Origin of the sequence: Rhizobium terrae, from assembly GCF_003425685.1 — a bacterium.
GTDB classification, from domain to species: domain Bacteria; phylum Pseudomonadota; class Alphaproteobacteria; order Rhizobiales; family Rhizobiaceae; genus Neorhizobium; species Neorhizobium terrae.
The window spans coordinates 225,368-325,122 of the sequence record NZ_QJKM01000009.1; the positions used below are offsets into that span (position 1 = coordinate 225,368).

At 61.7% G+C, this 99,755-nt stretch carries 100 protein-coding genes and 1 tRNA gene (1 of these 101 cut by a window edge); 47 read left to right on the top strand and 54 right to left on the bottom strand.

Features of this window, described 5'->3' with window-relative positions:
• Positions 1–189, bottom strand: the start of a protein-coding gene (hemF, locus tag DMO26_RS18570) for an oxygen-dependent coproporphyrinogen oxidase (RefSeq protein WP_117193653.1). 726 nt of this gene lie to the left of the window's left edge; the window shows 189 of its 915 coding nt (coding positions 1–189); it begins with the start codon at positions 187–189; the stop codon falls past the left edge of the window.
• 175 nt (positions 190–364) lie between these two features.
• Between hemF and DMO26_RS18575 the strand changes: the two genes are divergently transcribed.
• Complete coding sequence (locus DMO26_RS18575) at positions 365–622, top strand: hypothetical protein (protein WP_117193654.1); 258 nt, start codon at positions 365–367, stop codon at positions 620–622.
• A gap of 12 nt (positions 623–634) precedes the next feature.
• On the opposite strand, the gene DMO26_RS18580 is transcribed toward DMO26_RS18575, so the two are convergent.
• The 4 genes from DMO26_RS18580 to DMO26_RS18595 form a co-directional block, all read right to left on the bottom strand.
• Complete coding sequence (locus DMO26_RS18580) at positions 635–1,072, bottom strand: hypothetical protein (RefSeq protein WP_162894967.1); 438 nt, start codon at positions 1,070–1,072, stop codon at positions 635–637.
• A gap of 261 nt (positions 1,073–1,333) precedes the next feature.
• Positions 1,334–1,813, bottom strand: a complete 480-nt coding sequence (soxR, locus tag DMO26_RS18585) for a redox-sensitive transcriptional activator SoxR (protein WP_117193656.1) — start codon at positions 1,811–1,813, stop codon at positions 1,334–1,336.
• A 123-nt stretch (positions 1,814–1,936) separates the two neighbouring features.
• Positions 1,937–3,589, bottom strand: coding sequence for a Na/Pi cotransporter family protein (locus DMO26_RS18590; protein ID WP_117193657.1), 1,653 nt, complete (start codon positions 3,587–3,589; stop codon positions 1,937–1,939).
• 124 nt (positions 3,590–3,713) lie between these two features.
• Complete coding sequence (locus DMO26_RS18595; RefSeq protein WP_117193658.1) at positions 3,714–4,199, bottom strand: tRNA (cytidine(34)-2'-O)-methyltransferase; 486 nt, start codon at positions 4,197–4,199, stop codon at positions 3,714–3,716.
• A 394-nt stretch (positions 4,200–4,593) separates the two neighbouring features.
• On the opposite strand from DMO26_RS18595, the gene DMO26_RS18600 reads away from it, so the two are divergent.
• From DMO26_RS18600 to DMO26_RS18610, 3 genes are all read left to right on the top strand, one after another.
• Positions 4,594–6,447, top strand: coding sequence for an ABC transporter ATP-binding protein (locus DMO26_RS18600; RefSeq protein ID WP_117193659.1), 1,854 nt, complete (start codon positions 4,594–4,596; stop codon positions 6,445–6,447).
• A 264-nt stretch (positions 6,448–6,711) separates the two neighbouring features.
• Complete coding sequence (locus tag DMO26_RS18605; protein WP_117193660.1) at positions 6,712–8,628, top strand: methyl-accepting chemotaxis protein; 1,917 nt, start codon at positions 6,712–6,714, stop codon at positions 8,626–8,628.
• Positions 8,629–8,842: 214 nt separating this feature from the next.
• Entirely contained in the window at positions 8,843–10,705 is a 1,863-nt protein-coding gene (locus DMO26_RS18610) for an ABC transporter ATP-binding protein (RefSeq protein ID WP_117193661.1), read from the top strand.
• A 5-nt stretch (positions 10,706–10,710) separates the two neighbouring features.
• On the opposite strand, the gene DMO26_RS18615 is transcribed toward DMO26_RS18610, so the two are convergent.
• Positions 10,711–11,649, bottom strand: coding sequence for an endonuclease/exonuclease/phosphatase family protein (locus DMO26_RS18615; protein ID WP_162894968.1), 939 nt, complete (start codon positions 11,647–11,649; stop codon positions 10,711–10,713).
• 390 nt (positions 11,650–12,039) lie between these two features.
• On the opposite strand from DMO26_RS18615, the gene petA reads away from it, so the two are divergent.
• The 4 genes from petA to DMO26_RS18645 all read left to right on the top strand — a co-directional run bounded on the left by petA (position 12,040) and on the right by DMO26_RS18645 (position 15,726).
• On the top strand, positions 12,040–12,618 hold the full coding sequence (petA, locus tag DMO26_RS18620) for a ubiquinol-cytochrome c reductase iron-sulfur subunit (RefSeq protein ID WP_117193663.1): 579 nt from the start codon (positions 12,040–12,042) through the stop codon (positions 12,616–12,618).
• A 14-nt stretch (positions 12,619–12,632) separates the two neighbouring features.
• Positions 12,633–13,889, top strand: a complete 1,257-nt coding sequence (locus DMO26_RS18625) for a cytochrome b (RefSeq protein ID WP_117193664.1) — start codon at positions 12,633–12,635, stop codon at positions 13,887–13,889.
• 26 nt (positions 13,890–13,915) lie between these two features.
• Entirely contained in the window at positions 13,916–14,800 is an 885-nt protein-coding gene (locus DMO26_RS18630; protein ID WP_117193665.1) for a cytochrome c1, read from the top strand.
• A 386-nt stretch (positions 14,801–15,186) separates the two neighbouring features.
• Positions 15,187–15,726 carry an adenine phosphoribosyltransferase gene (locus DMO26_RS18645; RefSeq protein ID WP_117193666.1) on the top strand — a complete coding sequence of 180 codons (540 nt, stop codon included), beginning with the start codon at positions 15,187–15,189 and terminating at the stop codon, positions 15,724–15,726.
• Between the two features lie 168 nt (positions 15,727–15,894).
• Here the strand turns inward: DMO26_RS18645 and DMO26_RS18650 are convergent, their stop codons facing one another.
• Both DMO26_RS18650 and DMO26_RS18655 read right to left on the bottom strand, forming a co-directional pair.
• Positions 15,895–16,362 carry a MaoC family dehydratase gene (locus tag DMO26_RS18650; protein ID WP_117193667.1) on the bottom strand — a complete coding sequence of 156 codons (468 nt, stop codon included), beginning with the start codon at positions 16,360–16,362 and terminating at the stop codon, positions 15,895–15,897.
• Complete coding sequence (locus DMO26_RS18655; RefSeq protein WP_117193764.1) at positions 16,359–16,817, bottom strand: MaoC family dehydratase; 459 nt, start codon at positions 16,815–16,817, stop codon at positions 16,359–16,361. Before DMO26_RS18655 ends, DMO26_RS18650 begins: the two co-directional genes overlap by 4 nt.
• A 174-nt stretch (positions 16,818–16,991) precedes the next feature.
• Between DMO26_RS18655 and DMO26_RS18660 the strand changes: the two genes are divergently transcribed.
• Positions 16,992–18,086, top strand: a complete 1,095-nt coding sequence (locus DMO26_RS18660) for a hypothetical protein (protein ID WP_162894969.1) — start codon at positions 16,992–16,994, stop codon at positions 18,084–18,086.
• Between the two features lie 36 nt (positions 18,087–18,122).
• On the opposite strand, the gene ychF is transcribed toward DMO26_RS18660, so the two are convergent.
• On the bottom strand, positions 18,123–19,226 hold the full coding sequence (ychF, locus tag DMO26_RS18665) for a redox-regulated ATPase YchF (protein WP_117193669.1): 1,104 nt from the start codon (positions 19,224–19,226) through the stop codon (positions 18,123–18,125).
• Positions 19,227–19,363: 137 nt separating this feature from the next.
• On the opposite strand from ychF, the gene DMO26_RS18670 reads away from it, so the two are divergent.
• The 3 genes from DMO26_RS18670 (at position 19,364) to clpS (ending at position 20,425) form a co-directional block, all read left to right on the top strand.
• Positions 19,364–19,630 (top strand): AbrB/MazE/SpoVT family DNA-binding domain-containing protein, encoded by a 267-nt coding sequence (locus tag DMO26_RS18670; protein WP_117193670.1) that lies wholly within the window; start codon positions 19,364–19,366, stop codon positions 19,628–19,630.
• Positions 19,620–20,018, top strand: coding sequence for a type II toxin-antitoxin system VapC family toxin (locus DMO26_RS18675; RefSeq protein WP_117193671.1), 399 nt, complete (start codon positions 19,620–19,622; stop codon positions 20,016–20,018). Before DMO26_RS18670 ends, DMO26_RS18675 begins: the two co-directional genes overlap by 11 nt.
• Before the next feature lie 98 nt (positions 20,019–20,116).
• On the top strand, positions 20,117–20,425 hold the full coding sequence (gene clpS, locus DMO26_RS18680; RefSeq protein WP_117193672.1) for an ATP-dependent Clp protease adapter ClpS: 309 nt from the start codon (positions 20,117–20,119) through the stop codon (positions 20,423–20,425).
• 21 nt (positions 20,426–20,446) lie between these two features.
• Here clpS and prmB read toward each other — a convergent pair whose 3' ends face one another.
• The 6 genes from prmB to DMO26_RS18710 all read right to left on the bottom strand — a co-directional run bounded on the left by prmB (position 20,447) and on the right by DMO26_RS18710 (position 26,744).
• Positions 20,447–21,388 (bottom strand): 50S ribosomal protein L3 N(5)-glutamine methyltransferase, encoded by a 942-nt coding sequence (prmB, locus tag DMO26_RS18685; RefSeq protein WP_117193673.1) that lies wholly within the window; start codon positions 21,386–21,388, stop codon positions 20,447–20,449.
• An 88-nt stretch (positions 21,389–21,476) separates the two neighbouring features.
• The gene (locus DMO26_RS18690) at positions 21,477–21,929 is read right to left on the bottom strand and encodes a GNAT family N-acetyltransferase (RefSeq protein ID WP_117193674.1); all 453 of its coding nucleotides are present in this window, start codon (positions 21,927–21,929) and stop codon (positions 21,477–21,479) included.
• A gap of 4 nt (positions 21,930–21,933) precedes the next feature.
• A complete protein-coding gene (gene pth / locus DMO26_RS18695; protein ID WP_117193675.1) occupies positions 21,934–22,656 on the bottom strand; it encodes an aminoacyl-tRNA hydrolase in 723 nt (240 codons plus the stop codon).
• Between the two features lie 91 nt (positions 22,657–22,747).
• A complete protein-coding gene (locus DMO26_RS18700; RefSeq protein ID WP_117193676.1) occupies positions 22,748–23,473 on the bottom strand; it encodes a substrate-binding periplasmic protein in 726 nt (241 codons plus the stop codon).
• A 67-nt stretch (positions 23,474–23,540) separates the two neighbouring features.
• The gene (locus DMO26_RS18705; RefSeq protein WP_117193677.1) at positions 23,541–25,919 is read right to left on the bottom strand and encodes an EAL domain-containing protein; all 2,379 of its coding nucleotides are present in this window, start codon (positions 25,917–25,919) and stop codon (positions 23,541–23,543) included.
• 213 nt (positions 25,920–26,132) lie between these two features.
• Positions 26,133–26,744, bottom strand: coding sequence for a 50S ribosomal protein L25/general stress protein Ctc (locus DMO26_RS18710; RefSeq protein WP_117193678.1), 612 nt, complete (start codon positions 26,742–26,744; stop codon positions 26,133–26,135).
• Positions 26,745–27,012: 268 nt separating this feature from the next.
• Here DMO26_RS18710 and DMO26_RS18715 point away from each other — a divergent pair, with 268 nt between their 5' ends.
• Both DMO26_RS18715 and DMO26_RS18720 read left to right on the top strand, forming a co-directional pair.
• Entirely contained in the window at positions 27,013–28,458 is a 1,446-nt protein-coding gene (locus DMO26_RS18715) for a hypothetical protein (protein ID WP_117193679.1), read from the top strand.
• A 186-nt stretch (positions 28,459–28,644) separates the two neighbouring features.
• Positions 28,645–30,696: a putative bifunctional diguanylate cyclase/phosphodiesterase gene (locus tag DMO26_RS18720; protein ID WP_117193680.1), complete on the top strand. Its 2,052-nt coding sequence runs from the start codon at positions 28,645–28,647 to the stop codon at positions 30,694–30,696.
• 52 nt (positions 30,697–30,748) lie between these two features.
• Here DMO26_RS18720 and DMO26_RS18725 read toward each other — a convergent pair whose 3' ends face one another.
• The 8 genes from DMO26_RS18725 to lgt form a co-directional block, all read right to left on the bottom strand.
• Positions 30,749–31,006: a hypothetical protein gene (locus DMO26_RS18725; RefSeq protein WP_117193681.1), complete on the bottom strand. Its 258-nt coding sequence runs from the start codon at positions 31,004–31,006 to the stop codon at positions 30,749–30,751.
• A 114-nt stretch (positions 31,007–31,120) separates the two neighbouring features.
• The gene (locus DMO26_RS18730) at positions 31,121–31,654 is read right to left on the bottom strand and encodes a Kazal-type serine protease inhibitor domain-containing protein (protein ID WP_226951344.1); all 534 of its coding nucleotides are present in this window, start codon (positions 31,652–31,654) and stop codon (positions 31,121–31,123) included.
• Positions 31,655–31,716: 62 nt separating this feature from the next.
• Positions 31,717–32,649 (bottom strand): ribose-phosphate pyrophosphokinase, encoded by a 933-nt coding sequence (locus DMO26_RS18735; RefSeq protein WP_117193682.1) that lies wholly within the window; start codon positions 32,647–32,649, stop codon positions 31,717–31,719.
• A 145-nt stretch (positions 32,650–32,794) separates the two neighbouring features.
• Entirely contained in the window at positions 32,795–33,601 is an 807-nt protein-coding gene (locus DMO26_RS18740; RefSeq protein WP_117193683.1) for a hypothetical protein, read from the bottom strand.
• Between the two features lie 104 nt (positions 33,602–33,705).
• Complete coding sequence (locus DMO26_RS18745; protein WP_117193684.1) at positions 33,706–34,857, bottom strand: M24 family metallopeptidase; 1,152 nt, start codon at positions 34,855–34,857, stop codon at positions 33,706–33,708.
• Positions 34,858–34,869: 12 nt separating this feature from the next.
• The gene (gene pgeF, locus DMO26_RS18750; RefSeq protein ID WP_117193685.1) at positions 34,870–35,661 is read right to left on the bottom strand and encodes a peptidoglycan editing factor PgeF; all 792 of its coding nucleotides are present in this window, start codon (positions 35,659–35,661) and stop codon (positions 34,870–34,872) included.
• A gap of 366 nt (positions 35,662–36,027) precedes the next feature.
• On the bottom strand, positions 36,028–37,128 hold the full coding sequence (locus DMO26_RS18755; protein WP_117193686.1) for a class I SAM-dependent methyltransferase: 1,101 nt from the start codon (positions 37,126–37,128) through the stop codon (positions 36,028–36,030).
• Positions 37,129–37,143: 15 nt separating this feature from the next.
• Positions 37,144–38,001 carry a prolipoprotein diacylglyceryl transferase gene (gene lgt / locus DMO26_RS18760; RefSeq protein WP_226951345.1) on the bottom strand — a complete coding sequence of 286 codons (858 nt, stop codon included), beginning with the start codon at positions 37,999–38,001 and terminating at the stop codon, positions 37,144–37,146.
• 189 nt (positions 38,002–38,190) lie between these two features.
• Here lgt and DMO26_RS18765 point away from each other — a divergent pair, with 189 nt between their 5' ends.
• The 4 genes from DMO26_RS18765 (at position 38,191) to DMO26_RS18780 (ending at position 41,019) form a co-directional block, all read left to right on the top strand.
• Positions 38,191–38,445, top strand: a complete 255-nt coding sequence (locus tag DMO26_RS18765; RefSeq protein ID WP_117193687.1) for an accessory factor UbiK family protein — start codon at positions 38,191–38,193, stop codon at positions 38,443–38,445.
• Between the two features lie 904 nt (positions 38,446–39,349).
• Entirely contained in the window at positions 39,350–39,850 is a 501-nt protein-coding gene (locus DMO26_RS18770; protein ID WP_117193688.1) for a type III secretion system chaperone family protein, read from the top strand.
• On the top strand, positions 39,850–40,668 hold the full coding sequence (proC, locus tag DMO26_RS18775; protein WP_117193767.1) for a pyrroline-5-carboxylate reductase: 819 nt from the start codon (positions 39,850–39,852) through the stop codon (positions 40,666–40,668). Before DMO26_RS18770 ends, proC begins: the two co-directional genes overlap by 1 nt.
• Before the next feature lie 9 nt (positions 40,669–40,677).
• Positions 40,678–41,019, top strand: coding sequence for a tRNA-binding protein (locus DMO26_RS18780; RefSeq protein ID WP_117193689.1), 342 nt, complete (start codon positions 40,678–40,680; stop codon positions 41,017–41,019).
• 49 nt (positions 41,020–41,068) lie between these two features.
• Here the strand turns inward: DMO26_RS18780 and DMO26_RS18785 are convergent, their stop codons facing one another.
• From DMO26_RS18785 to DMO26_RS18800, 4 genes are read right to left on the bottom strand one after another with little or no spacing between them, the layout of a single operon-like run.
• A complete protein-coding gene (locus DMO26_RS18785; RefSeq protein WP_117193690.1) occupies positions 41,069–41,650 on the bottom strand; it encodes a DUF1349 domain-containing protein in 582 nt (193 codons plus the stop codon).
• Positions 41,651–41,700: 50 nt separating this feature from the next.
• A complete protein-coding gene (locus DMO26_RS18790; protein WP_117193691.1) occupies positions 41,701–43,080 on the bottom strand; it encodes an ATP-binding protein in 1,380 nt (459 codons plus the stop codon).
• Between the two features lie 35 nt (positions 43,081–43,115).
• On the bottom strand, positions 43,116–43,814 hold the full coding sequence (locus DMO26_RS18795) for a response regulator (RefSeq protein WP_117193692.1): 699 nt from the start codon (positions 43,812–43,814) through the stop codon (positions 43,116–43,118).
• Positions 43,815–43,818: 4 nt separating this feature from the next.
• Positions 43,819–44,334: a MarR family winged helix-turn-helix transcriptional regulator gene (locus DMO26_RS18800; protein WP_404947065.1), complete on the bottom strand. Its 516-nt coding sequence runs from the start codon at positions 44,332–44,334 to the stop codon at positions 43,819–43,821.
• Positions 44,335–44,664: 330 nt separating this feature from the next.
• On the opposite strand from DMO26_RS18800, the gene DMO26_RS18805 reads away from it, so the two are divergent.
• On the top strand, positions 44,665–44,874 hold the full coding sequence (locus tag DMO26_RS18805) for a hypothetical protein (protein ID WP_117193693.1): 210 nt from the start codon (positions 44,665–44,667) through the stop codon (positions 44,872–44,874).
• Positions 44,875–44,972: 98 nt separating this feature from the next.
• A complete protein-coding gene (locus DMO26_RS18810; protein WP_117193694.1) occupies positions 44,973–45,620 on the top strand; it encodes an MBL fold metallo-hydrolase in 648 nt (215 codons plus the stop codon).
• An 80-nt stretch (positions 45,621–45,700) separates the two neighbouring features.
• On the opposite strand, the gene DMO26_RS18815 is transcribed toward DMO26_RS18810, so the two are convergent.
• Together DMO26_RS18815 and DMO26_RS18820 are read right to left on the bottom strand one after the other, a co-directional pair.
• Positions 45,701–45,916, bottom strand: a complete 216-nt coding sequence (locus tag DMO26_RS18815) for a cold-shock protein (protein WP_003494703.1) — start codon at positions 45,914–45,916, stop codon at positions 45,701–45,703.
• A gap of 509 nt (positions 45,917–46,425) precedes the next feature.
• Entirely contained in the window at positions 46,426–47,370 is a 945-nt protein-coding gene (locus DMO26_RS18820) for an EAL domain-containing protein (RefSeq protein WP_117193695.1), read from the bottom strand.
• Between the two features lie 206 nt (positions 47,371–47,576).
• Here DMO26_RS18820 and DMO26_RS18825 point away from each other — a divergent pair, with 206 nt between their 5' ends.
• On the top strand, positions 47,577–48,779 hold the full coding sequence (locus DMO26_RS18825) for a pyridoxal phosphate-dependent aminotransferase (RefSeq protein ID WP_117193696.1): 1,203 nt from the start codon (positions 47,577–47,579) through the stop codon (positions 48,777–48,779).
• Positions 48,780–48,845: 66 nt separating this feature from the next.
• Here DMO26_RS18825 and DMO26_RS18830 read toward each other — a convergent pair whose 3' ends face one another.
• The 4 genes from DMO26_RS18830 to DMO26_RS18845 all read right to left on the bottom strand — a co-directional run bounded on the left by DMO26_RS18830 (position 48,846) and on the right by DMO26_RS18845 (position 53,367).
• On the bottom strand, positions 48,846–50,111 hold the full coding sequence (locus tag DMO26_RS18830; RefSeq protein ID WP_117193697.1) for a PQQ-dependent sugar dehydrogenase: 1,266 nt from the start codon (positions 50,109–50,111) through the stop codon (positions 48,846–48,848).
• Between the two features lie 221 nt (positions 50,112–50,332).
• On the bottom strand, positions 50,333–50,779 hold the full coding sequence (locus DMO26_RS18835) for a DUF3597 domain-containing protein (protein WP_117193698.1): 447 nt from the start codon (positions 50,777–50,779) through the stop codon (positions 50,333–50,335).
• A gap of 106 nt (positions 50,780–50,885) precedes the next feature.
• Positions 50,886–52,004 (bottom strand): 5-methyltetrahydropteroyltriglutamate--homocysteine S-methyltransferase, encoded by a 1,119-nt coding sequence (locus DMO26_RS18840; protein WP_117193699.1) that lies wholly within the window; start codon positions 52,002–52,004, stop codon positions 50,886–50,888.
• A gap of 259 nt (positions 52,005–52,263) precedes the next feature.
• Positions 52,264–53,367 carry a calcium:proton antiporter gene (locus tag DMO26_RS18845; RefSeq protein ID WP_226951346.1) on the bottom strand — a complete coding sequence of 368 codons (1,104 nt, stop codon included), beginning with the start codon at positions 53,365–53,367 and terminating at the stop codon, positions 52,264–52,266.
• A gap of 236 nt (positions 53,368–53,603) precedes the next feature.
• Here DMO26_RS18845 and DMO26_RS18850 point away from each other — a divergent pair, with 236 nt between their 5' ends.
• Positions 53,604–53,867: a DUF2188 domain-containing protein gene (locus DMO26_RS18850; protein ID WP_117193701.1), complete on the top strand. Its 264-nt coding sequence runs from the start codon at positions 53,604–53,606 to the stop codon at positions 53,865–53,867.
• A gap of 2 nt (positions 53,868–53,869) precedes the next feature.
• Here DMO26_RS18850 and DMO26_RS18855 read toward each other — a convergent pair whose 3' ends face one another.
• A complete protein-coding gene (locus DMO26_RS18855) occupies positions 53,870–54,778 on the bottom strand; it encodes a LysR family transcriptional regulator (protein ID WP_117193702.1) in 909 nt (302 codons plus the stop codon).
• Positions 54,779–54,875: 97 nt separating this feature from the next.
• On the opposite strand from DMO26_RS18855, the gene DMO26_RS18860 reads away from it, so the two are divergent.
• Both DMO26_RS18860 and DMO26_RS18865 read left to right on the top strand, forming a co-directional pair.
• Entirely contained in the window at positions 54,876–55,904 is a 1,029-nt protein-coding gene (locus DMO26_RS18860) for an NAD-dependent epimerase/dehydratase family protein (RefSeq protein ID WP_117193703.1), read from the top strand.
• 147 nt (positions 55,905–56,051) lie between these two features.
• A complete protein-coding gene (locus DMO26_RS18865; protein ID WP_117193704.1) occupies positions 56,052–56,465 on the top strand; it encodes a VOC family protein in 414 nt (137 codons plus the stop codon).
• 120 nt (positions 56,466–56,585) lie between these two features.
• Here the strand turns inward: DMO26_RS18865 and DMO26_RS18870 are convergent, their stop codons facing one another.
• From DMO26_RS18870 to trxB, 4 genes are all read right to left on the bottom strand, one after another.
• Positions 56,586–57,710, bottom strand: coding sequence for an alkene reductase (locus tag DMO26_RS18870; RefSeq protein WP_117193705.1), 1,125 nt, complete (start codon positions 57,708–57,710; stop codon positions 56,586–56,588).
• Positions 57,711–57,756: 46 nt separating this feature from the next.
• Complete coding sequence (locus DMO26_RS18875; RefSeq protein WP_117193769.1) at positions 57,757–58,053, bottom strand: ArsR/SmtB family transcription factor; 297 nt, start codon at positions 58,051–58,053, stop codon at positions 57,757–57,759.
• Between the two features lie 618 nt (positions 58,054–58,671).
• A complete protein-coding gene (locus DMO26_RS18880) occupies positions 58,672–59,574 on the bottom strand; it encodes a LysR family transcriptional regulator VtlR (RefSeq protein ID WP_117193706.1) in 903 nt (300 codons plus the stop codon).
• Between the two features lie 9 nt (positions 59,575–59,583).
• Positions 59,584–60,558, bottom strand: coding sequence for a thioredoxin-disulfide reductase (trxB, locus tag DMO26_RS18885; protein WP_117193707.1), 975 nt, complete (start codon positions 60,556–60,558; stop codon positions 59,584–59,586).
• A 319-nt stretch (positions 60,559–60,877) separates the two neighbouring features.
• Between trxB and DMO26_RS18890 the strand changes: the two genes are divergently transcribed.
• Genes DMO26_RS18890 through DMO26_RS18905 form a run of 4 tightly spaced genes read left to right on the top strand, consistent with a single transcriptional unit; the run spans position 60,878 to position 63,930 of the window.
• Positions 60,878–61,537 carry a class I SAM-dependent methyltransferase gene (locus tag DMO26_RS18890; RefSeq protein WP_205421239.1) on the top strand — a complete coding sequence of 220 codons (660 nt, stop codon included), beginning with the start codon at positions 60,878–60,880 and terminating at the stop codon, positions 61,535–61,537.
• Positions 61,538–61,592: 55 nt separating this feature from the next.
• Positions 61,593–62,063 (top strand): Lrp/AsnC family transcriptional regulator, encoded by a 471-nt coding sequence (locus DMO26_RS18895; protein ID WP_117193709.1) that lies wholly within the window; start codon positions 61,593–61,595, stop codon positions 62,061–62,063.
• A 6-nt stretch (positions 62,064–62,069) separates the two neighbouring features.
• Positions 62,070–62,894 (top strand): glycosyltransferase family 2 protein, encoded by an 825-nt coding sequence (locus DMO26_RS18900; protein ID WP_117193710.1) that lies wholly within the window; start codon positions 62,070–62,072, stop codon positions 62,892–62,894.
• Between the two features lie 13 nt (positions 62,895–62,907).
• Entirely contained in the window at positions 62,908–63,930 is a 1,023-nt protein-coding gene (locus tag DMO26_RS18905) for a glycosyltransferase (protein ID WP_117193770.1), read from the top strand.
• 15 nt (positions 63,931–63,945) lie between these two features.
• Here the strand turns inward: DMO26_RS18905 and DMO26_RS18910 are convergent, their stop codons facing one another.
• The 5 genes from DMO26_RS18910 to DMO26_RS18930 form a co-directional block, all read right to left on the bottom strand.
• The gene (locus DMO26_RS18910; protein ID WP_117193771.1) at positions 63,946–64,998 is read right to left on the bottom strand and encodes a glycosyltransferase family 4 protein; all 1,053 of its coding nucleotides are present in this window, start codon (positions 64,996–64,998) and stop codon (positions 63,946–63,948) included.
• A gap of 42 nt (positions 64,999–65,040) precedes the next feature.
• On the bottom strand, positions 65,041–65,517 hold the full coding sequence (gene greA, locus DMO26_RS18915; protein WP_117193772.1) for a transcription elongation factor GreA: 477 nt from the start codon (positions 65,515–65,517) through the stop codon (positions 65,041–65,043).
• Between the two features lie 411 nt (positions 65,518–65,928).
• Positions 65,929–67,116 (bottom strand): T6SS phospholipase effector Tle1-like catalytic domain-containing protein, encoded by a 1,188-nt coding sequence (locus tag DMO26_RS18920; protein ID WP_117193711.1) that lies wholly within the window; start codon positions 67,114–67,116, stop codon positions 65,929–65,931.
• Between the two features lie 95 nt (positions 67,117–67,211).
• On the bottom strand, positions 67,212–70,697 hold the full coding sequence (gene carB / locus DMO26_RS18925) for a carbamoyl-phosphate synthase large subunit (RefSeq protein ID WP_117193712.1): 3,486 nt from the start codon (positions 70,695–70,697) through the stop codon (positions 67,212–67,214).
• A 155-nt stretch (positions 70,698–70,852) separates the two neighbouring features.
• Complete coding sequence (locus DMO26_RS18930) at positions 70,853–71,689, bottom strand: LytTR family transcriptional regulator DNA-binding domain-containing protein (RefSeq protein WP_117193713.1); 837 nt, start codon at positions 71,687–71,689, stop codon at positions 70,853–70,855.
• Between the two features lie 102 nt (positions 71,690–71,791).
• Between DMO26_RS18930 and DMO26_RS18935 the strand changes: the two genes are divergently transcribed.
• The 3 genes from DMO26_RS18935 to ypfJ all read left to right on the top strand — a co-directional run bounded on the left by DMO26_RS18935 (position 71,792) and on the right by ypfJ (position 74,649).
• Positions 71,792–72,274: a DUF2306 domain-containing protein gene (locus DMO26_RS18935; RefSeq protein WP_117193714.1), complete on the top strand. Its 483-nt coding sequence runs from the start codon at positions 71,792–71,794 to the stop codon at positions 72,272–72,274.
• A gap of 135 nt (positions 72,275–72,409) precedes the next feature.
• Positions 72,410–73,645, top strand: a complete 1,236-nt coding sequence (locus tag DMO26_RS18940) for an MFS transporter (protein WP_117193715.1) — start codon at positions 72,410–72,412, stop codon at positions 73,643–73,645.
• A gap of 98 nt (positions 73,646–73,743) precedes the next feature.
• Entirely contained in the window at positions 73,744–74,649 is a 906-nt protein-coding gene (gene ypfJ, locus DMO26_RS18945; protein ID WP_117193716.1) for a KPN_02809 family neutral zinc metallopeptidase, read from the top strand.
• Positions 74,650–74,783: 134 nt separating this feature from the next.
• Here the strand turns inward: ypfJ and DMO26_RS18950 are convergent, their stop codons facing one another.
• A complete protein-coding gene (locus DMO26_RS18950) occupies positions 74,784–75,266 on the bottom strand; it encodes an SRPBCC family protein (protein WP_117193717.1) in 483 nt (160 codons plus the stop codon).
• A gap of 46 nt (positions 75,267–75,312) precedes the next feature.
• Here DMO26_RS18950 and DMO26_RS18955 point away from each other — a divergent pair, with 46 nt between their 5' ends.
• The gene (locus DMO26_RS18955; protein ID WP_117193718.1) at positions 75,313–75,636 is read left to right on the top strand and encodes an ArsR/SmtB family transcription factor; all 324 of its coding nucleotides are present in this window, start codon (positions 75,313–75,315) and stop codon (positions 75,634–75,636) included.
• 3 nt (positions 75,637–75,639) lie between these two features.
• Here the strand turns inward: DMO26_RS18955 and DMO26_RS18960 are convergent, their stop codons facing one another.
• The 3 genes from DMO26_RS18960 to DMO26_RS18970 form a co-directional block, all read right to left on the bottom strand.
• A complete protein-coding gene (locus DMO26_RS18960) occupies positions 75,640–76,119 on the bottom strand; it encodes a DUF2938 domain-containing protein (RefSeq protein WP_117193719.1) in 480 nt (159 codons plus the stop codon).
• A gap of 75 nt (positions 76,120–76,194) precedes the next feature.
• Entirely contained in the window at positions 76,195–76,566 is a 372-nt protein-coding gene (locus DMO26_RS18965; RefSeq protein ID WP_117193720.1) for a phospholipid-binding protein, read from the bottom strand.
• Between the two features lie 233 nt (positions 76,567–76,799).
• Positions 76,800–77,795, bottom strand: a complete 996-nt coding sequence (locus DMO26_RS18970; RefSeq protein WP_117193721.1) for an aldo/keto reductase — start codon at positions 77,793–77,795, stop codon at positions 76,800–76,802.
• 114 nt (positions 77,796–77,909) lie between these two features.
• On the opposite strand from DMO26_RS18970, the gene DMO26_RS18975 reads away from it, so the two are divergent.
• The 3 genes from DMO26_RS18975 (at position 77,910) to DMO26_RS18985 (ending at position 81,829) form a co-directional block, all read left to right on the top strand.
• Positions 77,910–78,815: a LysR family transcriptional regulator gene (locus DMO26_RS18975; RefSeq protein ID WP_117193722.1), complete on the top strand. Its 906-nt coding sequence runs from the start codon at positions 77,910–77,912 to the stop codon at positions 78,813–78,815.
• Positions 78,816–78,955: 140 nt separating this feature from the next.
• A complete protein-coding gene (locus tag DMO26_RS18980; protein WP_117193723.1) occupies positions 78,956–80,215 on the top strand; it encodes a TCR/Tet family MFS transporter in 1,260 nt (419 codons plus the stop codon).
• Between the two features lie 231 nt (positions 80,216–80,446).
• Positions 80,447–81,829 (top strand): MATE family efflux transporter, encoded by a 1,383-nt coding sequence (locus tag DMO26_RS18985; protein ID WP_117193724.1) that lies wholly within the window; start codon positions 80,447–80,449, stop codon positions 81,827–81,829.
• A gap of 43 nt (positions 81,830–81,872) precedes the next feature.
• Here DMO26_RS18985 and DMO26_RS18990 read toward each other — a convergent pair whose 3' ends face one another.
• Positions 81,873–82,226 (bottom strand): antibiotic biosynthesis monooxygenase, encoded by a 354-nt coding sequence (locus tag DMO26_RS18990; protein ID WP_117193725.1) that lies wholly within the window; start codon positions 82,224–82,226, stop codon positions 81,873–81,875.
• 99 nt (positions 82,227–82,325) lie between these two features.
• The gene (carA, locus tag DMO26_RS18995) at positions 82,326–83,543 is read right to left on the bottom strand and encodes a glutamine-hydrolyzing carbamoyl-phosphate synthase small subunit (RefSeq protein WP_117193726.1); all 1,218 of its coding nucleotides are present in this window, start codon (positions 83,541–83,543) and stop codon (positions 82,326–82,328) included.
• Positions 83,544–83,865: 322 nt separating this feature from the next.
• Here carA and DMO26_RS19000 point away from each other — a divergent pair, with 322 nt between their 5' ends.
• A complete protein-coding gene (locus DMO26_RS19000) occupies positions 83,866–84,318 on the top strand; it encodes a GatB/YqeY domain-containing protein (RefSeq protein WP_117193727.1) in 453 nt (150 codons plus the stop codon).
• A 316-nt stretch (positions 84,319–84,634) separates the two neighbouring features.
• On the opposite strand, the gene DMO26_RS19005 is transcribed toward DMO26_RS19000, so the two are convergent.
• Positions 84,635–85,012 (bottom strand): hypothetical protein, encoded by a 378-nt coding sequence (locus tag DMO26_RS19005; protein WP_117193728.1) that lies wholly within the window; start codon positions 85,010–85,012, stop codon positions 84,635–84,637.
• Between the two features lie 184 nt (positions 85,013–85,196).
• Between DMO26_RS19005 and dnaG the strand changes: the two genes are divergently transcribed.
• From dnaG to rpoD, 3 genes are all read left to right on the top strand, one after another.
• On the top strand, positions 85,197–87,194 hold the full coding sequence (dnaG, locus tag DMO26_RS19010; protein WP_117193729.1) for a DNA primase: 1,998 nt from the start codon (positions 85,197–85,199) through the stop codon (positions 87,192–87,194).
• A gap of 82 nt (positions 87,195–87,276) precedes the next feature.
• Positions 87,277–87,624 (top strand): GFA family protein, encoded by a 348-nt coding sequence (locus DMO26_RS19015; protein WP_117193730.1) that lies wholly within the window; start codon positions 87,277–87,279, stop codon positions 87,622–87,624.
• Between the two features lie 415 nt (positions 87,625–88,039).
• Positions 88,040–90,103: an RNA polymerase sigma factor RpoD gene (gene rpoD, locus DMO26_RS19020; protein WP_117193731.1), complete on the top strand. Its 2,064-nt coding sequence runs from the start codon at positions 88,040–88,042 to the stop codon at positions 90,101–90,103.
• A gap of 62 nt (positions 90,104–90,165) precedes the next feature.
• Here rpoD and DMO26_RS19025 read toward each other — a convergent pair whose 3' ends face one another.
• Positions 90,166–90,510, bottom strand: coding sequence for a DMT family transporter (locus tag DMO26_RS19025; RefSeq protein ID WP_117193732.1), 345 nt, complete (start codon positions 90,508–90,510; stop codon positions 90,166–90,168).
• Entirely contained in the window at positions 90,507–91,079 is a 573-nt protein-coding gene (locus DMO26_RS19030) for a TetR/AcrR family transcriptional regulator (protein WP_117193733.1), read from the bottom strand. Before DMO26_RS19030 ends, DMO26_RS19025 begins: the two co-directional genes overlap by 4 nt.
• 101 nt (positions 91,080–91,180) lie before the next feature.
• Here DMO26_RS19030 and DMO26_RS19035 point away from each other — a divergent pair, with 101 nt between their 5' ends.
• From DMO26_RS19035 to DMO26_RS19065, 7 genes are all read left to right on the top strand, one after another.
• A complete protein-coding gene (locus DMO26_RS19035) occupies positions 91,181–92,335 on the top strand; it encodes a DUF930 domain-containing protein (RefSeq protein WP_226951347.1) in 1,155 nt (384 codons plus the stop codon).
• Between the two features lie 70 nt (positions 92,336–92,405).
• Positions 92,406–94,265 carry a DNA helicase RecQ gene (gene recQ, locus DMO26_RS19040; protein ID WP_117193734.1) on the top strand — a complete coding sequence of 620 codons (1,860 nt, stop codon included), beginning with the start codon at positions 92,406–92,408 and terminating at the stop codon, positions 94,263–94,265.
• Between the two features lie 68 nt (positions 94,266–94,333).
• Positions 94,334–95,374: a zinc-dependent alcohol dehydrogenase family protein gene (locus DMO26_RS19045; RefSeq protein WP_117193735.1), complete on the top strand. Its 1,041-nt coding sequence runs from the start codon at positions 94,334–94,336 to the stop codon at positions 95,372–95,374.
• Positions 95,375–95,485: 111 nt separating this feature from the next.
• Positions 95,486–95,884 (top strand): DUF427 domain-containing protein, encoded by a 399-nt coding sequence (locus DMO26_RS19050; RefSeq protein WP_117193736.1) that lies wholly within the window; start codon positions 95,486–95,488, stop codon positions 95,882–95,884.
• A gap of 276 nt (positions 95,885–96,160) precedes the next feature.
• A complete protein-coding gene (locus DMO26_RS19055; protein WP_117193737.1) occupies positions 96,161–96,511 on the top strand; it encodes a DUF1428 domain-containing protein in 351 nt (116 codons plus the stop codon).
• 56 nt (positions 96,512–96,567) lie between these two features.
• On the top strand, positions 96,568–96,990 hold the full coding sequence (locus DMO26_RS19060; RefSeq protein WP_117193738.1) for a secondary thiamine-phosphate synthase enzyme YjbQ: 423 nt from the start codon (positions 96,568–96,570) through the stop codon (positions 96,988–96,990).
• Between the two features lie 138 nt (positions 96,991–97,128).
• The gene (locus tag DMO26_RS19065) at positions 97,129–97,464 is read left to right on the top strand and encodes a hypothetical protein (RefSeq protein WP_117193739.1); all 336 of its coding nucleotides are present in this window, start codon (positions 97,129–97,131) and stop codon (positions 97,462–97,464) included.
• 150 nt (positions 97,465–97,614) lie between these two features.
• Here the strand turns inward: DMO26_RS19065 and DMO26_RS19070 are convergent, their stop codons facing one another.
• Entirely contained in the window at positions 97,615–98,361 is a 747-nt protein-coding gene (locus DMO26_RS19070; RefSeq protein WP_162894971.1) for an SIMPL domain-containing protein, read from the bottom strand.
• 227 nt (positions 98,362–98,588) lie between these two features.
• On the opposite strand from DMO26_RS19070, the gene DMO26_RS19075 reads away from it, so the two are divergent.
• A tRNA-Ile gene (locus DMO26_RS19075) sits at positions 98,589–98,664 on the top strand.
• Positions 98,665–98,672: 8 nt separating this feature from the next.
• Here the strand turns inward: DMO26_RS19075 and DMO26_RS19080 are convergent.
• A complete protein-coding gene (locus DMO26_RS19080; protein ID WP_117193740.1) occupies positions 98,673–99,542 on the bottom strand; it encodes a tyrosine-type recombinase/integrase in 870 nt (289 codons plus the stop codon).
• Positions 99,543–99,755 lie beyond the last annotated feature (213 nt).

Below are 99,755 nucleotides of genomic sequence, written 5' to 3' on the forward strand. Positions count from 1 at the left end.
GTCGCGCAGCCAGTCCTTCTTCTTGAAGCGGCCGGGCTCCTGGTCTGCAAGCGGGCCGGTGAGCTCGTCCTCCAAAGCTTCGAAGGAGGCGCATATCGTGTCGCGCAGGCTTTCGAACCAGGCCTTGGCGGTGGCCTTCTTGTCTTCGATGTCTTCGGGCAGCCCCTTGGGCAGTTGCGGCCGTTCCATGTCGTCTTCCCTCTCGCCATCCCCTTGGCGCGATTCGCATTTCTTCCAGCTTCAGTTAGCAGGCATGGCTTTCGCGGGCCATTCCATTGCTTGTTATCGATGGAAATTGAGACTCGCAAAGCGCCGGCGGACACATTACGTTTACTTCTCGTAAAGGTGCGGATCAGAGGCTTTCATGGCGAAATTCACACCCCCGCCGCTCGACGGGTTGAAACGCAGGATCGAACGCCACCGGCAGGAAAAGGCCGGCGAACGACCCGGCATGTTCGTGCGGCAGACCTTCCAGCTTTCGCGGCAAGAGGCGCGCGAAAAGGCGCGCGAATGGTTCGACGAATTTCCGAAAGCCGCCTACTGGACGGAGGTCGAGAGCTGGCGCCAGCTGGATGGCGACCGGATCGAGTTCACCATGCGGCGACTGCCGACAGCGGATTGATCCGGAAACCCTTCATTGCGGGTCTTCGTAAGTGTAGAGGGCGCACATCTCGCCGCTGCTTTTCGGCGCGTTCCGGCCGGTAAAGACGGCGATCGCCGTCATTCCGCCGGAAATCCCCCAGCTGGCGACATAGGTGACCTTGCCCGAGCCGCAGAGCCGGTTGCCGTTTTCAAGCTCCGGATCGGCCGGTTCCGCGACCTTGTAGACGGAAGCCGGAACACGTTTGCCGTCGACCCGGAAATTGTCGGCGACGAGATCGGAAAATTCGAGCGCCTCGTCGTTTTCGAAGGTGATGCCGAAATCATCCATCCAGACGTCGCCGGTGATGCTCATCGCCGTCTTGCTTACCGCCGAATAATGGTCGGCCTCCTGCGAAAACGCGGGCAGGGCCGCCGCGGCGACAAAGGCAAGTGCGACGGGATAGTGGAACAGGCGGCGGATATGGCGCATCGGAACCCTTGGGAGACGGAGGGAGACTGTCGATCGCAACATATGCGATCATCCGCGCCTGGCCCATGGCCTTTGCCAGGTTTCGCCGGGTTTTTCTGACGATGCCGAAAGTCAGCAGGACATCCGGAACGTTTTTTTGCCGACGGCGGGTCGGCCCTGTCGAGCGCCGCCGGCCGGGCCAGCATCCCGCGCGATGCTTGCTCGTGCCCCGCGTCGGTGCCACGATGCAGTGCGGCAGCAAAAGCAAACTTTCTGGCGCAATTAATGTGTGTCTTCGTGTCTCTCGTTCTCCAGCAGAAGCGGTCCCGCGCCTTTTTCGCCGAGTTCGTCGGAGGGATTTCGCAAGGGACAGTCGTGCATCGACAGGCAGCCGCAGCCGATGCAGCCGGTGAGCTGGTCGCGAAGGGCCGTAAGGCTGGCGATGCGCTGGTCGAGCTGGTGCTTCCAGGTCGCGGAAAGTCGTTCCCAATCCTTCGCCGTCAGCGGCCGGTCGTGCGGCAGGACCGAAAGCGCCTCGCCGATTTCCGAAAGCGGTATGCCGGTCCGTTGCGCCACCTTGATGACGGCGACCCGGCGCAGCACGGCGCGCGGATAACGCCGCTGATTGCCGCGGTTGCGGCGGCTCTCGATCAGGCCCTTGGTTTCGTAGAAATGCAGGGTCGAAACCGCCACGCCGCTGCGTTCCGCGACTTCGCCGACGGTCAGTTCCAAGGGCAGGCGCCCGTGCGGATTTTTCTTCATTCTGCCGTTGACCTCAATATTGCTTGAGGTTTTATAGCAGGGACTCCTTCAAAGACAAACAGGCAAAGACAAACGGGAGTCCAGGTGATGAGTTCAGGGATCGTTCGGGAAGCCGGCCGGGTATCAGGCCTGCGGTTCGGCATGGCGCAGGCGGCTTTCGACCAGCACGCCGCTGTCGTCAAGGATGGGGTGGGCGACCGAGACGATATGGGCGTTGATGCGCTTCAGGTCGCGCAGCATGTCGAGATGCAGAGAGCTCGTCTGCAGGCTCTCCATCCGTCCGTCGCGCAGGCGCTCGAGATGGCGCTCGGCGGACCGTTTTTCCATGCGGCGGACGTCGACCTTGATCTCCATAAGATGGCGGGCGAGATTGAAATCGCCCGTCTGGAAGATGGTCTGGGCAGTGCGCAGGTTGTCGATCGTCAGGTTGAAGAAGTTCCTGAGCTCTTCGTACCCGTCATCGGAGAATTTGAGGCCGTTCGCGATCTTTTTGCGCACCTGATCGCAAATGCCCTTTTCGATGATGTCGCCGATATGTTCGAGGTTGATGGCATAGTCGATGATGGCGATGGACCGGCGCGCATTTTCGCCATCCAGGCCGTCGCGGCCGAGTTTCGAAAGGTAAATCTTGACCTCTTGCTGGAGGTTGTCGACGCGCTTCTCCAGCGCGGCAATTTCGGCAAGTGGGGCAAGATCGTTGTTCTTGAAGGCGTTTTCAGTGCGGATCAGCATGCGCTCGACGGCGTCGCCAACGCCGAGCACCTCGCGGGTCGCATTGGCCAGCGCCATGACGGGATTGTCGAGCGCTTGCGGGTCGAGGAAGCGCGGACCGCTGTCGGGCTGCGGGTCGTCGGCAATGAGCCGGGTGGTAAGCCGTGAGACGAGGCCGGAAAAGGGCCAGGCGATCAGCGCCAGCAGAATGTTGAAGGCGAGGTGGGCATCGACCGGCAGTTTTTCGGGAGACAGCGGCAGCGCCTGCATGGCCTCCGCTCCGAAACCCGCAAGCGGCAAGGCGATGGTGCAGCCGGTGGCCCGGACGATCAGATTGCCGAGCGTGATGCGGCGGGCTGTGGCCGGGCCCGAAAGTGTCGCTACAAGAGGTGGTATCGCGCCGCCGAGATTGGCGCCGAGGATCAGTACCACGATCAGTCCCGTCGAGACGATGCCCGTGGAGGCCAGCGACAGGATCAGGACGACCACGGCCAGGCTTGAAGAGGAAACGAAGGCCAGCGCTGCGGAAAGGATCAGCGCGACCGGCCAGGCGTTGTCGAGCAGGCCGATGAAGGCTGCGAGCGCCGGCGACTGGCGCAGAGGTTCGGTCGCCAGCCCGAGCAGATGCAGCGAGAGCAGCATGAGGCCGACCCCGATCAGCGCCGTTCCGGCACCCTGCCGGGCGCTGGAGCGGCCCTTGAGGAGGACGATACCGATGAGGATGATCAGAGGCGACAGCCATTCGATGCCGGTTGCAACCAGCCATGCGGTGACGGCTGTGCCGACATTGGCGCCGAGCAGGACGACCTGCGCCATACGCGGGCGGATCAAATCACGCTCGGCGAAGGAGGCAACCGTCAGCGCCGTTGCCGTCGAACTCTGTAGCGCAACGGTGGCGAGGAGGCCGGAGAGGAACGAACGGAAACCGCTTTTCGTGCCGGTTGCAAGGCCGCTTCGCAAACGCGTCCCGAAAGCTCGGGTCACGCCGTCCTTCACCTGCGCCAGGCCGAACAACAGCAGCGCCACAGCCCCGAGAAGGTTAATGATAACGATCGTGGATTGCATGCGGGCGCTCCTCATTCGGCACAGAACGGGCAGCGATTTTCAGTTGCCGGCTAATGAATATAAGCCGCCTGCACGCGTGTGCATAGTGCCAATTACGGCAATTTCCAACAGGCGGCGTACCGTATTAGTTCCAGCTCGTCTGGCGCAGCGCTTCGCCGGCGATCATTGCTGCCGAGACGGCGACGTTGATCGATCGCTGGCCCTCGACCATGGGGATCAGTACGCGCGCATCGGCCTCCTCGTGGACATGATCCGGTACGCCGGCGCTCTCACGGCCGAAGAGAAGGATATCGTCCGGCCGGAAATCGAAGCGGGTATAGGGGAGGGCGGCTTTTGTGGAGGCGAGGACAAGGCGCCGGCAATTTTCGCGCCGCCATTGGTCGAACCGCTGCCAGTTGACGTGGCGGGTGAGCGTGACGCTCGCGAGATAATCCATCCCCGAGCGTTTGAGGTTCCGGTCGGATATGTCGAAGCCGGCGGGTTCGATGATGTCGACCGACAGGCCGAGACAGGCGGCAAGGCGCAGGATCGTTCCGGTATTGCCGGGAATGTCGGGCTGGTAGAGGGCGATGCGAAGCCCCGGGAGAGCAAGGTTGGAAATACCGTTCATGCCCTGTCCTTACGGGAAACCGCTGCCCGCCCTCAAGGCCTTTCGAAACGCGCCGAGTCTGTGATGCCTCCGCAACATCGGTGGCGACATAAACGTCGTGAATGGAAGTATCAGCAGATTTGGTCTTTTCAATTTTGGCATGAGAGGCTAGAACGCTTCCACTTGCCAACGCTCACACAAGGAGGCCCACATGGATATGACCGTGCTCACGCGCCTCCGCTGCCGGATTTCCATTCTTCTGGCCTAGGCGTTTCGCGGTTTCACGCAAGTTTTTCCTTTCCTGACCCGCTACGTGGCCGTTACGCGGCCCCGCTATCTGAGTTATTTGCCGTTTGATTCAATGCGTCGTTCTTGCGCGCGGGTCTTGCGGCTTTCCGATTTACGGAGCGATTTCATGTTCTCGTGGTTCGAACGGCGCATCAATCCTTATCCGGATGAACCGCCCGTACTACCGCCATCGGGCCTTGTCCCGTTCCTTTGGCATTATACCAAGCCGGTCTGGCCGTGGGTCGTCATCATGTCGACCTGCACGATGCTGATCGCCATCGGTGAAGTGGCGCTGTTCCAGTTTCTCGGCGATATCGTCGACTGGCTGACAAATGCCGACCGCACGACCTTCCTGGAGAAGGAAGGGCCGAGGCTCTTCCTGATGGCCTTCGTGGTGCTGATCGGCCTGCCGGCGATCGCGACGCTCAATTCGTTCATCATGCACCAGATCCTGATGGGCAATTTCCCGATGATCGCCCGGTGGCAGATGCACCGCTTCCTGCTCCGGCACTCGATGACGTTCTTCGCCAACGAATTCGCCGGGCGCGTCTCGACCAAGGTCATGCAGACTTCACTCGCCATCCGCGAGACGGTGATGAAGGTGCTCGACGTGTTCGTCTACGTCTTCACCTATTTCATCTCCATGGTGGCGGTGGTTGCGGCGGCCGATCTCAGGCTTGCGGTGCCGCTGGTGCTGTGGATCGTCGTCTATTCGGCAACCGTCGCCTATTACGTGCCCCGGCTGCGGAAGATTTCCGCCGAGCAGGCCGACGCCCGGTCGATGATGACGGGGCGGGTGGTCGACAGCTACACGAACATCGCCACGGTGAAGCTGTTCTCGCATGCCGGCCGTGAGGAGACCTATGCGCGCGATGCAATGGACCTGTTCCTCGATACCGTTCACCGGCAGATGCGCAAGGTGACCGGCTTCCAGGTGCTCGTCTACTTCTACAACTGTGCGGCGCTCGTCGTCGTTGCGGGCCTGTCGATCTGGTTTTGGCTCGACAGCGCGATCTCGGTCGGGGCCATCGCGATCGCCATCGGCCTTGCGATGCGCATCAACGGCATGTCGCAATGGGTGATGTGGGAAGTTTCGGCGCTCTTCGAAAATATCGGCACCGTCTATGACGGCATGTCGATGATGACGAAGCCGCACGATGTCGTCGACCGGCACGATGCCTCGGAGCTTGTCGCGGCCAAGGGCCATATCCGCTACGACAACGTTCGTTTCCATTACGGCAAGGCCAAGGGCGTCATCGACGGCCTGACCCTCGATATTCCGGCCGGGGAAAAGGTCGGTCTCGTCGGCCGCTCCGGTGCCGGCAAGACGACGCTGATGAACCTGCTGCTGCGGTTCTACGATCTCGAAGGCGGCCGCATCACGATCGACGGACAGGACATTTCTGCGGTGAAGCAGGACAGCCTGCGTTCGCTGATCGGCGTCGTCACTCAGGACACGTCGCTGCTGCATCGTTCGATCCGCGACAACATCGCCTACGGCAAGCCGGAAGCGACCGATGCGGAGGTCATCGAGGCAGCACGGCGTGCGAATGCCTGGGACTTCATCGAAGGCCTGTCCGACATGCAGGGGCGCAGGGGCCTCGATGCGCATGTCGGCGAACGCGGCGTGAAACTCTCCGGCGGCCAGCGTCAGCGCATCGCGATCGCGCGGGTGTTCCTGAAGGATGCGCCGATCCTGGTGCTCGACGAGGCGACGTCGGCGCTCGACTCGGAAGTCGAGGCGGCGATCCAGGAAAACCTCTTCGCCCTGATGCAGGGCAAGACGGTGATCGCGATCGCCCACCGGCTGTCGACGCTGACCGAGATGGACCGGCTGATCGTGCTCGATCGAGGCCGCATCATAGAGACGGGAACCCACCAGCAGCTCGTTGCGTCCGGCGGTATCTATGCCGACCTGTGGAACCGTCAGTCCGGCGGTTTTCTGGGCGATCACGCCATCGAAGAAGAGGCGGCGGAGTAGATCTCCGCCGCCTTTCTGCCGCTCTGTGGTTGCGCAATTCGCGGCGGTTCCTGTTTTTCAATGTTTAAGGTTGCACGGCAAGAATTTATGGTTGCTAAATGACCGGCTAATTCTCGCTTTGCGTGTCAATAATTCGTTAATACTAAAATATGAGTCTGGCGTTGCCGACGGTAATTCGTCTCTGTCGGCTTTCGTAAAAAAGCACGCAGTACGACCGCGCCGTTCCACGGCGCGACGGCGCTGCCGCATCTTAGGGTAGGACTCATGGGTTTCGCCGCCAATCTGAAAATCAGGGTTTTGTTGCCGGCATTGTTTGCCGGGGTCACATGCGTCGCGGTCGCGCAAGGTATCGTGGCGCTCGTCTCATTGAATACACTTAAAAGCCAGGTTGATGTCCTCGGCCGCGAACGGATGCCGCGCATTCTTCTCATCAACAAGATGGACCGTTCGATCAACTTCATCCGCAGGGGGCATGCGGATATGCTGCTGGCCGACGACCGGGAGGAATTGCAGGCAAGCCATGACAGCATGGCAAAGCGCATCGCCGAGCGGAACCAGCTTCTCAAGGATTTTGCGGCAACCATCACCCTGTCCCAAACGCGTGAGCAATTCAGCGGTTTCGAAAAGGCGCTTGCCGGTTATGACGCTGCCGCCGTTCGCCTGACGGAACTGGTCCGCAACGGCCAGATAGAGGCTGCCGAGGAAATCTATCGCGGACCGATGCGCGAGGCCGGTCGCGCGATGACTGCTGTCCTCGATGCGATGACGGTCGACAATCACGAGATCAGCCACGCCGCCGTGACGGCCAGCGACGAGGTTTTCGCCCGGGGGCAGGGCACCACCATTGCTGCGGTCGTGCTGGCCGGCCTTCTGGCGGCGGGCGCGGCACTCGTCAGCTATTTCCGCATCGCCAGGCCGATCACGGTGATCACCCGATCGATGAACGGGCTTGCGGCTGGCGACAATGCCGCGGCGATCCCCTTCACGGATCGTCTGGATGAGATCGGATCGATGGCGGCGGCAGTGGCGGTGTTCCGGGACAATGCGGTGGAGCGGCTCCGCCTGGAGCGCGATGCGGAAGACAACCGCACGCTTTCTGAACAGGAGCGCCATGCCCGCGAAACCCAGAGGGCGGCCGAAGCCGCTCGGGTCAAAGCCGCCGTCGACGGTCTCGCGACCGGACTTGCGGCACTTGCCGAAGGCAATGTCGCCCACCGGATATCGACGCCGTTCCACGGCGACCTCGATCTGCTCCGGACCAATTTCAACGAGTCGGTCGAGAAGCTTCAGTCGGCGCTGCTGGCCGTCGGCGAGAACGCCAGGGCGATCGATGCGAGCGCAAGTGAAATCCGCATCGCTGCCGACGACCTTTCGAAGCGCACCGAACAGCAGGCTGCCTCGGTGGAGCAGACTGCCGCCGCTCTAGAAGAGGTGACGACGGCGGTCAAGGATTCGACGGCGCGCGCCGACGAGGCCGGCCAGCTCGTGGCCCGCACCAAGGCCGGCGCCGAACATTCCGGCGCGATCGTCCGCGATGCGGTGGCGGCGATGGAAGAGATTGAGAAATCCTCGGGCGAAATTTCGAACATCATCGGCGTCATCGACGACATCGCCTTCCAGACCAATCTGCTGGCGCTGAACGCCGGTGTCGAGGCGGCACGCGCAGGCGAGGCCGGCAAGGGTTTCGCGGTGGTCGCCCAGGAAGTCCGCGAGCTTGCCCAGCGTTCCGCACAGGCGGCGAAGGAAATCAAGGCGCTGATCACCAAGTCGGGCGATCAGGTCCGGCAGGGTGTCCATCTGGTCGACGAGACCGGCCGGGCGCTGCAGTCGATCGTTACGGAAGTGCAGGAGATCAACCGCAACGTGGCGGCGATCGTGACGACCTCGCGCGAACAATCGACAGGCCTTCAGGAGATCAACATGGCGGTCAACCAGATGGACCAGGGCACTCAGAAGAATGCCGCCATGGTGGAAGAGACCACGGCGGCGACGCACAACCTCGCCAAGGAGGCCGCGGCGCTGATCCGCCTGCTCGGCCAGTTCAACATGGGTGGCGGGCATGTCGCGCCGGTGCGCGTCGCCTCCGAGGCGTCGCTGCCGGTCCGCTCGCCCGCCCGGTCGCTCGGACGAAAGCTCGCAAGTGCCTATGGCGGCCAGGCGGCCAACTGGTCGGAATTCTGAGACGGCGCCCCCTCACTCCGTCTCGAATAACTGGCGCCGGCTTCCCCCAGCCGGCGTCAGTTGCCTTTTATGCTCAAGGTCGGTTTCGCCTCTGCCGGATCCAAGGAAGAAAAGGGCGCCGCAATTCCTCGCTGGCACGGACATTAAGAAAATGTAAGCTGCACCGGCGCCGCTTTCGCTTTGCCACTTTCGGGAATCCGCCTATATCGGCTTCATGTTGAAACCGGTCTTCCGCATCTTCGAAAACTGGATCAAGCCGTTTGCGAGGCGGGACGACCTGAAGCCTCCTGCGGGCCTTTTGGGTTTCATCTGGTTCTATATCGGCCAGGCGAAGCTCCCCTTCTTTCTCATGCTGGTGCTGGGCGGGCTTGCTGCCGGCGTCGAAGCGGCGATGTTCTGGTATGTCGGCCGGCTGGTCGACATTCTCGACACCGCAAAACCTGCCGACGGCTGGTCGGGGCTGCTTGCCGACCACGGGACGGAACTCGTCGTCATGGCGCTCGTGGTGGGGATCGGCCGTTTTCTGATCGGTCTCTTCACGGCGCTTGTCGACCAGCAGGTCATCACGCCGGGCTTCTACAATCTGGTGCGCTGGCAGTCCTACATCCATGTGTCGCGCCAGTCGCTCTCCTTCTTCCAGAACGATTTTTCCGGCCGCATCGTCACCAAGGTCTGGTCGGCGGGACAGGCGACGGGCGACGTGCTGACCTCCTTCATGGAGAGCGTCTGGTTCGTCGGCATCTATTCGGTCTCGACGATCGCGCTGGTGGCCGGCCTAGATTGGCGGCTTGCCGTCGTCGTCGTCGCGTGGCTCGCCATCTTCTCCCTTCTCGCCCGCCATTACGTGCCGCGCATCCGCGAGCATTCGAAGGCCTCCGCCGAAGCCGGATCGATGATCAGCGGCCGCATGGTGGATGCCTATTCGAACATCCAGACGCTGAGGCTCTTCGGCCGCGACGAGGCGAACGACCGCTACATGCTCTCGGGTTTCGAGAGCTTCCAGGATACGATCATCGCGTTTACGCGGCTGCTCACCGGCGTGCGTGCCTCCATGGCCTTCCTGTCGGGCACGATGATCGTCACCATGGCGGCGATGAGCGTGCATCTGTGGCTGGCGGGCCTGATCAGTTCCGGCGCCGTCGCCTTTACCATGGCGCTGATGCTCCGGCTGAATTTCCTGCTCGGCCGGCTGATGACCCAGCTCAACGGCATCATGCGCAATATCGGCACGATCCAGAATTCCGCCGAGCTGATTTCCCAGCCGATCGGGCTCGTCGATCAGCCGGATGCGGCCGAACTCGTGGTCAGAACGCCGGAAATCCGCTTCGAGAACGTCAGCTTCCATTACGGGCGGGGCAGGGGCGTCATCGACAACCTGTCGCTTACGATCCGGCCGGGCGAGAAGATCGGCATCGTCGGACGTTCCGGCGCCGGCAAGTCGACGCTCGTCAATATTCTCCTGCGCTTCTACGATCTGGAAGGTGGCCGCATCCTGATCGACGGACAGGATATCTCCAGGGTTCGCCAGGAATCGCTGCGCGCCCAGATCGGCATGGTGACGCAGGATACGTCGCTCCTGCATCGCTCGATCCGCGACAACATCCTGTTCGGCCGGCCGGATGCGACCGAACAGCAGCTCGTCGAGGCATCGCGTCGGGCGGAGGCCGACACGTTCATCGCGGCGCTCGAGGACCAGCGCGGCCGCAAGGGTTTCGAGGCCCATGTGGGCGAGCGCGGCGTCAAGCTTTCCGGCGGCCAGCGGCAGCGCATCGCGATCGCCCGGGTCATGCTCAAGGATGCGCCGATCCTGGTGCTGGACGAAGCGACGTCGGCGCTGGACTCAGAGGTGGAAGCGGCGATCCAGTCCAATCTCGAAAGGCTGATGCGGGGCAAGACGGTTCTCGCGATCGCCCATCGGCTTTCCACCATCGCAGCGCTCGACCGGCTTGTCGTGATGGATAAGGGACGGATCATCGAGGAGGGGACGCATAACCAGCTCATCGCCCGCGGTGGCCTTTATGCCGAGCTCTGGTCGCGGCAATCGGGCGGTTTCCTCGCCGCGGATGCGGCGCAATAGGCCGGTTACGGGCCGGTGATCGCGATCTCCGCGAGGAGCGCGAAATGGTTTGAGCCCAGCGCATCCGGAAGCCGTGTCAGCGACTTTATCTTCAACGGTTCACGCACATAGACGTGGTCGATCGGGACGCCGAACGCACCGGCGCGGATCGGCCAGGTGGCGGGTTCCCATTCGTAGGTCTTCAGGCCGGTGATGCGCAGGAAGCGGCGCATGTTGGGCGCCAGGCTGGAGGCGTTGAAATCTCCGGAGAGAAGCAGCGGGCCGGGCCTTTCGCTCAGCGCCAGGGCTGCCCTGCTGAGTTCGAGCGAGTGGAAATTGTCGAAATAGGGCTTGGTGGTGTGAATGCCGGCGAAACTGATCGTCCTGCCCGCGACCGTCACCGTCGCGAGGATGAAGCGAGCCGGGAATATGTCGCTCAGGCTGCGCACCACCGGCGCCACGATCGGCACCTTGGAAAGCATCACCTGGTCGCAGTTGCGGATCAGCACGTCGCAGCCGACCCTGTAGGGATAGGTCTTCGCCAGTTCGTCCATATGGATGCGAAGCGGCGCGGCCTCCATGATATTGACGAGGTCGGCGCCGGACGAAACGATCGCACGCACGATGCCTTCGGTGTTCTCGTAGTTGTCGTTGAGGGTGTTGAAGGAGAGCAGCCGGAACACCGGCGCGCCTTCGTCCGCCGCCGTCATCGGAGCCGCGAATTCGCGGTTCATCAGCACGGTATGGCCGGCAAAGAGCAGAGAGGCGGCAAACAGCAGCCAGACGAGGAAGTGACGCCTGACGAGAAGGGCAAGGATCATCGCGGCGACACAGGCCGCGACCGCGTGCAGCTGCAGGCTGTGGAGGGTGGCAAATATCCAGTGCGGATGGATGTAGCGCGTGGCGACCGCGCCAAGCACAAGCGACACGATGACGCAGATGGCGACCGATATTACTAGTCTCATTCAGGTATGTCCGGAGCGGCCGCCTTCTGTCGTGTTCATGGCCTATCATGCGGCCTGATTTGTTGCAATGCGGCGGACGTCGGCGGGGTTAACGCTGACGCTGCCATAATCCGGAATTTCTGCGGAAAAACCTCGATTTTACCGGTGGGGACGGCGCACCTGGCATTCTCTTGCGGAGCCTGCCGCCGGCTGTTGCGACGACTGCGGAAACACCCGGCGTTTTCCCCGCGACAAACTGGCTGCGGACACTTGCCAAGACTGGACATATTTTGCGATCAAGCATAGAACGCGCCGGATTGCTGGGGAATCTGTGTTCGAATTGTGTTCAAATGAGATTCGCCGGGACGGGCAATGCGTTTTCGCGAATTGCGAGAGAAGGAAGATTAAGCCGTGAGCGAGCACGACACACATAGCGAAACACTGGGCGAGCCCACTCGCCGTGATTTCCTTTATCTGACCACCGGCATGGCCGGCGCTGTCGGCGCGGTATCGGTCGCCTGGCCTTTCATCGATCAGATGCGTCCGGACGCCTCGACGCTGGCGCTCGCGTCGATCGAAGTGAACGTCGCCGCGCTCCAGCCGGGCATGTCGCTCACCGTCAAGTGGCGCGGCAAGCCGGTTTTCGTCCGCAACCGTACGCCGAAGGAAGTCGAGGAAGCGAACGCCGTGGCGCTGACGGACCTCAAGGACCCGATCGCCCGCAACGCCAATCTTCCGGCCGATGCGGAAGCGACCGGCGCCGACCGTTCCGGCGGCAAGGGCAAGGAAAACTGGATCGTGATGATCGGTTCCTGCACCCATCTCGGCTGCGTTCCGCTCGGTCAGGCCGGCGATTTCGGCGGATGGTTCTGTCCGTGCCACGGCTCGCATTACGATACGGCGGGCCGTATCCGTAAGGGTCCGGCGCCGGAGAACCTCGCCATTCCGACTTTTACATTTGCGTCCGACACAGTGATCCGGATCGGGTGAGGGGATAAATACTAATGAGCGGTCATTCCACGTACCAGCCGTCCACCGGCATCGAAAAATGGATCGACTCGCGGCTTCCGCTGCCGCGCATGATCCATGACAGCTTCGTCTCCTATCCCGTTCCCCGCAATCTGAACTATGCCTACACCTTCGGCGCCATGCTGTCGGTGATGCTCATCGTTCAGATCCTGACCGGTGTCGTGCTGGCCATGCATTATGCGGCTGCGACCGGCGTCGCATTCGACTCGGTCGAGAAGATCATGCGCGACGTCAACCACGGCTGGCTGTTGCGCTATATGCATGCCAACGGCGCGTCCTTCTTCTTCATCGCCGTCTACCTCCACATCGCCCGCGGCCTCTACTACGGCTCCTACAAGGCGCCTCGTGAAATTCTCTGGATCCTCGGCGTGGTGATCTACCTGCTGATGATGGCGACCGGCTTCATGGGCTACGTTCTGCCCTGGGGCCAGATGTCCTTCTGGGGCGCGACCGTCATCACCGGCTTCTTCTCGGCCTTCCCCCTGGTCGGCGAATGGATCCAGCAGTTCCTGCTCGGCGGTTTCGCCGTCGATCAGCCGACGCTCAACCGCTTCTTCTCGCTGCACTACCTGCTGCCTTTCATGATCGCCGGGGTCGTCGTCCTGCACATCTGGGCGCTGCATGTCACCGGCCAGACGAATCCGACCGGCGTCGAGGTGAAGACCAAGACGGATACCGTCGCCTTCACGCCCTATGCGACGCTCAAGGACGCGCTCGGCGTATCGGTCTTCCTGATCGTCTATGCCTGGTTCATCTTCTACATGCCGAACTATCTCGGCCACCCGGACAACTACATTCCGGCCAATGCCCTGAAGACTCCGGCCCACATCGTTCCGGAATGGTACTACCTGCCGTTCTATGCGATGCTGCGCGCCATCACCTTCAACATCCTTTTCATCGACTCAAAGCTCGGCGGCGTACTGGTGATGTTCGGTTCGATCATCATCCTGTTCTTCCTGCCCTGGCTCGATACCTCCAAGGTGCGCTCCGCCGTCTACCGTCCATGGTACAAGCTGTTCTTCTGGCTCTTCGTCGCCAACGCCATCATGCTCGGCTGGCTCGGCGCACAGCCGGCGGAAGGCATCTACACCATCCTGTCGCAGCTCGGAACGCTCTACTACTTCGGCTTCTTCCTGGTGATCATGCCGCTGCTCGGCCTGTTCGAGACGCCGCGCCGCATTCCGAACTCCATCACCGAAGCCGTTCTGGAAAAGAGCGGCAAGTCCGCCTGAGCCTGCGACCGAGAGGGATCGAAAACATGAAAAAGCTCGTTGCAAGCCTCTTCTCGCTGGCCCTGGTGGCAGGCGTCGGCGTCACCACGGTGGTGGCGCAGGACCACGCGGCGGCTCCCGCCGGCGGCGAAGAGCATGCGGAAGGCGGCACGCCGCATTTCCCGATCAAGCACCCAAAGCAGGAAGAATGGAGCTTTTCCGGCCCGTTCGGCCATTACGACAAGGGACAGCTCCAGCGCGGTCTGAAGGTCTACAAGGAAGTCTGTTCCGCCTGCCACTCAATGAAGCTCGTCTCCTTCCGCACGTTGGAAAGCCTCGGCTATTCGGAAGCCCAGGTGAAGGCCTTCGCCTCGGAATACGAAGTTCAGGATGGTCCGAACGACGACGGCGAGATGTTCACCCGCAAGGGCGTACCTTCGGACTACTTCCCGTCGCCCTATCCGAACGACCAGGCTGCCGCCGCCGCCAACAACGGTGCCGCACCTCCGGACATGTCGCTGCTCGCCAAGGCGCGCGGCATCACCCGTGGTTTCCCGCAGTTCATCGTCGACATCTTCACGCAGTACCAGGAAGGCGGCCCGGACTATATCCACTCGCTGCTGACCGGTTACGAACAGGCCCCTGCCGGTGTCGAGGTCGCAGAGGGCACCCACTACAACCCGTATTTCGCCAACGCCGCGGCTCTCGCCATGGCGCCGCCGATCAGCAACGATCAGGTGACCTACGAGGACGGTTCCCCGCAGACGGTCGACCAGTACGCCCGCGACGTTTCGGCATTCCTGATGTGGGCCGCCGAGCCGCATCTGGAAGAGCGCAAGCGCACCGGCTTCATGGTCATGGTCTTCCTGCTGATCTTCACCGGCCTCATCTACCTGACCAAGAAGTCGGTCTATGCAAACAAGGAACACTGAGGTCTCCACCTCGTGATCGGAAAAGGCGGCACTCGGCCGCCTTTTTTGTTGGGAGAACGGGCGCCAGTTGCTAGAGCGTTTCCTGGTTATATTGAAGCATGCTGCCGGAGCAGGTTTTCGTCAGGGCGGAGGCGATTGGCGAGAGGCATACCTCGTGGTACGTCCGAGCCGATCGCCTCCGCCCTGGCGGAAAGATGCCCGGCCCTTGGGGTTGGCTGAAACGGGCCGCCTGATCGACCGGCCGGCTTGGCCGTAGAGCCTGGCTACGACGCGCGCCGGCCGGTCGACCATCCGACTCCGTTTGAGCCAACAGAATGCTTCAATATAACCAGGAAACGCTCTAGGTTCGTCTCTTCCTGTTGGCTTCATCCTCTTTTCGGGGTCTCATGTCTTCCCACATCGATCTTGCCGCCGCCATCCGCTCCATTCCGGACTATCCGAAGCCCGGCATCATCTTTCGCGACATCACCACGCTTTTAGGCGATGCCGCCGCGTTCCGGCAGGCGGTGGATGAACTTGTGAAGCCTTATGCCGGTCTCGGCATCGACAAGATCGCCGGCATCGAGGCGCGCGGCTTCATCCTCGGCGGCGCGCTGGCGCACCAGCTTTCCGCCGGCTTCGTGCCGATCCGCAAAAAGGGCAAGCTGCCGCACCAGACGGTCAGGATGGCCTACAGCCTGGAATACGGCACGGACGAGATGGAAATCCATGTGGACGCGCTGAAGCCGGGCGAGAAGGTCATTCTCACCGACGACCTGATCGCCACCGGCGGCACGGCGGAAGGAGCGGTGAAGCTGATCCGCCAGCTCGGCGCGGAGATCGTCTCGGCCTGCTTCATCATCGACCTGCCGGAGCTCGGCGGTCGCAGGAAGCTTGAGGCGCTGGGCGTCGAGGTGCGGACTCTGGTGGAGTTCGAAGGGCACTGAGGCGGTATCGAACGTCTCTGTGGTTATCCCCCGAGCCTTGTGACAGGGGATCCGGCAGCCATCGCGTCCGCGATGCGGGGGCTTTCCAGCCCAAGGACGTGGGCTGGCTGGTTTCCTGTGACAGCACAGGAATGACGGCGGAAAAGATGCGGCGTATCCAATCAACCGCTATTGAAACTCCAGAACCGTGCCCTCGTACCGCATCACCACCTCGCCATTCTGGTTCACGCCGTCACACACCGTCATGTTGATGAAGGTGCCCGGACGCGAGGCGAGGGGGCGGCTTTCGATCAGCGAGACGGAATAGGTGACGCTGTCGCCGGCATAGACCGGCTTCAGCCATTGCAGCTTCTTGAAACCGGCCGACGGGCCGAGCTTGGGCGCGACGAGGCCCTCGCTCTCCAGCCGTGTCACCTCGCTTTTCCAATAGGCGATATACATCTTCATCCAGCCGGCGCAGGTGTGCCAGCCGGAGGCGCAGAGACCGCCGAACACATAGTTCTTCGCCGCTTCCGCATCGACGTGGAAAGGCTGCGGGTCGAATTTCCTGGCATAGCGGACGATGTCGTCGGCGGTGAAGAGAAGCGTGCCGGTGATGATCTTCCTGCCCGGCGGGGAGAGTTCGATCAGTCTCATGCGGCATTCACCTCGGCATTGCGGAACCGCATCATGATCGGGTTCTCGCCGCGCATGACGACCTCGCCACGCTGGTTCTCCACCTCGTGCAGGAACTTGACCATGCCGATGCCGGGGCGGGAGCGCAGCGCGCGGGATTCGATCACCGTCGAACGGCCGGAAAGCGTGTCGCCGGCGAGCACCGGTTTCTTCCACTCCATGAACTCGATACCGGGCGAGCCTTCCGAAGAGGAATTCGACAGCCAGCCGTCGAACATCATGCGCATGAACATCGAAGCCGTGTGCCAGCCCGAGGCCGAAAGCCCGCCGAGAATGCTCTCCTTGCCGGCCGCCTCGGAAAGGTGCATGGGCTGCGGGTCGAATTCGGCGGCGAATTCGACGATCTCTTCCGCGGTCACCTTCTTTTCAGTGAGAGGGAAGGAGTTGCCGGGAAGGAAATCCTCGAAATAGAGCATGGTGTGGCCTTGGCTGGGTTCAAAAACGGGCGCCACATTAGGCGGTGGCGCCTCTTGTCACAATCTCCCTTCCCAATATTTTTGATGCGGGAAATCCGCCTCGATCCGGTTGCCTTTTTCCTGAAATCGTTCCCTGCTAACGCTTCGCATCATGGCAGGCCCGAAGGAGGATTCGTGGACGCGTTGAGACAGGTCTTGGACGGGGCGGCGGAGAAGGGGCTCATCACTGCGGAGCAGGCGGGTCCGCTCGGTGCCTATCTCGCGCAGCGCGGCGTTCTCGCCGGCGGGGCCGCATCGGCCGAGCTGTCCGGCAGTGTCGCCGGTGAAATCGTCGACACCGAAGCCCCACGCTTCATTCGCGGCTTTCACGACGTGCTGATCACCATCGGCGTGCTGATCCTGCTTGCGGGCGTCGGGGGGCTGGGTTCGATCCTGGCGCTTCTGCCCGTCATCGTCGTTCTGGCTGAAATACTGGTTGTGCGGCAGCGGCTCGCCCTGCCGGCCGTGGTGCTCAGCCTGTCGACCGTGATCTGGGCCGTTTTCACCACGATGTTCGTTCTGGATCGGCTGGATATCGGGCTTGACGGCACCGCCTGGGTGCTGGCCATGCTCCTACCGCTTCCTTTCGTCATGGGCCTGTTCTATTGGCGCTACCGCATCCCGATCGGCCTTTCGATCCTGCTGCTTTCGGTCTTTGCGTTCCTGTTGACGGCGCTGTTCTATCTGCTGGGCGTCGCGGCCGGCGTCAGCGATTTTGCCGATGCCTATCCGACCCCGTCGGCGGCCATCTTCGCTCTCAGCGCGGTCGCGCTCTTTTCGCTCGCGATGCGGTACGACCTTTCCGATCCCGCCCGTATGACACGGCGCTCCGATATCGCATTCTGGCTGCATCTGGCGGCGGCACCGGCGCTGCTCTACGCCATGCTGTGTTTCGTTTTCCTGCGGCAGGGAAACGGGCTTTTCTCGCTCGACCGGATGCAGGCCTATGACAGCGCCGGAAAGGTGCTGGCGATCGTCGTCGTGCTGATGGCGATTGGTCTCGTCATCGATCGCCGCGCCTTCGTGACATCGGGCCTCCTTTCGCTGATTGCCGCGGTCGGCAGCATTCTGAGCCATGGCGAGATCGGCGGCGGCAGCGCGGTATTCATCGCGCTTTCGATCGTCGGTGCCTTCGTTCTGGCGATCGGTATCGGCTGGCCGCAGTTGCGGCGGCTGGCGCTTGGCGGGCTGCCCGAGGACCTGAAGGCAAAACTGCCGCCACTCAGGTGAGGGCGGCAGTTTCGAATTTCGAGATGATCTCGTCGATCACGTATTGAAGCGGAAATGGATGACGTCGCCGTCGTGGACGACGTATTCCTTGCCTTCGTCGCGACCCTTGCCGGCTTCCTTGGCGCCGACTTCACCCTTGTAGGTGATGTAGTCGTCATAGGAGATGGTGAAGGCGCGGATGAAGCCGCGTTCGAAATCGGTGTGGATCACCCCGGCTGCCTGCGGCGCCTTGGTGCCCCGCACGATCGTCCAGGCACGGGTTTCCTTGGGGCCGACGGTGAAATAGGTGATCAGGTCGAGCAGGTGGTAGCCGGCGCGGATCAGCCGGTCGAGGCCGGCTTCTTCAAGGCCGAGGGCCGACAGGAATTCCTTCGATTCCTCTTCCGGAAGCTGTGCCACTTCGGATTCGATCGCGGCCGAGATGATCACGCATTCGGCACCTTGTTCCCTGGCCATGGCGGCGACGGCCTCGGTATGCTTGTTGCCGGTCGAGGCATCGGCTTCCGCGACATTGCAGACATAGAGAACCGGATGCGAGGTGAGCAGGTTGAGGCCCTTGAGGATCTCGATCTCCTCGGGCGCCAGCGTCTTCAGCAGCAGGCGGGCCGGCTTGCCGTCGTTCAGGAGCTTGATCACAGCTTCCATGACCGGCAGCTGCGCGATCGAATCCTTGTCCTTGCCGGTAGCACGCTTGCGGGTCTGCTCGACACGGCGCTCCAGGCTTTCGAGGTCGGCGAGCATCAGCTCGGTCTCGATCGTGTCGGCGTCGCCGACCGGGTTGATGCGGCCTTCGACATGGGTGATGTCGTCGTCTTCGAAGCAGCGCAGCACGTGCACCACCGCATCGACTTCGCGGATGTTGGCGAGGAACTTGTTGCCGAGGCCTTCGCCCTTCGAGGCACCCCGCACCAGGCCGGCGATGTCGACGAAGGAGATGCGGGTCGGGATGATTTCCTTGGAGCCGGCGATCGCCGCGAGTTTCTGCATGCGCGGATCGGGTACCGCCACTTCGCCGGTGTTCGGCTCGATCGTGCAGAACGGATAGTTGGCCGCCTGGGCTGCCGCCGTCTTGGTGAGCGCATTGAAGAGAGTGGACTTGCCGACATTCGGCAGGCCCACGATACCGCATTTGAAACCCATGGGTCCGGACCCTGTATTGGAAGAAATTTCGTTGCTGTGGCTATGGGGGAAAGTGTCGGGGCGGTCAAGGCTCTGCTGCAAGGCGGTCCTTGTAAGTAAGGCATATTTGCCTTACTTTAAGTGCACGGAGAACGGCGATGGTCAGATTGAAAGTCACCGCGAAGGGACAGGTCACCTTGAAAAAAGAGGTTCTTGATCATCTTGGCATCAAGCCCGGGGACGAGATCGATGTCGATCTTATCCCTGAAAGAGGAGCTCGTCTTCGCAGCGTTCCGAGCGGGAATATCGAGGACTTTTTTAACAGCTTTGGAAATCCTCACAATATTCACGCAACATTGGAGGAAATACAGGACGCTATAGAGGCTGGCTGGGCCGGAGACGTGCGGTTCGACGATGATCCCTGATACGAATGTCATTGTCCGCGCCTGGGCTGGAGATGACGAAGCGCAGGCACTTGAGGCGCGCCGTCATATCAGAGAAGCGGAATCGCTCTTCATCTCGACCATCGCATTGTGTGAATTTGTCTGGGTGGCCCGTCGGATTTATCGAAGCAATCGATCCGAGATTGCCCGGGCCGTCAGGCTCTTGATTGCTGACAAGCGGGTTGTCGTAGATCGTGCTCTCGTGGATGCTGGACTTGCTTTCCTGGATGCCGGTGGTGATTTCGCCGATGGCGTAGTCGAATTCGAAGGTCGCAAGCTCGGCGGCGACATGTTTGTGACATTCGATAAGCGGGCTGCTTCAATAGTCCGGGCGCAAGGCAGACGCGCCGCTCTTATCGACGCCCGATGATTCGCATTCCATACAGCTCAGTTGCTTGAAATTTCCGCATTGCGGTGCGATATAGCGCCCATGTTCTCCCGATAGGATTGCGTCATCAGGAGAGGCCGATGGCCGAAGACACTACCCTTAAACCGAAGACAATCACCAAGCCCAAGCTGGAACGGCCGAAGCTCTACAAGGTCATCCTCGTCAACGACGACTATACGCCGCGCGAATTCGTGACCATGGTGCTGAAAGCCGTGTTCCGGATGAGTGAGGAAACCGGTTACCGCGTGATGATGACGGCGCACAAGCTGGGCACCGCCGTGGTTGTCGTCTGTGCGAAGGATATTGCCGAGACCAAGGCCAAGGAAGCCGTCGATCTCGCCAAGGAAGCGGGTTTTCCGCTGATGTTCGTCACCGAACCCGAGGAGTAGTCGGGTTCTGCCGGCGAGAAGCTATTTTTTCTTCGCTTTGACACCCAACGCTTCCGCCGAAATCCAGAAGACGGCGTCCTGGGATTCGGCCGTTTCCAGCCACAGGAAATCGAGATCCGGATATTCCTCTTCGAGGATTTCGCGACCCGACCCGATCTCGCAGATCATTCCGCCTTCCGGATTGAGGTGTCTGGGGGCTTCCGCAAGCAGCCGACGGACGATGTCGAGACCGTCTACGCCGCCATCGAAGGCCATGGCCGGCTCGGCCCGGAATTCCTCGGGAAAACCCTCCATCGCCTCATGGTCGACATAGGGCGGGTTGGTGATGATCAGGTCGTATTTCTTCTTGCCGAGTGGCGTGAAGAGATCGCCCTCGTGCAGCGTCACCTGGCCTTCGGCCTCGTGTTCCGCGACGTTCAGTTTCGCCACCTCCAGCGCATCGGCCGACAGATCGACTGCGTCGACGGCCGCGTTCGGGAAAAATTTCGCCGCGAGCACCGCAAGGCAGCCGGAGCCGGTGCAGATGTCGACAGCGCTTTCGACGCTCAGCGGATCGGGCAGGTAGGTCGAGCCCTGCGGACTGAGATATTCCGAGAACAGGATTTCGCCGATATGCGAACGCGGCACAATCACCCGTTCGTCGACGTGGAAACGCACGCCCTGGATATAGGACCGGCCGGTCAGGTAGGCGGACGGCTTTCTGGTCGTGACGCGCGTTTCGATCCGCTCGGCAAGCAGCCGGCGTTCGGAAGGCAGTAGGCGGGCATCGAGGAAGGGGTCGAGCGCGTCGATCGGCAGGTCGAGCGAATCGAGCAAGAGGAAGGCTGCATCGTCGCCGGCCGTCGTCGTACCGTGGCCGTAGCTCAGGTTCGCGGCGTTGAATCGGGAGATGGCATAACGCCAGTAGTCGCGCAGCGTCGAAAGTTCGCTGACGATATCGTCGATGTCGGTGACCTTGCTCATCTCGTATGTCCGGTTTCGTATCGGCTTCCCATAGACGCTCGGCAGGCGGTGCGCTACCCCTTCCGGCGGAAGGCGCTCGAAGACATGTTCAGAGGCGGCGGATCTGGAAACCGGTCCTGCTGCGATCGAAGCCGCAGCTTTCATAGAAGCGCAGCGTCGCCGGATTTTTCGAGCCGGTGAGCAGCATGACCTTGTAACAGCCTGCCGCCCATGCGGCATCGATCGCCGCGCGGATCAGCGCTCCGGCGTAACCGCGCTTGCGATGATCGGCATGGGTGACGACATTCTCGATCAGGGCATAGGAGGCGCCCAGGCGGGTGAGGTTCGGGACGATGATCAGCGTCACCGTGGCGGCGGCCCGGCCATCGGCGAAGCCGATGAAGACGGTCATTCCAGGCCGGGCAAGGATAGCGTCGAACTGTTCGGCGGCGATCGCCGGTTCGGGGGACGGCTCGTCGTGATTGAGATGCTGGTAGAGTTCCAGCAGGGCAGGGAGGTCTCCGTCTACCGCCGGGCGGATCAGCAAGTTCGTGGCGCCCATCGGTTCATTCGCCCTTGTTGCCGAACATCTTCTTCAGCATCTCGGCCATAGGACCTGTCGTCGGAAGGTTGGGTCTGGTGCCGCCGCGGGCCTGGTGGATGTGGGACTTGCCCGCAGGCTTCGGCTGTTTCTCCGGCTTCGGCTTTTCCTCGTCCGGCTCGCCGCCGACGGCGAGGGCCAGCTTGTTCATCAGTTGCGAATCCTCGGCCTTCACCAGCATCTCGGCATTGTCGGCAAGCGTGTCGAGGAGGGGGGAAAGCCAGGCCTGATCCGCCTTGGCGAAATCGCCGAGCACGTGGTTGTGCACCAGTTCCTTGGCGCCCGGATGGCCGATGCCGAGGCGTAGGCGCCGGTATTCCTTGCCGCAATGGGCGTCGAGCGATTTGACGCCGTTGTGGCCGCCATGGCCGCCTCCCGTCTTGATGCGGGCCTTGCCGGCGGGCAGGTCGAGTTCGTCATAGATGGCGACGATGCTTTCCGGGCCGAGCTTGTAGAAGCGCATGGCTTCGCCGACCGCCTCGCCGGAAAGGTTCATATAGGTCTGCGGCTTGACCAGCAGCACCTTCTCGCCGGCGAGTTCGCCTTCCGAAACAAGCGCCTTGAACTTCTTCGACCAGGGCGCAAAGCCCGGACGGCGCTGGATCGCGTCCACCGCCATGAAACCGATATTATGGCGGTTGCCCGCATATTGGGAGCCGGGATTGCCGAGACCCGCGACGATGAGCATGAAGAAAATCCCGTTCTGGACCGTTCGCCTTCACCAACGCGAAATGCCGGCAAAGTCAACCGCTTTCCTCGCGTGGCGCCTCGATAGACCCTCATTGGGGCAGGTTGATGCCGTACCTCTGGAGGATGGCGTTCTGGACGCCGTCCTTGATCAGTCGGTCGAGATTGGCCTGCATTCTCGCGATCAGATCGTCGGGAACGTCGCGGTTGCATGCAATGCCGAGATTCTGTTCGGAAAGCAGCATCACCTTTTCGATCGGGATTCCTTGAGCGCGGAGCTTCTCATAAACGCCTTCCGACATGGGCATCAGGTCGATGCGGTCCTGAAGCAGCTTGCGCAGCGTCGTATCGATATCGGCGCTGAGCTCGATCTTCGCAAAGCCGGCGTTGGTCAGGATGCTTTCCGTATAGTCGGCCCGATGGGTGCCGACCGTATAACGCCGCGCCTCGTCGATCGTGGTCGCGGCAACACCCGATCCGGCATGCCTGACGAGGACGTTTCGGTCGATGAAGAGCGGCACCACCCATTTGAAACGCGGCTCGCGTTCGGGCGTGCGGGCGGCGGCGAAAACGCAATGCATGGATTGCGTCTCAGCAAGCGCGATGGCACGCGCCCAGGGCAGGATCTCCAGCGTGAACGGCGTTCCGATGTCGCTCATGATGAGCTCGATCTGGTCGATGCCGGCACCCCGATAGTTGCCGCCCGGTTCCTGATAACTGAAGGGCGGATAGGATTCGGTCGAAAAGACGATGGGTTGCTGGGCTCTCGCATCATTTGCGAGGCTGAGGCAGGCGAGAAGAAGCATTGCGATTTTCATCTGTTCCCCTCCTAACGATCATGCAGTCATTCCTGACCCAGCGTTCGTCCGGCGGGGGCGATCTTCGCTAACTCGCCATGGACCTCACTTCGGCCTGCCGGGCGGATAGGGCCGAAAGCAAATCGGATATTTCACGCGGCCTTGAGAAGAGGTAACCCTGGGCAAAATCGATGCCCATCTGCTGCAGCAGGGCGCGCTGCTCCTCGGTCTCGACGCCTTCCGCGACGACCTTGCAGTTCATCTTGTGCGAAATCGCGCTGATGCCCTCGACCAGCATGCGGTTCTTGGTTCCGATGTCGCCGGCCATTTCGGTCAGGGACCGGACGAAGGACTGGTCGATCTTGACGATATCGACCGGGAAGCGGCTCATATAACTCAGCGAGGAATAGCCGGTGCCGAAATCGTCGAGGGCGATGCGGCAGCCGAAACGGTGGATCTCGTTGAGGATGGTGCGGATTTCCGGGTTGTCGTGCATCAGCACGGCTTCGGTGATTTCCACCACCAGCCGCGACGGCTGAATGCCGTAACGGGCGAGGAGGGCTGCAAGCCGGGTCGGCAGGCCCGGTTCGAACTGAAGCGGCGAGAAATTGACGGCCACGTAGGCGTCGCCCATGCCGGGCAGGCGGGAGACGCGGGCGAGGTTCGCCATGGCGTCTTCCAGGATGAGGTTGCCGATCTGCCCGATCGAGCCGGTCTCCTCGGCGACGCTGACGATGCCGCCCGGCGACATCAGGCCCTTGCGGGGATGGCGCATGCGCATCAGCGCTTCGAAGCCCGAGGGGATGCCGGTTTCGATATCGACGATCGGCTGGAAATGCGCCTCGAACCAGCTGGCCGCGATACCGACCTCGATATCGCTCTCGATCTCGGCGCGTTCCCGCGTCTGGTCGAGGATCGCGGGATCGTAGACATGGGCGCCGTTCTTGCCGTCGCGCTTGCGGGCATACATCGCCATGTCGGATTTCTGCAGAAGTTCGGCGGCGCTCGCTGCGTGGCTCGGATAGAAGGCGAGGCCGATCGAGGCGCTGAGCCTTACGCTGGTGCCTTCGACGCGGAAGGGCACTTCGAACATGTCGACGATCTTCTGGGCCAGTTCCGTGGCGCGGCGCTCCGTGCCTTCGCCGGTGATGAGAATGGCAAATTCGTCACCGCCGAGGCGGGAGGCGCTGTCGCCGTCGCGCAGCAACGGCTTCGTCCGCTCGACGAACTGGCAGAGCACGGAATCGCCTGCCGCATGGCCGAGATTGTCGTTGATCGACTTGAAGCGATCGAGATCGATGAAAAGGCAGGCAACTTCGGTGCCGGCCCGATCCGCCTCGACGATCTGCCGGTCGAGCATGGATTCAAATCCCTGGCGGTTCAAAAGGCCGGTCAGGTGGTCGGAAATCGCCTGCTGGTGGTTGCGCAGTTCCGACTGCTTCAGTTCGGTCACGTCGGTCATGACGCTCAGCGAGCCGGGAATGTTTCCGCTTGCCGTTCCCAGTTCCGTTTCGACGATCAGGACGTCCATCATGCGCCCATCGGCGCAGAGGAAGCGGACCGTCACTTCGATGGCCGGACCGCTGGTTTTTACCTGCGCCTTGCGCCTTGCGTAGATCTGGCGGTGCGATGGCGCCACGAGTTCGGAGAATGGGTGGCCGAGCACGTCCTCGCGGCGATAGCCGGTGGCGAGCAGCCAGTAGTCGCTGACCGCGGCGATCTGGTCGCTGGCCGTCAGCGAAAACAGCATGGCGGGCGTCAGGTTGTAGATTTCCGTCGTCTGCTGATGGGCGCGCTTCAGCTCGCGCTCCTCCCGTTCCAGCAGCGTCTGCATTTCGTTGAAGCTCCTGGCGAGCCGTCCCATTTCGTCGTTCGAGCGCCAGTCGACATGATGGCGCGAACCGAGCCGCCGGGTCGCCTCTATAGCGGCCGTCAGCCGCATCAGCGGTTTGATGACCATGACGCGATTGCCGAGGATCGCGGCGCCGAAGACCGTCAGGATGGCGATGATGAAGATGGAGATGAAGGCCATTTCCATCTGGTGCAGCGCCGAAAACCAGCCGAGTTTGGGCACGTAAACGGTGAGGCTGCCGACATTGCGGGTGCTCTGGGCGGTCTTGTAGAAGATCGGTTCGGAGATCGACTCCAGTCCGCGGAAGTCGGCCGGGTTCACGTCCACTTCGGAAATGTTCAGCTTGCCCACATTGTCGCTGATCTGCACGCCGTGGATGGCGGGATCGGCGATCAGCATGGACGCGATCTGGTGGATGCTGTCGGTATCGAGATCCCAGAGCGGCTTGCCGAGCGCCTGGGAATTGGTGATCAGCACGACATTGACGTGTTCGCTGAGATTCTTGGCAGCCTGCTGCGAGGAGAGCGCCAGGAAAAGCGTGAACAGCGGAGCCACGACGACCAGAAGGGCGCCCGAAATAATCGCAATAAAACGACTCTCAACGGAACGAGTCATTCGTTTTCCCCGCACTCACTTTCCGGCTGACCGGCTTACCCCTCATGCTGAAGTAACGTCTATCGTTTCACCTATTCATTAAACTTCACTGAAACGAGCATGCCAAGATTCAGATGAATCGCAAAAGTAGCGTTACGAAATCATTTCCGCGAACAATAAAAAACCCGCCTTCTTCTGAAGGCGGGTCATCTCTATTCAAATTGCGGTGAAGGCTTATTCGGAAGCAGGTGCTTCTTCAGTCGTACCTTCATCGACGCCGGCAGCCGGAGCGACGATCGTCGCGATCGTGAAATCGCGGTCGGCGATGACCGGACGCACGCCCTTGGGCAGCTTGACGGCGGAGATGTGCAGGCTGTCGCCGATCTTGGCGCCTGCGAGGTCGACCGTGATGAATTCCGGAATGTCGTTGGCCGGGCAGTACAGCTCGACTTCGTGGCGAACGATGTTCAGAACGCCGCCGATCTTGATCGCGGACTTCTCTTCGTTGACGAAGTGAACCGGAACTTCAACGGAAACTTCCGTATCGCCGGAAACGCGCAGGAAATCCACGTGCATGGTGAAGTCGCGGACCGGATCCAGCTGGTAGTCCTTCGGCAGAACCTGGATCTTCTGGCCATCGATATCGATCGTGGCGACGGTGGTCATGAAGCCGCCGGCGTGGATGCGCTTCGTCACCTCGTTGGTGTTGAGCGCGATGGAAATAGGGGCCTGCTTGTCACCATAGATGACAGCGGGAATGAAACCGTTGCGGCGAAGTTCACGGGAGGACCCCTTACCTACCCGTTCGCGCGCCTCGGCCTTGAGCTCGTAAGATGCGTGGCTCATGGCATATCCTTTCGAGGTTGTTTGGAGAGTTTTCCGCAGGCGAGCAAATCGCCGCATCAAACCGAAGGGCACCATCCGATGCGCTTCATCCGCGTTGCCTCCAAGGGTGTCTACGCGGACGGGCGGGCTATAATACAATGGAGCGGCGCGTGCAAGCTTTTCGGTGGCGAACACGCGGGCAAATACCGGGGCAAACACCGTTAGCCGGCTTGACTTCGCCGTCGCTTCTTCCAAATTCACCCCGGCCAACGAGGGAAGGGCTCTATACATGAAGCGGACTTTGATTGCGACCGGCATTGCGGCGGCGCTCTCCATCACTTTCGCCCAGGCGGCGGAGATCAACCAGAAGGGTGCCACCGCCCTCAAGGACAGCCTCACGCAGTTTCTGCCGGATCAGGCGCGCCGGAGCGGCTTCCTGACGGTCAAGCCGGCGGGGGAACGCTATGAGATTTCCTACGACTTCGCCAAGCTTGTGGCCAGCGTCGGCATCAAGGATTTCAAGATTTCCGGCCTGAAACCGCTCCTGGTCCTCGCGGCGCCGCTCGACAACGGCCAGTGGAAGCTCAACAGCGACAACGACGTCAATATCGCCGTCGAAGGCAAGATGCCCGACGGCAAGCGGACGAATATCACCTATTCCATCACCGACATGGTCTTTTCGGGAATTTTCGACCCGGCGATCAGCTACCTGCGCTCGGGCGAGGCAACGTCCGGCCCGATCCGCATGGTGTCGAAAAGCGGACCTGAGGAGGTCGAAGCGAGCTTCGCCGGGATGACCTACTCGCTCGCGTCCGCCAATGGCAAGACGGCGGGTGCGGTGGATTTCACCGGCAAAGGGTCGTTTTCGAGATTTTACGAGCGGATCGTCGCGCCTGAAACGCCGCCGGTGCAGATCCGGGCCGAAAGCCTCGATTTCGACGTCGGGGTCGAAGGGGTGGTCGCGACGAAAATCCGCGACCTGATGTCCTTCATTCTGGCGCTGGTGAAAAACGACAAACCTTCGGAAGCCGAGATCGCCAGCCTGAAGGAACTGATCCGCGGCGCCATGCCGTTCTTCACCGCGCTTTCCGAAAAGATCACCTTCAACCAGTTCACGGTCGCAAGCCCGGTCGGCGATTTCGGCCTTGGCAAGCTCGACTACCTGCTGACGATGACTGAGCCCGCCGAAGCGACACGGATCGGCATCGGCGCCCGCATCGAGAAAATATCCACACCGCCCGGCCTCGTTCCGGAAGTCTATGCGCAGCTGATGCCCGACATGGCGGATGTACAGGTCGGGATCGCCGATCTCAATTTTACGAATTTCGTCGACGTGCTGATGGAGGTTGATCTTTCCAAATCCGGTCCGCTGCCGGAGGAGCAGGGCGAGCGGCTGGGCAAGGCCTTCCTCAACGACGGGCAGCTCACCATCGATTTTCCGAAGGTGATCGCCAAGTCGTCGCTCTACGACCTGGAAGCGTCCGGCGAGATCAAGGGCAATCCGGAAGAGAAGGATGACTTCACGCTCGAAACCACCGTCTTCGCCCGGGATATCGATAGGCTGATCCAGTATTTCCAGGGGGCGGCGAAGGTCGATCCGCAATTCAACCAGGCTTCCTTTGCGATCATGATGGCGAAGGGCATGGCGAAGACGGAGCCGGATGGACGGCTGCGCTGGGATCTGAAGATCGAGGATGGGCAGACATTCACGGTCAACGGGCAGACGCTGCAATGATGTGGCGGAGGGATTTGACTGAGAAGGGATTTGACTGAGGGGAAATTTGGCAGGCGGGCTTGATTTTTCGCCCTTCGGAAATCGAACCCGGATGTCAGGTTCCCGTTTACCATCCGCGGGAACCATTCTAACATGTTTCGGTGTTAAAGTTTTTCAATCAAATCAATTGAAAAGCAACAGAGCTTCATGTTTCGCGTCTTCTCCTGCCTGTTCCTTGAACACGACCTTCGCTATATCGGCTGCGCGGTCCTGATCTGTATCGTCGGGTCCTTTCTGACGATACGGCTTTTTTCGCGTGCCCGGCGCGGGCACGGTGTCGAGCAGGGGATATGGATCTTTTTGGCCGGATTCATCGGCGGATCGACGACATGGACCACCCATTTCCTCGCGATGCTCGGGTTTCTCGGCGGTGGTCAGGCGGGGTATGCGCCCGGCCCGACGCTCTGGTCCTTCGCCGTCGCTGTGGCGACAGCCACGGCGGGTCTTGGCATCGCCGTCGTCGGGCGCCGCTCGCTGGCGGTCGAGGCGGGTGGAACCATCATGGGCCTCGGTATCGCGGCGATGCATTATGTGGGCATGGCCGCCTACGAGGTGCAGGGCGTGATCGAGTGGGATCAACGCTATGTCGTCACGTCGCTGGTCTTTGCAGCGGTCTTCGGTGCGCTTTCCATCAGTCGTGTCGTCCGGCCGGTCACCCGTTTCTGCAAGTACGGCTCGGTGGTCATTCTGGTTCTCGCCATTGCCACGACCCACTTCACCGGCATGGGAGCTGTGCGCATCCTCCTCGATCCCCGTGCCGTGATGCCGGCGGAAGCCGTCCCGCCGATCGTGCTCGGCTTCGGCGTCCTGTCGCTGATGCTGATCCTGCTCGCGCTGACGGCCGCGACCTATCTCCTCGATGCCCGCACGACCCAGGCTGCGGTCGAGCAGTACCGCCATCTCTCGCTCCATGACCCGTTGACCAGCCTTGCCAATCGCGCCGCCTTTAACGAGCAGCTGGCGGAGATCACCGCGCGGCCCGCGGACCCGACTGCCCGTATCGCCGTCCTTTCGTTCGATCTCAACCGTTTCAAGGAGATCAACGACGTTCACGGCCACGCGGCCGGTGACGCGGTGCTCCGTACGATCGGCAACAGGCTGGCGCAGGCGATGGGCGAGGGTGAGTTCATCGCCCGGGTTGGCGGCGACGAGTTCGTCGCCCTCAAACAGATGTATTACAGACGGTCAGACGCGCTGGTCCTCGCCAAGCGGCTGCTCGGCGAGATCTGCAAACCCATCGAATGGAACGGCAATACGCTCTCCGTGGGGTCGAGTGTCGGCATCGCCCTTTATCCGGGAGAGGCAGAGAGCGTGGACGATCTGCTGGCGCATGCGGATGTCGCCATGTACCGCGCCAAGCAGACGGGCGACAATGCGATCTGCTTCTACGACAGCTCGATGGATCAGGCCGTCCGCGAGCGCAACGCGCTGGCGATGGACATGCGTTCGGGCCTCGCCTCCGGTCAATTCGAACTCTACTACCAGCTTCAGAACGACACCTATTCGGGCGAGGTGGTCGGTTTCGAGGTGCTGTTGCGATGGAACCATCCGACGCGGGGGCTCGTCTCGCCGAACGACTTCATTCCGATCGCCGAACGCACCGGCTTCATCAACGAGCTCGGCGAATGGGTGTTGCGGGCGGCCTGCGCCGAGGCGGCCACCTGGAGGAATCCGTTCGGGATCGCGGTCAATGTGGCGCCCCAGCAGTTGGCCGACCCCAAGCTCCCGCTCAGGGTGGACGCCATCCTGAAAGCGACGGGCCTGAGCGCCGATCGGCTGGAACTGGAGATTACCGAATCCGGCATCATCGCCGACCATCAGCGCGCGCTGCAGACGATCCGGCACTTGAAAAGCCTCGGCGTGAAGATCGCCATGGACGACTACGGCACTGGCTATTCGTCGCTCTCGACACTGATGTCCTTCCCGTTCGACAAGATCAAGATCGACCGCACCTTCGTCGACGGGATCGGCGCCAATGCGCAATCGGCGGCGATCGTCCGCTCGACGCTGATCCTTGCGTCCAGCCTCGATATTCCGGTGCTGGCGGAAGGCGTGGAGACCGACGAGCATATCGCATTCCTGCGCAAGGAAGGCTGCATGCAGGTGCAGGGTTATCTGTTTGGCAAGCCGAGCCCGCGGCTCGGGATCGAGCATATCGTCAACGACGAGAGCGCTCCCTCAGTCGCCAAGGTCGCGTAAATCGCGCGAGCGTCCGGGCCGGAGGCGTTTTTCAGCCCGCAGATCGATGGTTTCAGCGCCGGGGTTCGCCGCCCGGCGCATAGACCGTCTTCTGCTCGAACCGGAACTTGTGGCCGCACTGGCCGCAGCGCAGCATATATTTCTTCGGATCGTCGGAAGCGAATTCCGTGAAGAAGCCGCGCGGCAATTCATCCATGCGGAAATCGCGGCTCTTGGCGCGTTTGTCGTCCGTTTCCGAGACTTCCGCAAAACCGGTATTGCCGCACTGGGAGCATTCGAGTTTTCTGGAATAGCGGTCGCGTGCAGCCATGCGGGTCTCCTTCTTCGGGAGCCTTCTAACCGAAGCCTTCCCGCAAGGCAAAACACCGGAGCGACCGTTCCGGTGCTTTTCTTCGGAGGTTCGACTTTATCCCGCGCCGATCGCTTACCGCCGGCATTCACCCGAGGCTATGACGCCGAAGCCGGCATTCGACGCCTCGCACGCGTTCGGAAAAGTCTGGGTGCGGCCGCCGCTCTGGCCGCAGACCGGGCGGTATTCGCGGGTGCAGATGCCGGGACGCTCCGGCCGGCCCGGGCGGTCGGGCCGGTCCCAATCCGGCCTGTCGGGGCGGTTCGGGCGATCCCAGTCGGGGCGGTCCGGCCTGCCGGGCGGGTTCCAGTCGGGGCGGTCCGGCCGGCCTGGAGGCGGGTAGGTTCCGGAGCCGCGGCATTCGCCGGGGCTGACGATCCGGTAGCCGCGAGAGCCTGCCTGGCAGGCGTTGCCGAAGGTTTCGAACCGGCCGCTGCGCTCGCCGCAGACCGGGCGATATTCCATGGTGCACATCTGCTGCGGCTGGGGGCGCGGCGGCGGATAATAACCGCCAGGGCCGGGCCTCGGACCGCCTTCGACGCAGGCCGACAGCACCGGGAGCAGAAGGAGAAGAGATAATTTCTTCAACGGGCCGGAATTGGAATACATGGCGACTCATCCCTCGTTGTGATCGGGGACGAGTCTATCTGATCACGGATAGTTGAAAAAGCTCAGTCGAACAGGCTGGAGACGGAGGATTCCATCGCGGTGCGATTGATCGCCTCGCCGAGCAGGTTGGCGGTGGTGATGACGCGGATGTTGTGGGCCGACTGCACCGCCGTGGTCGGCTGGATCGAGTCGGTGATCACCAGTTCGCGCAGTTTCGAAGCAGCGATGCGGGCGACCGCGCCACCGGAGAGCACGCCATGGGTGATATAGGCGGTGACGCTGGTTGCGCCGTTCTTCAGAAGTGCTTCCGCCGCATTGCAGAGCGTTCCGCCGGAATCGACGATGTCGTCGATCAGGAGACAGTCCTTGCCTTCCACATCGCCGATGACGTTCATCACTTCCGATTCGCCGGCGCGCTCGCGGCGCTTGTCGACGATCGCAAGCTGACAGTCGATGCGTTTGGCCAGCGCGCGGGCGCGCACCACGCCGCCGACGTCCGGCGAAACGACCATGACGTTGTTCAGGTCATAGTGTTCCTTGACGTCGCGGGCGAGGATCGGCACCGCGAAGAGGTTGTCGGTAGGGATGTCGAAGAAGCCCTGGATCTGGCCGGCATGCAGGTCGAGCGTGAGCACCCGGTCGGCGCCGGCCTCGGTGATCAGGTTGGCGACGAGCTTGGCGGAGATCGGTGTGCGCCCGCCGGCTTTGCGGTCCTGGCGGGCATAACCGAAATAGGGGAGAACCGCCGTGATGCGCCGCGCGGAAGCGCGCCGGAACGCATCGATCATGATCAGCAGTTCCATCAGGTGGTCGTTGGTCGGAAACGACGTCGACTGGATGACGAAAATGTCTTCCCCGCGCACATTTTCCTGAATTTCAACGAAGATTTCCTGGTCTGCAAATCGCCTGACGCTGGCTTTTCCGACTGGAACATTGATGTATCTGCAGATCGCGTCGGCAAGGTGCCGGTTCGAATTGCCTGCGAAAACCTTCATTGCGGTCCGCCTGTTTTGAAGCTGGATGCGGGCCTTTTACCGCCGCCGCCTTCGAATGCAAGTGCGTTTCGCACCTGCTCACGGTTTTTTATGAAGAAACTATGACCAGTGGCTTTCGGGCTGCACTTCGGCTCGCCGTCGCGCCTCATCCCCCGCGCGACCGGCGCCAGCTCATGTAATCCTGAATGGTCTTGTTGCCGATGGCCTCCATGATGGAGGGCCGCACTGCCGCCCAGGGATCGGACCCGTTTGCCGGGATGCGCTCCTGCCCTTGCATGCGGTGGAGACGGGCGCCGGAACCGTCCAGAATGTCCCAGACATAAACGATGGTGACCCGGCCGCCATCGGCGAAGGCGGAGAAATAACCTTTGAGAATGTGTTCCGTATTGGTGTCGCCGGACGGACGGATGGTGAGCCCGCTGGCGCGTGCCTGGGCGCCGAGTTGGCGCGACAGCGGCGTGACTGCCTGGACCGGCGCCCCGATGATCGGCAGGAAACGGATCGTTCCCGCTGCCGGGGCGGCGGAAGGGAGCGAGGCGTTCTGCTGCGGTTCGCCCTGCTGCTGGGCCTCCGGCTGGGCAGTCGCAGTTTGCTGCGACGGAGGGGAAGCCGCCGCCGTCTGCCGTTCGACCTGCTGCGCCTGTTGTCCCTGACCCTGCCATTGCGGCGGCGGGCCGGAGGAAGACGGGGACACGCCGCCGGATTCGAGCGCGCGGGCCTGGGCTTCCAGGGTGTTCTGGGGGCCCTGCTGATAGCCGCCCGCCTGTCGCGGATTATAGGTTTCCGGCTGGGGCGAGCGCGCCATCCGGTCGGTGTCGGCCTGGGTCACGGGCCGGGAGGATCTCGTGCCGCCGCCGACATCCACCTGCGGCGTCAGGGCTTCGGTCGTGTTGCAGGAGGAGAGTGCGGCAAGCAGCAGCGCAGCGGAAAACCACCTTCCGAAACGCCGCATCCCAGCCTCCCGCCATAGATTTCTCGGCGGGAAGCTTAGAATTGGCCTTTGCTCACTGTCAACCGCCTGCTTCGTCGCCTGCCTTGGCGGGCGCTTTTTCGCGCTCAGCGCTGGATCAGTTCCAGCCCATGACGGGACAAGGGCTGCGGATCGCCATCCGTGGTGAGATAGGTGTGGCCGAGCGTCATCGCGACGCCGCTGTCGGAATCCATGATGATCATGTGCACGAAGAGCGTCATGTCCGCGAGGATCTCCTGCGGGTTGCCGGCATGGAACATCTGGTGCTCCATCCATGAGGGCGAGAAGCGGGCGCCGAGCGAGTATCCGCAGGCGTTCAGCCGATGGCGCGACAGGCCGCGCTCGTCGAGGATGCGGGCATGGGTATCGAAGACGTCGCCGAAGGTCTGGCCGGGCCGCAGAACCTCCTCGATCGCCCCGATGGTTTCGAGGCAGGCCTTGTGAAGCTCGCGGTGACGCTGCGATGGTTCGCCGACCACGATCGTGCGCATCATCGCCGCGTGATAGTGGGCCGCCGTGCCTGCCCATTCGAGCGTCAGCTGATCCGTCGCGTCCAATGTGCGGCGGCCGGCCTTGTAGCGGCAGAGAAGCGCATCGGTGCCGGAACCGATGATGAATTCGTTGGCCGGATAATCACCGCCGCCCAGAAAGACCGCGCCCTGCATGGCGGCCAGGATTTCCGCCTCGCAGCCGCCGGCCCTGACCAACGGCAGGGCCGCGTCGAGCGCGTTGTCCGCCAGTTCGGCCGCCCGTTTCGCATAGGCGATCTCGGCGGGGCTTTTGACAAGGCGCAGCGTGCTCACCAGATAGGAGGCGTCGCCGATCTGGCCGAACGTGGCGAGCTGGTTGTCGATCAGGCGGGCGACGCGGCCGGTCATGCCGTGGGTGTCGTATTCGATGCCGATCCTGGCGCCGAGCAGATCCATGTCGCTCAGGAGGTTCTTGAGATCGAGCGTCGGGTCGGCGTTGACGCGATCGACCCACACGACGATGTTGTCGATGATCGACGTGTGTCGCGCCTGGCGCAGGTCGGCGGCGCGCGTCAGCAGCGTCATCGAGCCGTCCGCCTTGACGATCAGGGTCTGGAAGAAGCAGTAGCCGAAGGTGTCGTAACCCGTCAGCCAGTACATGCTCTCCTGCGCGAAAAGGAGCAGCGCATCCAGCTTCTCCGCTTTCATCCTTTCCGTCAGCCGCGCGAGGCGGTCGGTGTATTCGCTCCTCTCGAAGTGCAGGGCCATGGTCGTCCTCCCTTATCGCAATATGGAAATCGCTGAAATCTGGCGGCCGTAGTCCGGCTCTTTCTTATGGGTCGTGCGGCGGTACGAATAGAACCGTTCCGCATCCGGATAGGTGTCGAGGCCGAGATTTTCGGCACGCACGCCGGCGTCCGTCAGCCGCCTGATGGTCAGGGACGGAAGGTCGAACATCGCATGCCCCGGCTTTGAGGAAGGGGTGAAGAAGACCTCGTAGGATGCATCGTGGCCGAGAAAACGTTCGACGAATTCTGGGCCGACCTCATAGCTTGCCGGGCCGATCGAGGGGCCGAGCACCGCGGTGATGTTTTCGCGGACCGCGCCGAGCGAGACCATCGCCTCGATGGTGTTTTCGAGCACGCCCGTCAAGGCGCCCTTCCAGCCCGCATGAGCCGCGCCGATCACGCCGTTTGCGCCGTCGGCAAACAGGATCGGCCCGCAATCGGCCGACAGCACGCCGAGCGCCACGCCCGGCACGGTCGTCACCATCGCATCGACCTGCGGCCGCTCGCCGGCATAGGTCGCGTCGACGACGAAGACATCGGGGGAATGGACCTGGTGGACGGTCGCCAGCTTTTCGACCGGCAGGCCGAACCAGCCGGCGACCCGGGCGCGATTCTCCATCACCTTCTCGCGGTCGTCATCCGAACCAACCCCGACATTGAGGCCGGCGTAGAGGCCTTCGGAAACGCCGCCCTGGCGGGTGAAGAATCCATGCCGGATGCGGCTGCCGGCGCGTTCGTTCAAAACAGGGCTCTCGATCGGCGTCGGCAAGGGACGGTCCTGCATCGGCGTTTTCTATCCTATTGATTTCAAGGGGTTTTGCGCAGGCGTTAGAGACATATCCGCTGCTTCGATCTAGGGCGAGAGTGGCGCAAGGGAAGGGCGGATGTCAATTGGGTCGAGAGGAAAGAGCGGTTTTCCGGAAACCGAGATATTGAGGCCAGGCTCATCCCCTCACCAACAAAATGCAGGACTCCGCTGAAGCTAAGATCTTGATTTTGTAACCTCTTCCACAAGGGTAGAGGTAGGATGCCGAGGGCGGGGCACCGTTATCTCTCCTTGTGGTAGAGAAGGCAATTTCAGCATATTAGCAAGGCTAAGTGCTGGAAATTGCAAGTGAGGGGATTGGTGCGGATGGCACGAAGCAGCATTTCAATCCACCGCCCGGAAAGGCATTAAGTTGAGCGCCGGGCTCGACACCGCGATCACCTTGAAAAGTTCGCCCATTTTGCCGGCGCCCGCGCCTGCCAGACGATCGACTGCGGCGGCGATCAGGCGCTGTTCGGCAGGCTCCTTGTCCTTGGCGAGCGCTGTCGCGCGTTCGGCAAGTCCGAGGCCATAGAGGAAATCGCCCTGATGCAGGCCGCCGTTCAGGTGGGCGCCGGCAGCGACGGCAATCTTCGCAAGATCCTCGAAATCCACGTGGCTGGTCAGGTCCGCCTCGCCGGGGTTTGCCAGAGGCGGGTCGAAATCGTGGTTGCGGACGGCCTGCAGCGTATCGCCGAAACCGGTGACCATATGGCCGTAGTCGACGACGAGGGCGGTGCCGCCGAATGCCTTCAGGCGGTCGCAGAGCGTCAGCATGACGGCTTGGCGGGCCGGCGACACTTCGAAGATCGTGCCGTCGGGAATGGTGGCGGCAGGCGCCGGCAGCAGGGCGGGATCGAGGGTCGCGACGCCTGCTGCGAAGGCCAGTTCGTCGCGCGCGTCGAGACCGACGAGCCGTTCGCGAAAGCCGGTCGGCGTCTTGACGAACTGGCGGATCGGGATCGCGTCGAAAAGTTCGTTGGCGGCGATCAGCGTGAAGCCGTCCGGCACGTCCTCGAAACCGTCATGCCAGGAGACCTTGGTCGAAAAAGTTTCGAGCGTCACCCGCTGCACGCCGCGCAGACGCTCGCTGGTCTCGACGAGATGGACGTGAAGGCCATCGAAGAGGGGCGGTGCGATGCGCTTGATCACCCGCAGCATGTCGGCCATCATCGTGCCGCGGCCGGGACCGATCTCCACCAGCCGGACGGAAGCCGGCGAGCCGTGCCGCTGCCAGGCATGCACCATGAATACGCCGACCATTTCGCCGAAAAGCTGGCTGATCTCCGGGGCGGTGATGAAATCGCCGTGGCGACCGAAGGGTTCGCGGGTCTTGTAATAGCCGTATTCCGGGTCGGCGAGGCAGAGCGCGAAATAGTCGGTGACGCTGATCGGCCCGTTCATCCGGATCAATGTCTTGATTTTTTCGGCGAGGGGGGTGCTCAAGGGACCGGCCTCCGCCTATGCCTTTGCCGATGCCGCAGCCGCCGCAGCCCGTGCCCGGAAAATGGCCCAGACACCGACGGCGATCATCGGCAGCGACAGAACCATGCCCATGGTGAGCCAGCCCGTGCCAAGGAGGTAACCGAGCTGGGCATCCGGCTCGCGGAAGAATTCCACGAAGATGCGGGCCAGCGCATAACCGATCACGAAGGTGCCGGAGATGGTGCCGGGAACCTTCAGCGCCTTGAAACGGAAAATCATCAGGGCGAGCACCAGAAGCAGCACTATGCCTTCGAGTCCCGCCTCGTAGAGCTGGCTCGGATGGCGCGCGAAGGGGCCGCCGGTCGGAAAGACCACCGCCCAGGGCATGGCGCTGAGGCGCCCCCAGAGTTCGCCGTTGATGAAGTTGGCGATGCGGCCGAAAAACAGGCCGATCGGCACGACCGCTGCGACGATATCGAACATGCTCCAGACGGGGATCGCATTGCGGCGGGCGAAGACGATCATCGCAAGCGTCGCGCCGAGGAAGCCGCCATGGAAGGACATGCCGCCGTTCCAGATCTCGATCGCCCGGATCGGGTTTTGTGAGACGGCAGCGAGATCGTAGAAGAGAATGTAGCCGAGACGACCGCCGAGCACGATGCCGACCGCGACCCAGACAAGGAAATCATCGAGATGTTCGGCCGTGATCGGCGATTGCCCACCCTTCCATAGCGCCCCGTTCGCGGCGAGCCGGCGGGCATAGAGCCAGCCGAGCAGGATGCCGGCCACATAGGCCAGCCCGTACCAATGGACAGCGAGCGGTCCGAGGGAGAAAGCCACCGGATCGATGTTCGGGAACGGCAACAGAGCGAAAGGATGAAGCGCTTCGTACAAATTACAGAGTTCTCATGCAAACCGTATTGTCGCGGAACATGGCGTTGCGCTCATCGCCGGTCAAGGCGAATTTCGGGAACGGATGACGCTAGCAGTGGATGATGCTTGCAAGCAGACCCCGCAGGCCCTACTTCACCCTCATGGACATTTGCCGGCCGCCGCATGCGGCCAGAGACGGGAGTTGGAACCATGGTAACCGGCACGAACCGCATTCTTGACGATTTCGCGCGGCTGATGACCGATGCGGCGGGTGCGGCCCAGGGAGTGCGCAAGGAGGTCGAGACGGCCTTTCACGCCCAGGCAGAGCGCTTTCTCAACAGTATGGACGTGGTCAAGCGCGAGGAATTCGAAGCCGTGCGCGAAATGGCCGCCCGCGCCCGCGACGAGAACGAAGCGCTGAAGGCCCGGATCGAGGCGCTCGAGGCGAAGCTTTCGGGGCAGTAAGGCCACCGCCTTCCCATTCGCTGCGAGGCGAGCCCGCTCGAATCCGCAGCCGTGTATGTCTGTGACCCTCGCACTTGAACCGCGGGTCGGGACGGAAGCAGCGGGAAATTGTATGCTTCATCGTTCCCCCGCGTGGATGTTTTGCCTGGCTGTTCCAATTCCGCCAACGGCTTAGCATATTCCTCGTCCCCGTTTCTCGGACCCGTGCCTATAATCATCCCGCTTCCGTCGCCGGAGTGTTTCGCGAGACGTTCGCGGGCAGGCGGGGGCCGGCGCCCTGGTTAGACCTGTAACGTGCAGGAAAGGCCAGGGAGGTGAAAGCCACGGGAGAGGGGTCGCAAGATACTTTCCCTATCAAGCCTCCCCCTGGCCGCCGGGCCGGGTTCGGTTGAGCCGTGCAAGTGGTCTGAGAAGACTACGCAGCGAGGCGAGGTGATCACCTGTAGGGACCGGAAGTCCCGACAAGACGCCGAAGGCCACGCGAATGCGGAGCCACCCATATAAACTAAATGAGGTTCCGCATTCGTGTGGGCTCTCCGATGGAGCCGTGCCGGGCAGATAGCCGGCGCGGGCAAGTGTGCTGAAACCAAAAAAATCTCGGCCTGTGGACACTTGCAAAAAAGCAAGTCGGCAGAGTCGGTTATGACTCCGTTCTGATCTCCAACAGGAAGAAGTTTCAGGCCCAGTTTCAGCAAAATTGAAGACGAGGGGATGGCAGCGGGACTCCGTCTAGGTACACTGATTTTAAAGGATGATTCGAAACGGCTTGGTAAGCTCCAGACAGGGTGACTGCGTTATTCTGGTGGCGTCGGGCGATCGTCCAAAGTGTTGTTCCCGGTCATTGTTCGCGTGTTTTGGCGTTTTTCGCAGGAATCCGCATTCATTCCGGTCAAGAAGGTGCCGCATGAGCCTTATGGAAATGGAAATCGAACGTCAGTCGAATCCGGTCGACATGATCGAATTCGTCGCTGCCTCGAACGACTGGACGTTCGAACGGTCGGGCGAGGATGAAATCGCCATGACCGTGGAAGGCCGCTGGACCGACTACCACGTTTCCTTCTCCTGGATGGAGGAGTTCGAAGCGCTGCATCTCGCCTGCGCTTTCGACATCAAGATCCCCGATGCCCGCGTCAACGAGGTCATCCGTCTCCTGTCGCATGTCAACGGACAGGTGCTGATGGGGCATTTCGACCTCTGGCGCCAGGAGGACGTGGTCATCTTCCGGCAGTCGCTGCTGCTTGCCGGCGGTGCCGAACCCACCAACCAGCAGGTGGAAGTGCTGTTGTCGAGCGCGCTTGAAGCCTGCGAGACCTATTATCAGGCGTTCCAGTTCGTCGTCTGGTCGGGGATGGAGGCGAAGGCCGCCATGGAGGCCGTCCTGTTCGAAACCGTGGGCGAATGCTGATGGTCTCGGGGCAGCTCGGGTCGATCGTTCTGGTCGGTGCCGGCAATATGGGCGGCGCCATGCTGTCCGGCTGGCTGAAAAAGGGCGTGCCCGGCGCTTCCGTGACGGTCATCGATCCGTCGCCTTCGGAGACGATGCGCCGGACGATCCTGGAGGCCGGGGCGCGGCATTTCCCGTCCCTGCCGGAAGGGCTCTCCGCCGACATCCTGTTCCTCGCGGTCAAGCCGCAGCTCATGGATACGGTCCTGCCGCCCCTGAAGGCGGTGGTCGGTCCCGGCACGGTCGTCGTGTCGGTCGCGGCCGGCAAGACGCTGTCCTATCTTCAGGCCCATCTCGGCGAGGCCGCGATGGTGCGCGCCATGCCGAACACCCCGGCGATGATCGGTCGGGGGGTGACGGGCGCCTATGCCAATCCCAGGGTAAGCGATGCGCAGCGGGAAGCGGTGCAGTCGCTTCTGAAGGTCAGCGGGCCGGTGGAATGGGTATCCGGCGAAGCGGATATCGACGCGGTGACCGCCGTTTCGGGCAGCGGCCCGGCCTATGTCTTCTATCTCGTGGAGTGCATGGCGGAAGCGGGCCGCAAAGCCGGCCTGCCGGCGGACCTCGCCATGCGGCTCGCGCGGGAAACTGTCTCGGGGGCTGGTGAGCTCCTGCACCAGTCCCCGGACGACGCTTTGAAGCTGCGCCAGAACGTCACCTCTCCGAACGGCACCACGGCTGCGGCCCTTGCCGTGCTGATGGCGGAAGACGGCATGCAGCCGCTGTTTGACAAGGCGATTGCCGCGGCCCGCAGAAGAGCCGAGGAGCTCGGAAGCTGAGTGGCGTCCATGGCAGACGAAATCACCTATAACGACTTCGAGCGGGTCGATATCCGTGTCGGCACGATCGTCGAAGCCGAGGCTTTTCCCGAGGCCCGCAAGCCGGCCTTCAAGCTGAAGATCGATTTCGGGGCGGAGATCGGAGTCAAGAAATCCTCGGCGCAGATTACCGTGCATTATACGCCGGAAACACTCGTCGGACGGCAGGTGCTCGGCGTCGTCAACTTTCCGCCGCGGCAGATCGGCCCGTTCCGTTCTGAAGTGCTCACTCTCGGTTTCGAGGACGAGAAGGGTGCGATCGTGCTCGCTGCCGTGGAGCAGCCGGTGCCGAACGGCAGGAAACTGATGTAACGGAAAGGCTTCGCCTCACTCGGCGTCAGCCTGTCGCCCGCGCCGACAGTCAGTGGATATCCCGATTTTCGACCTCGGCCGTGCTGAATGACCGGAATTCCACTTCGAAACCTTCCCGCTGCGGCGAGCAGAAGGTCATGCCAACGGCAAGCTCGGTGAGGTGGGGCGGGAAATAGGCGAGCCGCGCCATACGCCACTCGGGCTGCCGATCGGTGCGGTACTGGACGAAAAGCGCATCGCCCATGCGGGTGACGCGCGCAAACATCACCTCGAAGTCATCGACCAGGCGGAAGGCGGACCAGTCGGAATGGCCATTGGTGACGACCACGCTGAAATGGCGGGCGCCATCGGTGAATTCGATACCGCATTTCATCCAGTGCCTCTCGTCGTGGCGGAGCATCAGGCCCGCTTGGTCGTAGAGCGCCTCATAGCGCCCGACGAAGGAAGTCTCGACGGTGAAGTCTCCCTTTCGAAAGCGATGGAGGAAATGACCGCTGTCGCGGTGGAAACCGTAATAGGTGCCCTGCCAGAAATCGGTTTCCAGGCCGGAACGCGCGATCAGCCGGCCATCGATTTCACGGCTTTCGGGCGGCGGGTTCAGCCAGGTCATCCCGGAAAGATCGATGGGCATTGGTTCTCCAGTGAATTGGCCGGGCAGACCGGCTTATGGATTGTCTTCGGTCATGCCGGGACACGGACGACCGCGCGAAGGCCGCCTTTCGGGCTGTCGCCGAGCGTTACGTTGCCGCCGTGGGCGCGGGCGATGTCGCGGGCGATGGCAAGCCCGAGGCCCGTGCCGGAGGCATCGAGGTTGCGCGCCTCGTCCAGCCGGAAGAAGGGCTTGAAAACGTCCTCGCGGGCGTCGGCCGGAATGCCGGGACCGTCGTCGTCGAGGGTCAGCGTCAGCCATTTGGCGCTGTGTCTGGCATCGACATGCAGGTTGCCGGCGTAGCGTTCGGCATTGGAGACGAGATTGGCGACAAGCCGGGTGAACGCGTTGGGCCGGACGGCGATCTCGTCCTCGCCCTCGATCTCGTAGGTCATGGTCTTGCCGTGCAGCGTGAAATCGCAGCGCAGCTTTTCGAGAAGTTCGCTGAGGCGCAGTTCGCCCACATCCTCCTCGGCATCGCCCTTGGCGAAGGCCAGGTATCCTTCGAGCATGGACTGCATGTCGTCGACGTCCTGCTCCATGCCGGCAAGTTCGGGCCTGTTGCCGGCGAGCGCAAGCTGAAGCTTGAAGCGGGTGAGGATCGTCCGCAGATCGTGGCTGACGCCGGCGAGCATCGCGGTGCGCTGCTCCATCTGCCGTTCGATGCGTTCGCGCATCTGGATGAAGGCGAGGCCGGCGCGGCGGATCTCGTCGGCGCCGCGCGGCGAAAAGCCCTCCGTCTTCTGCCCCTTGCCGAAGCTCTCGGCGGCACGGGCGAGCGACAGGATCGGCCGGATCTGGCCGCGCAGAAAGAGGATCGAGATCACCACCAGCACGAAAGCAGTGCCGATCATCCAGACGAGGAAGATGTGCGTGTTCGAGGCATAGGTGGAGCCGCGCCTTGCAAAGACGCGCAGCACCCGGTCGTCGAACTTGATACGGATTTCGACGAGACGGCTGTCTCCCACGGTATCGATCCAGAACGGCATCTGGATCTGGCGGGTGATCTGGTCGGCGAGGATGTCGTCGAGAATGGAGAAGAAGGGACGCGGGCGGGGCGGCGGCAATTGTCCCTTCTCCTCCACCGCGATCGTCAGGCTCAGCGCATCGTCGGCGATCTTGGTGATCGCGTCGTAATTGGCATCCTGCGGATAGGCGCGGATGACTTCGATGATCCCGGCTATGTCGCGGACGGTGCCTTCGGAAAGCCGCTCGGTGACCATGCGCCAGTGCCTCTCCATGAAGACGGCGGCGACGACGGTCTGCAAAAGCAGCATGGGCAGGATGACGATCAGCAGCGAACGGGTATAGAGGCCGGTCGGAAGATAGCGGCGCAGCCAGCGGACGAAGGATCGCCAGCCCGGAAGGCTGAACCGGTCCATGTCGCGCTTCAGGCTGTCGAAAAGTGCCATCCTGCCATCCGTCCGTGCCCCGGCAAGGCCCAAGGCTAATCAATACTCAGCCGGTACCCGATGCCGCGCACCGTCTGGAGGTAGACGGGGTTGGCCGGGTCGTCCTCGATCTTACGCCGCAAACGGTTGATCTGCACGTCGATCGTCCGTTCTCCGACTTCGGCGTCGTCGCCGATCAGTTCGTGGCGCGGAATGGTGTCGCCGGCGCGCAACGCGAAAAGCAGCATGATTTCCTGCTCGCGATCGGTGAGGCGCACGGTTTCGGCTGCCTTGCGCAACTCCTTGCGGGGGATCGAGAAGGTGAAGGGCCCGAACATGACCTGCTCGATCTTCGGCGTATCGGGCGAGGTGGCGCGGCGCAGGATATTGTTGATGCGCAGCACCAGTTCGCGCGGGTCGAAGGGTTTTGCCAAATAGTCGTCGGCGCCGGCCTCGAGGCCTGCGATGCGGGATTCGGCTTCCGCCCTGGCGGTCAGCAGGATCACCGGAATGGTCTTCTTCTGGTAGAGCGACTGGGTGAGCGACAGGCCGGATTCGCCCGGCATCATGACGTCGAGGATGATGAGATCGAAGTGCAGACCCTCCAGCTTGCGCCGCGCTTCGGCCGCATCGCCGGCCACGGTCACGCGAAAACCCTGTTCCTGCAGATAGCGGTTCAGGAGGTCGCGGATACGGGTGTCGTCATCGACCACGAGAAGGTGGGGCGCATCGTCGGAAAGGGGCGTCTTGTTCATCCGTTCAATCCATTTCGCTTTCAATGGGCTCCAGATTCTCGTCGCGGCCGCGCATGCGGCGCAGGAATTCCTTCACTGCGGAACGCGTCTCCGGCATCATGTCCTCCATGGCCCGAGCGATACGGCGCGATTGCGGCTCGGAAAGGGCAAGCGCCAACTCGCGGCCGGCGAGCGTCGGATAAAGCCGGCGCTGGCGGCGATCCTTGGCACCGGCCATCTGGCGAATATAGCCGGATTCGATCAGTTGTTTGAGTACCCGCGCCAGGCTCTGCTTGGTGATTTGCAGCGTGTCGAGGAGATCGGTCACCATCATGCCCGGATTGCGGCAGACGAAATAGACGACGCGGTGATGGGCACGGCCCATGCCGATCTTGGCGAGGATCGCATCGGGGTCGGACACGAAATCGCGGTAGGCGAAGAAAAGCAGCTCGATGGTCTCGAAGTCGATCTGGGCTTCGTCGACCGCCGGCATCGGCGGCAGGACCTTCTTGACGGATTTGACCGCCGTTGCGCGCGCCACTCGCGTTTCCTTTCCCTTGGGGGTCTCTCGCCATTTGCGGCCGAGGCTCTTCTTGCCGGTTCTTGAATGTAACCCGCTGCACGTCATAAAGCGCGAACGGCTTGAACAATCAACAGCATTTCTTCAGGGCGCGGAAGGACCCGAATACGCAAGGCGACTGCGAGACCGGGCGCCGCCGGATCGTTCCGCGATATAGGTAGCACGCGGCGATTGCTAGGCACGCGTATTGATTCTTCAAGGCTTATCGACCCAGGTTACGCAAAAAAGAAGCGCGGAACTTTTCACTTCGGCGTCCATTGATCCAGCCAAAGGAGACTGGAGAGAAATCCGATGACGAGCCCGACACTGACTGTGCCCACCTTTTCCGACATGCCGCCCATCACGACAGGAAAGCCGGATTCCGGCAATCCGCTCAAAGGCCTACTGATCACGGTCTTCACCCTGAAGGTCGTCGTCGCCGCCTTTCTGCTGGCCACCGTCTCCCTGGCGCCGCCATATATCGCGGACCAGCGTCACGCGATTGTCGCCTCCGCCGACTGACTGCCGGCAATTGATCCCTGCCGGCTGATCTTTTCGGCTGAAATGCCCGCCGTTTCTCGTTATACCCCGGCTGATTTCACACTTCGCGCCGAGGCACCATGGGCAAGCTCCAGGCCGGTATCATTCCGGTAACGCCATTCCAGCAGAACTGCACGATCCTCTTCGACGACGAGACCAAGGAAGGTGTCGTCATCGATCCGGGCGGCGATGTTCCGACGATCGTCGAAACCGTCAGGCAAAACGGCATCACGCTCAAGGAAATCTGGCTGACGCATGGTCATATCGACCATGCGGGCGGTGCCGACGAACTCCGGGAAATCCTCGGTACCCCAGTGATCGGCCCACACGAGGCGGACCGGCCGTTGCTGGAGAGGCTGGAAATCCAGGCGGAGAAGTTCGGCGTGACGATGGCGGTGCGGAACGTCGTGCCCGACCGCTGGCTGACCGAGGGGGAAAAGGTCTCCTTCGGCGATCACGTCTTCGAGGTCTTCCATTGCCCCGGTCATGCGTCGGGCCATGTCATCTATTACAACCGCAAGGCGGGTTTCGCCCATCTCGGCGACGTGCTGTTCAACGGCTCGATCGGACGCACGGACCTTCCGGGCGGCGATCACGAAACGCTGCTCGCCTCGATCCGCGACAAGGTCCTGCCGCTCGGCGACGAGGTCGGTTTCATCTGCGGCCACGGGCCCGGCGGCAAGATCGGCGAGGAAAGACGCACAAATCCGTTTCTGCGCGGTCTGTAAGGACCGCCTGCAAAGCTTTGCAAAGAAAAAAACCCGGCATTACTGCCGGGCTTCAACTCGAATAGAAAGCCTCTGAAGGCTTAACCGGCGATCTGCAGGTTGACGGCCTTGGGGCCTTTGCCGCGACGGTCCGGTTCCGTGTCGAAGCTTACTTTCTGGTTTTCCGACAATCCGGACAGGCCCGAAGCCTGTACGGCAGAGATATGGACAAAGATATCGGCGCCACCATTGTCTGGTTTGATAAAGCCGAAGCCCTTGTCGGTGTTGAAGAATTTTACAGTGCCAGTTTCGGCCATGCAGCAGGTCCTTTTCTCTCTGTCCGTGTTCAGCGGCGGACAGCATCACAGTGTTGCCCCGAAGGGCGGGCGGCAGGCAGCTTTAAGAAAGGGTCCCTGTCTTTACCGCGGCGACCGGCAGGAATAGCTTTGAAATCTCCGCCCCCGGTCCCGCCCGAAGTCTTAGCGCCTTCGGAGCGCGTCATTATAGGTCTTCCCATGCTCGTAAATTGCCCGAACTTGCACAGAGTGCTGTGTTTATCGCAAATTGGCAAGAAAAAGTTTTTTGAATTGTTGCCATGAGCGAGAATCGGAAATTGCCGAAACGCCTGAAAATGCGGGCGTTGCGTTCCTGGGCACGTGTACGAAACCGGATTCCATCGCCGGCAATGCTTTGTTTACCCTCTTCTGTGCCGTTTTGGATCAACGGCTGAAGAAAGAAAAATTTTATCGCGCCCAGGTTGCTCCCCCCGCTTCATCGGATACCGGGACGGTCGCCAAGGAGATTGGAGAGACGGCAGGCTTCGTCTTCACGCGCCGTTCGAATGGCGCCGGCCGAAGGTGCGGGCCGGGCGGGACAGGGGCGTCCGGGCAGGCGAAACGGGGTTGGCGGGTAGGGACCTGTAGTCCGCCGCAGCAGCGTGGCGCGTCGTCGAAGCGGCTGCAAAACCGGCAAAGCTTTCCGGAAACGTTTCGTTGAAGTTCGTCGGGGCAAGCTCCGGCCGGGCCAGCGCATAACCCTGCATCAGCGGGACGTTCAGTTCCTCGCACAGATCGACCTGCCAGACGTCTTCCAGGCCCTCGAAAATCGGTTCGATGCCGTCTTCCAGCATCTGGCCGACGAGGACGCGCAGCAGTGCGTATCCGGCGGAGTTGTCGAGGAAGTCCCGAACCCAGGACGCATCGAATTTCACGTAGTCGGGCCTGATGCGCTTCAGCCGGGCGAGATCGGAATCGCCGGCACCATAATCGTCGATCGCCACGCGAAAGCCGATCGCCTTCATGTGCTGGGTAAAGGCCACCACGATATCGTCGGCGGCGCCGGATTTTTCGGAGATTTCGCAGACGATGCGGTCGGGTCCGAGGCCCGCCTCATGCCCCGCGAGCTTGATGCGCTCGACTTCCTGGCGCATTTCGTTCGGCGTTCGGAAGAGACCGGGATGGAATTTGACGAAGATCCTGGCGCGCGAGCGGTTCAGCCGTCCGGTGTTGAGAATGTGGATGGTGCGCAGGATGCTGTCGATGTCGGACATGTCGGCCGGCGAAACGAGGCGGAAGAAATCGCCCGGCGCAATCGTCTCCCCGTCCAGGAGGACGCGGACGAGCCCTTCGAAGGCTTCGATATCGAGCCCGGCCTGGGGATTGTTGCGGAAGATCGGCTGCAGCGCGGAATTGAGCAGGTACGGTCCATAGGCGGTGGAAAAGGCACCGTCCTGACCGCGTACCAGATTGGCGAAAATGCTTCTCGGCGTCATGCCCGTCGCTTCCGTTTTCGTTCCATAGGTTGTAGCAGCCAAGGGTTACGCTGCTGTAAAGAAGTTTCGAAGGTTTTAATCAGCTTCATTGATGGCTGCCATTCAAGCTTTCCGCTTGAAACGGCGTCATAGTTTAGACATAGAGCGTACGGGCGGTTTCGGCGCGCGATGCCGCCTTGTTCCAACAGCTCTTCAGGACGAAGATTATGGCCTTTCTTGCCGACGCCCTTTCCCGCGTAAAGCCCTCCGCCACCATCGCCGTTTCCCAGAAAGCCCGCGACCTCAAAGCAAAGGGCCGCGACGTGATCGGGCTTGGCGCGGGCGAGCCGGACTTCGACACGCCGGAAAACATCAAGAAAGCCGCCATCGACGCGATCAATCGGGGCGAAACGAAATATCCGCCGGTTTCCGGAATCCCGCAGTTGCGTGAGGCGATCGCCAGAAAGTTCAAGCGGGAGAACAATCTCGACTACACGGCGGCCCAGACGATCGTCGGCACCGGCGGAAAGCAGATTCTTTTCAACGCTTTCATGGCGACCTTGAATCCGGGCGATGAGGTCATCATCACCGCGCCCTACTGGGTCTCCTATCCGGAGATGGTGGCGATCTGCAGCGGCACGCCGATCTTCATCACGGCCAGTCAGGAAAACAACTTCAAGGTCACGGCCGCCGATCTCGAAAGGGCGATCACGCCGAAGACCAAGTGGTTCCTGTTCAACTCGCCGTCCAACCCGTCAGGCGCCGCCTATACCCATGACGAGCTGAAGGCGCTGACCGACGTGCTCCTGAAGCACGAGCATGTCTGGGTGCTGACCGACGACATGTACGAGCATCTGACCTATGGCGACTTCAAGTTCGTCTCGCCGGCCGAAGTGGAACCGAAACTCTACAACCGCACGCTGACGATGAACGGCGTTTCCAAGGCCTATGCGATGACCGGCTGGCGTATCGGTTATGCGGCCGGGCCGCTCGAACTCATCAAGGCGATGGACATGATCCAGGGCCAGCAGACGTCGGGCGCCTGCACGATCGCCCAGTGGGCGGCCGTCGAGGCGCTCAACGGCCCGCAGGACTTCATCCCGCAGAACAAGAAGGTCTTCGAAGGCCGCCGCGACCTCGTCGTGTCGATGCTGAACCAGGCGAAGGGCATCGTCTGCCCGTCTCCGGAAGGCGCCTTCTACGTCTACCCGTCCTGCGCCGGCCTGATCGGCAAGACCGCGCCGTCCGGCAAGGTCATGGAGACCGACGAGGATTTCGTCACCGAGCTTTTGGAAACCGAAGGCGTCGCGGTGGTCCACGGCTCGGCCTTCGGCCTCGGCCCGAATTTCCGCATTTCCTATGCGGCTTCGGAGGAACAGCTCGAAGAGGCCTGCAAGCGCATCCAGCGCTTCTGCGCCGCCTGCAAGTAATCGGTTTATACGGAACCAGTGGAAGCCCGCCGCAGTGGACTGACGGCGGGCTTTCTGTTTTTTCGATCAGCTCTTCGTCAGCCTGAGAATTGTGGAACCGCCGCCGCCGCGCTGTTCGGTGACGGCATAGACGGCGCCGTCGGGGCCGACCTTGACGTCGCGGATGCGGGCCTCCAGCGGTACGCGCTCCTCGTATTTTACCCTGTCGCCGTCCATGTGGATGACGACGATACCCTGACTGACAAGACCTCCGACCAGGAAGGCGCCTTTCCATTCGGGGATGACGTCGCCGCCGTAATAGGCCATGCCGGACGGCGCGATGACCGGATCCCAGTAGTAGACCGGCTGCTCCGTTTCTGCCCGTTGGGTGATGCCGTCGCCAACCGGGCGGCCGCTATATTCGATGCCGTAGGTGACTTCAGGCCAGCCGTAGTTCTTGCCCGCCTCAGGGCGGTTCAGTTCGTCGCCGCCGCGCGGGCCGTGTTCGACGGTCCACAGCCGCCCCTGTCCGTCGAGCGTGGCGGACTGGAGGTTGCGATGGCCGAGCGACCAGATTTCCGGTCTGGCGCCCTTGCGATTGACGAAGGGATTGTCCGGCAGCGCCTTGCCGTTCATGTCGATGCGGAAGACCTTGCCGAGGCCGCTGGCGAGATCCTGGGCCTGGACGCGCGGTTCGGCGTCGGAGCGTTCGCCGACGGTGACGTAGAGTTCGTTGCCGGGGCCGAAGACGAGGCGGGAGCCGAAATGCTTGTTGCCGTCATAGCTCGGCATCTGCCGGAAGATGACCTTGACGTTTTCAAGCTTGCCGCCGCCCTGCCGATCGGGGACGAGTTTGGCGGAGGCGACCGACGTGCCGTTGCCGCCGTCCCGCTCCTCGGAGAAGGAGAAGAAGATCAAGCCGGACGTCGCGAAGTCGGGAGCGAGCGCCACGTCGAGCAGGCCGCCCTGGCCGCCTGAAAGGACTTTCGGCACGCCGGCGATTTCGGGGCCGGCTTCGCCTTCTTCGGAGATGATGTGCATGGCGCCCTGCTTGGCGGTGACCAGCATGCGGCCGTCGGGCAGGAACTCCATCGACCAAAGATGCGGCAGATCATCGGCAATCGTCTCATAGGCGATTTTCGGCATGTCTGCCGGCTGCGGCGCGCGCGTCTGGTTGGCGAAGGCAGGCTTCTGGTTGCGGGCGTTCGGCATCTGCGTTTCGGCGGGCTTGCCCGGAGGGACGGCCTCGGCGCCGGTCGCCGGCGGCAGGCCCTCGGTCTGGGCGAATGCGGAGCCGGCGACGAGGACGACGGCAAGGGTCGGGCAGGCAGGCAGCAGGCTGAAGCGTTTCATCGTGATCTCCCTTGGGTGAGGCGGCGTCTGCCGCAGGGCCAGGAACGAAACTCTCGCGCACAGCGAGAAAACATCGGACGATGGCCCTCATCTAGGGCGGTTGTCGGCAAGGGCCGAACACGGCTCGTTCAATATTACTTTATTGCCGCTTGAGGAATGGAAGCCCACCGGCGAGGACGGGCTTCCGGCATATTCGACCGGCATTCGAATTGAACCGATGCTCAGTCCGCGAGACCGGCCGGAACCTTGCCGCCGTTTTCGGCGAGCTTCTTCATCAGGGCCTTGTGCAGCCAGACGTTCATGGTCGCGGAGTCATTGGTGTCGCCGGTGTAGTGCAGCTCGGCCGCCAGCTCCTTGCGGGCCGACAGGCTGGAATCGAGATCGAGCGCCTTCATGAGATCGACGATGGAATGTTTCCAGTCGAGCTTCTGGCCGCTCTTCCTGACGGCCGCATCGAGGATCGGAGCGATATCGACCGGGCCGGACGAGGAAGGTGCTGCGGGCGCCGCAGATGCCGCCGGGGCTGCTGCCGGCGTCGGGTCGGGTATAGGCGCGGCGGATGCGGAAACCGGGGCTGCGGGTTTCAGAGGCTCGGCGGGCTTGGCCGCCGGTGCCGTTTCTTCCGCTCCGCCCCAGATTGCGTTCTTGATCTTGTCAAAGATACCCATTTGCACTCTCCCTTTCGAGTTTGAACGTCAGGAGAAAGTCGGGCGAGGAGGAGAATTCTCAAGAGGCCGGCCGCAGGTAAAATGGATACCTGCGGCCGGCGAGAGATCAGGCCGTGCCCCAGATGGTTTCGGCGGTCTTGACGACGAGTTCGAGCTTGCGCTTCTGGTCGTCCTCGGTGATCGAGTTGCCTTCCTCGGTCGAGGCGAAGCCGCATTGCGGCGCAATACCGAGCTGGTCGATATCGACATATTTGGAGGCTTCGTCGAAGTGGCGGCGCAGATCGTCCAGGCTTTCGAGTTCACCGGTCTTGGTGGTGATGAAGCCCGGATAGACGCGCTGCCTGGAACCCTTCTGGAGAAGCGAGAGCGGCTGCAGGCCGCCGGAACGCTCGGTGTCATATTCCATGAAGAACATGTCGACGCCGGTCTTGTTGAAGATCGCGTCGGCTGCCGCGTCATAGCCGCCTTCGGCAGCCCAGGTGGAGCGGAAGTTGCCGCGGCACATATGCATGCCGATCAGCATGTCCTTCGGGCGGTCCTTGATCGCCTCATGCATGGTTTCGGCATACTTCTGGATCAGCCAGTCAGGATCATAACCTTCCTCGCGCTTCATGGCGCGCTGCTTCTCGTCACCGAGATAGGCGAAATAGATGTCGTCCATCTGCAGGTAGCGGCAGCCTGCTTCGTAGAACTTCTGCACGGCCTTGGCATAGGTGCGGGCGAGAGCTGCGAAAAGCGCTTCGGGGTCCTGGTATTCCGGATAGGTCACGTCGGCGCGGGCGGTGCGGTAATGCGCGACGCTCGGGCCGGGGATGGAAATCTTCGGCGTCACCTTGGTGTTGGCGGCGAGGAACTTGAAGTGCTCCAGATGCGGGTGATCGTCCGGGAAATCGAGCTTGCCGTTGATGGTCGGGAAGGTCGGCGGCAGTTTGACGCCGTGGAAGGTGACGCCCTTGTGCGCTTCGCGGGTGACGAATTCGAGGCCGTCGAGCATGCCCATGAAATCGTAATGCCAGAAGTGGCGGCGCGCCTCGCCGTCGGTCACGACCTTCAGGCCGACGCTTTCCTGCAGCTTGACGAGGTCCTTGATGCCTTCGTCTTCGACGGCCTTCAGCTCATCGGCGGAAATGCTCTTCTCTTCGTAAAACTTCCTGCGGGCTTCCTTGATGGAGGCGGGACGCAGGAGCGAACCGACGTGGTCGGCTCTGTAGGGCGGTGTGGACATGGAATTCCTCCATTCTTCGGTTCAGCCGCAATCGCGGCAGTTCGTGTATACAGGACGACCTGTTTCGGGCCTCAAAATGCACATTTCAGAAATTGATTCAATCGTCTCTCAATCCGATTCCGTATGCAGCCGCAAGCCCTTGAACCAGAATCGCTTTTGCCGAAGAGGTGTTGCGAAATTCGAAGGGGGGCGCGGCCCGTAGTTGGCTCGCGTTTATACGCCGGTTTCTCAAGGATGGGCATTTTGACGGAGACATGCTTCAGAGGCCGAGCGCCGTCAGCATGACGAATGTCGCAAAAAGGACGAAGTGGGTCATGCCCTCGATGGCGTTCGTCTGGCCGTCGTTGAGGTTGATCGCGGCGGCAATCAGAGTGATGGCCACCATGACGGTCTGCACCGGCGTCATGGCCATGAGGAAGGGCTGGCCGCTGTAAAGCGCGATCGCTTCCATGACCGGAACGGTGAGGATGACAGTCGAAAGCGAGGCGCCCATGGCGATATTGACGACCGACTGCATGCGGTTCCGCAACGCTGCGCGAAGCGCCGTCAGGATTTCCGGGGCTGCCGAGATCGCTGCGACGACGACGGCGGTCAAGGCCGGAGGCGCAGCCGTGCCCTCGAGGCCGGCCCCCATGAAGACGGACATGAATTCGGCGAGGAAGCCGATGATCAGCACGCCGAAGAGGATGATGCCGATCGAAATCGCCGCCAGCTCCTCGTCGGTCTGCTCGCTCGGCGCCGGCGAGCCTGCCGCCGGTTTGGGGCGCGGATAGCTGTAGCTGAAGAAATAGCTGTGGGGCCCGACCTGCATTTTCAGGAAGACCGCATAAAGCGCGATCATCGCGCAGATGGTGAAGGCGGAATAGTAGTGCCACCGGTCGGAGGGGATGAATTCCGGGACGATCATGGATATGCCCATGGCGGTCAGGATCATCACGCTGTAGGTGCGGCTGGAATCGTCGTTATAGGGCTGTTCGCCGTGCCTGAGCCCGCCAAGCAGAGCGGCAAGCCCGAGGATGCCGTTGATATCCAGCATGACGGCGGCGTAGATCGTGTCGCGGACCAGGGTGGGCGAGGTCGTATTGCCCATCATGATCCCCAGGATCAGCACTTCGACGGCGACGGCCGAAAGCGTGAGGATCATCGTGCCGTAGGGATCGCCGACCTTGTGGGCCAGTATTTCCGCATGATGGGCGACGCGCGTCGAGGCGAGGATGATGACGCCGATCAACAGGGCGGCGGCAATCACCGAAACCGACCTGCCGGCTTCCAGGACCGAATGTTCCAAAGCGTAGGCTGCGATGCCCGCCGCAAGCGCGATGACGAGAGACCTTTCCTGCTTCAGCAGGGACAATACGCCCACGTTGCTATTCCTCGTCTTTCCTGTTTCGCAATGTAAGGCGGCAACCTGCAGCATCAAGGCACTTGCGATTTCGCTTCAGGGGTTTGCGGCGGCGCACTTTGATGACATAATTTCGAATGTGGCCTGGAACTTCGCGGCGCCCTTTTTGCTTTTTCACCCCGATGCCGCGCTGGCCAAGTTTCCGAGGCGACTGATCCCCGAGGATCGATGCGGTCACGAGAAGAAAAGGAGGGAATATGACCAAGATTGTCTACAAGGTCGTGCAGCACGACGGTGGCTGGGCCTATCGGCAGGGTGACGTCTATTCGGAGACTTTTCCAACCCATTCCGATGCACTGCAGGCTGCCCGCATCGTTGCGGCCGAACAGCAGGTGGGCGGCGATCCGGAAGAAATCAGCTGGCAGGACGAAAGAGGTGTCTGGCACACCGAATACAGCGACGGCGGCGACCGGCCGGAGGCCGAAGTCGAGGACGGCGACCAGGGGCAGACGACCCACTGATCCTACCGGCCGCGGACATAGGCCATCAGTCCTTCGACCAGCGCGTCGAAGGTGACGCGCCAGCGCGGCGAGGATTTCAGGTTCTCGTGCATGGCGACCCAGGTGTCGAGCGGCAGTTCGAAAACCTCGGGCAGAATCCGGATGAGGTCTGGCTCGCGTTCGGCGATGCCCGCCTGGCAGATGCCGATGCCGACGCCGGCGCGGATCGCCGCCAACTGGGCCAGATTGCTGTCGGCACGGTAGCCCCAGCGGATATTCTCGATCGGAAAGTTCGGAGACGCCGTGCGAATCCGGTCGACGGCGGCGCGAACGAAGGCGGTGCGGCGATCGAAGCCGATCAGCCGATGGTCGGCCAGATCGTCGGGGCTTTGCGGATATCCATGCCGTTCCAAGTAGCGGCCATGGGCGAAAAGTCCGAGCGGAATTTCGCCGATATGGCGGGCGACGAGGGCGTCCTGGGCGGGGCTCGTCATGCGCACGGCGATATCCGCCTCCCGCTTCAGCAGGTCCTCCAGCGAATCCGATAGCGACAATTCGATCTCCAGTTCCCGATATTCGTCCTGAAGGCGCGCGAGGATCGGAGGCAGGATTTCGACGCCGATCACCTCGCTGGCGCTGATCCTGACCGTGCCCTTGACGGCGCCGATTTCACCGGAAGCCAGCCGCCGCATGGCGGCCGTCGTGGCGGCAAGGTTTTCCGCATAGGGTTTCATGGCGAGCGCCGGCTCCGTCGGCAGCAGGCCCTGCTGCGAACGGGTGAAAAGCTGGTAGCCGACCGCTTCTTCGAGGGCGTCGATATGCCGACCGACGGTCGGCTGGGTGAGCCCGAGTTCGCGGGCCGCCGCCGACAGCGAACCAAGCCGCAGGACGGCGAGAAAGGTGCGGTAGTAATCCCAACTGATGTCATTCATTTTTGTATGGATGCCAAATAAATTCTCTCAATTCCGTATATCTGGGGAAGGCGCGATATTCCAGTCGTCAGGTTCAATCAAACGAAGGAGTATCGCCATGACCCATGCAGCGCATGCCAAACCCATCGCCCTCGTACTCGGCGCCACCGGCGGCATAGGCGGGCATGTGGCCCGTGGTCTTGCTGCGCGCGGCTGGAGCGTCCGGGCGCTGAACCGCAAGGCCGAAGAGGCCGCCGGGCGCGAACCGCGTTTTCGCTGGCTGCAAGGTGATGCGATGAACGCTACAGATGTCCGCCGCGCCGCGCAGGACGCGAAGCTCATCGTCCACGCGGTCAATCCGCCCGGCTACAAGGATTGGGAAAAGCTGGTGCTGCCGATGCTGGACAACACGATCGCCGCTGCCCGCGACGTCGGCGCACGCATTCTCCTGCCGGGGACGGTCTACAATTACGGGCCGGATGTCTTTCCGGAAATCTCGGAGGAGGAGCCGCAAAATCCCGTGACCCGCAAGGGCAGGATTCGCGTCGAAATGGAACGGCGGCTGGAGAAGGCGTCGGGCGAGGGCGTGTCGGTGCTGATCGTCCGCGCCGGGGATTATTTCGGGCCGGGTGCGGCCAACAGCTGGTTCAGCCAAGGTCTGGTGAAACCCGGCAAACTGGTGACCTCCGTCAGCCGTCCGAATGCCAGCGGCGTCGGGCATCAGTGGGCCTTTCTGCCCGACGTTGCGGAAACCATGCTGCGGCTGATCGACCGGGGGAATGATCTGCCCGCCTTCGCCCGTTTCCATATGAGAGGGTTCTGGGATCGCGACGGCGAGCAGATGATCGCGGCGATCGGCCGTGTCGTCGGGCACCAGCCGAAGGTCAAGGCATTTCCGTGGTGGATGCTGAAGCTCGCGTCGCCCTTCGTGCCGCTGTTCCGCGAGCTTTCGGAGATGCGTTACCTCTGGAAGGAACCGTTGCGGATGAACAACGGCAAGCTGGCCGCCTTTCTCGGCGAGGAGCCTTCGACGCCAATCGACGAGGCGGTGCGGGCAGCGCTTGCCGACCTCGGCTGCCTGAACAACGCCGGCGCCGGGATCAAGGTGCTCCCCGACGCCCGTCATCAGGCGGGGAGGATGGCGTGAACAGGACGCCTGTTGCCGCTTCGGGGGAAATAGGAGGGGCTTGTCTGGACTGGTGTCGCTTTGAAATGTGGACTTAAATCAGGCGCATGATCCGGCGCCGGTCGCGATTTCCGCGACCACGGTCTTGAATGTCACAGCAGGAATCCGATGCGTTTCGTCAATCCCATCCCTTTCGTTGGCGACATCGATCGCTCCAGGGAATTTTACCAGAAAAGACTGGGCCTGAAGATCCTGGAGGATTTCGGAAACTTCGTCCTGTTCGAAACCGGTTTTGCCATCCACGAAGGAAGCTCGCTCGAACAGACGATCTGGGGACAAGCATCCGGCACGAAGGAACCCTATGGGCGCGGGAATGTGCTGCTGTATTTCGAGCATGAGGATATCGAGGCGGCCTTTGACGACATCGCGCCGCACGTGGTGCTGATACATCCTATCGTGCGGCAGGCATGGGGACAGCGCGTGTTCCGTTTTTACGATCCGGACGGGCATGCGGTCGAGATCGGGGAGCCGCAGGAGCCCGGATCTCAGCCCGGATCTCAGGGCAAGTCTTCCCCTTCTTAAATTCGCAAGCAGCAAAGAAAATCGGCCGCAGAGCTTTGAAACTCTGCGGCCGATTTCCGGGTGGGCAGGTGTTTAACGGCGGTCAGGGATGGTGCTGTCTGTCAGCCCCTTCTCCCATCGTCAGGCGACCACCGCTTCGAGCGCCGGATAGTCGGTATAGCCCTTTGCGCCGCCGCCGTAGAAGGTGGCCTTGTCCGCCTCGTTGAGCGGCGCGTTGTCCTTGAAGCGCCGGACGAGGTCCGGATTGGCGAGGAAGAGTTTGCCGAAGGCAACCGCATCCGCATAACCGCTTTCCACCGCCTCCTTCGCGCTGTCTCCGTCATAACCGTTGTTGACCAGCCAGCCGCCGGTGCCGCCGGCCTTCCGGTAGACGTCCTTCAGTTCCTGGTAGTCGAAAGGCTTGTCGCCCTGGAAGAAGGCCCGGTCGCCGCCGGTCGCGCCTTCGATCACATGGATGAAGGCGAGGCCGCGCGGGCCGAGCTGCTCGACCACATGGTTGAAGAGCGGCTGCGGGTTGGTCTCGGTGATGCCATTGCCGGGCGTAACCGGCGACAGGCGGATACCGACGCGGCCGGCGCCGATTTCCCTCGCCACCGCATCGACGACTTCCAGGAGAAAGCGGGCGCGGTTCTGGATCGAGCCGCCATATTCGTCGGCCCGCTGGTTGGCCCCGGACTTCAGGAATTGATCGATCAGGTAACCGTTGGCGCCGTGGATTTCCACGCCGTCGAAACCGGCATCGATCGCGGCACGTGCGCCCTTGCGAAAATCATCGACGATGCCGGCGATTTCGGAAAGTTCGAGGGCGCGGGGCGCCGAGGTATCGACGAAGGCGCCGGAGCCATCCGGATTGATGACATAGGTCTTGCTGCCGGCCGGAATGGCCGATGGGGCGACGGGAGCGCCGCCATTCGGTTGCAGCGAGGTGTGCGAGACGCGGCCGACATGCCAGATCTGCGTGACGATCCTGCCGCCGCGGCGATGCACGGCGTCCGTCACCTTCTTCCAGCCGTCGATCGCCTGCGGCAGGTAAAGGCCGGGCACATCCGCATAACCCTGGCCCTGCTGGCTGACCGGCGTGCCTTCGGTGACGATGAGGCCGGCCGTCGCGCGCTGCTCGTAATAGGTGACGTTGAGGTCGTTCGGGATCGCTCTCGGCGAGCGGTTGCGCGTCAGGGGAGCCATGACGATGCGGTTTGCAAGTTCGATATCGCCGAACGTGGTGGGTTCGAAGAGGCTGGCCATCGGAAATTTCCTTTTTCTGCAGTTTCAGGGAGGGAGGCGGGCCGGATCAAAGGGTCGATCGGAGCTCGTTCAGGAAGGCCGCAATGGTGTCCTCATTGCGGTGGTAGAATGCCCATTGGCCAACCCGGTCTATCTTCACCAAGCCGGCTTTTTCGAGCGTCGAAAGATGCGCCGAGACCGTGGATTGGGAGAGGCCGCAGCGCTTTTCGAACTGGTTGGCGCAGATGCCCATGGTGAGCGGATGCGCCTGATCGCAGAAGTGACGCTCCGGCTCCCTCATCCATTCCAGGAATTCCATCCGGACGGGATGCGCCAGCGCCTTGAGGATTTCCGTTTTGTCCATCGTCAGGTCCAATATCGGAGTTTTCCGATATGTAGATCGGCTGAAGGCGATTTAAAGGGAAGCATTTTGCGAAGAACAGCAGGCGCGTAAAAAAATGGGCCGCTGGATTTCTCCAGGGCCCTTTTAAGTGTGAAGGTCAAAACCTCCAGAGGGGAACAGCCGGCACAGACAACGGGAAACGTGGTCAAACGGTGCCGGCCGACACCAATATGGGAGCGGCCCCCGCCCTCGACAAGGGTGCGCATGGGATATTGAGCAGAAGTTGTACCAGCGAATTTAAGGGGATTTGCCCGGAGGAACAACGGGCCTGTTTCAGGGCAAAAAAAGAGGGCCACCGGATTTCTCCAGGGCCCTATAAGTGTGAAGGTCAATAAAACCTCCAGAGGGGAACAGCTGCTGCGGTGGAACTGGGAGGAAAAAGCCACCATGTGCATCAGCTGTGTGCGATATGGTGGTTTTTTGTGCAGCGAACAATGCCTGTTTGTGCAGGACTGCCATGCATCGTCTGCAATGCTTTCGTCTTAAAAGCTCAACGATCGCATATCAGGTCGCCGCAGACCATTGAAATCCTTTAGATTTAAAGAAATCCGGCGGTGCTTTTAGCCTGTGGATCGCGGATCAAAAATTCCAGTTCCGGGCCTTGCCGACGATGAAATCGCGGAAGACTTTCAGCTTCGCGGCGTTTTTCATCTCATCCGGATAGCAGAAATATGTGTCGAAGGACGGGATGTCGGCGTTGATCGCCAGCTGAATCAGTCCCGGGTCGCGGCCGACGATATAATCCGGCAGGCAGGCTATCCCTATCCCGAGCAGGCAGGCCCGCTTGATCGAGGTCTGGCTGTTGATCTGCAGATGCGGCGTGCGGGTGTTGTCCGACGAGCGGCCGGCATATTCCAGCCAGTTGACGTCGAGCAGGTAGTTCGGCGCCGGCTCGCCGAAGGTGATGATCCGATGATGGTCCAGATCCTCGATCGACTGCGGTTCGCCGTAGCGGTTGATATAGGATGGAGCCGCATACACGTGCATGTGCACGGTGAAGAGCTTGCGCTGGATGAGGTCCGACTGCTGCGGCTGGCGGAGCCGGATGGCGCAATCCGCATGGCGCATGTTCACATCCACCTCCTCGTTGTCGAGGATGAGCTGGATCGACATTTCCGGATAGAGCTGCAGGAATTCCTGTACCTTGTCGGTGAGCCATCCCTGGCCGAGGCCGACGGTGGTGGTGACGCGCAGCTTGCCGGACGGCTTTTCCGTCGTCTCGGTCAGCTGCATCTTCACGGTTTCAAGCTTCAACAGCACGTCGTGGGCGGTTCGGTAGAGAAGCTCGCCCTGTTCGGTGAGGATGAGGCCGCGCGCATGACGATGGAACAGCTTGACGCCGACATCCTGTTCGAGCGCGCTCACCTGGCGGCTGATCGCCGACTGGGACAGATGCAGCTTGTCGGCCGCGTGGGTGAAGGAACCTGCCTCCGCCGCAGCGTGGAAGATGCGCAGTTTATCCCAGTCGAGCGGAACACCCATCGTAAAACGTCACTCCGCCGCCACTGCCACCGGCTGGATGCCGGCGAGATAACGTTCGGCCTCGAGCGCTGCCATGCAGCCCATGCCGGCGGCCGTGATCGCCTGGCGGAACGTATCGTCGGTCACGTCGCCTGCGGCAAATACGCCCGGCACGTCGGTCGCGGTGGAGTCCGGCGCCGTCCACAGATAGCCGTTCGGCTTCATCTTCAGCTTACCCTTGAAGAGCTCCGTCGCCGGCGCATGGCCGATCGCGACGAATACGCCGTGGATCGGGAAATCGGTGATGGCTCCGGTCTGGGTATTGCGCAGCTTGACGCCTTCAACAGACGGCGGCAGCGGCGCCTTGGCGGGCTGGCCGGTGATTTCAGCGATCTCGGTGTTCCACAGAACCTTGACATTGGGGCGCTGGAAGAGGCGTTCCCGCAGGATCTTTTCCGAACGGAACGAGTCACGGCGATGCACGACCGTCACCGACTTGGCGATGTTCGACAGGTAGAGCGCTTCCTCGACGGCAGAATTGCCACCGCCGACCACGATCACGTCCTTGTTGCGATAGAAGAAACCGTCGCAGGTGGCGCAGGCGGAGACGCCAAAGCCCTGGAACTGCTGCTCGCTCTCGATGCCCAGCCATTTTGCCTTGGCGCCGGTCGAAATAATCAGCGTGTCGGCCATCCAGACCTGTCCGGAATCGGTGCGCACCGTGAAGGGCCGATGGTCGAGCTCGACTTCCGTCACGAGGTCGTTGACGATCTCGGCGCCCACATGGGTCGCCTGCTTCAGCATCTGCTCCATCAGCCAGGGACCCTGGATCGGATCGCCGAAGCCTGGATAGTTCTCGACATCCGTGGTGATCATCAACTGGCCGCCCTGTTCAAGGCCGGCGATCAGCACCGGTTTCAGCATGGCGCGTGCCGCATAGATCGCGGCGGTATAGCCGGCGGGGCCGGACCCAATGATGAGAACCTCGGTATGACGGGCCGACATGAGCAATTCCTTTCAGAGACCGATCGCAAAGTTTTCCACCTCCCATATAGGGAGTCGATTTTCGGTCTGCGGCTTTAAAGCGCCATCTAAGAGTGATCCATGCATCAATGCAAGGGCAGCCTTGCATTAACAACAGATCAGTTGGCATGGAAGCCTCGTCCGTGCATCGCCGGATGTAATTCCCCGTCATGCGGGAGATTAATTTCACTACAGGCATGGCAACGCCGCCGCCCGAGCTTGTTTCAGCGTTTATTTACCATTAGTGGACCTCCTGGGGATAAGGGGAACATCAATGGTCATCAATTCAAGCCGGGTCTGGTTGGACCGCGAGCTGACGGAATTTGCCGCCACATTGGCGGACAATGCTTTGGTTCTGGATGCAGGGGCGGGATCGCAGAAATATTCCGGGAAATTCCTGCGACAGCGTTACGAAGCAGCTGATTTCGAAAAGGTCGACAAACCTTACGCCAAGAGCACTTACGTGTGCGATCTGCGGGCCATTCCTGTCGAAGACCAGCGGTTCGACGCGATCATCTTCACTCAGGTGATGGAACATCTTCCCGAACCGCAGATGGTGCTGGCGGAATTCAACCGGATATTGAAGCCGGGCGGCAGGATATTCTTCTCGGCGCCGCTTTGCTTCGAGGAGCATGAAAAACCCTACGATTTTTATCGCTATACGCAGTTTGCCCTGCGCTACCTGTTCGACAAGGCGGGCTTCGAGGTCACCGATCTGCGCTGGCTGGAAGGCTTCATGGGCACAGCGGCGCATCTGCTTCGGTATCTCGGCAAATGCTTTCCACGCACGCCGGCAGGGTATGGGGGAGGCGTTACGGGCGCCGCATTGTTGATAATTTTCCAGTTTATCGCCCTGCAAATCCGTTTGGTCTCCTCATTGGCGCGTCTTGCTGATATCAGGCATCGCTACACATGCCGTGGAATGCCGCTGAACTACATGGCCGTCCTGGTCAAGCGCTGAAAAGCGCTGTTCCGGCGGGAAGGCGGCAAGGACAGAAAGAAGACTGGAGAGCCGGATGACCGCTCGTTTCGAGCTCGACGCCATCGATATCAAGATCCTACGCGAGCTGCAGGCGGACGGACGAATGACCAATGTCGAGCTTGCCGAAAGAGTCGGTATTTCCGCTCCTCCCTGCCTGCGCCGGGTGCGCAAGCTCGAAGAAGCGGGGATCATCGAAGGGTATCACGCGCTGCTCAATGGGCCGAAACTCGGCTTCGACCTCGTCGCCTTCTGCATGGTGGGGCTGAAGCGCCAGTCGGACGCGGACCTGAAGGCGTTCGCGGCCAAAGTGCAGCAATGGCCGCTGGTGCGCGAGGCCTGGATGGTGAACGGCGACAGCGATTTCCTGCTGCGCTGCGCGGCCCAGAACCTCACCGTCTTCCAGGATTTCGTCATCGAGGTGCTGACGGCGGACGAACATGTGGACACGGTGCGCACCATGCTGACGATCCGGCAGGTGAAGCAGCTCGGGCTGGTGGAAATCTGAGGTCCCATGTCCAGGCCCCCCAACTCCAGGCTCCCGATCTCTGCTTTCATCATCTGCCAGAACGAGGAGGCCTATCTCGGCAACTGCATCGAGAGCCTCATCGATTTTGCCGAGATCGTTATCGTCGATTCCGGGTCGACGGATGGCACGGTGGCCCTCATCCACTCCTACGTTGAGAAGGGTTTTCCGATCCGGCTGTTTCACGAAAAATGGCGCGGTTATGCGGGCCAGAAGCAGTTCGCCCTGGAGCAGTGCCGGGAAGCCTGGTGCTTCAACATCGATTCGGACGAGCGGCTCGATGCGCCGCTGCGCAAGCTTCTGCCGGAGCTGATCGAGGCGCCGGGCGACATCGTCGGCTGGCGCGTCGCAAGGCGCCCCTATCTCATTGGTTACGGCTACACTCCGGAACACGTCAAGGAGCGAAAGAACCTCCGCCTCATCCGCAGGGGAAGCGGCGCCTACGACCTGAGCCAGGCGGTGCATGAGGGGATCGTGCCGCAGGGGCGGGTCGAGAAGGCGAGGGCCGGCAGCCTGCTGCACTATCGGCCGCTGATCATCGACGAACAGATCCTCAAGGAAAACAAATATTCGACGCTGAAGGCGGACCAGCAGGCTGCAGCCGGCAAGAAGCCGAAGGTCATCAAGCTGGTCTTCTCGCCCTGGCTCTATTTCCTGCGGCTCTATTTCAAGAATGGCCTGTGGCGCTGCGGCACGTCCGGTTTCGTCGAGGCGATGACGGGCGCGGTCTATGCATTTCTCACCCAGGCCAAGCTCTATCAGCGGCAGGCGCTGAAGGAGCGGCCGAATTTCGACGATTCCCAGAACAGATAGGATGCCCGAACCGATGAAGGTTCATCATTACCATTTCGGCAAGGACGGCGGCGCGGAAAAGTTCTTCGTGCATCTGGTCGGGGCACTCGGCCGTCGCGGCGTCGAGCAGTCGGCGGTCATCCGACCGGACCGCATCTGGCGCAAGGATATCGAACCTTACGCGAAGGTCACCGAGAGCAATTTCCGCAACCTCTCGCCGGAGCGGCTGCTTTTGCCGATCAAGGTGAGCATGGCGGCGAAAAGGGAAAAGCCGGACGCGCTGTTTTCCTGGGCGACGCGGGCGAGCCGGCTGATGCCGGCCTACAAGGGTTGCATCAAGCTCTCGCGGCTCGGCGACTATCCGACCAATCTCAGTTATTTCAAGAATACCGACATCCTGGTCTGCAACACGCCCGGCATCGGCGACCATGTGCGGAAGATCGGCTGGACGCGCGGCGTCGAGGTGATTTCCAACTTCACCGATACCGACGCGGTGACACCGGCCGCGCGCGCCTCAGCGGATACGCCGGAGGGCGTGCCGGTGGTGATGACCATGGGCCGGTTCGTGAAGCGCAAGCGGTTCCACACCCTGATCGAGGCGATGGTTTCGGTGCCGGACGCCTATCTTTGGATCGCCGGCGACGGAGAGGAGCGGGACGCGCTCGAGGCGCTGGTGCGCGAGCGCGGGATGACCGGACGGGTGCGCTTCCTCGGCTGGCAGAAGGATACGCGGCCTTATGTGGCGGCTGCCGATATCTTCGTCATGCCGTCGAGCCACGAACCGCTCGGCAACGTGATCCTGGAGGCCTGGGCGCAGAAAAGACCGGTCGTTTCCTCACGGTCGGAGGGGCCGAACTGGTTCATGCGCGACGGCGAAAACGGCCTGCTGGTGGATATCGACGACACGGCGGGCTTTTCTCGGGCGATTTCGCAGTTGATTGGCGACAGGACGCTTGCAGCGACGGTTGCCGAAGGCGGTTATGCGACGCTGATGCGGCAGTTCTCCGAAGAGGCGGTGGCCGGCGCCTATATCGAACTTTTCAAGCGGAAGCCCTGAGCGGCGCCGGTCCGCTTACCTGATGCTGCGGTAGACGTTGCCGAGGCGCTTTGCCTCGCCTTCGATGCTGAAGTTCTCGATCGCATGGGCGCGGGAATGGGCGGCTGCCGCCTGTCGGCGACCGTCCTCATCCATGAAGAGGGCGGCGGCCTCGGCCATGGCGTCAAGGCTGTCGCGGGCGATGATCGTGCCGGTTTCTGCATCCCCTGTAACCAGGAGTTCCGGAAAGGCGCCGACATCGGTGGCGATCACCGGTACGCCGGTCGCCATGGCTTCGAGCGGCGTCAATCCAAAACCTTCCCAACGTTGCGGGGCGATGAAGAGATCGAGGGTGCGGTACCACTCGTTGATGTCCGTGTGTTCGCCGACGAACAGGATGCGGTTGGCAAGGCCGGCGGCCTTGACCTTGTGCTTCAGGCCGTTTTCGAATTCGACATGCTTGCTCGTGGCACGGCCGGCGACGATCGCGATCCAGCCGGGCCGTGACGGCAGCAGCCGGATCATCGACTCCACGAAGAGGTCCGTCCCTTTCTGGCGCCGCACCCGGCCGAAACAGCCGATGATCTTCATATCCGGATCGAGGCCGCGCAGGCGTTTCGCCTCCGCCTTGTCCGCCGGCGGTGAGAAGCGGTCGGTATCGATGCCGTGCAGGATGACCGTGTTGCGGACGGTCAGGTAATCGGCGGTCCTGCCGCAGACGGCGATCACGCCGTCCATCCTCGAAATCAGCCATTTCGTCCAGCGGGTATGCCTGCGCTGCGAGGCCGAGGTGAAGACGATCTTCAGCGGCATCCGCAAGACGTCGCGCATAAAGATCGCCGGCAGCATCTCGACGTTGCGGCGGGCGTGCCAGATGCGAAAGCGTCTGCCGCGGGGAGGGCGCCAGAGAGCAAACAAATCGCGATAACGGATATGCGGCAGGTCAGCGGGTAGGCCGGGGCCAAGTGCTGCGACCTTCTGGCCGAGCGAGCGCTGCACGGGGATCAACTGGATGATGGTTGACGTGACGCCGGAGAGGCGCCGCTTGAAATTCGGCGCGATGACCTCGACGTCACGGATATCGACAATGGCGGGATCGCCGTTTTTACCCCCCCGGTTTTCCAAAGGCGATCAGCCCCAGGAAACGGCGAGAATCTCGTAGGCCTTGGAGCCGCCGGGCGCGACGACCTCGATGGAATCACCCTTTTCCTTGCCGATCATGGCGCGCGCGATCGGCGAGGAGATCGAAATGCGGCCGGCCTTCACGTCGGCTTCCTGGTCGCCGACGATCTGATAGATCTTCTCTTCGTCGGTGTCCTCGTCGACGAGCTTGACGGTCGCACCGAACTTGATCTTCGAACCGGACATCTTGGACAGGTCGATCACTTCAGCGCGGGCCGTCAGGTCCTCAAGCTCGGTGATGCGGCCTTCGTTGTGGCTCTGGGCCTCCTTGGCGGCATGGTACTCGGCATTTTCCGAGAGGTCGCCATGGGCGCGCGCTTCGGCAATTGCCTCGATGATACGGGGACGCTCTTCCTGCTGGCGCCAGCGCAGTTCTTCCTGCAGCTTGGCAAAACCGTTCTGCGTCATCGGTACCTTTTCAACCATTTTCTTGTCCTTCAGGCGTGTGCCCGCGGATGCCGCGGACACAAAAAGAAACAGGTTCCGGAGTAAAACTTCGGAACCATCGCAAAATCAGAATTTAGGTCACTATAACAGATTTTCGACAGCGGTTGCTAGGAATTTCGAAACTCTGTCAGGGAGGGCCTTCACGAACAGTATCTGACGGGAAGGGGATTCATTTGTCAATGACTTGACGCCCGAAAAAGAACATTCAGCGAACATTTCAATGGGGGAACAGGAGAGTCGATCGTAACGGAGGAGGGGGCGGATGTTGTTTGTCACAGGTCCACCGTCCTGCTGCGGCTTCCCGCCTCGAGCAGGAGGGTGGAGGAGCGCATACTGTTCCGGAAAGACGTGGGCCGGATCGGCCCCCATAAAGGAAGAACGAGCTCGTCCTCAGGGCACGAGCTGGAAATTGGTGGGTAGATTGGCTGGCCTGTAGGTGCCGGCAGCCTGGCGCGTCTGGACGGATTCATGGATGAGCGCGTCCTCCGGGATCAGCCGGGGATCGACGCAGGGAATATAATACCCCCCGGCTGCATCGCGTTTGCGCCAGGAGGTTTGGGGAACCTTGCGCGGGAAACATTCCACGACGCGCCACGCCGCGTTCATGGAATCATGCAACGGGGTCAGCGGATCGAGCGGTGCATAGTCGGTCGCGCCTTCGCCGAGGACGATCTTGCTGATGACATCATCCTTATAGTGCAGGCCGGTCGGCCGGGTTTCCCGGATCATCCAGTCCAGGGGGATCTTGATCTCGCCGCTTTCCTTTTCCGGATAACCGCCGCCCACATCGCAATGGAAACCTGCGAACCAGACCTCCCTGGCGTTCTGAGGACCCTTGGGCGGAGCAAAGGGGTTGCCGCGATAGACCTGGCCGGGTGTCCAATGTTCAGGCCTGAACATGGTCCGGCGCTCGTCTATTGCAAGGGCATGACGGACCCATTCGACGCTCGGATTGCGGTGCGTGAAGGGATGGGTCTTCAATTGCAGCCGGCCATGGCCTGTCTCGATCATCGAGGCAACGGTATCGAACAGGCCGAGGAGCTTTATGGGCGGTCGGTCGTTGTCGAGCATGCGCTCATAAAGGCGCATGCCGGCGAAGGGCGAGGCATCGTCCCCGGTCGCTGCGCTAGGTTGTTCCGGGATATCCTTGTAGGTTCGATAGGCGTAATCGACCAGATTGAGGTGGTGGCGCGAAACCAGCCCGAACGCGTGGATGAAGCCAGCTAGCACCCTGGCGGTATAGGCGCCGCGGCTGAAGCCGAACAGGTATATGCGGTCCCGATCGGGGTGGCGGCCATTTTCGACCGGCCCGCAATCGTAGTTCTCGACGAGGAAGCGATAGGCTTCCTTGACGTTGTGATCGAGACCCCAGCCGGTCGCAAGGCCCCACACCTCGGCGGCGTCCCGTGCCAAGGAAGACCAGCTCTCGTCCGCTCCGAACGTGCCGACACCGGGGTCGTAGTAGACGATCTGCCTTTCGGACCGCTCCAGCGTGCCGAAGAGGCGCAGGATGTTGGTTCGGTTGGCCTTGATCTGATTGGAAGTGCCATCCAACAGAATAACGATATTCTTGCCCATAGCTGATTTCCCCGGATGCCGGTCGAACGGTAGCATCCAGAGGAACGATTCTCAACTTATGGGCGATCACGCGGCGTGCGATGCGGGATCGGCCCTCAGAAATAACTCTGCAGCGGGCGGACTTCGAGATTGCCGGCTTTGAGCGCCTTGATGGCCAAGGCGGCGGCTTCGGCACCGGCCATGGTCGTATAATAGGGCACCTTCTGCATCAGCGTGGCGCGGCGCAGCGATTTGGAGTCCGAGATCGCCTTGTTGCCGTCGGTCGTGTTGATGACGAGCTGGACCTGGCGGTTGCGGATCGCGTCCTCGATATGCGGCCGGCCTTCCAGCACCTTGTTGATGCGGGCCGCCGTGATGCCGTGTTCGCCGAGGAAACGGGCGGTGCCGCCGGTGGCGAGAACCTTGAAACCAATTTCCGCCAGGATGCGGATGGCCGGCAGGACCCGTTCCTTGTCCGCGTCGCGGACGGAGACGAAGACGGTGCCGTCGCGTGGCAGTTCGACATTGGCGCCGAGCTGCGACTTGGCGAAGGCGAGCGCGAAATCCGTGTCGAGGCCGATGACCTCGCCGGTCGAGCGCATTTCAGGCCCGAGCAGGGTATCGACGCCGGGGAAGCGGGCGAAGGGGAAGACGGCTTCCTTGACGGCGATGTGTTTCAGCGCGCGCGGGTCGGGCTTTTCGCCGTAGGCGGCGAAGGTCGCGTCGAGCTTTTCGCCGGCCATGACGCGGGCGGCGATCTTGGCGATCGGCGCGCCGATGGTTTTCGCCACGAAAGGCACCGTGCGCGAGGCGCGCGGGTTGACTTCCAGCACGTAGATTGTGCCGTCCTTGATGGCGAACTGGACGTTCATCAGGCCGCCGACATTCAGCGCCTTCGCCATGGCTTTAGCCTGGCGTTCCAGCTCGTCGAGCATTTCCTTGGAAAGCGAGCGCGGCGGCAGCGAGCAGGCGCTATCGCCCGAATGGATGCCGGCTTCCTCGATATGCTCCATGATGCCGGCAACATAGACGTCGGTGCCATCGGAAAGGCAGTCGACATCCACTTCGATCGCGTTGGTCAGGTAGCTGTCGAAAAGAAGCGGGTTCTTGCCGAGCAGGGTGTTGATCTGGCCAGTCTTGTCGTTGGGGTAACGCTGCTTGATGTCTTCCGGCACGAGGCCCGGAACGGTTTCGAGCAGGTAGTTCTGCAACTGGCCTTCCGAATGGATGATCTGCATGGCGCGGCCGCCGAGCACGTAGGACGGGCGGACGACGAGCGGGAAGCCGATCTCGGCGGCGACGAGGCGGGCCTGCTCGACCGAATAGGCGATGCCGTTGTTCGGCTGGTTGAGGTCGAGCTTCATGAGAAGCTTCTGGAACCTGTCGCGGTCTTCGGCGAGATCGATCATGTCGGGCGCGGTGCCGAGGATCGGGATGCCGTTCTTTTCGAGCGCCTCGGCAAGCTTCAGCGGCGTCTGGCCGCCGAATTGGACGATGACGCCGACCACTTCGCCCTTTTCCTGCTCGGCGCGGAGGATCTCGATCACGTCTTCGGCCGTCAGCGGCTCGAAATAGAGGCGATCGGAGGTGTCGTAGTCGGTCGAAACGGTTTCCGGGTTGCAGTTGATCATGATCGCTTCATAACCGGCATCCTTCAGCGCGAACGCGGCGTGGCAGCAGCAATAATCGAACTCGATGCCCTGGCCGATGCGGTTCGGGCCACCGCCGAGGATGACGACCTTCCTGGCGGCCGAAACTTCGGCTTCCGAGCGCAGTGCGCCGACGAAAGGCGTCTCGTAGGTGGAGTACATGTAGGCGGTCGGCGAGGCGAATTCGGCGGCGCAAGTGTCGATGCGCTTGAAGACCGGGCGGACGTTGAGCGAATTGCGGAGCTCGGCGACTTCCTTCGGGCGCTTGTTCGTCAGCGAGGCGAGGCGGGCGTCGGAGAAGCCCATGGCCTTCAGCATACGGAGGTTTTCCGCGTCCGTCGGCAAGCCGTGCTCGCGGATGCGGGCTTCCATGTCGACGATCGCCTTGAGCTGCGCGATGAACCATGGGTCGATCTTGCAACCCTCGTGGACGTCGGCTTCCGACATGCCCATGCGCAACGCCTGGGCGACCATGCGCAGGCGGTCCGGCGTCGGGGTGCCGATTGCGGCGCGAATGGCGTTCTGGCTGGATTCGCCTTCCTCGGCATCCGGGATCTCGATCTCGTCGAGACCAGTCAAACCGGTTTCGAGGCCACGCAACGCCTTCTGCAGTGATTCCGCAAAGGTGCGGCCGATCGCCATGACCTCGCCGACGGATTTCATCGCGGTGGTCAGGACCGGCGAGGCGCCCGGGAACTTTTCGAAGGCGAAGCGCGGGATCTTGGTGACGACGTAGTCGATCGACGGTTCGAAGGACGCGGGTGTGGCGCCCCCGGTAATGTCGTTTTCCAGTTCGTCGAGCGTGTAGCCGATGGCGAGCTTGGCGGCGACCTTGGCGATCGGGAAGCCGGTGGCCTTGGAGGCAAGAGCCGACGAGCGCGAGACGCGCGGGTTCATTTCGATGACGACGAGGCGGCCGTCCTTGGGGTTGACGGCGAACTGCACGTTCGAGCCGCCAGTCTCGACGCCGATCTCCCGCAGCACCGCGATCGAGGCGTTGCGCATGATCTGGTATTCCTTGTCGGTCAGCGTCAGCGCCGGCGCGACGGTGATGGAATCGCCCGTGTGGACGCCCATCGGATCGATGTTCTCGATCGAGCAGATGATGATGCAGTTGTCCGCCTTGTCGCGGATGACCTCCATCTCGTATTCCTTCCAGCCGAGCACCGACTCTTCGATCAGCACTTCGGTGGTCGGTGAGGCGTCGAGGCCGCCGGAGACGATCTCGAAGAATTCCGAACGGTTGTAGGCGATGCCGCCGCCGGTGCCGCCGAGCGTAAACGACGGACGGATGATCGCCGGCAGGCCGACATGGTCGAGCGCCTGGGCGGCAATTGCCATGGCATGGCTCATGTAACGCTGCTTGCGGTCGCTCTCGCCGAGGTTCCACTGATTTTCCAGAGCGTCGAGCGCCTTGTCGAGCTCGGCGCCGGTAAGGCTGTCGCGTAGCTTGGCGCGTTCCGCCTCATGGGTCTTGCGGTCGGCATCCTTGATGTCGGTCGCGTTCGCCAGCATCGACTTCGGTGTTTCAAGCCCGATACGGGCCATGGCTTCGCGGAAGAGCGCGCGGTCCTCGGCCATGTCGATCGCGGCGGGCTTGGCGCCGATCATCTCGACATTGTAGCGGTCGAGCACGCCCATGCGCTTGAGTGACAGGGCGGTATTGAGCGCCGTCTGGCCGCCCATGGTCGGCAACAGCGCGTCGGGACGCTCCTTGGCGATGATCTTGGCGACGACTTCGGGCGTGATCGGTTCGACATAGGTGGCATCGGCAAGGCCCGGATCGGTCATGATCGTCGCCGGGTTGGAGTTGACCAGGATCACCCGGTATCCTTCCTCCCTCAGCGCTTTGCAGGCCTGGGTGCCGGAATAGTCGAACTCGCATGCCTGGCCGATGACGATCGGACCCGCGCCGATGATGAGGATCGATTTCAAATCTTGGCGCTTGGGCATGGTCTCTATCCGCTTCTTTTCCTGCGCGAAAAGCCGGCACGGTGTGGTGGGCACCGGTCGGGTCGCGCGTCTATACGTCTTTTCAGGCTAGACGCGGCTTATAGGCAAATGTGTCGGCGAATGTAACCCCATAAATCAGCAAATCGACAGAATCCTTAAAGGTGTCCGAAGCGTAGCCTGACGGCTTCCAGATTGGGGCGGCTTACCGGGATTTCAGTGCCGTCCTTCGTGATCACGAAAAGCTTGCCGTTGTCGCGCTTGAACTTTTCCACATACGCATCCGCCACCCAGTGAGAGCGGTGAACCTGCAGGCCGGGAGTGCCGCCGAGCTCCTTCAGGGCGTCGGCGAAGCGCATGAGGACGAGTTCGTGACCGCGGGTCGTCACCACGTGGGTATAGTGGTCCTCTATGGAAAGGCGGACGAGCGGTCCGCGATTCTGTGGTTTGAGGCGAGCGAGGATTTCAGGCTCGGAGCGCCGTGAAGCGGCTTGCTCGGGGGCCGGCGAGGGCTCGGCTGCCGAAACGGCGGGGGAGGCGGCCGGCACCGAGGCCTCGGCGATCTGACGGTGCATGGCCATGTAGGTCAGGAGACAGAAGAGGGCGCAGAGCGGCAAGGCGAACAGCGCCCGGTGCAAACCGCTATCCATTTCTGTCCAGTATCCGCGGAAGGCGTAGTCGATGACGCCGAGCGCGAAGCCGATCGGCAGGGCGGCGATAAGCGAGCCGATCATCATGCGGGCGAGCGTATGGTTCAGGTGCTTGCGCAAGAGCACTTCCGCGACGATGGCAAGCGTGATCGCGATCGCCCAGGTGACGGTGTGGACGATCAGCCAGTAGCCGAACCGGACGCCGAGCGTCATCTTCTCCAAAGTGCCATAGGGGCCGCTGACGACGAAGATCAGGACGACGAGCGCGAAGGTCGTCCAGAAGCGCCGGGAGCGGGCGAAAAGCTGCAATTCACGAAGCGTGGAATTCAAGAACGGGTGATTCACGAAGTTTATCCGTCGTCTGCGCCATTCCGGTTGAGGACAGGCCAGTCATGGCGGAAACCGGCGGCAACTTCAATCTTCCGATAATTTCCGCAGGTGCTCTTCATGAACCTCCAGCCGCTTCTCGACGCCCCGATCGCCGTTCAGATCCATGTCGCCGCCGTGCTGCCGGCAGCCGTGCTCGGCGCTTACATTCTTCTGAACCGCAAGGGCACGCCGCTGCATCGGGCGCTCGGCAAGGTCTGGATGGTGCTGATGGCGGTCACGTCGCTGTCGAGCTTCTTCATCCACGAAATCAATCTGTTCTACGGCTTCAGTCCGATCCATCTTCTGTCGATCTTCGTGCTCGTCGGCATCTGGCGGGCGATCAGCGCGGTCCGTGCCGGCAATATCAGAGCACACAAGGCGACGGTCATAGGCATGTATTTCGGCGGGATCGTCGTTGCCGGCCTCTTTACGCTGGCGCCCGGCCGCATCATGAACGCGGTCGTCTTCACCGGCGGGCCGAGCTGGATATTGTTGCTGACGCTTCTCGCCATCGCCGGCACATTGTTCCTGCAGCAGCGATTTTCATCACGGCGCGCCTGATTTTTCATCAAAGCGTACCGATCTTCGCCTTCCTGACATGGACAGGTGCGGCTTACGGGACTAGAGCTGCACAACCGGAAAAACTTGCAGCAACGGCCATCCAAGACGACGACCGCTTGCGCGGAGGAAACGAAGATGGCCGATGCAACCTCGAAGCCCGTCCCAGGGTCTGTCGCTGGCACCAGCACGGCAAGCGCCGCCGAAGCGACGGTGCTGCCGATCATCCTGGCGGTGAGCTTCTGCCACATGATCAACGACATCATGCAGTCGATGATCTCGTCGATCTATCCGATGCTGAAGACGGATTATGCATTGGATTTCTGGCAGATCGGCATCCTGACGCTTGCCTTTCAATGCACCGCCTCGCTGCTGCAGCCGGTGATCGGCATCGTCACCGACAAGAAGCCTTTCCCCTATTCGCTGCCGGTCGGCATGGGTTCGACCTTTATCGGCCTGTTCATGCTGGCGAATGCGCACTCCTATATCGTACTGGTCATTTCAGCCTCGCTCATCGGCATCGGTTCGGCCGTCTTCCATCCGGAATCCTCACGTGTCGCGCGGCTTGCTTCGGGCGGGCGCTATGGCTTCGCGCAGTCGGTCTTCCAGGTCGGCGGCAATTTCGGCCAGTCGATCGGCCCGCTGCTCGCCGCCTTCATCATCGTGCCCAACGGGCAGGGGAGCGTCGCCTGGTTTTCGATCGGCGCTTTGCTCGGCATCGTCATTCTCACCGGCGTGGCACGCTGGTACAAGGCGCATATGCTCGCCAACAAGGGCCGCAAGAAGGTCTTGAACGCCCATAACCTGTCGAAGCGCACGGTCGCCGTCGCCCTGGCCGTGCTGGCGCTGCTGACCTTTTCCAAGAACGCCTACATGGCGTCGATCGGCAGCTATTACACGTTCTTCGTCATCGAGCGTTTCCAGGTGACGGTGCAGCAGTCGCAGATCATGCTGTTCATCTTCCTCGGCGCGGTGGCGCTCGGCACGGTCATCGGCGGGCCGATCGGCGACAAGTTCGGGTCCAAGGTGGTGATCTGGTTTTCGATCCTCGGCGTGCTGCCGTTCACCCTCGCCATGCCCTATGCCAACCTGCCGGTGACGATCGGGCTTTCGGCGATCATCGGCTTCATCATGGCCTCGTCCTTTCCGGCGATCGTGGTGATGGCGCAGGAGCTGGTGCCGGGCCGGGTCGGCATGATTGCCGGCATCTTCTTCGGCATCGCCTTCGGTATCGGCGGCATCGCCGCCGCGGCGCTCGGGGTCTTCGCCGACCATTACGGCATCGCCTTCGTGTACAGCGTCTGCTCTTTCCTTCCGGCGCTTGGGCTGTTGACGGTCCTGTTGCCCGGCAGGAAGGAGCTGAGGGTCGCCTGAGGCAAAATCTTCGGCTATGGGATGTGGGACGGATCGCTTTTGCGGCCGGCCGCATTATATCGCCATAGGCGCGTCGCCGCCGAGGAGGAGTAGCTCAGATGGAATGGAAAGGTCGTCGTCAATCCGACAATGTCGAGGACCAGCGCGGCGCCTCCATGGGGAGCCCGATGGGCCGGGGCGGGTTCCGTATTCCTATCGGCGGGGGTGGCCGCCGAGGTGGCGGGGGCCTGAGCATCGGCGGAATCATCGTCATCCTGATCATCTGCTGGATCACCGGCATCAATCCGCTGACGCTGCTTTCCGGCGGCGACGTCGATCTCGGCGGCAGTTCCGGCTATCAGCAATCGACCAACCGGGCGCCCGCCAGCGACGAGACGACTGCTTTCGTGCGCACGGTGCTGGCCGAGACCGAAGACACATGGCACGGCATCTTCCAGGCGAACGGCCAGCGCTACCAGGAGCCGACGCTGGTGCTCTTTTCCGGCCAGGTGAATTCCGCCTGCGGCTTCGCCTCTTCGGCAACAGGCCCTTTCTATTGCCCTGGCGACCATAAGCTTTATCTCGATACCGATTTCTTCCACGAGCTCGAACAGCGGTTCGACGCGGCGGGCGACTTCGCCCAGGCCTATGTCATCGCCCACGAAGTCGGCCACCATGTGCAGAACCTGACCGGCGTGCTGCCGCGCTTCAACCAGGCGCGTCAGCGCATGAGCGAAACCGATGCGAACCGCATGTCGATCCGCGTCGAGCTGCAGGCGGATTGTTACGCGGGCGTATGGGGCAAGTTCACGGACCAGAAGGGCATTCTGGAGCGTGGCGACCTCGAGGAAGCGCTGAACGCCGCCCAGCAGATCGGCGACGACACGCTGCAGAAGCGCAGCCAGGGCTACGTCGTGCCGGAAAGTTTCAATCACGGCACCTCGGCGCAACGCATGCGCTGGTTCAAGCGCGGCTTCGACACCGGGGACATGAAGGCGTGCGACACGTTCTCGGGGAATGTGTGAGGGTAACTTCCCTCAACTTGAGGAGTGGTGCGATCCCCTCACGCGTGTCTTCCAACACTTAGCCTCTGGCTAAAATGTTGAAATCGTCATCTCTCCCGCAAAGGGAGAGATGACCGTGCTACAAACCCGGCCGCCTACTTGTACATTCCCTCACGCAGGTTGATGCCGTATTCCACATAGGCCTTCATGGCGCAGAGCATCTGCGACCAGCCTTGGCAATTGCCGTAGGAGGCTTCGAGCCCGCCCTTCGTTTCGCGCCAACCTTCCTCGGCTATCGTCACCAAAGTGCGGTCGCCTTCCAGCGGTTCGAAGGTCATGGTCACCGTCGTCTTATAATTGGCGGGTACCAGGTTTTCCGGTCCCTGTTCGGCGGGATTACCTTCGTTTGCTTCCCATTTCAGGACGATCCTCCTGTTCTTCTCCACCTCGACGACCTCCACCGGGAATGCGCCGGGAAAATCAGCGAAATCCCAGGTGACGGTGGTGCCGGTTTCCAGCCTGGCACTGGCGCCGCCGGTGGTGAAATAGCCGGACAGTTTCTTTGGATCGGCGACAGCCTCGAAAACGTCCTCGACCGGTTTGGAAATCCGGCTCGATACCTTGAATTTCAGTTCCATGGTCTTCTCCCTTGTTTGTACCCTCATGATGTTATAAAAATATAACATGTCAAGCGACAAACAAAGCGACAGGATTTTCAAAGCCTTGGCGGCGCCGATTCGCCGGCAGATTCTGGATGTGCTGAAGGATGATCCGAAAACGACCGGCGATCTCTGCGCGCGTTTTCCAGACCTCGATCGCTGCACGGTGATGCAGCATCTGAAAGTTCTGGAAGGAGCGGACCTGGTGTTGGTGAAGCGCGAGGGGCGGGAACGCTGGAATCATCTGAACCCGCTGCCGATCAAGGCGATCCATGATCGCTGGATCGGCGCCTATGCGGCGCGCGCGGTCGACCTGCTCGACCGGATGAAGCGGGATCTGGAAGGGTAATGGTTAGCGGATCAGCAGCGCGGTGCCGTAAAGCCCGAGTGCGAACACCGTGTGGGCGGCGAAGTTCAACAGACGAACCTTGTTCGGTCTCGGTGTCTTCGAGGCGGCCCAGCCGAGGCCGAGGCCGGGTTGCATCAGGAACCAGCCGGCGGCGATGGTGACGATCCCGAAGATCCAGGCCGGCACGAAGGTCGGAGCTATGAACCATCCGGTGCCCATGATCAGGCCGAAGATGACGCCGTAGGCGAGGCCGACGCCATAGTGTCCCGCCCAGCCGAGCGCGAGTTCGTGTTCATACGGTTCGGCGGCCGCGATGCTCTCGTGAAAGACTTTTCCGCGCGCAATATGCCGGAACCAGCGACCGGCCGGCGCCCAATTCGCCTTTGGCTGGCCGAACACCTTGTTGAGCACGATCGCCCAGATATCCATCAGGACGGTGGCGCCGACGCCGATCAGGATGCCGCGCCAGAGAAGTTCGATCATGGGAAAGCCGCCGCAAGGTGAGAAGGTTCTTCCTTAAAAACCGTGCAGCGGCGTTTGTCGAGATGTTCGACGCGATCAGGGGAACATCTTGTCGGCGCTGGCCGTCGCAAGCGTCTTGCCGCCCGCATCCAGCGCCTTCACGGTGAACCGGTATTTGTGCTTGCCGGATGGCGGGCAGGGGCCGGTATAGCTGAAGGCGCCGTAGGCGAGCGATTTCTGCCCGGAATAATCCACCTTGCCGCCGCCATGGTTATAATCGGGCACGTCCATATCCTTCATGCGGACGTCGAGCACCTTGGTGCCGGCCGGCACGCCCGACAACGAAATCGGCGGCGATTTGGAATCGAAGCATTTTTTCGTCGGTCCCCAGTCGAAAGAGACCTTCATATCCGCCATTGCGGCGGTACCGGATGCCAGTAGGAATGCGATCGCCATCAGCCCGCGCATGATATCTTCCCCTCAGCCATGACGGAAAGACAGCCTAGGCTTTCATATGAAGCTGTCAACGGAGATCATGCGGTATCGGACCTGCGAGGCGGGTGTTTTTATCGACCTTCGTTGATGCCCGGCGCCGTCGGAGTTTTGACCGGAGGGATGGAGCCACCCCGGCCTTCGCCGGGGTCCGGACGTCCGCCGTTCGAGACGAAACGGATCGTCTTATCGGCTACATCAAGCCGTCCTCACTTCTCGCTATCCAGATGGGCGAGCATTGCCTCCGGATAACGCCCGCCGGCGGCAGCGCCTCTCGGGACCGCACTTTCGATCGCCGAAAGATCGTCTGCGGAAAGTGTGACGTCGAGCGCGCCGAGCGCTTCCGTCAGGCGGTCGCGGCGGCGGGCGCCGATGAGCGGCACGATATCCTTCCCCTGAACTGCGACCCAGGCGATGGCGATCTGGGCGACCGAGACCCCCTTGGTTTCGGCGATCTTGCGCAGTTCCTCGACCAGCGCGAGATTGTGATCGACATTGCCGTCCTGGAAGCGCGGGCTGTAACCGCGGTAATCTCCCTGGATGGAGGCATTCTCCTTCTTCCAATGGCCGCTGATCAGGCCGCGGGAGAGGACGCCATAGGCGGTGATGTCGATGCCGAGTTCACGGCAGGTCGGCAGGATGTCGTCTTCGATGCCGCGCGAGATCAGCGAATATTCGATCTGCAGGTCGCAGATCGGCGTCACCTCGGCGGCACGGCGTATCGTCTCGCTGCCGACTTCCGAAAGGCCGACATGGCGGATATAACCCGCCTTCACGAGATCGGCGATCGCGCCGACGGTCTCCTCAACCGGCACGTCGGGGTCGAGGCGGGCCGGGCGATAGATGTCGATATAATCGACGCCGAGGCGGATCAGCGTATAGGCGAGGAAGTTCTTGACCGCGGCCGGCCGGCCGTCGAAGCCGCTCCAGCCGCCGGCGGGATCCCGCAGCGCTCCGAACTTGACGCTCAGCAGGTATTTGTCGCGCGGGATGTCCTGGATGGCCTCGGCGATCAGCATTTCATTATGGCCCATGCCGTAGAAATCGCCGGTATCGAGCAGGTTGATGCCGGTATCGAGCGCGGCATGGATCGTCGCGATGCTTTCGGTGCGGTCCGAAGGGCCGTACATGCCCGACATGCCCATGCAGCCGAGGCCGATGACCGAAGCCTGCGGGCCGGTCTTTCCGAGTTGACGCATTTCCATGAAGCTTCTCCTGAGATCCTGAAATCGAATTGTCTGGTGCGGCCTCTATCTAAGCCTCTCCGCTTTGTGCGATAATCCGCATAGTCTTGGACAGGCTGTTTGGAATTCTGGACAATGAGTGAACTGCCCCTTGCCGATCTCGACGCTTTTGCAACCGTTGCCCGGCTGAGAAGCTTCCGGGCGGCGGGAAAGTTGCGCGGCGTATCGGCCTCATCGCTCAGCGAAGCAATGCGGCGGCTGGAAGCGCGGCTCGGGGTGAGGCTGCTCAATCGCACCACTCGGACGGTGACCCTGACCGATGCGGGAGAACGGCTTCTTGAGCGGCTGGCGCCAGGCCTTGCCGAGATCGAGTCGGCCATCGACGGCATCAACAGCTTTCGCGACACGCCGGTCGGGCGGTTGAGGCTCAACGTGCCGAGCATCGTGGCGCGCAATGTCCTGCCGGAGATCGCCGGACGTTTCCTCAGGCAATATCCGGGGATCACGCTGGAGGTGGCGACCGAAGATTCCTTCGTCGACGTCCTAGCGGAAGGCTTCGATGCCGGCGTGCGATACGAGGAAGCGCTGCATCAGGACATGATCGCGGTGCCGATCGGCCCGCGCGTCCAGCGGTTCGTCGGAGCCGCCGCGCCGTCCTATGTTGCGGAACATGGGGCGCCGCTTCATCCCCGCGACCTCCTGCATCATCGCTGTATCCTGCATCGTTTTGCGAACGGACATATCGTGTCCTGGGCGTTCGAGGAAGAAGGCCGCCAGTTTACCATCAGTCCGCCGGCCTGTCTGATCGCCGGGACGACCGAACTGGAGGTGAGCGTCGCGATCCAGGGGCTTGGAGTGATCTTCGGTTTCGAGGAATTCCTGGCGCCGGCGCTGAAGAGCGGCGAACTGGTGCCGGTGCTTCAGGATTGGACGCAGAGTTTTTCCGGCCCGTTCCTCTATTACCACGGCCGTCGGCACATGCCGGCGCCGCTTCGCGCCTTCGTTGATTTCATCAAGGCCGATCAGCGCCGCGCCGGGTGATCCTCATCAGGCGTCGACATGCGTTTCATCAAAAATTTTGAAATGTTCACGGATTGTTTCCTTTTTCTTTTGCAGCTATGTAGCAAACCCGGCGATCAGATCGTCTTTCCAGAAAACACACCAAGCTAGAGAGACATCCGATGCTCGACCCGAAATTCGTTCGCCGCGGCCTTTTCCTCGTCTTCATGATCCTTTTCCTCGATATCATCGGGATCGCGATCATCATGCCGGTGCTGCCGACTTTCCTGCGCGAACTGACCGGCGACGACATGAGCGCGGCCGCCGTCGACGGCGGCTGGCTGCTGCTGATTTATTCGGCCATGCAGTTCCTGTTCGCGCCGCTGCTCGGAAACTTGAGCGACCGGTTCGGTCGCCGGCCGATCCTGCTGGCTTCGGTCTTCACCTTCGCGCTGGACAATCTGATCTGCGCTGCGGCGACCAGTTTCTGGATGCTGTTCGTCGGCCGGGTGCTTGCAGGCATTTCCGGCGGCAGCTTCGCCACTTGCTCCGCCTATATCGCCGACATCAGCAATGACGAGAACCGTGCCAAGAATTTTGGCCTGATCGGGATCGCCTTCGGTGTCGGATTCACGGTCGGTCCCGTGATCGGCGGCCTGCTCGGCGAACTCGGCCCGCGCGTGCCGTTCCTCGGCGCAGGCCTGCTGTCGCTTGCCAATTTCATCGCCGCCTGGTTCCTGCTGCCGGAGACCCTCGACAAGGCGAACCGCCGCAGATTCCAGTTGAAGCGCGCGAACCCGCTCGGCGCGCTGCGTCAGATGCGGCATTATCCGGGCATCGGCTGGGTCATGTTGGTGATGTTCCTCTACTGGCTGGCGCATGCCGTCTACCCGTCCGTCTGGTCCTTCGTGTCGGCCTATCGCTATAACTGGAGCGAGGGGCAGATCGGCCTGTCGCTCGGCCTGTTCGGCATCTGCGCCGCCTTCGTGATGGGTGTCATCCTGCCGAAGCTCGTGCCGCTGCTCGGCGAATGGAAGACGGCGGTGGTGGGGCTTTGTTTCTCGTGCCTGGGCCTCACCGGCTACGCTTTTGCCTGGGAAGGATGGGTGGTTTATGCGGTCATCCTCATCACCACGATCGAGAACATCGCCGATCCGGCACTGCGAAGCATCGCTTCTGCAAAAGTGCCGCCATCGGCGCAGGGCGAACTGCAGGGCGCCGTGACGAGCCTGACCAGCCTCACCACGATCGTTGGCCCGGCGATCTTCACGCAGCTTTTCAGTGCCTTTACCGGCGAACATGCGAAAATCGAGTTCGCTGGTGCGCCCTACATGATGGCGGCGATCTTCATGGCATTGGCAATCATCGTGTTTCTGGCGCGGATTTCGCGGAAGACGCAGGCTGTGCCGCTCGAGAAGGGACTCTCGCATCAAGTTTCTTGAAGCGAGGTCCAAAAATTCTGCTGGATCGCGGGTAAGCCTTGCCGCACGGATGATGCTACTTTAAAGCAGCATCATCCGCCGCTTGCCAGTTCCTGGTAGCGGCTTTTTTCGTCCAGAGCGTCGCGCGCCCGTCCGGTCGCTCGAAGCGCGCTCTGACCTATTGAGTCTACACGCCGTGCCTTTCGAAAATCGATCCCGGTTTTCGAGCCGGTGCGGTATGGGAGGTCTGCCATGTCGAGCCAAGTCATCGCCTTCGAGGGGACGACGGACAATTCCTGGTCGTCGCATATGCGTGCGACCTTTGCGCTCGGCGTGCCGCTCGTCGGTGCGCAGCTGGCGCAGATGGCGATCCATACGACCGACGTGATCCTCGTCGGCTGGCTCGGTACGACCGAGCTTGCGTCCGTCGTGCTCGCGACGCAGATGTTCTTCCTCGTGTTCATCTTCGGCACCGGCTTCACCAGTGCCGTCGTGCCGCTCGTGGCGCAGGCGCTCGGCCGCAGCGATGCCGTCGGCGTCCGCCGTTCGGTGCGCATGGGGCTCTGGATCGTGCTTGCCTACGGGGTGGCGACCGCGCCGCTTCTGTGGCTCGCCGAGCCGATCCTGCTGAGGCTCGGCCAGGCGCCGGATGTCGCGGCGAATGCGGCAAGCTACCTGCATATCGCACAATGGGGGGTCTTCCCCGCGCTCGGGCTGATGGCGCTTCGAAGCTTCGTCACCGGGCTCGAGAATGGCGGCATTGTGCTCTACGTGACGATCGGCATGTTCATCATGAACGCGATCGTCGCCTATGTGTTGATCTTCGGGCATTTCGGCGCACCGGCGCTCGGGCTTCACGGCGCGGCGATCGCTTCCGTTGTCGCAAACGTGACCGGTTTCCTGATCGCGCTCGCCTATGTGGAAAGCCAGCCGAAGATGCGCGCCTACGAGGTCTTCGTGCGCTTCTGGCGTCCGGACTGGAGCATGCTGCGCGAGATTTTTCTGCTCGGCCTGCCGATCAGTTTCACCATCCTGGCTGAAACGAGCCTGTTTTCCGCTGCCTCGCTATTGATGGGAATGATCGGCAAACTGCAGCTCGCCGCCCACGGGATCGCGCTGCAGCTCGCTTCCATCGCCTTCATGATCCCGCTCGGCCTGGCGCAGGTGGCGACCGTGCGGGTCGGTCTTGCGAACGGTCGTGACGATCTTCTCGGCGTCAAGCGGGCAGCGGTCGCGGTGCTGGTGATCAGCGTCTTCTTCACGGCGGTCGGCAGCATACTCTATGCCGCGGTTCCGCGGGCGCTAGGCGGGCTGTTCCTGGACGTCCGTCAGGGCGAGGCGGAGACCGTGCTTACGCTTGCCGTGCCCCTGATCATGATCGCCGGTGCTTTCCAGCTCGTCGATGGGCTGCAGGCGGTCGGCGCGGGCCTGCTGCGCGGATTGAAGGATACCAAGGTGCCGATGATCCTGGCGCTGATCGCCTACTGGCCGATCGGTTTCGCCTGTGCCTGGATCTTCGCGTTTCCGCTGGGTTTCCACGGGCCGGGCGTCTGGTTCGGTTTCGTTACCGGTCTTGCCGCGGCGGCCGCACTTTTGTGCGGCCGGTTCTGGCTGCTCGTCGGCCGCCGGACGTGATCAAGCCCCCGGCGGGCCGGTTGCCGGGATACGGATGTGATGATCAGGCCGGCAGAAGCTCGGCTTGCAGTTCGACCGGCGTGAAGAAGCCGACGCTCGCTTCGACGCCGAGGCGACGGGTCAGCGTCTGTCTATCGATGCCGGCGGCCTCGTCCGATCGAGCCACCGCGGCGATGATCGGCTGAAGCACGTGTTCGCCTTCGAACCGGATGACGGTCATCAGGTTGATCGCGCCGGCGCCGGCCTGCTGCTCCAGAATCATATCGTCGATGACACCCGGCTGCATACGGATCACCTCATGGGTCCGCTCGATCAACTGCATGAATTCGCGGCGCGCATCCGCCGGAACCGAGAACCTGTTGACGCGGACGACACGTACCTTCTGCATTTCGCTCATATGAAAAACCCCTGTTCGAGCCAGAACAGGGGTCTTTATCGGACCTCAACTTTAGTTGAGGTCAAGAGGGTGAGGGCGGAAATTTACGCTCTTGCAAGATCAGCGTTCAGCGAGCGTCGGTTCGCCCTTCTTCTCGCGCACCAGATTGATGAAGCGGCGGAAGAGATAGTGGCTATCCTGTGGGCCCGGCGAGGCTTCCGGGTGGTGCTGCACGGAAAAGACCGGCTTGCCGGCGACGCGCAGGCCGCAGTTCGTGCCGTCGAAGAGCGAGATGTGAGTCTCTTCAACGCCTTGCGGCAGCGACTTCGAGTCGATCGCGAAACCGTGGTTCATCGAGACGATCTCCACCTTGCCCGTCGTATGGTCCTTGACCGGGTGGTTGGCGCCGTGATGGCCCTGGTGCATCTTTTCGGTCCTGGCGCCGAGGGCCAGGCCGAGCATCTGATGGCCGAGGCAGATGCCGAAGGTCGGGATGTCGGTCCTGATGATGTCCCGAATGACCGGCACGGCATATTCGCCGGTGGCGGCCGGGTCTCCCGGGCCGTTCGACAGGAAGATGCCGTCCGGCTTCAGGGCCATGATGTCTTCCGACGAAGTGCTCGCCGGTACGACGGTGACCTTGCAGTCGAGGCCGGAGAAGAGGCGCAGGATGTTGCGCTTCACGCCGTAGTCGACGCAGACGATGTGGTACCTGGCATCTTCCGGCTTCAGATCATCGTACCCTTCGTTCCAGACCCAGGGTTTCTGGCTCCACTGCGAGGATTGGCCGGAGGTCGCTTCCTTGGCGAGGTCGAGGCCTTCGAGGCCGCTCCAGGCTTTCGCTTCCGCCTTCAGGGCCTCGATGTCGAAGACGCCATTCGGATCGTGGGCGATGACGGCATTCGGCGCGCCATTCATGCGGATCCAGGCGGTCAATGCGCGGGTGTCGATGCCGGAGAGACCGATGACGCCGCGTGCCTTCAGCCAGGCATCCAGATGCTTGGCGGCGCGGTAGTTGGACGGTTCGGTAATGTCGGCCTTGAAGATCGTGCCGACTGCGCCGCGCCGGGCGGCGGGCGTCAGATCTTCGACGTCTTCGTCATTGGTGCCGATATTGCCGATATGGGGGAAGGTGAAGGTGACGATTTGGCCGAGATAGGATGGGTCGGTCAGGATTTCCTGATAACCGGTGAGTGCGGTGTTGAAGACGACTTCCGCCGCGACCTTGCCGGTTGCGCCGATACCGGTTCCTTCGATTACCGTGCCGTCGGCGAGAACGAGCACTGCGGTTGGCTTTTTCGTAGTCCAAGGGGAGGTGGCTGGAGCGGTCGCGGTCATGTCTATCCTTCTGCCTTGCCTTCCCGTCCCTTGAAGGGACAGGTTGCGAGGGCCATCTATGGTCGCAGAAACGGGCGCGCAGGACATACCGGCGCAAGCCCAGAAATCTAAATCTCGTGCAGGTGCCGGAAAATAGACAAAGCAGGCGAGGCGGTCAATCTCGCAAGCTCAAGAATCCATGGGGATTATAATTCATGGGATTCGGGAGCTGGGGATTTGATTTGATCGCAGCCCACCCCTCGTCTATGACTGCGGCGTGAATGACAAGGAAAAGCCACAATTCCTGCCGTTTGCGCGGGCTTTTCCCAAGGAGAAAAACAAGATGATGCGCGACAAGCTTTCCGAAGCGCTGAAGGAATCCATGAAGGCCAAGGACAATCGCCGGCTTTCGACCGTTCGGTTGATCCAGACCGCGATCAAGGACCGCGATATTGCCAATCGCGGTGCCGGCAAGGATCCCGTGAGCGATGACGATATCCTGCAGATCCTGCAGAAGATGGTGAAGCAGCGCGAGGAATCGGCGAAGATCTACGAAGACGCCGGACGGATGGAACTCGCCACCCAGGAACGCGAGGAAATCGTCGTCATCAAGGGTTTCATGCCCGAGCAGCTTTCCGACGAGAAGGTCCAGGAACTCATCCGCGCGGCAATCGCCGAGTCCGGCGCGCAAGGATTACGCGACATGGGCAAGGTCATGGCGGTGCTGAAGGAAAAATATCCAGGCCAGATGGATTTCGCCAAAGCTTCTGCGACGGTCAAGGACCTGCTGAAGTAAATTTCACAGAGCCGAAACACACAAGAGGCGGGAAACCAGGACCGGTTTCCCGCCTTTTTGCTCTCCTCCCGCCGACCGACTGCGGAAGCGCGGTCGGCAGGAAAGTGGAAGGCCGCGAAACACGAGCGGCTCCATTCGAAGAGCCAGGGAAAGCCCTGCATCCGCCGGTGGGGCTCAGGTTTTCCGGAAAACCGGGCGTCTGCGGATGTTCGTAGACGTTATGGTTCGTAAAACCGCTCTGCAAATTACAAAAAGATAATTTTTTGCAGACGTCAGCCGCCGCAAAATCGCCTGGTCCCGGCGCAGTGACGGCCGGTCAGGGTTGAGACGGATAGATGGCGATGATCCATTCGCCCAGATACGCCCCGAGAAAGATGGCGAGCACCGCCCCGCCGATAAAGCCGGCAAACCAGACCAGCGCGGCGAGCGGCTTTCGCGACTGGAAGAAATAGATCAGCAATCCCAAAGGCGCGAAGAAAATCGTCATGGTTCTCGTGAGCGTGACCGCCTTGCCGTCGCGCAACTTTGCGTCCTCGATTTCCCACCAGACGCAGAGGACGACCGTGGCAACGAGTTGAGTGATGTCGTTGAGCGTGTATCCGGCATCCTCCCCGCTCCAGGTGAACACGTCGATGATCGAACCGATGGCAAGCGATATGAGCAGCGCGAGATAGATGAAATCCCGTTTCGTCATGGAAAATATCTGCCTTTAAAAAATCGAATGCGCTGATGAGACTATGCGGGCAGGCGGGAATTTCAAGCGGTGGTGGACGGTCGCCGAGCATGCGGCCGCAGCCTGTGAATTGCGGGCAAGACTTTGCCGGCCGGTGGTTTTCCTGCGATGCTGCGCTTATATGGAAGCTTGCCGAGAGGGTGAGATGCGCTTTTCCAACAGTTTCCTCGACGAGATTCGCGACCGTGTGCCGATATCGGCCGTCGTCGGCCGCCGGGTGACGTGGGACCGGAAGAAGACCAACGTCTCGCGCGGCGACTATTGGGCCTGCTGCCCGTTCCATGGTGAAAAGAGCCCGAGCTTCCATTGCGAGGATCGCAAGGGCCGCTACCATTGCTTCGGCTGCGGCGTTTCCGGCGATCATTTCCGCTTCCTGACCGATCTCGAAGGGCAGAGCTTTCCCGAGGCGGTGCAGACGGTCGCCGACATGGCCGGCATCGCCATGCCGCAGATGGACGCGCAGGCCGAGAAGCGCGAGAAGGAGCGCACGACGCTCCTCGATGTCATGGAACTGGCAACGCGTTTCTTCCAGGACCAGTTGCAGAGCGCAGGCGGCGCCAAGGCACGTGCCTATCTGCGCGACCGTGGGCTGACGGGCCGGACGATCGAGACCTTTCGTCTCGGCTATGCGCCGGAAAGCCGCAATGCGCTGAAGGAGTATCTGGCCGGCAAGGGGGTGCCGAAGGAACAGATCGAGGCTTGCGGCCTGGTGCGGCACGGCGAGGGGATCGCCGTCTCCTACGACTATTTCCGCGACCGCATCATGTTTCCGATTCTGTCGTCGCGGGAAAAGGTGATTGCCTTCGGTGGCCGGGCCATGGCGCCGGATGCGCTTGCCAAATACATGAACTCGCCCGACACCGAACTCTTCCACAAGGGACAGGTCCTCTACAATTTCGCCCGCGCCCGGCGCGCATCGCAAGGCGGACCGGGGAAAAGCGAAGGCGGCAACATCATTGCCGTCGAAGGCTACATGGATGTGATCGCGTTGCATCAGGCGGGCGTCGAGAACGCCGTGGCGCCGCTCGGCACAGCGCTGACGGAAAACCAGCTCGATCTCCTCTGGAAGATATCGGCTGTTCCGATGCTGTGTTTCGACGGGGATGGTGCGGGCCTACGCGCCGCAAGCCGCGCCGCCGACCTCGCGCTGCCGTTCCTCAAACCCGGCCGGTCGGTGCGGTTCGCGCTGCTTCCCGACGGCAAGGACCCGGACGATCTCGTCAAGCACGAAGGCCGTGCCCCCTTCGACAAGGTGCTCGGCGAAGCCCGGCCGCTCGTCGACATGATCTGGCAGCGCGAGGCGGCGTCGGGAACCTTCGACACGCCGGAAAAACGCGCCGAGCTGGAAGCGCGGCTGAAGCAGATCATCGCCGTGATCGCCGACGAGAGCGTGCGACGGCACTATCAGCAGGAAATCCGCGACCGGTTGAACAGCTTCTTTTCACCATCCTCGCGTGGCGGCGGCGACCGGCGCCAGAGTTTTCAGCGCAGTGGAGGCCGGCCGGGGCAGGGCGGCATTCCGCAGGGGCCACGGGCTGCCGGACGCGCCGCGGGCGTTTCCGACCGGCTGACGCGGTCCGGCCTCGTGCGCGGTTATCGGGATCTGCCGGCGCTTCGGGAAAGCGTGCTGGCGCTCACCATCGTCAACCATCCCCAGCTGCTGCTTGAGGAATACGACGAGATCGCCGCGATCGATTTCGAAAACCGCGATCTGCAGCGCTTCTGGTCGGCCATGCTGCCGGCCGCCGCGACGGCCGGCGCGAACCTTTCGCGCGAATACCTGATGCAACGTCTCACCGGCGAAGGTTTCGACGCGATCCTGAAATCGCTCGACCAGCAGGTGCGCAATGCGCGGCTGTGGACCGCCACGGAGATCGCCGCACTGGAAGACGCCCGCGAAGGGTATCGCCAGGCGTTGTCGCTGCACAAGCGCACCAAGGCGCTGCGCATCCAGAAGATCGAACTGGAACGGGCGATCGCCGAGGCAACCGAGGCAGGCGATGCCGGCGAGATCGAGCCGCTGCTCAGGGCGCTATCGGAGGTGCAGCTCGAAATCCTGCGCATGGAAAACCAGGAGGCGATCATCGACGGTTTCGGCGTGCTTTCCGGCCGGGTGAAAGGGGCCGCCGTCAGCCACGGTTAATGCCTTCGCGCTGCAGCCCGACCCTTGCCGAACAGCGCAGCAATACTATTCTACCACAGGTGAGTCGGAGGAGTGGGGCTCGATGCGGGTTTCGGGAAGCTGTCATTGCGGCGATATCGCCTTCGAGGCGGAAGGCGAATTCGACAAGGCGATGGAATGCAACTGTTCCTTCTGCCGGCGCAAGGGCGTGCTTCTGGCTTTCGTGCCGCGCAGCAATCTGAAGCTGACGACGCCGCGCGAAAACCTGGCGACCTATCACTTCAACAAGCACGTGATCGATCACCATTTCTGCGCCAAATGCGGTGTCGCGCCCTTCAGCGAAGCCACGATGCCGAACGGGGCCGAGATGGCTGCGATCAACGTGCGATGCGTGCCGGAAATCGACCTGGCGTTGTTAACGGTAACCCAGTACGATGGGGCTTCACGGTAGGAAATCGGCGGGAGAGGTGGCCCCGGCTTTATGTCGGTGCGAAAGCCTTGTCTTTCCGGGCGTATCGCCTACATATCGGTAAAAATTGGTGAGCGTACCCCTATTAGAGCTGCCTCAGGCAGATTTTTCGACTTTTCCTGGGCATGACCTCTGGAAAAGCTTGACGGAACGTTAATTTGTGGGAATCACCATTTCAAGGCAGAATAGGCGGAGTGGGTCAATAGCACCGAACATGACCGGTGATCCTGTGACGGGACGGTCTTGCGTCAAAAGCAGCCGCCAAATGGTAATCGGGAATTAAAGGTCATTCCGTTACGTGTTGGGCAATGATTCGCGGCGAAGGCGGCAGCGGCCGTCTTTAGCCGGTGGCCACGAAGCGCGGCGAAAGTGGCGTTCAGGGAAAGCGACGAAATACATGGCAACAAAAGTCAAAGAAAACGAAGAAGCAGAGAACGAACGCGAAGGCTCGCACGACGGTCCGCTTCTCGACCTTTCTGACGACGCGGTCAAAAAGATGATCAAGGCCGCCAAAAAACGCGGCTACGTCACCATGGACGAATTGAACTCGGTCCTGCCGTCGGAAGAGGTCACCTCCGAGCAGATCGAGGACACGATGGCGATGCTCTCCGACATGGGCATCAACGTCATCGAGGACGAGGAAGCCGAGGAAGCTGCCGGCGGCGATGACGACGGCGACGCTGACAGCGACGACGGCGACAGCGAAGGCGGCGAGATCGCCACCACGTCTGGCACTGCGCTCGCGACCGCCAAGAAGAAAGAGCCGACCGACCGTACCGACGACCCGGTGCGCATGTATTTGCGCGAAATGGGGTCTGTCGAGCTTCTGTCGCGCGAGGGCGAAATCGCCATCGCAAAGCGCATCGAAGCTGGCCGCGAAACGATGATCGCCGGTCTCTGTGAGAGCCCGCTGACCTTCCAGGCGCTGATCATCTGGCGCGACGAACTCAACGAAGGCACGACGCTTCTGCGCGAGATCATCGATCTCGAAACGACCTATTCCGGTCCCGAGGCCAAGGCTGCGCCGCAGTTCCAGAGCCCGGAGAAGATCGAGGCCGACCGCAAGGCGGCCGAAGAGAAGGAAAAGACCCGCAAGGCGCGCTTCTCCGCAGCCAATGACGACGACATCACCGCCGTCGGCGGCGAAGGCATCGCCATGGAGGAAGAGGAAGAGGACGACGACGAGTCGAGCCTTTCGCTTGCCGCCATGGAAGCCGAACTGCGTCCGCAGGTCATGGAAACCCTCGACCTGATCGCCGACACCTACAAGAAGCTGCGCAAGCTGCAGGACCAGCAGGTCGAGCAGCGCCTCGCAGCGACCGGTACGCTGTCGTCCGCCCAGGAGCGTCGCTACAAGGAGCTCAAGGACGAGCTGATCACGGCGGTCAAGTCGCTGTCGCTCAACCAGAATCGCGTCGATTCGCTGGTCGAGCAGCTCTACGACATTTCCAAGCGCCTGATGCAGAACGAAGGCCGCCTGCTGCGCCTTGCCGAATCCTACGGCGTCAAGCGCGACAGCTTCCTGGAACAGTATCAGGGTGCGGAACTCGACCCGAACTGGATGAAGTCGATCGCCAACCTGGCCGCTCGCGGCTGGAAGGAATTCGCGCGCGCCGAAAACACGACGATCCGCGACATCCGCCAGGAGATCCAGAATCTGGCAACAGAAACCGGCATCTCGATCGCCGAATTCCGCCGGATCGTCTCCATGGTGCAGAAGGGCGAGCGCGAAGCGCGTATCGCCAAGAAGGAAATGGTCGAAGCGAACCTCCGCCTCGTCATCTCCATCGCCAAGAAATACACGAACCGTGGTCTGCAGTTCCTCGACCTCATTCAGGAAGGCAATATCGGCCTGATGAAGGCGGTCGACAAGTTCGAATACCGTCGCGGCTACAAGTTCTCGACCTACGCCACCTGGTGGATCCGGCAGGCGATCACCCGTTCGATCGCCGACCAGGCCCGCACGATCCGCATTCCGGTGCACATGATCGAGACGATCAACAAGATCGTCCGTACATCACGCCAGATGCTGCACGAGATCGGCCGCGAGCCCACACCGGAAGAACTGGCCGAGAAGCTCGCCATGCCGCTCGAAAAGGTCCGCAAGGTCCTGAAGATTGCCAAGGAGCCGATCTCGCTCGAAACACCGGTCGGTGACGAAGAGGATTCGCATCTCGGCGATTTCATCGAGGACAAGAACGCGCTTCTGCCGATCGATGCCGCCATCCAGGCGAACCTGCGCGAGACGACGACCCGCGTTCTCGCATCGCTGACGCCGCGCGAGGAACGTGTGCTGCGCATGCGCTTTGGCATCGGCATGAACACCGACCATACTCTGGAAGAGGTCGGTCAGCAGTTCTCGGTTACGCGCGAACGTATCCGTCAGATCGAAGCGAAGGCGTTGCGTAAGCTGAAGCATCCGAGCCGCAGCCGCAAGCTGCGCAGCTTCCTGGACAGCTGAGCGGACGTTATCGAACCAACATCAGGAGCCCGGTTTGCGAAGGCAGGCCGGGTTTTTTGCTGTCAATGCGAGACGCTGCCGGAAAACACGTTCACTACGACCACGCCGGAAATGATCAGGCCGAGGCCGATAATGGCGGCAGTATCAAGCGTCTGGCGAAACAGGACAAGGCCGACGGCCGAGATCAGCACGATGCCAAGGCCGCTCCATATGGCGTAGGCGATGCCGACGGGCATGGTGCGGAGTGCGATCGACAGGAGATAGAAGGCAAGGCCGTAGCACAACACCATCAGCGTGGTCGGAAGCGCCCGGGTGAATTGCTGGCTCTGCTGCAGGAAGGTGGTGCCGATCACCTCAAGGATGATCGCGGCGCCGAGCGAGCCATAGGTAAGGAATGCGGGGTTCATTTGGGTCCCTCTTCTTGTGTCATGTGTTTCAGATGGTCGCGGAGACCGGCGAGTTCTTCTGCCGGAATGCCGTTCGTTTCCATGAGGTTTGCGAGCCAGATGCCGTCGGCGGCATACCGCGCCAGCTTGAAGGCCGGATGACTGTCGGTCGCCGCATGCCGCTCCAGCCGCTCGTTCATCCAGTCGGACCAGAGTGCGCGCAGGCCCTGATCGGTCATGCAGGAGATGGAGAGGGCAGCCCAGGGGCTTTTGGCGCCGTCGCGGGTCACCTGGAAAAAGGCGTCGACATAGGCGCGCGTGAAGCGGCCCTGTTGCGTGTGGTCCTCGTCCAGCAGGCGATCGATCTCCATGTCGAGCCTTTCCAGCAGATCGGCGAAGACAGCCTCGATAAGCGCCTGCTTGCTGGGGAAGTGGTGCAGCAACCCGCCTTTGGTAACGGAAGCCGCATCGGCGACCGCCTGCAGCGTCAGGCTGGAAAGCCCGCCTTCCACAGCGCAGCGCGCCGCATGATCCAAGAGGGATCGCCGCACCTGTTCCGGTTGTTTTTCACGTCTGTGAGCTTCTGACATGATCTAAACATACCGGATGGTAGGTTTCTTTGCAAGGCAAGCGTGCGCATATGTTCACCGCACGGAAGGGAGCGAGGTGGGTTACATCAACGGACGGGAATTTGTACGGTTTTGATCCGACGGGACTCGATCCGGCCGAGTTTCCGTCTTACATCGGCAGCATGGAAGACGAAAACGAGAGCAGGCCGAGCACGGGCAAGGGCGGCGGGATGGGATGGGGCATTCCGGCCTCTATCCTGCTGCATGCGGTATTCGCCTTCGTGCTGTTCTTCCATCTGCCGCTCGATTTCTCCGAGCCTCCCAAGGAGGAGAGCGTGAACGTGGAGATCGTTCCGCCGCCGGAAGAACCGGAAAAGAAAGTGGAGGAGGAAAAACCGTCGGAAGAGCCGAAGGCCGAGGAAGCGAAGAAGGAAGAACCGCCGCCGGAACCACCAGAGCCGCCGAAACAGGAAGAGGCCAAGCAGGAGCCGTCACCGCCTCAGGAGGAGGCAAAGCCCGAAGAGCCGCCCGCAAACGAACGGGCGAAGAAGCCGCAGCCGGTTCAGACGTTGCGCGATGTCTTCGAGTTCGGCGAGAAGGATGGCGGGCCAAGGATCACGACGGAGGGAAATTCGGCGCGGGAGGCCGCAACCCAGCCGGAGGATGTGAAGCCGGAGGCTGAGAACGTCGAGACGGTGCAACCTTCGATGGAAGAACCGGCTGTCGCCGAGACGCCACCGGGCAATCCTGTTCCCGAAGATATCCGGTTGCCGGAAGTGAGATTAGGCGCAGCCAATCCTCAGCAGAACGGCTCTCCCCGAGAAATTTTGCCGGATGCCATGAAGCTGGAAATGGTCAGCCCCCCGCCGGCATCGCCGAAGGCTGAGCCAGTAAAGACGCCGACAATCGAAAAGACCAGTGAGCTGACCGAAGCAAAGACGCTGTTTTCGCAGCATCTGACGAATGACCTGACGGCGACCATTGCCATGGCGGGCATGCCAAGGGATTTTCGCGGCGGTGAACTGTGCTCCACCGAATTGCGGGCGCAGCTGAGGAGTGCTTCCTACAACGTAGAATTTGTCCCGCGGCCGCGGCTGGCGAATGGCATGGTTCTCGATATCAAGCAGGCCGCTTTTCGGGCGAGTGGCCAGTGGTATGACGTGGCATTTCGCTGCGAAGTCAACGAAGGCGTCACAAAAATCCTTTCCTTCGCCTACCATATCGGCGCGCCTATACCGCGCGACCAGTGGCAGAAGCGCGGCTTCCCGGCATTCTGACCGAGCCACATGACACTCGCCGTCGTCGCTCATCCTATGCGATAGTTAAAGACCCTAGGAGAGCGATTCCATGCAGCGGACCCAAGATAGCATCGATGCCCTGTTCGAGAATGAAGGCGCGAAGGACCCGCTTGCCGTTCTCAAGCGGATCTACGGTTATTCCGCCTTCCGGGGCAAGCAGGCGGCGGTGGTGTCCCGGGTCGTATCGGGTGGGGATGCGGTCGTGCTGTTTCCGACGGGGGCGGGAAAATCGCTGTGCTTTCAGATTCCGGCGCTGTGCCGGGAAGGTGTCGGCGTCGTCATCTCGCCGTTGATCGCGCTGATGCGCGATCAGGTGGAGGCGCTGAAGCAGCTCGGCGTGCGGGCTGCCGCTCTCAACTCCTCGCTGTCGCGCGAAGAGTTCATCGAGGTTCGCCGGGCGATCGATCGCGGCGCCCTCGATCTCCTTTACGTGACCCCAGAGCGCGTCGTCACGCCCGGCTTCCGGGAGCTGATCGGCAACGCCAGAATCGCGCTTTTCGCGATCGACGAGGCGCATTGCGTCTCCCAGTGGGGACATGATTTCCGACCGGAATATCGCGAACTCGGCCAGCTCGCCGAGCAATATCCGGGCGTGCCACGCATCGCGCTGACGGCGACGGCCGATCCGCACACCCGCGAAGACATTATCGACAAGCTGGCGCTGCAGTCGGCGGAGGTTTTTACCACATCCTTCGACCGTCCAAACATTTCCTATGAGATCGTCGAACGGGACCAGCCGCGCCAGCAGCTCCTGCGCTTCCTGTCGCGCCACAAGGGTTCGAGCGGCATCGTTTATTGCCTGTCGCGCGCCAAGGTGGAGGATACCGCCGAATGGCTGAACGGGCAGGGAGTGCGCGCGCTCGCCTATCATGCCGGCATGGACCGCAGCATCCGTGACGCCAACCAGGATGCGTTTTTGAAGGAGGAAGAACTCTGCTTGGTCGCGACCGTCGCCTTCGGCATGGGGATCGACAAACCGAATGTACGCTACGTGGCGCATCTCGATCTGCCGGGCTCCGTCGAGGCCTATTATCAGGAGACCGGACGCGCCGGGCGCGACGGGCTGCCATCGGATGTCTGGATGGCCTATGGAATGGCGGATGTCATCCAGCGCCGACGGATGATCGACGAGGGCACGTCGGGAGACGACATCAAACGCGTCGAGCGGGCCAAGCTCAACGCATTGCTTGCCATCTGCGAGACGCCCGGTTGCCGCCGGCAGGCGATCCTTGTGCATTTCGGCGAAGCGCATCAGGGGCGATGCGGCAATTGCGACACCTGCCTCAAGCCGGTCGAGACCTGGGACGGTACGGAAGCGGCGATCAAGGCGCTGGCGGCGGTCTACAGGACCGGCGAGCGTTTCGGCACCGGGCATCTGATCGACGTGCTGCTCGGAAATGTGAACGAAAAGACCACCCGCTTCGGTCATATCGATATGCCGGTGTTCGGCGCCGGCAAGGATATTCCGTCGAAGACTTGGCAGTCGGTCTATCGCCAGCTTCTGGCCGCCGGTCTCATCAGCGTCGACCACGACGCATTCGGAGCACTGAAGCTCGAGCCGGAGTCGCGCGCCGTATTCAGGCGCGAACGGGAAGTGCGTTTCCGCACGGACCGGCCGACAACAGGCAAGGCGGCAAAGAGCGCGTCGCCAAGTTCGACGAACGCCAAATCTCAGCTGCAAGGCGCGGAGATGGAGCTTTTCGAGGCGCTCCGTGCCGCCCGCACGGCGATCGCCAAGGAGCTTTCGGTGCCGCCTTATGTCGTTTTTCCGGACACGACGCTGGTTGCATTTGCGACCGAGCGCCCCACGAGCCGCGACGCTCTGCTTGGTATTTCGGGTGTTGGACAATCAAAGCTCGAACGCTACGGCGATGCTTTCCTGAAAGTCATTCGCGCGCGTCAACGATAGGGGCGAACACCTAGTTGATCGGCCGGCGGCGGCGAATATGCTGCGCCCACTTCAAGAAAGGGACTGCCATGAAAGCCATGTTCTACGATGCCTTTGAGAAGGCGCCGGAAATCCGCAACGTTCCCGATCCGGAGCCGGCTTTCGGCGGCGTGGTGGTCAAGATCGGTGCGACCGGGCTTTGCCGCAGCGACTGGCATGGCTGGATGGGCCACGACCCCGATATCAAGCTGCCGCATGTGCCAGGCCATGAACTCGCCGGGAAGGTCGTCGCGACGGGCAAGGGCGTCACGCGCTTCAAGACCGGTGACCGGGTGACGGTACCGTTCGTCTCGGGCTGCGGTCATTGCTCCGAATGCCATTCCGGCAACCAGCAGGTCTGCCCCAACCAGTTCCAACCGGGCTTCACCCATTGGGGTTCGTTCGCGGAGTATGTGGCGATCGACTATGCCGATACGAACCTTGTGTACTTGCCGGACGAGATCGACGATGCGACTGCCGCAAGCCTCGGGTGCCGGTTTGCGACATCCTTCCGCGCCGTTGCCGATCAGGCACGCACCGGGCCGGGCGACTGGGTCGCCGTGCATGGCTGCGGCGGGGTAGGCCTCTCGGCGATCATGATCGCGACGGCGCTCGGGGCGAATGCGATCGGCATCGATCTGGCCGAGGACAAGCTGGCGCTTGCCCGGCAATGCGGCGCGGTTGCGACGATCAATGCGAATTCCGTGCCGGACGTTGTGGAGGCGGTGCGGGAAATCACCAGGGGCGGCGCGCATGTCTCGATTGATGCACTCGGTCATCCGGTCACCTGCTTCAACTCGATCAAGAATCTGCGCCGCCGCGGTCGGCATGTGCAGGTCGGGCTGATGCTCGGCGAGCATGCGACGCCATCGATCCCGATGGCGCAGGTGATCGGCCACGAGCTGGAAATCTATGGCAGCCACGGCATGCAGGCCTGGCGTTACGACGCGATGCTGGCCATGCTGAGGACGGGCAAGATGAAGCCGCAGCAGATGATTTCCAAGCGGATCGGCCTGGAAGATGCGGTGCCGGCGCTGATGGCGATGGACAGGGCGGAGATGCCCGGCATCAGCGTGATCACCCGTTTCTGAACCTTGCCGATTGTTCGAGCCCTGCGACCGGAGCATTCCGCTTCGGCCGCTTGGGGCAGGGCGGGTGGCGCCCTACATCCGCTCATGCCGCGAAACCCGAAAGGACGAGCTATGAATGCGAGAGTGCAGAAAATTCCAGGTTCCGACCATCCGATCATCGTCGAGCACAATCCGGCGCGGGTGGTGGTGAAGGTCGCCGGCAAGGTGATCGCCGACAGTCTCAATTCCCTGAGGCTGCAGGAAGCATCCTATCCGCCGGTCCATTATATCCCGCGCAAGGATGTCGACATGTCGCTGCTGCAGCGCACCGATCACCAGAGCTACTGCCCCTACAAGGGCGAGGCGTCCTATTTCAGCATCGCCGCCGGCGGCGAGCGCTCGAAGAATGCCGTCTGGTCTTATGAGAACCCGTACGAGGCGGTGGCCGGCATCCGGGAACATGTCGCGTTCTATCCGGACCGGGTGGATTCGATCGAAGAGCTTGCGGCCCCCGAGGCGGGTCAGTTCTGACGACCTCGTGAGCGCCAATATGGCCTGAATGCCCTTCCCCGGTCATGCGGATGGCGATCCTGCCGGTACGCCGGCCGCTCGGGCAAAATGTCGGCAGGCGCATGATGATCGCCTGCGCCGTTTTCGGACTTGCGACGATCGTCTTTTCGCTCTTCACCAATATCGCAGATCGTGGAAGTGAAGCCCCTGGAAGGCTGAAGAAAAAATCGCGCCCTTGTCGGTTGCCAGCCCGTTCCCACGTCCTTGGCATGTCGCAACAATCAAGGAGGACAGATCATGCCTTATGTCGACGGATTCATTCTTGCCGTGCCGACCGCCAACTTGGAACGCTACAAGGAGCTGGCCCGCATCGGCGGCGAAGTATGGATGGGATACGGCGCGCTTTCCTATGTGGAATGCATCGGCGACGACGTGCCTTACGGCGAACTCACGTCGTTTCCGCGGGCGGTACAGGCCAAGGAGGACGAGACCGTCATTTTTTCGTGGATCACCTACGAGAGCCGCGAACGCCGCGACGAGATCAATGCCAAGGTCATGAAAGATCCCCGGTTCACCGAAGAATGGCGCGAGGTTTTCGACGGCAAGCGGATGATCTTCGGAGGCTTTCAAAGCTTTCTGGCATTATAGTCGATACGATGATGGAAGTGCCGCCTCCGCGCCGGCACTTTGCGAAAGGATAGTCGATGCCCCAAACCCTGATCTCGATCCCAACCCGCGGCCAGGGACTCTACGAATTCACCGAGGCCGCCCAGGATTTCGTGGGCGGCCAGAAAGCCGGCGAGGGATTGCTCACCGTTTTCGTGCGCCACACCTCCTGCTCGCTGATCATCCAGGAGAATGCCGATACGGATGTGCGGCGCGATCTCAAAACCTTTTTCTCCCGTCTCGTGCCGCCGACGAGCGACCCGGACATGGGCTGGGTGACCCATACGACCGAAGGGCCGGACGACATGCCCGCGCATATCAAGGCAGCGCTGACCGCCGTTTCGCTCGGCATCCCCGTCAGCCGAAACCGGCTGATGCTGGGGACCTGGCAGGGTATCTATCTCTTCGAGCACCGGGACCAGCCGCATGAGCGCCAGATCGTATTGCACCTTTCCGTGTAATCGCGAGATGAACGCTGTCTGAACAGCGGATTAGGACCTTGTTCAGATGCGTCCGGCTAGGGTCGCCTCAATCGCTTGGGAAGGCGAGAGGAGCAACTGGGGGCCTGTGTCACCGGCCCGGATTTCGGAGAAACATCCATGACCCGCATGATCGTCAAAGCCGGTATCGCCGCTCTTGTCGCGCTGACCGGCCTTTCCGCCATCGTCCCGACTGCGGCTGCCGCCGGCCCGGATCTGGCGATCACCGTCCAGTACCGTGATCGCGACCGCGACCGCCACTGGCGTCCGGACCACCGTCCGCCGGTCGGCTGCGCGCCGTGGCTTGCCGAGCAGAAAGCCGACCGCATGGGCCTTCGCCGCACGCGTGTGGTCGATGTTTCGCGCCGCACCGTCACCGTCGTCGGTTTCGGCCGCCGAGGCCCGGATCGTGTCGTGTTCGCCAATGTCCGAGGCTGCCCGCTGATCCGTCGTTGAGCGGAGAATTCTTCGTCTCCATCGCCCGTTGACGAAGGAAGATACCCCCGCAGGTCGATCGACCTGCGGGGGTATCAGTTTTTGGGTTACAGGTTTTTCGGGATCTGGAAATGCGCCTGCCGAGGGCGCATTTCGGTGTTGACCGACAGGTTATTGTTCAAGGGCGAAGGTGACGTTGACTGTCACCGTATAGGTGTTCTCGCCCGAGGCTACGGGGACCGCTTCGGCGGCCATGTCCTTGGCCATCGCCATGCGCATCATCGGCTGCGGCATGGGCCTGACCGCGTTCTCGCTGATTTCGACAATGCGTCCAAGTTTGACGCCGGCGGCTGCCGTCAACGTGTTCGCCTTTTCGAGCGCTTCGGCGACGGCCGCCTTGCGGGCTTCGCTCATCGCCTTGTCCGGATTGTTGTTGGTGAAGGCGATCTGGCCGCCCTGGTTGACCCCGAGCTTGACCGAGCGGTCGATCAGACCGCCGAGCTTGCCGAGATCACGTACCTTGAGCGTCAGCGTATTGGAGACTTCGTAGCCGACGACCTTCGGCGGGTCGATCACGCCGTTCTTCGGTTCGGAATGGCGGTATTGCGGATAGATCGAGAAATTGCTGGTCTGGATGTCGCGATCGGCGATGCCGTCCGTCTTGAGCGCCGCAAGCACCTCTTTCATGGCCGCGCTGTTGGCCGCAAGGGCGGCCTCGGCGGTCTGGCCGTTGCGCACGACCGCAAGCGTCAGGACCGCCATGTCGGGCGCGACCGAAGCCTCGCCATCTCCCGAGACATTGATCACCGGCTCGCGCGGGCGAAAATCCTGCGCCTCAGCACTGACGGATGTGGCCGCGATCGAGCCAACGGCAAGGGCCGCAAGCATGAAGCGCGAGGTTGAAGGCGCAAGGCGCATAAGGTTCTCCCGATTGTCCGGCCGCCGGTGAAACTGATCCACGGGCCTGCCCGGTGTTTGCTTCCGCACGATCCATTGAAACCGGAAGTGGTTTGAACGGATCGCGTGGACGTTACGTGCCGTTTGATTGTGAAGCTATTACGGCACGGCTTGTGGCTTTTTGCGAATTGCGCTAGAGCGAGCCTCCGGGTCGGGCGAACCATTGCGCCTGATCCCGCCTTATCGGCGGGCCTGTAGCTCAATGGTTAGAGCCGGCGGCTCATAACCGCTTGGTTGGGGGTTCGAGTCCCTCCGGGCCCACCACTCAATTCCTATCCTTTTGTTTTTATTGATTTTTTAAGAAAATCTCCCGCACCGGAATTCAGGTGCGGGGCGATTTCGGTCTCGAAATGTTCTGCAACCATGCGCGACGAGAATTTGCCCAGGCGTTCACGGTCGGCCTTTTTGGTGTATAGCTCCGCCTGTTCAATCGTTGTCCAGCCAAACATTGCCATTAGTTGATGTGCGGTCGCACCGGCATTAGCGGCCATTGTTGCGCTGTATTTGCGAAGACCATGGGCGCTTTTGTAAACCTTTGCCTCCCGGCACGCGTCTCGGAACCAGTTTCCAAAACTCTCTTTGGTCATTGGCAATCCATTTTTACCAACGATCAGCGCAAGGTCGCCGGTTTCTGAAATTTCGATAAGGCGGAGCACTCGATCCGAGAAGTCAACGGTGACGGGGGTATTGGTTTTGGCCGTGCTGATGCGGAGCGTTTCCCCAGTCATGTGCTGTTTGCCCACCCGGACGATGTCGGAGCGCCTTAGACCAGAAGCTATGAGCAATTCGAACGCCAATCGCTCGCGCGATCCGATGGGCCAAAAATCTGTAAACTTCCGCATTTCATCAAGTGTCCAGACCTTGAAGCCTTCGGTTTCATTCTTCAGTTTAGAAACACCTGATGTCGGGTTATCCTCAACATGGCCGTGCTCCACTGCCCATTTGAACAGGGCTCGGAGGGCTTTCAAAAAGTTGTTCGCGAGCGCTGGAGTTTTACTTCGACGTTCAACCGCATTGACGATATCCTTGGTCTGGACAACGCGGCAATCGACATTGCCACTTAGGTCTATGACCTGCTTATAAAACAATCCCCGCTGCTTGCGCGTTGCGACGCTTAGCTTTGCCCAGACGGGGCTTTCCATGTACTGCTTGATAAGCCAACGAAGTGACCGAGGTATCTCAGACTTGCGCTCGCTTTCTAACTTCTGGCCACGCAAGGCGGCCGTATTGAACCGCCCCGACTTTACCGGAGGCCGTTTGGTTTAAGTTATGCGGCCATGGCTGGCACGTCCATCATGGCGTAGTATCGTTCTTCCGCCTCGGCTGGCGGGATATTCCCGATGGGTTCAAGAAGG

Excerpts from the sequence above, each read along its gene's own strand:
- DMO26_RS18580 (WP_162894967.1), bottom strand. The coding sequence starts at position 1,072 with ATGCGCCATATCCGCCGCCTGTTCCACTATCCCGTCGCACTTGCCTTT.
- DMO26_RS18955 (WP_117193718.1), top strand. The coding sequence starts at position 75,313 with ATGTCAAGCGACAAACAAAGCGACAGGATTTTCAAAGCCTTGGCGGCG.
- DMO26_RS18625 (WP_117193664.1), top strand. The coding sequence starts at position 12,633 with ATGAGCGGTCATTCCACGTACCAGCCGTCCACCGGCATCGAAAAATGG.
- carB (WP_117193712.1), bottom strand. The coding sequence starts at position 70,697 with ATGCCCAAGCGCCAAGATTTGAAATCGATCCTCATCATCGGCGCGGGT.
- rpoD (WP_117193731.1), top strand. The coding sequence starts at position 88,040 with ATGGCAACAAAAGTCAAAGAAAACGAAGAAGCAGAGAACGAACGCGAA.
- DMO26_RS18600 (WP_117193659.1), top strand. The coding sequence starts at position 4,594 with ATGTTCTCGTGGTTCGAACGGCGCATCAATCCTTATCCGGATGAACCG.
- DMO26_RS18770 (WP_117193688.1), top strand. The coding sequence starts at position 39,350 with ATGAGCCTTATGGAAATGGAAATCGAACGTCAGTCGAATCCGGTCGAC.
- proC (WP_117193767.1), top strand. The coding sequence starts at position 39,850 with ATGGTCTCGGGGCAGCTCGGGTCGATCGTTCTGGTCGGTGCCGGCAAT.
- DMO26_RS18675 (WP_117193671.1), top strand. The coding sequence starts at position 19,620 with ATGATCCCTGATACGAATGTCATTGTCCGCGCCTGGGCTGGAGATGAC.
- DMO26_RS18650 (WP_117193667.1), bottom strand. The coding sequence starts at position 16,362 with ATGAGACTGATCGAACTCTCCCCGCCGGGCAGGAAGATCATCACCGGC.
- carA (WP_117193726.1), bottom strand. The coding sequence starts at position 83,543 with ATGACCGCGACCGCTCCAGCCACCTCCCCTTGGACTACGAAAAAGCCA.
- DMO26_RS18740 (WP_117193683.1), bottom strand. The coding sequence starts at position 33,601 with ATGCGGCGTTTCGGAAGGTGGTTTTCCGCTGCGCTGCTGCTTGCCGCA.
- DMO26_RS18605 (WP_117193660.1), top strand. The coding sequence starts at position 6,712 with ATGGGTTTCGCCGCCAATCTGAAAATCAGGGTTTTGTTGCCGGCATTG.
- ychF (WP_117193669.1), bottom strand. The coding sequence starts at position 19,226 with ATGGGTTTCAAATGCGGTATCGTGGGCCTGCCGAATGTCGGCAAGTCC.
- DMO26_RS18715 (WP_117193679.1), top strand. The coding sequence starts at position 27,013 with ATGAAGCGGACTTTGATTGCGACCGGCATTGCGGCGGCGCTCTCCATC.
- DMO26_RS19080 (WP_117193740.1), bottom strand. The coding sequence starts at position 99,542 with ATGGAAAGCCCCGTCTGGGCAAAGCTAAGCGTCGCAACGCGCAAGCAG.
- DMO26_RS18700 (WP_117193676.1), bottom strand. The coding sequence starts at position 23,473 with ATGAAAATCGCAATGCTTCTTCTCGCCTGCCTCAGCCTCGCAAATGAT.
- DMO26_RS18690 (WP_117193674.1), bottom strand. The coding sequence starts at position 21,929 with ATGGGCGCCACGAACTTGCTGATCCGCCCGGCGGTAGACGGAGACCTC.
- DMO26_RS19045 (WP_117193735.1), top strand. The coding sequence starts at position 94,334 with ATGAAAGCCATGTTCTACGATGCCTTTGAGAAGGCGCCGGAAATCCGC.
- DMO26_RS18820 (WP_117193695.1), bottom strand. The coding sequence starts at position 47,370 with ATGACGCCGAGAAGCATTTTCGCCAATCTGGTACGCGGTCAGGACGGT.
- DMO26_RS18705 (WP_117193677.1), bottom strand. The coding sequence starts at position 25,919 with ATGACTCGTTCCGTTGAGAGTCGTTTTATTGCGATTATTTCGGGCGCC.
- DMO26_RS18630 (WP_117193665.1), top strand. The coding sequence starts at position 13,916 with ATGAAAAAGCTCGTTGCAAGCCTCTTCTCGCTGGCCCTGGTGGCAGGC.
- DMO26_RS18950 (WP_117193717.1), bottom strand. The coding sequence starts at position 75,266 with ATGGAACTGAAATTCAAGGTATCGAGCCGGATTTCCAAACCGGTCGAG.
- DMO26_RS18595 (WP_117193658.1), bottom strand. The coding sequence starts at position 4,199 with ATGAACGGTATTTCCAACCTTGCTCTCCCGGGGCTTCGCATCGCCCTC.
- DMO26_RS19065 (WP_117193739.1), top strand. The coding sequence starts at position 97,129 with ATGACCCGCATGATCGTCAAAGCCGGTATCGCCGCTCTTGTCGCGCTG.
- DMO26_RS18830 (WP_117193697.1), bottom strand. The coding sequence starts at position 50,111 with ATGAAACGCTTCAGCCTGCTGCCTGCCTGCCCGACCCTTGCCGTCGTC.
- DMO26_RS18790 (WP_117193691.1), bottom strand. The coding sequence starts at position 43,080 with ATGGCACTTTTCGACAGCCTGAAGCGCGACATGGACCGGTTCAGCCTT.
- DMO26_RS18670 (WP_117193670.1), top strand. The coding sequence starts at position 19,364 with ATGGTCAGATTGAAAGTCACCGCGAAGGGACAGGTCACCTTGAAAAAA.
- clpS (WP_117193672.1), top strand. The coding sequence starts at position 20,117 with ATGGCCGAAGACACTACCCTTAAACCGAAGACAATCACCAAGCCCAAG.
- DMO26_RS18730 (WP_226951344.1), bottom strand. The coding sequence starts at position 31,654 with ATGTATTCCAATTCCGGCCCGTTGAAGAAATTATCTCTTCTCCTTCTG.
- DMO26_RS18815 (WP_003494703.1), bottom strand. The coding sequence starts at position 45,916 with ATGGCCGAAACTGGCACTGTAAAATTCTTCAACACCGACAAGGGCTTC.
- DMO26_RS18985 (WP_117193724.1), top strand. The coding sequence starts at position 80,447 with ATGTCGAGCCAAGTCATCGCCTTCGAGGGGACGACGGACAATTCCTGG.
- DMO26_RS18935 (WP_117193714.1), top strand. The coding sequence starts at position 71,792 with ATGAACCTCCAGCCGCTTCTCGACGCCCCGATCGCCGTTCAGATCCAT.
- DMO26_RS19050 (WP_117193736.1), top strand. The coding sequence starts at position 95,486 with ATGAATGCGAGAGTGCAGAAAATTCCAGGTTCCGACCATCCGATCATC.
- DMO26_RS18960 (WP_117193719.1), bottom strand. The coding sequence starts at position 76,119 with ATGATCGAACTTCTCTGGCGCGGCATCCTGATCGGCGTCGGCGCCACC.
- DMO26_RS18710 (WP_117193678.1), bottom strand. The coding sequence starts at position 26,744 with ATGAGCCACGCATCTTACGAGCTCAAGGCCGAGGCGCGCGAACGGGTA.
- pth (WP_117193675.1), bottom strand. The coding sequence starts at position 22,656 with ATGCTCATCGTCGCGGGTCTCGGCAATCCCGGCTCCCAATATGCGGGC.
- DMO26_RS18980 (WP_117193723.1), top strand. The coding sequence starts at position 78,956 with ATGCTCGACCCGAAATTCGTTCGCCGCGGCCTTTTCCTCGTCTTCATG.
- DMO26_RS19005 (WP_117193728.1), bottom strand. The coding sequence starts at position 85,012 with ATGACGAAACGGGATTTCATCTATCTCGCGCTGCTCATATCGCTTGCC.
- DMO26_RS19025 (WP_117193732.1), bottom strand. The coding sequence starts at position 90,510 with ATGAACCCCGCATTCCTTACCTATGGCTCGCTCGGCGCCGCGATCATC.
- DMO26_RS18795 (WP_117193692.1), bottom strand. The coding sequence starts at position 43,814 with ATGAACAAGACGCCCCTTTCCGACGATGCGCCCCACCTTCTCGTGGTC.
- DMO26_RS18735 (WP_117193682.1), bottom strand. The coding sequence starts at position 32,649 with ATGAAGGTTTTCGCAGGCAATTCGAACCGGCACCTTGCCGACGCGATC.
- DMO26_RS18645 (WP_117193666.1), top strand. The coding sequence starts at position 15,187 with ATGTCTTCCCACATCGATCTTGCCGCCGCCATCCGCTCCATTCCGGAC.
- DMO26_RS18990 (WP_117193725.1), bottom strand. The coding sequence starts at position 82,226 with ATGAGCGAAATGCAGAAGGTACGTGTCGTCCGCGTCAACAGGTTCTCG.
- DMO26_RS18810 (WP_117193694.1), top strand. The coding sequence starts at position 44,973 with ATGGGCAAGCTCCAGGCCGGTATCATTCCGGTAACGCCATTCCAGCAG.
- DMO26_RS19015 (WP_117193730.1), top strand. The coding sequence starts at position 87,277 with ATGCGGGTTTCGGGAAGCTGTCATTGCGGCGATATCGCCTTCGAGGCG.
- DMO26_RS18900 (WP_117193710.1), top strand. The coding sequence starts at position 62,070 with ATGTCCAGGCCCCCCAACTCCAGGCTCCCGATCTCTGCTTTCATCATC.
- DMO26_RS19030 (WP_117193733.1), bottom strand. The coding sequence starts at position 91,079 with ATGTCAGAAGCTCACAGACGTGAAAAACAACCGGAACAGGTGCGGCGA.
- DMO26_RS18655 (WP_117193764.1), bottom strand. The coding sequence starts at position 16,817 with ATGCTCTATTTCGAGGATTTCCTTCCCGGCAACTCCTTCCCTCTCACT.
- pgeF (WP_117193685.1), bottom strand. The coding sequence starts at position 35,661 with ATGCAGGACCGTCCCTTGCCGACGCCGATCGAGAGCCCTGTTTTGAAC.
- DMO26_RS18920 (WP_117193711.1), bottom strand. The coding sequence starts at position 67,116 with ATGGGCAAGAATATCGTTATTCTGTTGGATGGCACTTCCAATCAGATC.
- dnaG (WP_117193729.1), top strand. The coding sequence starts at position 85,197 with ATGCGCTTTTCCAACAGTTTCCTCGACGAGATTCGCGACCGTGTGCCG.
- DMO26_RS18765 (WP_117193687.1), top strand. The coding sequence starts at position 38,191 with ATGGTAACCGGCACGAACCGCATTCTTGACGATTTCGCGCGGCTGATG.
- DMO26_RS18940 (WP_117193715.1), top strand. The coding sequence starts at position 72,410 with ATGGCCGATGCAACCTCGAAGCCCGTCCCAGGGTCTGTCGCTGGCACC.
- DMO26_RS18725 (WP_117193681.1), bottom strand. The coding sequence starts at position 31,006 with ATGGCTGCACGCGACCGCTATTCCAGAAAACTCGAATGCTCCCAGTGC.
- DMO26_RS18835 (WP_117193698.1), bottom strand. The coding sequence starts at position 50,779 with ATGGGTATCTTTGACAAGATCAAGAACGCAATCTGGGGCGGAGCGGAA.
- soxR (WP_117193656.1), bottom strand. The coding sequence starts at position 1,813 with ATGAAGAAAAATCCGCACGGGCGCCTGCCCTTGGAACTGACCGTCGGC.
- greA (WP_117193772.1), bottom strand. The coding sequence starts at position 65,517 with ATGGTTGAAAAGGTACCGATGACGCAGAACGGTTTTGCCAAGCTGCAG.
- trxB (WP_117193707.1), bottom strand. The coding sequence starts at position 60,558 with ATGTCGGCCCGTCATACCGAGGTTCTCATCATTGGGTCCGGCCCCGCC.
- DMO26_RS19070 (WP_162894971.1), bottom strand. The coding sequence starts at position 98,361 with ATGCGCCTTGCGCCTTCAACCTCGCGCTTCATGCTTGCGGCCCTTGCC.
- DMO26_RS18745 (WP_117193684.1), bottom strand. The coding sequence starts at position 34,857 with ATGGCCCTGCACTTCGAGAGGAGCGAATACACCGACCGCCTCGCGCGG.
- prmB (WP_117193673.1), bottom strand. The coding sequence starts at position 21,388 with ATGAGCAAGGTCACCGACATCGACGATATCGTCAGCGAACTTTCGACG.
- DMO26_RS18840 (WP_117193699.1), bottom strand. The coding sequence starts at position 52,004 with ATGTCCACACCGCCCTACAGAGCCGACCACGTCGGTTCGCTCCTGCGT.
- ypfJ (WP_117193716.1), top strand. The coding sequence starts at position 73,744 with ATGGAATGGAAAGGTCGTCGTCAATCCGACAATGTCGAGGACCAGCGC.
- DMO26_RS18780 (WP_117193689.1), top strand. The coding sequence starts at position 40,678 with ATGGCAGACGAAATCACCTATAACGACTTCGAGCGGGTCGATATCCGT.
- DMO26_RS18975 (WP_117193722.1), top strand. The coding sequence starts at position 77,910 with ATGAGTGAACTGCCCCTTGCCGATCTCGACGCTTTTGCAACCGTTGCC.
- DMO26_RS18865 (WP_117193704.1), top strand. The coding sequence starts at position 56,052 with ATGCGTTTCGTCAATCCCATCCCTTTCGTTGGCGACATCGATCGCTCC.
- DMO26_RS18965 (WP_117193720.1), bottom strand. The coding sequence starts at position 76,566 with ATGCGCGGGCTGATGGCGATCGCATTCCTACTGGCATCCGGTACCGCC.
- DMO26_RS19060 (WP_117193738.1), top strand. The coding sequence starts at position 96,568 with ATGCCCCAAACCCTGATCTCGATCCCAACCCGCGGCCAGGGACTCTAC.
- DMO26_RS18825 (WP_117193696.1), top strand. The coding sequence starts at position 47,577 with ATGGCCTTTCTTGCCGACGCCCTTTCCCGCGTAAAGCCCTCCGCCACC.
- DMO26_RS18855 (WP_117193702.1), bottom strand. The coding sequence starts at position 54,778 with ATGAATGACATCAGTTGGGATTACTACCGCACCTTTCTCGCCGTCCTG.
- DMO26_RS18850 (WP_117193701.1), top strand. The coding sequence starts at position 53,604 with ATGACCAAGATTGTCTACAAGGTCGTGCAGCACGACGGTGGCTGGGCC.
- DMO26_RS18895 (WP_117193709.1), top strand. The coding sequence starts at position 61,593 with ATGACCGCTCGTTTCGAGCTCGACGCCATCGATATCAAGATCCTACGC.
- DMO26_RS19000 (WP_117193727.1), top strand. The coding sequence starts at position 83,866 with ATGATGCGCGACAAGCTTTCCGAAGCGCTGAAGGAATCCATGAAGGCC.
- DMO26_RS18610 (WP_117193661.1), top strand. The coding sequence starts at position 8,843 with ATGTTGAAACCGGTCTTCCGCATCTTCGAAAACTGGATCAAGCCGTTT.
- DMO26_RS18575 (WP_117193654.1), top strand. The coding sequence starts at position 365 with ATGGCGAAATTCACACCCCCGCCGCTCGACGGGTTGAAACGCAGGATC.
- recQ (WP_117193734.1), top strand. The coding sequence starts at position 92,406 with ATGCAGCGGACCCAAGATAGCATCGATGCCCTGTTCGAGAATGAAGGC.
- DMO26_RS18615 (WP_162894968.1), bottom strand. The coding sequence starts at position 11,649 with ATGAGACTAGTAATATCGGTCGCCATCTGCGTCATCGTGTCGCTTGTG.
- DMO26_RS18905 (WP_117193770.1), top strand. The coding sequence starts at position 62,908 with ATGAAGGTTCATCATTACCATTTCGGCAAGGACGGCGGCGCGGAAAAG.
- DMO26_RS18805 (WP_117193693.1), top strand. The coding sequence starts at position 44,665 with ATGACGAGCCCGACACTGACTGTGCCCACCTTTTCCGACATGCCGCCC.
- DMO26_RS18875 (WP_117193769.1), bottom strand. The coding sequence starts at position 58,053 with ATGGACAAAACGGAAATCCTCAAGGCGCTGGCGCATCCCGTCCGGATG.
- DMO26_RS18590 (WP_117193657.1), bottom strand. The coding sequence starts at position 3,589 with ATGCAATCCACGATCGTTATCATTAACCTTCTCGGGGCTGTGGCGCTG.
- DMO26_RS18970 (WP_117193721.1), bottom strand. The coding sequence starts at position 77,795 with ATGGAAATGCGTCAACTCGGAAAGACCGGCCCGCAGGCTTCGGTCATC.
- DMO26_RS18785 (WP_117193690.1), bottom strand. The coding sequence starts at position 41,650 with ATGCCCATCGATCTTTCCGGGATGACCTGGCTGAACCCGCCGCCCGAA.
- DMO26_RS18870 (WP_117193705.1), bottom strand. The coding sequence starts at position 57,710 with ATGGCCAGCCTCTTCGAACCCACCACGTTCGGCGATATCGAACTTGCA.
- DMO26_RS18880 (WP_117193706.1), bottom strand. The coding sequence starts at position 59,574 with ATGGGTGTTCCGCTCGACTGGGATAAACTGCGCATCTTCCACGCTGCG.
- DMO26_RS18720 (WP_117193680.1), top strand. The coding sequence starts at position 28,645 with ATGTTTCGCGTCTTCTCCTGCCTGTTCCTTGAACACGACCTTCGCTAT.
- DMO26_RS18860 (WP_117193703.1), top strand. The coding sequence starts at position 54,876 with ATGACCCATGCAGCGCATGCCAAACCCATCGCCCTCGTACTCGGCGCC.
- DMO26_RS19055 (WP_117193737.1), top strand. The coding sequence starts at position 96,161 with ATGCCTTATGTCGACGGATTCATTCTTGCCGTGCCGACCGCCAACTTG.